The organism is Pantoea sp. EABMAA-21 (assembly GCF_030053335.1).
Taxonomy (GTDB): Bacteria; Pseudomonadota; Gammaproteobacteria; order Enterobacterales; family Enterobacteriaceae; genus Pantoea; species Pantoea communis.
Map to the genome: position 1 here is coordinate 1 of NZ_JASGBX010000014.1, position 111,225 is coordinate 111,225.

111 protein-coding genes, 1 tRNA gene, 1 other RNA gene and 2 pseudogenes are annotated in these 111,225 nt (G+C 54.7%); 67 read left to right on the forward strand and 48 right to left on the reverse strand.

The window, feature by feature from the left end:
- The first annotated feature begins 1 nt into the window (after position 1).
- A tRNA-Gly gene (locus QMZ65_RS18785) sits at positions 2–77 on the forward strand.
- A 435-nt stretch (positions 78–512) separates the two neighbouring features.
- Here QMZ65_RS18785 and queG read toward each other — a convergent pair.
- Complete coding sequence (gene queG / locus QMZ65_RS18790) at positions 513–1,652, reverse strand: tRNA epoxyqueuosine(34) reductase QueG (protein WP_097119483.1); 1,140 nt, start codon at positions 1,650–1,652, stop codon at positions 513–515.
- Between queG and nnr the strand changes: the two genes are divergently transcribed.
- From nnr to QMZ65_RS18865, 15 genes are all read left to right on the forward strand, one after another.
- Positions 1,651–3,168, forward strand: a complete 1,518-nt coding sequence (nnr, locus tag QMZ65_RS18795; RefSeq protein WP_283216499.1) for a bifunctional ADP-dependent NAD(P)H-hydrate dehydratase/NAD(P)H-hydrate epimerase — start codon at positions 1,651–1,653, stop codon at positions 3,166–3,168. The genes queG and nnr overlap by 2 nt on opposite strands.
- A 3-nt stretch (positions 3,169–3,171) precedes the next feature.
- Positions 3,172–3,648: a tRNA (adenosine(37)-N6)-threonylcarbamoyltransferase complex ATPase subunit type 1 TsaE gene (gene tsaE, locus QMZ65_RS18800; protein WP_034829377.1), complete on the forward strand. Its 477-nt coding sequence runs from the start codon at positions 3,172–3,174 to the stop codon at positions 3,646–3,648.
- A gap of 8 nt (positions 3,649–3,656) precedes the next feature.
- Positions 3,657–5,294, forward strand: coding sequence for an N-acetylmuramoyl-L-alanine amidase AmiB (gene amiB, locus QMZ65_RS18805; protein ID WP_502921537.1), 1,638 nt, complete (start codon positions 3,657–3,659; stop codon positions 5,292–5,294).
- A 42-nt stretch (positions 5,295–5,336) separates the two neighbouring features.
- Entirely contained in the window at positions 5,337–7,220 is a 1,884-nt protein-coding gene (gene mutL, locus QMZ65_RS18810) for a DNA mismatch repair endonuclease MutL (protein ID WP_283216501.1), read from the forward strand.
- A complete protein-coding gene (miaA, locus tag QMZ65_RS18815; protein ID WP_034829369.1) occupies positions 7,213–8,154 on the forward strand; it encodes a tRNA (adenosine(37)-N6)-dimethylallyltransferase MiaA in 942 nt (313 codons plus the stop codon). The genes mutL and miaA overlap by 8 nt, the downstream gene beginning before the upstream one ends.
- A 110-nt stretch (positions 8,155–8,264) precedes the next feature.
- Entirely contained in the window at positions 8,265–8,582 is a 318-nt protein-coding gene (gene hfq, locus QMZ65_RS18820; protein WP_034829366.1) for an RNA chaperone Hfq, read from the forward strand.
- 80 nt (positions 8,583–8,662) lie between these two features.
- On the forward strand, positions 8,663–9,943 hold the full coding sequence (hflX, locus tag QMZ65_RS18825) for a ribosome rescue GTPase HflX (RefSeq protein ID WP_097119487.1): 1,281 nt from the start codon (positions 8,663–8,665) through the stop codon (positions 9,941–9,943).
- A 113-nt stretch (positions 9,944–10,056) separates the two neighbouring features.
- Positions 10,057–11,295, forward strand: coding sequence for an FtsH protease activity modulator HflK (hflK, locus tag QMZ65_RS18830; RefSeq protein WP_034829354.1), 1,239 nt, complete (start codon positions 10,057–10,059; stop codon positions 11,293–11,295).
- 3 nt (positions 11,296–11,298) lie between these two features.
- Entirely contained in the window at positions 11,299–12,303 is a 1,005-nt protein-coding gene (gene hflC / locus QMZ65_RS18835; protein ID WP_034829352.1) for a protease modulator HflC, read from the forward strand.
- Positions 12,304–12,361: 58 nt separating this feature from the next.
- On the forward strand, positions 12,362–12,562 hold the full coding sequence (locus tag QMZ65_RS18840; RefSeq protein ID WP_034829350.1) for a DUF2065 domain-containing protein: 201 nt from the start codon (positions 12,362–12,364) through the stop codon (positions 12,560–12,562).
- A gap of 176 nt (positions 12,563–12,738) precedes the next feature.
- Complete coding sequence (locus QMZ65_RS18845) at positions 12,739–14,037, forward strand: adenylosuccinate synthase (protein ID WP_097119488.1); 1,299 nt, start codon at positions 12,739–12,741, stop codon at positions 14,035–14,037.
- A 192-nt stretch (positions 14,038–14,229) separates the two neighbouring features.
- Positions 14,230–14,673 (forward strand): nitric oxide-sensing transcriptional repressor NsrR, encoded by a 444-nt coding sequence (gene nsrR / locus QMZ65_RS18850; RefSeq protein ID WP_034829346.1) that lies wholly within the window; start codon positions 14,230–14,232, stop codon positions 14,671–14,673.
- 16 nt (positions 14,674–14,689) lie between these two features.
- On the forward strand, positions 14,690–17,140 hold the full coding sequence (gene rnr / locus QMZ65_RS18855; RefSeq protein WP_283216502.1) for a ribonuclease R: 2,451 nt from the start codon (positions 14,690–14,692) through the stop codon (positions 17,138–17,140).
- 266 nt (positions 17,141–17,406) lie between these two features.
- The gene (gene rlmB / locus QMZ65_RS18860; RefSeq protein ID WP_034829342.1) at positions 17,407–18,141 is read left to right on the forward strand and encodes a 23S rRNA (guanosine(2251)-2'-O)-methyltransferase RlmB; all 735 of its coding nucleotides are present in this window, start codon (positions 17,407–17,409) and stop codon (positions 18,139–18,141) included.
- 89 nt (positions 18,142–18,230) lie between these two features.
- Positions 18,231–19,859: an isovaleryl-CoA dehydrogenase gene (locus tag QMZ65_RS18865; protein WP_283003478.1), complete on the forward strand. Its 1,629-nt coding sequence runs from the start codon at positions 18,231–18,233 to the stop codon at positions 19,857–19,859.
- On the opposite strand, the gene bsmA is transcribed toward QMZ65_RS18865, so the two are convergent.
- A complete protein-coding gene (bsmA, locus tag QMZ65_RS18870; RefSeq protein WP_097119492.1) occupies positions 19,833–20,159 on the reverse strand; it encodes a biofilm peroxide resistance protein BsmA in 327 nt (108 codons plus the stop codon). The genes QMZ65_RS18865 and bsmA overlap by 27 nt on opposite strands.
- Positions 20,160–20,214: 55 nt before the next feature.
- The gene (locus tag QMZ65_RS18875; protein ID WP_283216503.1) at positions 20,215–22,146 is read right to left on the reverse strand and encodes a methyl-accepting chemotaxis protein; all 1,932 of its coding nucleotides are present in this window, start codon (positions 22,144–22,146) and stop codon (positions 20,215–20,217) included.
- Positions 22,147–22,306: 160 nt separating this feature from the next.
- Between QMZ65_RS18875 and yjfP the strand changes: the two genes are divergently transcribed.
- On the forward strand, positions 22,307–23,056 hold the full coding sequence (yjfP, locus tag QMZ65_RS18880; RefSeq protein ID WP_097119493.1) for an esterase: 750 nt from the start codon (positions 22,307–22,309) through the stop codon (positions 23,054–23,056).
- 47 nt (positions 23,057–23,103) lie between these two features.
- On the opposite strand, the gene QMZ65_RS18885 is transcribed toward yjfP, so the two are convergent.
- Entirely contained in the window at positions 23,104–23,310 is a 207-nt protein-coding gene (locus tag QMZ65_RS18885; RefSeq protein WP_034829327.1) for a hypothetical protein, read from the reverse strand.
- A 383-nt stretch (positions 23,311–23,693) separates the two neighbouring features.
- Between QMZ65_RS18885 and rpsF the strand changes: the two genes are divergently transcribed.
- From rpsF to rplI, 4 genes are read left to right on the forward strand one after another with little or no spacing between them, the layout of a single operon-like run.
- Positions 23,694–24,089, forward strand: a complete 396-nt coding sequence (gene rpsF / locus QMZ65_RS18890; RefSeq protein WP_034829324.1) for a 30S ribosomal protein S6 — start codon at positions 23,694–23,696, stop codon at positions 24,087–24,089.
- Between the two features lie 6 nt (positions 24,090–24,095).
- Complete coding sequence (gene priB, locus QMZ65_RS18895; RefSeq protein WP_034829319.1) at positions 24,096–24,413, forward strand: primosomal replication protein N; 318 nt, start codon at positions 24,096–24,098, stop codon at positions 24,411–24,413.
- Positions 24,414–24,417: 4 nt separating this feature from the next.
- Positions 24,418–24,645 carry a 30S ribosomal protein S18 gene (gene rpsR, locus QMZ65_RS18900; RefSeq protein ID WP_002210155.1) on the forward strand — a complete coding sequence of 76 codons (228 nt, stop codon included), beginning with the start codon at positions 24,418–24,420 and terminating at the stop codon, positions 24,643–24,645.
- A 39-nt stretch (positions 24,646–24,684) separates the two neighbouring features.
- A complete protein-coding gene (gene rplI, locus QMZ65_RS18905; RefSeq protein WP_034829315.1) occupies positions 24,685–25,134 on the forward strand; it encodes a 50S ribosomal protein L9 in 450 nt (149 codons plus the stop codon).
- A 58-nt stretch (positions 25,135–25,192) separates the two neighbouring features.
- Here the strand turns inward: rplI and QMZ65_RS18910 are convergent, their stop codons facing one another.
- Positions 25,193–25,849 (reverse strand): LysM-like peptidoglycan-binding domain-containing protein, encoded by a 657-nt coding sequence (locus tag QMZ65_RS18910; RefSeq protein ID WP_160834422.1) that lies wholly within the window; start codon positions 25,847–25,849, stop codon positions 25,193–25,195.
- Positions 25,850–26,063: 214 nt separating this feature from the next.
- On the opposite strand from QMZ65_RS18910, the gene bamJ reads away from it, so the two are divergent.
- Positions 26,064–26,684: a BamJ family beta-barrel-assembly machinery protein gene (gene bamJ, locus QMZ65_RS18915; protein WP_038644441.1), complete on the forward strand. Its 621-nt coding sequence runs from the start codon at positions 26,064–26,066 to the stop codon at positions 26,682–26,684.
- A gap of 58 nt (positions 26,685–26,742) precedes the next feature.
- On the opposite strand, the gene QMZ65_RS18920 is transcribed toward bamJ, so the two are convergent.
- Entirely contained in the window at positions 26,743–28,689 is a 1,947-nt protein-coding gene (locus QMZ65_RS18920; RefSeq protein ID WP_097119497.1) for a bifunctional 2',3'-cyclic-nucleotide 2'-phosphodiesterase/3'-nucleotidase, read from the reverse strand.
- A 293-nt stretch (positions 28,690–28,982) separates the two neighbouring features.
- Between QMZ65_RS18920 and cysQ the strand changes: the two genes are divergently transcribed.
- Positions 28,983–29,729: a 3'(2'),5'-bisphosphate nucleotidase CysQ gene (gene cysQ / locus QMZ65_RS18925; protein ID WP_097119498.1), complete on the forward strand. Its 747-nt coding sequence runs from the start codon at positions 28,983–28,985 to the stop codon at positions 29,727–29,729.
- A gap of 111 nt (positions 29,730–29,840) precedes the next feature.
- On the opposite strand, the gene QMZ65_RS18930 is transcribed toward cysQ, so the two are convergent.
- Positions 29,841–30,395 (reverse strand): YtfJ family protein, encoded by a 555-nt coding sequence (locus tag QMZ65_RS18930; protein ID WP_211728485.1) that lies wholly within the window; start codon positions 30,393–30,395, stop codon positions 29,841–29,843.
- A gap of 313 nt (positions 30,396–30,708) precedes the next feature.
- Between QMZ65_RS18930 and QMZ65_RS18935 the strand changes: the two genes are divergently transcribed.
- A complete protein-coding gene (locus tag QMZ65_RS18935) occupies positions 30,709–30,915 on the forward strand; it encodes a DUF1107 domain-containing protein (RefSeq protein WP_031280153.1) in 207 nt (68 codons plus the stop codon).
- A gap of 87 nt (positions 30,916–31,002) precedes the next feature.
- Here the strand turns inward: QMZ65_RS18935 and paeA are convergent, their stop codons facing one another.
- Positions 31,003–32,340 (reverse strand): polyamine export protein PaeA, encoded by a 1,338-nt coding sequence (gene paeA, locus QMZ65_RS18940; protein WP_034829259.1) that lies wholly within the window; start codon positions 32,338–32,340, stop codon positions 31,003–31,005.
- Positions 32,341–32,789: 449 nt separating this feature from the next.
- Here paeA and tamA point away from each other — a divergent pair, with 449 nt between their 5' ends.
- The 3 genes from tamA to QMZ65_RS18955 are packed head-to-tail and all read left to right on the forward strand — an operon-like array spanning position 32,790 to position 38,652.
- Entirely contained in the window at positions 32,790–34,529 is a 1,740-nt protein-coding gene (gene tamA / locus QMZ65_RS18945) for an autotransporter assembly complex protein TamA (protein ID WP_283216504.1), read from the forward strand.
- Complete coding sequence (gene tamB / locus QMZ65_RS18950; protein ID WP_160834417.1) at positions 34,526–38,296, forward strand: autotransporter assembly complex protein TamB; 3,771 nt, start codon at positions 34,526–34,528, stop codon at positions 38,294–38,296. The genes tamA and tamB overlap by 4 nt, the downstream gene beginning before the upstream one ends.
- A 2-nt stretch (positions 38,297–38,298) precedes the next feature.
- A complete protein-coding gene (locus QMZ65_RS18955) occupies positions 38,299–38,652 on the forward strand; it encodes a gamma-glutamylcyclotransferase family protein (protein WP_034829253.1) in 354 nt (117 codons plus the stop codon).
- Between the two features lie 54 nt (positions 38,653–38,706).
- Here the strand turns inward: QMZ65_RS18955 and ppa are convergent, their stop codons facing one another.
- From ppa to QMZ65_RS18970, 3 genes are all read right to left on the reverse strand, one after another.
- Complete coding sequence (gene ppa, locus QMZ65_RS18960) at positions 38,707–39,237, reverse strand: inorganic diphosphatase (RefSeq protein ID WP_283216505.1); 531 nt, start codon at positions 39,235–39,237, stop codon at positions 38,707–38,709.
- A gap of 100 nt (positions 39,238–39,337) precedes the next feature.
- Positions 39,338–39,787, reverse strand: a complete 450-nt coding sequence (locus QMZ65_RS18965) for a DUF441 domain-containing protein (protein WP_038644476.1) — start codon at positions 39,785–39,787, stop codon at positions 39,338–39,340.
- A 67-nt stretch (positions 39,788–39,854) separates the two neighbouring features.
- Positions 39,855–40,268: a lysozyme inhibitor LprI family protein gene (locus QMZ65_RS18970; RefSeq protein ID WP_283216506.1), complete on the reverse strand. Its 414-nt coding sequence runs from the start codon at positions 40,266–40,268 to the stop codon at positions 39,855–39,857.
- Positions 40,269–40,439: 171 nt separating this feature from the next.
- On the opposite strand from QMZ65_RS18970, the gene QMZ65_RS18975 reads away from it, so the two are divergent.
- A complete protein-coding gene (locus QMZ65_RS18975; protein ID WP_283216526.1) occupies positions 40,440–41,999 on the forward strand; it encodes a methyl-accepting chemotaxis protein in 1,560 nt (519 codons plus the stop codon).
- A 17-nt stretch (positions 42,000–42,016) separates the two neighbouring features.
- Here the strand turns inward: QMZ65_RS18975 and QMZ65_RS18980 are convergent, their stop codons facing one another.
- A complete protein-coding gene (locus QMZ65_RS18980) occupies positions 42,017–42,307 on the reverse strand; it encodes a helix-turn-helix domain-containing protein (protein ID WP_097119505.1) in 291 nt (96 codons plus the stop codon).
- Positions 42,308–42,399: 92 nt separating this feature from the next.
- On the opposite strand from QMZ65_RS18980, the gene QMZ65_RS18985 reads away from it, so the two are divergent.
- Positions 42,400–42,657 (forward strand): helix-turn-helix domain-containing protein, encoded by a 258-nt coding sequence (locus tag QMZ65_RS18985; protein WP_097119506.1) that lies wholly within the window; start codon positions 42,400–42,402, stop codon positions 42,655–42,657.
- Between the two features lie 51 nt (positions 42,658–42,708).
- On the opposite strand, the gene fbp is transcribed toward QMZ65_RS18985, so the two are convergent.
- Positions 42,709–43,713, reverse strand: a complete 1,005-nt coding sequence (gene fbp / locus QMZ65_RS18990) for a class 1 fructose-bisphosphatase (RefSeq protein ID WP_034829242.1) — start codon at positions 43,711–43,713, stop codon at positions 42,709–42,711.
- A gap of 166 nt (positions 43,714–43,879) precedes the next feature.
- On the opposite strand from fbp, the gene mpl reads away from it, so the two are divergent.
- Positions 43,880–45,235 carry a UDP-N-acetylmuramate:L-alanyl-gamma-D-glutamyl-meso-diaminopimelate ligase gene (mpl, locus tag QMZ65_RS18995; protein ID WP_045832883.1) on the forward strand — a complete coding sequence of 452 codons (1,356 nt, stop codon included), beginning with the start codon at positions 43,880–43,882 and terminating at the stop codon, positions 45,233–45,235.
- 111 nt (positions 45,236–45,346) lie between these two features.
- On the opposite strand, the gene yjgA is transcribed toward mpl, so the two are convergent.
- A complete protein-coding gene (yjgA, locus tag QMZ65_RS19000) occupies positions 45,347–45,895 on the reverse strand; it encodes a ribosome biogenesis factor YjgA (RefSeq protein WP_034829237.1) in 549 nt (182 codons plus the stop codon).
- A gap of 116 nt (positions 45,896–46,011) precedes the next feature.
- On the opposite strand from yjgA, the gene pmbA reads away from it, so the two are divergent.
- The 11 genes from pmbA (at position 46,012) to QMZ65_RS19055 (ending at position 55,732) form a co-directional block, all read left to right on the forward strand.
- Positions 46,012–47,352 carry a metalloprotease PmbA gene (gene pmbA / locus QMZ65_RS19005; protein ID WP_283216507.1) on the forward strand — a complete coding sequence of 447 codons (1,341 nt, stop codon included), beginning with the start codon at positions 46,012–46,014 and terminating at the stop codon, positions 47,350–47,352.
- Positions 47,353–47,546: 194 nt separating this feature from the next.
- Positions 47,547–47,933: a cytochrome b562 gene (gene cybC / locus QMZ65_RS19010; RefSeq protein WP_038644492.1), complete on the forward strand. Its 387-nt coding sequence runs from the start codon at positions 47,547–47,549 to the stop codon at positions 47,931–47,933.
- Between the two features lie 254 nt (positions 47,934–48,187).
- Complete coding sequence (locus QMZ65_RS19015) at positions 48,188–48,526, forward strand: glycine dehydrogenase (protein ID WP_034829231.1); 339 nt, start codon at positions 48,188–48,190, stop codon at positions 48,524–48,526.
- Positions 48,527–48,543: 17 nt separating this feature from the next.
- On the forward strand, positions 48,544–48,900 hold the full coding sequence (locus tag QMZ65_RS19020; protein ID WP_009087404.1) for an SFCGS family glycine-rich protein: 357 nt from the start codon (positions 48,544–48,546) through the stop codon (positions 48,898–48,900).
- Positions 48,901–48,902: 2 nt separating this feature from the next.
- Positions 48,903–49,202 (forward strand): DUF4312 family protein, encoded by a 300-nt coding sequence (locus tag QMZ65_RS19025; protein WP_097119508.1) that lies wholly within the window; start codon positions 48,903–48,905, stop codon positions 49,200–49,202.
- A gap of 25 nt (positions 49,203–49,227) precedes the next feature.
- Positions 49,228–50,004 (forward strand): DUF4311 domain-containing protein, encoded by a 777-nt coding sequence (locus QMZ65_RS19030; protein WP_034829226.1) that lies wholly within the window; start codon positions 49,228–49,230, stop codon positions 50,002–50,004.
- Positions 50,005–50,016: 12 nt separating this feature from the next.
- Positions 50,017–50,664 (forward strand): DUF4310 family protein, encoded by a 648-nt coding sequence (locus QMZ65_RS19035; RefSeq protein ID WP_034829224.1) that lies wholly within the window; start codon positions 50,017–50,019, stop codon positions 50,662–50,664.
- Between the two features lie 160 nt (positions 50,665–50,824).
- Positions 50,825–51,958, forward strand: coding sequence for an amidohydrolase/deacetylase family metallohydrolase (locus QMZ65_RS19040; protein WP_211728488.1), 1,134 nt, complete (start codon positions 50,825–50,827; stop codon positions 51,956–51,958).
- Positions 51,942–53,063 (forward strand): DgaE family pyridoxal phosphate-dependent ammonia lyase, encoded by a 1,122-nt coding sequence (locus QMZ65_RS19045; protein WP_097119512.1) that lies wholly within the window; start codon positions 51,942–51,944, stop codon positions 53,061–53,063. The genes QMZ65_RS19040 and QMZ65_RS19045 overlap by 17 nt, the downstream gene beginning before the upstream one ends.
- The gene (gene dagF / locus QMZ65_RS19050) at positions 53,060–53,797 is read left to right on the forward strand and encodes a 2-dehydro-3-deoxy-phosphogluconate aldolase (RefSeq protein WP_097119514.1); all 738 of its coding nucleotides are present in this window, start codon (positions 53,060–53,062) and stop codon (positions 53,795–53,797) included. The genes QMZ65_RS19045 and dagF overlap by 4 nt, the downstream gene beginning before the upstream one ends.
- Before the next feature lie 24 nt (positions 53,798–53,821).
- The gene (locus tag QMZ65_RS19055) at positions 53,822–55,732 is read left to right on the forward strand and encodes a BglG family transcription antiterminator (RefSeq protein ID WP_211728490.1); all 1,911 of its coding nucleotides are present in this window, start codon (positions 53,822–53,824) and stop codon (positions 55,730–55,732) included.
- 127 nt (positions 55,733–55,859) lie between these two features.
- Here QMZ65_RS19055 and QMZ65_RS19060 read toward each other — a convergent pair whose 3' ends face one another.
- Positions 55,860–56,762, reverse strand: coding sequence for a LysR family transcriptional regulator (locus QMZ65_RS19060; protein WP_038644506.1), 903 nt, complete (start codon positions 56,760–56,762; stop codon positions 55,860–55,862).
- Between the two features lie 129 nt (positions 56,763–56,891).
- Between QMZ65_RS19060 and QMZ65_RS19065 the strand changes: the two genes are divergently transcribed.
- Positions 56,892–57,593: a pirin family protein gene (locus QMZ65_RS19065; protein WP_160833726.1), complete on the forward strand. Its 702-nt coding sequence runs from the start codon at positions 56,892–56,894 to the stop codon at positions 57,591–57,593.
- A gap of 71 nt (positions 57,594–57,664) precedes the next feature.
- Here the strand turns inward: QMZ65_RS19065 and dolP are convergent, their stop codons facing one another.
- Genes dolP through QMZ65_RS19085 form a run of 4 tightly spaced genes read right to left on the reverse strand, consistent with a single transcriptional unit; the run spans position 57,665 to position 61,282 of the window.
- Positions 57,665–58,237, reverse strand: a complete 573-nt coding sequence (gene dolP, locus QMZ65_RS19070; protein ID WP_283216508.1) for a division/outer membrane stress-associated lipid-binding lipoprotein — start codon at positions 58,235–58,237, stop codon at positions 57,665–57,667.
- A gap of 14 nt (positions 58,238–58,251) precedes the next feature.
- Positions 58,252–58,839 (reverse strand): DnaA initiator-associating protein DiaA, encoded by a 588-nt coding sequence (gene diaA / locus QMZ65_RS19075; protein WP_034829211.1) that lies wholly within the window; start codon positions 58,837–58,839, stop codon positions 58,252–58,254.
- Between the two features lie 14 nt (positions 58,840–58,853).
- Complete coding sequence (locus tag QMZ65_RS19080; RefSeq protein ID WP_097119518.1) at positions 58,854–59,249, reverse strand: YraN family protein; 396 nt, start codon at positions 59,247–59,249, stop codon at positions 58,854–58,856.
- Entirely contained in the window at positions 59,207–61,282 is a 2,076-nt protein-coding gene (locus tag QMZ65_RS19085) for a penicillin-binding protein activator (RefSeq protein WP_283216509.1), read from the reverse strand. The genes QMZ65_RS19080 and QMZ65_RS19085 overlap by 43 nt, the downstream gene beginning before the upstream one ends.
- Before the next feature lie 62 nt (positions 61,283–61,344).
- Here QMZ65_RS19085 and rsmI point away from each other — a divergent pair, with 62 nt between their 5' ends.
- The 4 genes from rsmI (at position 61,345) to mdtI (ending at position 64,225) form a co-directional block, all read left to right on the forward strand.
- Positions 61,345–62,208, forward strand: a complete 864-nt coding sequence (gene rsmI / locus QMZ65_RS19090) for a 16S rRNA (cytidine(1402)-2'-O)-methyltransferase (protein WP_034829205.1) — start codon at positions 61,345–61,347, stop codon at positions 62,206–62,208.
- Positions 62,209–62,241: 33 nt separating this feature from the next.
- An RNA gene (gene rnpB, locus QMZ65_RS19095) (RNase P RNA component class A) lies at positions 62,242–62,618 on the forward strand.
- 940 nt (positions 62,619–63,558) lie between these two features.
- Positions 63,559–63,909, forward strand: a complete 351-nt coding sequence (mdtJ, locus tag QMZ65_RS19100) for a multidrug/spermidine efflux SMR transporter subunit MdtJ (RefSeq protein ID WP_034829204.1) — start codon at positions 63,559–63,561, stop codon at positions 63,907–63,909.
- Positions 63,896–64,225 (forward strand): multidrug/spermidine efflux SMR transporter subunit MdtI, encoded by a 330-nt coding sequence (mdtI, locus tag QMZ65_RS19105; RefSeq protein ID WP_160868600.1) that lies wholly within the window; start codon positions 63,896–63,898, stop codon positions 64,223–64,225. Before mdtJ ends, mdtI begins: the two co-directional genes overlap by 14 nt.
- A 147-nt stretch (positions 64,226–64,372) precedes the next feature.
- Here the strand turns inward: mdtI and QMZ65_RS19110 are convergent, their stop codons facing one another.
- The 10 genes from QMZ65_RS19110 to QMZ65_RS19155 form a co-directional block, all read right to left on the reverse strand.
- Positions 64,373–65,347, reverse strand: a complete 975-nt coding sequence (locus tag QMZ65_RS19110; protein ID WP_097119528.1) for a glutathione S-transferase family protein — start codon at positions 65,345–65,347, stop codon at positions 64,373–64,375.
- A gap of 80 nt (positions 65,348–65,427) precedes the next feature.
- Positions 65,428–65,838 carry a DoxX family protein gene (locus QMZ65_RS19115; protein ID WP_034829198.1) on the reverse strand — a complete coding sequence of 137 codons (411 nt, stop codon included), beginning with the start codon at positions 65,836–65,838 and terminating at the stop codon, positions 65,428–65,430.
- Positions 65,839–66,044: 206 nt separating this feature from the next.
- Complete coding sequence (locus QMZ65_RS19120) at positions 66,045–66,329, reverse strand: YqjK-like family protein (RefSeq protein WP_160833722.1); 285 nt, start codon at positions 66,327–66,329, stop codon at positions 66,045–66,047.
- A complete protein-coding gene (locus tag QMZ65_RS19125; RefSeq protein WP_045814842.1) occupies positions 66,326–66,721 on the reverse strand; it encodes a phage holin family protein in 396 nt (131 codons plus the stop codon). The genes QMZ65_RS19120 and QMZ65_RS19125 overlap by 4 nt, the downstream gene beginning before the upstream one ends.
- Position 66,722: 1 nt before the next feature.
- Positions 66,723–67,028 carry an ElaB/YgaM/YqjD family protein gene (locus QMZ65_RS19130; RefSeq protein WP_034829194.1) on the reverse strand — a complete coding sequence of 102 codons (306 nt, stop codon included), beginning with the start codon at positions 67,026–67,028 and terminating at the stop codon, positions 66,723–66,725.
- Positions 67,029–67,062: 34 nt separating this feature from the next.
- Positions 67,063–67,434, reverse strand: a complete 372-nt coding sequence (locus QMZ65_RS19135) for a DUF1090 domain-containing protein (RefSeq protein ID WP_097119530.1) — start codon at positions 67,432–67,434, stop codon at positions 67,063–67,065.
- 172 nt (positions 67,435–67,606) lie between these two features.
- The gene (gene mzrA / locus QMZ65_RS19140) at positions 67,607–67,975 is read right to left on the reverse strand and encodes an EnvZ/OmpR regulon moderator MzrA (RefSeq protein WP_211728492.1); all 369 of its coding nucleotides are present in this window, start codon (positions 67,973–67,975) and stop codon (positions 67,607–67,609) included.
- Positions 67,972–68,649 carry a DedA family protein gene (locus QMZ65_RS19145; RefSeq protein ID WP_034829190.1) on the reverse strand — a complete coding sequence of 226 codons (678 nt, stop codon included), beginning with the start codon at positions 68,647–68,649 and terminating at the stop codon, positions 67,972–67,974. Before QMZ65_RS19145 ends, mzrA begins: the two co-directional genes overlap by 4 nt.
- 321 nt (positions 68,650–68,970) lie before the next feature.
- Positions 68,971–69,744, reverse strand: a complete 774-nt coding sequence (gene exuR / locus QMZ65_RS19150; protein ID WP_034829188.1) for a transcriptional regulator ExuR — start codon at positions 69,742–69,744, stop codon at positions 68,971–68,973.
- Between the two features lie 95 nt (positions 69,745–69,839).
- Positions 69,840–71,141: an MFS transporter gene (locus QMZ65_RS19155; RefSeq protein WP_097119559.1), complete on the reverse strand. Its 1,302-nt coding sequence runs from the start codon at positions 71,139–71,141 to the stop codon at positions 69,840–69,842.
- A gap of 388 nt (positions 71,142–71,529) precedes the next feature.
- Here QMZ65_RS19155 and uxaC point away from each other — a divergent pair, with 388 nt between their 5' ends.
- The 3 genes from uxaC to QMZ65_RS19170 are packed head-to-tail and all read left to right on the forward strand — an operon-like array spanning position 71,530 to position 75,891.
- Positions 71,530–72,945 (forward strand): glucuronate isomerase, encoded by a 1,416-nt coding sequence (gene uxaC / locus QMZ65_RS19160; RefSeq protein ID WP_097119533.1) that lies wholly within the window; start codon positions 71,530–71,532, stop codon positions 72,943–72,945.
- A gap of 2 nt (positions 72,946–72,947) precedes the next feature.
- Positions 72,948–74,396, forward strand: a complete 1,449-nt coding sequence (locus QMZ65_RS19165) for a tagaturonate reductase (RefSeq protein WP_283216527.1) — start codon at positions 72,948–72,950, stop codon at positions 74,394–74,396.
- A gap of 4 nt (positions 74,397–74,400) precedes the next feature.
- Complete coding sequence (locus tag QMZ65_RS19170; RefSeq protein ID WP_097119535.1) at positions 74,401–75,891, forward strand: UxaA family hydrolase; 1,491 nt, start codon at positions 74,401–74,403, stop codon at positions 75,889–75,891.
- An 87-nt stretch (positions 75,892–75,978) separates the two neighbouring features.
- On the opposite strand, the gene sstT is transcribed toward QMZ65_RS19170, so the two are convergent.
- The 3 genes from sstT to QMZ65_RS19185 all read right to left on the reverse strand — a co-directional run bounded on the left by sstT (position 75,979) and on the right by QMZ65_RS19185 (position 79,667).
- A complete protein-coding gene (sstT, locus tag QMZ65_RS19175) occupies positions 75,979–77,223 on the reverse strand; it encodes a serine/threonine transporter SstT (protein ID WP_058959524.1) in 1,245 nt (414 codons plus the stop codon).
- 228 nt (positions 77,224–77,451) lie between these two features.
- Positions 77,452–78,423 (reverse strand): TerC family protein, encoded by a 972-nt coding sequence (locus QMZ65_RS19180; RefSeq protein WP_283216510.1) that lies wholly within the window; start codon positions 78,421–78,423, stop codon positions 77,452–77,454.
- A 257-nt stretch (positions 78,424–78,680) separates the two neighbouring features.
- On the reverse strand, positions 78,681–79,667 hold the full coding sequence (locus QMZ65_RS19185) for a Gfo/Idh/MocA family protein (protein WP_283216511.1): 987 nt from the start codon (positions 79,665–79,667) through the stop codon (positions 78,681–78,683).
- 139 nt (positions 79,668–79,806) lie between these two features.
- On the opposite strand from QMZ65_RS19185, the gene QMZ65_RS19190 reads away from it, so the two are divergent.
- Positions 79,807–81,486, forward strand: a complete 1,680-nt coding sequence (locus QMZ65_RS19190; protein WP_283216512.1) for a chloride channel protein — start codon at positions 79,807–79,809, stop codon at positions 81,484–81,486.
- Here the strand turns inward: QMZ65_RS19190 and QMZ65_RS19195 are convergent.
- Positions 81,483–81,983: a M48 metallopeptidase family protein gene (locus tag QMZ65_RS19195; RefSeq protein ID WP_034830993.1), complete on the reverse strand. Its 501-nt coding sequence runs from the start codon at positions 81,981–81,983 to the stop codon at positions 81,483–81,485. The genes QMZ65_RS19190 and QMZ65_RS19195 overlap by 4 nt on opposite strands.
- A gap of 81 nt (positions 81,984–82,064) precedes the next feature.
- Here QMZ65_RS19195 and rlmG point away from each other — a divergent pair, with 81 nt between their 5' ends.
- On the forward strand, positions 82,065–83,183 hold the full coding sequence (gene rlmG, locus QMZ65_RS19200) for a 23S rRNA (guanine(1835)-N(2))-methyltransferase RlmG (RefSeq protein ID WP_038644545.1): 1,119 nt from the start codon (positions 82,065–82,067) through the stop codon (positions 83,181–83,183).
- Here the strand turns inward: rlmG and QMZ65_RS19205 are convergent, their stop codons facing one another.
- Complete coding sequence (locus QMZ65_RS19205) at positions 83,184–85,187, reverse strand: NADPH-dependent 2,4-dienoyl-CoA reductase (RefSeq protein ID WP_283216513.1); 2,004 nt, start codon at positions 85,185–85,187, stop codon at positions 83,184–83,186.
- A 472-nt stretch (positions 85,188–85,659) separates the two neighbouring features.
- On the opposite strand from QMZ65_RS19205, the gene idnD reads away from it, so the two are divergent.
- The 3 genes from idnD (at position 85,660) to QMZ65_RS19220 (ending at position 88,864) form a co-directional block, all read left to right on the forward strand.
- The gene (idnD, locus tag QMZ65_RS19210; protein WP_097119546.1) at positions 85,660–86,691 is read left to right on the forward strand and encodes an L-idonate 5-dehydrogenase; all 1,032 of its coding nucleotides are present in this window, start codon (positions 85,660–85,662) and stop codon (positions 86,689–86,691) included.
- Positions 86,692–86,700: 9 nt separating this feature from the next.
- Positions 86,701–87,465, forward strand: a complete 765-nt coding sequence (idnO, locus tag QMZ65_RS19215; RefSeq protein ID WP_034830987.1) for a gluconate 5-dehydrogenase — start codon at positions 86,701–86,703, stop codon at positions 87,463–87,465.
- Positions 87,466–87,544: 79 nt separating this feature from the next.
- Positions 87,545–88,864 (forward strand): gluconate:H+ symporter, encoded by a 1,320-nt coding sequence (locus QMZ65_RS19220; protein WP_045831845.1) that lies wholly within the window; start codon positions 87,545–87,547, stop codon positions 88,862–88,864.
- A 31-nt stretch (positions 88,865–88,895) separates the two neighbouring features.
- Here the strand turns inward: QMZ65_RS19220 and QMZ65_RS19225 are convergent, their stop codons facing one another.
- The gene (locus QMZ65_RS19225; protein ID WP_097119547.1) at positions 88,896–89,606 is read right to left on the reverse strand and encodes a purine nucleoside phosphorylase YfiH/LACC1 family protein; all 711 of its coding nucleotides are present in this window, start codon (positions 89,604–89,606) and stop codon (positions 88,896–88,898) included.
- A 109-nt stretch (positions 89,607–89,715) separates the two neighbouring features.
- Between QMZ65_RS19225 and QMZ65_RS19230 the strand changes: the two genes are divergently transcribed.
- The 4 genes from QMZ65_RS19230 to QMZ65_RS19245 all read left to right on the forward strand — a co-directional run bounded on the left by QMZ65_RS19230 (position 89,716) and on the right by QMZ65_RS19245 (position 94,934).
- Positions 89,716–90,525, forward strand: coding sequence for a 5'-nucleotidase, lipoprotein e(P4) family (locus tag QMZ65_RS19230; protein ID WP_283216514.1), 810 nt, complete (start codon positions 89,716–89,718; stop codon positions 90,523–90,525).
- A gap of 579 nt (positions 90,526–91,104) precedes the next feature.
- Positions 91,105–91,743: a carbonic anhydrase gene (locus QMZ65_RS19235; RefSeq protein ID WP_160833734.1), complete on the forward strand. Its 639-nt coding sequence runs from the start codon at positions 91,105–91,107 to the stop codon at positions 91,741–91,743.
- The gene (locus QMZ65_RS19240; RefSeq protein WP_283216515.1) at positions 91,740–93,215 is read left to right on the forward strand and encodes a SulP family inorganic anion transporter; all 1,476 of its coding nucleotides are present in this window, start codon (positions 91,740–91,742) and stop codon (positions 93,213–93,215) included. Before QMZ65_RS19235 ends, QMZ65_RS19240 begins: the two co-directional genes overlap by 4 nt.
- 294 nt (positions 93,216–93,509) lie before the next feature.
- On the forward strand, positions 93,510–94,934 hold the full coding sequence (locus QMZ65_RS19245; RefSeq protein ID WP_283216516.1) for a GGDEF domain-containing protein: 1,425 nt from the start codon (positions 93,510–93,512) through the stop codon (positions 94,932–94,934).
- A 223-nt stretch (positions 94,935–95,157) separates the two neighbouring features.
- Here the strand turns inward: QMZ65_RS19245 and ddlA are convergent, their stop codons facing one another.
- The gene (ddlA, locus tag QMZ65_RS19250; RefSeq protein WP_283216517.1) at positions 95,158–96,252 is read right to left on the reverse strand and encodes a D-alanine--D-alanine ligase; all 1,095 of its coding nucleotides are present in this window, start codon (positions 96,250–96,252) and stop codon (positions 95,158–95,160) included.
- A gap of 400 nt (positions 96,253–96,652) precedes the next feature.
- On the opposite strand from ddlA, the gene QMZ65_RS19255 reads away from it, so the two are divergent.
- A complete protein-coding gene (locus QMZ65_RS19255) occupies positions 96,653–97,357 on the forward strand; it encodes an MgtC/SapB family protein (RefSeq protein ID WP_211728622.1) in 705 nt (234 codons plus the stop codon).
- Positions 97,358–97,652: 295 nt separating this feature from the next.
- Here QMZ65_RS19255 and QMZ65_RS25385 read toward each other — a convergent pair.
- The 7 genes and pseudogenes from QMZ65_RS25385 to QMZ65_RS19290 all read right to left on the reverse strand — a co-directional run bounded on the left by QMZ65_RS25385 (position 97,653) and on the right by QMZ65_RS19290 (position 101,965).
- Positions 97,653–98,798 (reverse strand): annotated as a pseudogene (locus QMZ65_RS25385) (IS3 family transposase).
- 117 nt (positions 98,799–98,915) lie between these two features.
- A pseudogene (gene umuD, locus QMZ65_RS19265) lies at positions 98,916–99,354 on the reverse strand (translesion error-prone DNA polymerase V autoproteolytic subunit).
- Positions 99,355–99,908: 554 nt separating this feature from the next.
- The gene (locus QMZ65_RS19270) at positions 99,909–100,163 is read right to left on the reverse strand and encodes a biofilm development regulator YmgB/AriR family protein (RefSeq protein ID WP_160833711.1); all 255 of its coding nucleotides are present in this window, start codon (positions 100,161–100,163) and stop codon (positions 99,909–99,911) included.
- A 98-nt stretch (positions 100,164–100,261) separates the two neighbouring features.
- On the reverse strand, positions 100,262–100,534 hold the full coding sequence (locus tag QMZ65_RS19275; RefSeq protein WP_097118180.1) for a hypothetical protein: 273 nt from the start codon (positions 100,532–100,534) through the stop codon (positions 100,262–100,264).
- Between the two features lie 143 nt (positions 100,535–100,677).
- On the reverse strand, positions 100,678–100,929 hold the full coding sequence (gene ycgZ / locus QMZ65_RS19280; protein WP_160833710.1) for a regulatory protein YcgZ: 252 nt from the start codon (positions 100,927–100,929) through the stop codon (positions 100,678–100,680).
- Between the two features lie 293 nt (positions 100,930–101,222).
- The gene (locus tag QMZ65_RS19285) at positions 101,223–101,480 is read right to left on the reverse strand and encodes a hypothetical protein (protein WP_160833709.1); all 258 of its coding nucleotides are present in this window, start codon (positions 101,478–101,480) and stop codon (positions 101,223–101,225) included.
- A gap of 248 nt (positions 101,481–101,728) precedes the next feature.
- On the reverse strand, positions 101,729–101,965 hold the full coding sequence (locus tag QMZ65_RS19290; protein ID WP_045816885.1) for a DUF2171 domain-containing protein: 237 nt from the start codon (positions 101,963–101,965) through the stop codon (positions 101,729–101,731).
- A 779-nt stretch (positions 101,966–102,744) separates the two neighbouring features.
- Here QMZ65_RS19290 and QMZ65_RS19295 point away from each other — a divergent pair.
- Positions 102,745–103,005, forward strand: a complete 261-nt coding sequence (locus QMZ65_RS19295) for a helix-turn-helix transcriptional regulator (RefSeq protein ID WP_097118176.1) — start codon at positions 102,745–102,747, stop codon at positions 103,003–103,005.
- A gap of 338 nt (positions 103,006–103,343) precedes the next feature.
- On the opposite strand, the gene QMZ65_RS19300 is transcribed toward QMZ65_RS19295, so the two are convergent.
- The 3 genes from QMZ65_RS19300 to QMZ65_RS19310 form a co-directional block, all read right to left on the reverse strand.
- A complete protein-coding gene (locus QMZ65_RS19300; RefSeq protein WP_283216518.1) occupies positions 103,344–103,601 on the reverse strand; it encodes an XRE family transcriptional regulator in 258 nt (85 codons plus the stop codon).
- Positions 103,602–104,508: 907 nt separating this feature from the next.
- Positions 104,509–104,685, reverse strand: a complete 177-nt coding sequence (locus QMZ65_RS19305; protein ID WP_072050593.1) for a DUF3606 domain-containing protein — start codon at positions 104,683–104,685, stop codon at positions 104,509–104,511.
- A 453-nt stretch (positions 104,686–105,138) separates the two neighbouring features.
- Positions 105,139–105,645: a DinB family protein gene (locus tag QMZ65_RS19310; RefSeq protein WP_160833706.1), complete on the reverse strand. Its 507-nt coding sequence runs from the start codon at positions 105,643–105,645 to the stop codon at positions 105,139–105,141.
- 1,265 nt (positions 105,646–106,910) lie between these two features.
- Here QMZ65_RS19310 and QMZ65_RS19315 point away from each other — a divergent pair.
- Positions 106,911–107,225 carry a hypothetical protein gene (locus tag QMZ65_RS19315; RefSeq protein WP_160833705.1) on the forward strand — a complete coding sequence of 105 codons (315 nt, stop codon included), beginning with the start codon at positions 106,911–106,913 and terminating at the stop codon, positions 107,223–107,225.
- Here the strand turns inward: QMZ65_RS19315 and QMZ65_RS19320 are convergent.
- A complete protein-coding gene (locus QMZ65_RS19320; protein ID WP_097118172.1) occupies positions 107,215–107,454 on the reverse strand; it encodes a biofilm development regulator YmgB/AriR family protein in 240 nt (79 codons plus the stop codon). The two genes, QMZ65_RS19315 and QMZ65_RS19320, sit on opposite strands and share 11 nt — an antisense overlap.
- A gap of 161 nt (positions 107,455–107,615) precedes the next feature.
- Between QMZ65_RS19320 and QMZ65_RS19325 the strand changes: the two genes are divergently transcribed.
- The 6 genes from QMZ65_RS19325 (at position 107,616) to QMZ65_RS19350 (ending at position 110,739) form a co-directional block, all read left to right on the forward strand.
- A complete protein-coding gene (locus QMZ65_RS19325; protein WP_141399013.1) occupies positions 107,616–108,263 on the forward strand; it encodes a hypothetical protein in 648 nt (215 codons plus the stop codon).
- 264 nt (positions 108,264–108,527) lie between these two features.
- The gene (locus tag QMZ65_RS19330) at positions 108,528–108,710 is read left to right on the forward strand and encodes a con-10 family general stress protein (protein ID WP_097118170.1); all 183 of its coding nucleotides are present in this window, start codon (positions 108,528–108,530) and stop codon (positions 108,708–108,710) included.
- A 476-nt stretch (positions 108,711–109,186) separates the two neighbouring features.
- Entirely contained in the window at positions 109,187–109,441 is a 255-nt protein-coding gene (locus tag QMZ65_RS19335; protein ID WP_097118169.1) for a hypothetical protein, read from the forward strand.
- Positions 109,442–109,720: 279 nt separating this feature from the next.
- Positions 109,721–109,963, forward strand: coding sequence for a regulatory protein YcgZ (gene ycgZ / locus QMZ65_RS19340; RefSeq protein WP_039337534.1), 243 nt, complete (start codon positions 109,721–109,723; stop codon positions 109,961–109,963).
- Between the two features lie 103 nt (positions 109,964–110,066).
- Positions 110,067–110,339: a hypothetical protein gene (locus QMZ65_RS19345; protein WP_097118168.1), complete on the forward strand. Its 273-nt coding sequence runs from the start codon at positions 110,067–110,069 to the stop codon at positions 110,337–110,339.
- Positions 110,340–110,472: 133 nt separating this feature from the next.
- Positions 110,473–110,739 (forward strand): biofilm/acid-resistance regulator YmgB/AriR, encoded by a 267-nt coding sequence (locus QMZ65_RS19350; protein WP_097118167.1) that lies wholly within the window; start codon positions 110,473–110,475, stop codon positions 110,737–110,739.
- Positions 110,740–110,957: 218 nt separating this feature from the next.
- On the opposite strand, the gene QMZ65_RS19355 is transcribed toward QMZ65_RS19350, so the two are convergent.
- Positions 110,958–111,155 carry a hypothetical protein gene (locus tag QMZ65_RS19355; protein WP_097118166.1) on the reverse strand — a complete coding sequence of 66 codons (198 nt, stop codon included), beginning with the start codon at positions 111,153–111,155 and terminating at the stop codon, positions 110,958–110,960.
- Between the last annotated feature and the right edge of the window lie 70 nt (positions 111,156–111,225).

The following is a 111,225-nucleotide window of genomic DNA, read 5'->3' on the forward strand; positions in this document are numbered from 1 at the left end:
TGCGGGAATAGCTCAGTTGGTAGAGCACGACCTTGCCAAGGTCGGGGTCGCGAGTTCGAGTCTCGTTTCCCGCTCCAGATTTTCATATTCACTAATGTTATTTGCTCTCGGGCGTAATCAGACTTAAAACTGCTGCAGTCTTTATCGATCTCATGCGGCCTGGTTTTCTTTCTGGAAATTTTACGTACCGCATTAGCACCAACGATGCCTGTAGTCTGTTGCAGTTATCTTACAGGTTATCCACAATGCGCCTGCAACGTACCGACGGCGTTTTACCCTATCTGCAAAACTGTTTTGAACAGAGTTATCCACAAGCTCTGGACAAGCCCCTGCGCGCAATATTCTACTTAAATGTTTACAATAATCATTTAACTCATTGATTGTTAATGAATTAAAGGTATTTCAGTCTGTGAATAGTCTTGGTAAACGATATAATGATCCTCGTCACTATTCGGCTTTATAATTTTATTCACAGCATGTGGAAAAGGATTTTATCCTGCGCGATTGGTTAATCACGCATCACGGACCAGGCCTTTCTCGACGGCGCGCACTAAGCGCTGTTTCTTCGCGGGCTGAACATCCACGCTCTGTGCCGCACGCCTCTGTAATTGCTGCGTGATGGCCCAGTCAATATGCTCATCCAGCATGGCGTTTTCACCGCTACGCATTTGCAACGCCGCCAGATTTTCTTCTGCCCAGGGCGCATTGCCCAATGCCACTGCGATATTCCTCAGCCAGCGTAAGTGGCCGATGCGGCGAATCGCAGAGCCTTCAGTGACTCGCAAGAATTTCGCTTCATCCCACTTGAAGAGATCCACCAACGGCGGCGCGTGCAGCACCGCGCGCGGCGAGAAATCATCTTCATCGGTCAACTGACCATAACGATTCCACGGACAGATAAGCTGGCAATCGTCACATCCATAGATGCGGTTACCAATCAGCGGACGGAATTCTTCCGGTATCGCACCTTCCAGCTCAATAGTGAGATAGGAAATACAGCGCCGCGCGTCAACCACATAAGGCTCAACGATAGCGGAAGTCGGGCAAATAGTGATGCAGGCGACGCAGCGACCGCACTGTTCTTCCTGTGGCTGATCGACGGGCAACGGCAAATCAATCAGCAACTCGCCGAGAAAGAACCAGGAACCGGCTTCGCGATTGAGAATGAGCGAGTGTTTACCGGTCCAGCCCAGGCCTGCTTTGGCGGCAATCGGCCGTTCAAGGATGGGGGCGGAATCGACAAATGGGCGAAAGTTGAGTTCGCCACAATGCGCCTGAATCATTTCTCCAAGCTTTTTCAGGCGATTGCGCAATACTTTGTGATAATCGCGGCCCAGCGCATAGCGGCTGACATAACCCAACTGGGGATTTTTTAAGGTGCTGGCAAACGCTGCTTTGGCGGGAAGATAGTTCATGCGCACGCTGATCACGCGCAGTGTGCCGGGCAGGAGTTCGTGTGGGCGGGCACGCATCATGCCGTGGCGCGCCATCCAGTCCATCTCTCCGTGATATTGCTTCTCCAGCCAATCCTGTAATTTGGGCTCTTCAGCGCTAAGATCGGTATCGCAAATACCAACCTGCTGAAAGCCGAGTTCGCGCCCCCACTGTTTAATTTGGTGGGCAAGCTGTTGAAGATCGAGAGGGTATGACATGAGAAACCAGGCAATTGAAGCAAACCCGCGCAGTTTATCACACTCTGTCTGGCCTGCGCAGGCGATAGGGCAACTGGAGCGCGATGCGGCGGATAGCCTGGGTTTAACCTTGTACGAATTAATGTTGCGCGCCGGGCAGGCGAGCTATGAGCGAGTGCGGGCACAGTGGCCGCAGGCGCAGCACTGGCTGATTCTGTGCGGACAGGGTAATAACGGGGGCGATGGCTATGTGGTGGCGCGACTGGCGCAGGCGGCAGGATTGCGCGTCACATTGCTGGCGTGCAGTGGTAATAAACCCTTGCCGGAAGAAGCGCAGCAGGCGCAAGAAGCCTGGCTGGCGGCGGGCGGGGTGATACATGCCCCGGATGCGTCATGGCCGCAAAACATTGATGTGATCATCGATGCATTGCTCGGCACCGGGATCAATCGTGCGCCAGCCGCGCCTTACGATGAATTGATTGATCTGGCCAATGCACATGCCGCGCCCATCTTCGCGATAGATATTCCATCGGGATTGAATGCTGCCACTGGCACTACGCCGGGCAATGCCATCAACGCGGATGTCACCCTGAGTATGATTGTGCTGAAACCGGGATTGTTGACTGGTAAAGCTCGCGATCACGTGGGTCGATTACATTGTGATGCGCTAGGGCTGAACACCTTCCTCGCAGGCGAGACGGATCCCATTCAACGCTACGATGTGGCTGATCTGGTGCACTGGCTGAAACCACGAAAAGCCACTTCGCACAAAGGTGACCATGGACGTTTAGTGGTAGTGGGAGGGGATACTGGCACCGCCGGGGCGATTCGAATGACGGCGGAAGCGGCGCTGCGCAGTGGTGCTGGGCTTGTGCGCGTGCTCACGCATGAAGATAATATCGGCCCGATTCTGACCGCGCGGCCGGAGCTCATGGTCGATGTGCTACGTGAAGAAACGCTGGAACAGGCCCTGCAATGGGCAGATGTGATCGCTATCGGGCCCGGACTGGGACAACGTGAGTGGGCTCAGAAGGCACTGAAAAAAGTCGCGTCTAGTGAAAAGCCGATGCTTTGGGATGCTGATGCGCTTAACCTGCTGGCAATCAAGCCGGATTACCGTCAGAATCGCATCATTACTCCGCATCCTGGCGAGGCCGCACGGCTGTTAGGCGTGAAGACCAGTGAGGTCGAGCGCGACCGCTTACAGGCGGCGCAAACGCTCGCTAAACGCTACGGCGGTGTGGTGGTGCTGAAAGGCGCAGGCACGATCGTGGCCAGCGCGGCAGGTGACATCGCGATTGCGGATGTAGGCAATGCAGGGATGGCATCCGGCGGCATGGGCGATGTCCTGAGCGGTATCATTGCGGCCATGCTGGGCCAGAAACTGACTTTACTTGAGGCAGCCTGCGCGGGCTGTGTCGCACACGGTGCAGCGGCAGATGCGGTTGCCCGGCAGCGCGGTACGCGCGGCATGTTAGCCACTGATTTGTTCGAACTGCTGTGGCAGTTTGTTAATCCAGAGATGATCCAACAATAAAGCATGAAAACCTGTGTTATCCCTTTGCCCGATGAGGCGGCAACCCTAAATCTGGGTGCGCAACTTGCCCGCGTTTGCAGCAGCGCGTTGGTGATCTATCTTTATGGCGATCTCGGCGCCGGTAAAACCACGTTTAGCCGCGGCTTTTTGCAGGCGCTTGGCCATCAGGGTAATGTGAAAAGCCCAACCTATACGCTGGTGGAGCCCTACGAACTCGGCTCACGCACGCTGTATCACTTCGATCTTTATCGCCTGGCCGATCCTGAAGAGCTGGAGTTTATGGGTATCCGCGATTACTTCAGCGGGGATGCATTGTGCCTGGTCGAATGGCCGCAGCAGGGCGCTGGCGTATTACCCGAGCCCGATCTGGCATTGACGCTGCGCTACGTGGACGCGGCGCGAGAAGCGGAGATCAGCGCGGTTTCTGCAGTGGGTGAAACGCTGCTGGCCCAGTTCCAGCAAGGCAGGGAGTCGGCATGACCGCATGGATGAAAGGGATTCTGCTGGCTGCGCTCTGTATCGTTTCTGCTTCTGGGTTATCTGCCACCTTGTCAGATATCAAAGTCGAAAACGGCGACAGTCAGGCAACCGTCACGCTGAGTTTTAATAGTCAACCCGTGTATGGTTTCTTCCCGCTGCATAACCCCAATCGTGTGGTGCTGGATATTCGGCAAAGTGGCGCGATTAAGGGCTTGCCGCTGAACTTTAGCGGCGAAAACATCGTACAACGCATTCGCAATAGCCAGCCGAAAGATAAACAGAGTATTCGTTTGGTGTTCGAACTGACCCAGGCGGCACACACGCGTGCCAGCACCCAACGTGACGGCAATCAGTATCGCGTGGTGTTTACCATTCGCGGTACGCAACCGGCAAAACGCAGCACTGCTGCCGCACCGGTGACCACCGCTCGCCAGAGCGAGAGTGCGGCGAATCCCTTTAATGCCAATCCGGTGACCGCCGTCACCAGCAGCAACACCACGGTACGTCCGGGTGGCGCCGTTTCACGCAATGACACGGTGATTGTGGCGATTGACGCCGGCCACGGTGGTCAGGATCCCGGCGCATCGGGCCAGCATGGCCTGCACGAGAAGAACGTCACCATTGCCATTGCGCGCAAACTGAAAGCGCTGATGGATCAGGACCCGATGTTTAAGCCCGTGCTGACGCGAAACGGCGATTACTTTATCTCGGTGATGGGGCGTTCCGAGGTGGCGCGAAAAGAGAATGCCAATTTACTGGTATCGATTCACGCCGACGCCGCGCCCAACCATTCGGCGACCGGCGCATCCGTTTGGGTGTTATCAAACCGCCGCGCCAATAACGAAATGGCGAACTGGCTGGAACAGAAAGAGAAGCAGTCCGAATTGCTGGGCGGTGCCGGTGATTTACTGGCAAACAGCCAGGCTGATCCTTACTTAAGCCAGGCGGTACTGGATCTGCAATTCGGGCATTCACAGCGCGTTGGCTATGATGTCGCGGTGAAAGTGCTGCAGCAACTGCGCGGAGTGACGCCGTTGCACAAACGTTTACCGGAGCATGCCAGCTTAGGCGTGTTGCGTTCCCCGGATATCCCTTCTTTACTGGTTGAGACTGGCTTTATCAGTAACGCGGCGGAGGAGCGGCTGCTTGGCAGCAGCGCGTATCAGGAGAAAATTGCTCAGTCGATCTATAAAGGACTGCGCAACTATTTCCTCGCGCATCCGCTGCAATCCATCCCAAAGGAGGAAAACCGGCCGCTGGACAGCGCACCAGCGGTTAGCGTTGCCAGCAACCCGGCAACCGGAACCGTGCAATACACTGGCGCGACGCAGCGCCATACGGTGACGCGTGGTGAGACGTTGTCAGGTATTGCCGCCAAATACGGTGTCAGCATGGCAACTCTGCGTGACCTCAATAGCCTGAAACGCGATGTGGTGTGGGTCGGGCAACACTTGAAAGTCCCGGCAAAATCGGGCGTGAGCGTGACCGCTGCGAGGCGTCCTACCCGACACAAAGTGGTACGCGGTGATTCACTCACTGGGATCGCCGCTCATTATGGTGTCAGCCCCAAAGCCATCATGCAGGCGAATAATATGAAGTCGAGCAACGTGATGCTGGGGCAAAACTTAAAGATTCCACAATCCTGATTGCTGGCGCTGCGGCGCCAGTCTGCTTAAAGGATCACCACCATGCCAATACAGATTTTACCGCCGCAGCTGGCGAACCAGATTGCCGCCGGCGAAGTGGTTGAGCGCCCGGCATCGGTCGTAAAAGAGCTGGTGGAAAACAGTCTTGATGCCGGCGCGACGCGCATTGACGTTGATATCGAAAAAGGCGGCGCGAAGTTGATTCGCATCCGCGATAACGGTTGTGGCATCGCCAAAGCCGAACTGGCCATGGCATTGGCTCGCCATGCCACCAGTAAAATTGCTTCGCTGGATGATCTTGAGGCGATTATGAGCCTCGGTTTTCGCGGCGAAGCCCTCGCCAGTATCAGTTCGGTTTCACGCCTCACGCTAACCTCTCGCACCGCGGATCAACACGAAGCCTGGCAAGCCTATGCGGAAGGACGAGATATGGATGTCACGGTGAAACCTGCAGCACATCCTGTCGGGACGTCGCTGGAAGTGCTCGATCTGTTTTACAACACCCCGGCGCGGCGCAAGTTCATGCGCACTGAGAAGACCGAATTTACCCATATTGATGAAGTGATTCGCCGTATCGCGCTGGCGCGCTTTGACGTGGCAATTTCGCTGACCCACAACGGCAAGATGATTCGCCAGTATCGCGCGGTGGATCAGGAAGCGCAGCGTGAACGCCGTCTTGGCGCTATCTGTGGCACCCCCTTTATGCAACATGCTCTGCGCATTGACTGGCAACATGACGATCTGGCGTTACGTGGATGGGTGGCCGATCCCGCCGGGTCACGTCAGGTTGCGGATCTGCAATATTGTTACGTCAATGGCCGCATGATGCGTGACAAGCTGATCAACCATGCGATTCGGCAGGCGTATCAGACGCAGTTGGGGGAAGATCAACAGCCCGCTTATGTGCTTTATCTGGAGATCGATCCCCATCAGGTGGATGTCAATGTTCATCCCGCCAAGCATGAAGTCCGTTTTCACCAGTCACGGCTGGTGCATGATTTCATCTGGCAGGGCGTCATGAGTGCGTTGCAGGCGAGCCGTGCCGCAGAGTTGCCCATCGCGCATGCGGAAGAGCCCGCGCCAAAGTGGCAGCCAGAGAACCGACAGGCCGCGGGTGCGAATCACTTTGCGCAACCCGTGAGCCCATCACGCAATAGCACCAGCTCCAGCTCCAGCTCCAGCAGCAGCGGTGCGGCTGCGGCGGGAACGCACGCGGGTTGGCAGAATAAAGAGCCGGTGTATCGTGCACGTGAAGGGGCCGCCTACCAGCAGTTAATGAAAACGCCTGTGGCCGAAGCCCCTCGCGCCGCCGCGCCGCAACCGGCTCCCGTGCGTCAGCCTGAAGCACGCGAAGCGCCGTTGGCTGCACATGCGCAAAGTTTTGGTCGTATGCTGAGCGTGATGCATGAGCAATATGCGCTGCTGGAACGGGGTCATCAATTACAGTTGTTGTCACTGAATGTGGCCTCACGCTGGCTGAAACAGGCCCAGTTACAACCGGGAGAAGAGGGCTTGAAACCTCAACCTTTACTGATCCCGGTCCGGCTGAAAATTGCCAAAGAAGAGTTGAATGTGATCGATGTTCAGGGCGCGTTATTGAGGCTGATGGGCATTGATTTACAACGAGAAGGTCAGCACGTCACCTTACGCGCCGTCCCTTTACCGTTACGCACACAAAATTTACAAATCTTGATTCCAGAACTGTTAGGCTACTTGGCCCGGCAGCAAGAGGTTTCTGCATCTGCGTTGGCCCAATGGCTGGCACGTCGTGATGATGCAGAACACGCTCACTGGAATCACTCGCAGGCGATTGCACTGCTGGCAGAGCTGGAAAGGCTATGCCCGCATCTGCTCAAGTCGCCGCCTTCAGGTCTGTTACAGACCATTGAGATTGAGAGCGCGATTAACGCGTTGAAGCATGAGTGAACTAAACCAGGCTAGCCGGCCAAAGGCAATTTTTTTGATGGGGCCTACCGCCTCCGGTAAGACGGCATTAGCGATTTCGCTGCGTCAGCAACTTCCGGTGGAACTTATCAGCGTTGACTCTGCCTTAATCTATCGCGGGATGGATATTGGCACGGCGAAACCGTCGGCAGAAGAGTTAGCACTGGCGCCCCATCGTTTGCTGGACATTCGCGATCCGGCGGAAGCGTATTCCGCCGCTGAGTTTCGTCGCGATGCGCTGGCAGAAATGGCGGAGATTACCCAAAAGGGTAAGATTCCGTTGCTTGTTGGTGGAACCATGCTCTACTTCAAGGCGTTGCTTGAAGGATTGTCGCCGTTGCCCTCGGCCGATCCCGAGGTGCGTCAGCGGATAGAGCAAATGGCGGCGGAGAAAGGGTGGGAAGCCCTACACCGCCAGCTGTGTGAAATCGATCCGGTCGCCGGTAGTCGTATTCATCCGAATGATCCGCAGAGACTTTCGCGAGCACTGGAAGTTTTTTTTATTTCGGGTAAAACTTTAACGGAACTGACAAAAACATCCGGCGAAGCGTTACCCTACGACGTGTACCAGTTTGCTATCGCTCCGGCAAATCGTGAACTGATACATCAACGCATTGCGTTGCGTTACGACCAGATGCTAGCGTCAGGATTTGAAGCGGAGGCTCGTGAACTGTTTGCACGAGGTGATTTGCATACGGATATGCCTTCCATTCGTTGTGTAGGTTATCGCCAGATGTGGTCTTATCTCTCTGGTGAAATCGATTACGACGAAATGGTTTATCGGGGAATTTGCGCCACCCGGCAGCTCGCTAAACGCCAGATGACCTGGTTACGTGGCTGGCCAAACGTCCATTGGTTAGACAGTGACGAGCCAGAATTAGCCCGTAATGCGGTGCTTCAGGTAGTTAGTGCGTAGCAGGGATGATTGTGTACAATTGGTCCGTTATCGTGCGCAAATTTTTACGCAGTTTTTCTGAACCACGGTTCTTAAAGTAACAAACAACAAGCATATAAGGAAAAGATAGAATGGCTAAGGGGCAATCATTACAAGACCCGTTTTTGAACGCATTGCGTCGTGAACGTGTACCGGTTTCGATCTATTTGGTGAATGGTATTAAGCTGCAAGGACAAATTGAATCCTTTGATCAGTTCGTCATTCTGTTGAAAAACACGGTTAGCCAGATGGTGTACAAGCACGCCATCTCTACAGTGGTTCCTTCTCGTCCGGTTTCGCACCATAGCAACAACCCGGGCGGTAGCGGTGGCAGCAGCAATTACCACCATAGCGGAAGCAACCAGGGCGCTCAGTCGCAGCCACAACAAGACGGCGATAACGCAGAATAATTTTGCGCTGCCGTAAAGCCAGGGCTGGGGAGCGAAAGCGTTTTCCCGTCCTGGTTATTTTATTTTAGCGAGGTTATAGCTTGTTTGACCGTTATGATGCCGGTGAGCAGGCCGTACTGGTACACATCTGGTTCTCCCAAGACAAAGAGCTGGAAGATTTGCAGGAGTTCGAAACTCTTGTCTCTTCTGCGGGCGTCGAAGCGCTGCATGTGATTACTGGCAGCCGTAAAGCGCCACATCCCAAATATTTTGTCGGTGAAGGAAAGGCAGTTGAAATTGCCGATGCGGTGAAAGCGAGTGGAGCATCGGTCGTATTATTCGATCATGCCTTATCGCCTGCCCAGGAACGTAATCTCGAGCGAGTGTGTGAATGTCGCGTTGTCGACCGCACTGGCTTAATTCTCGATATTTTTGCTCAGCGCGCCCGTACCCATGAGGGTAAATTACAGGTCGAGCTGGCACAGTTACGCCACATGGCAACCCGTTTGGTGCGTGGATGGACGCACCTTGAGCGCCAAAAAGGCGGTATTGGTTTACGTGGTCCCGGTGAAACGCAGCTGGAAACGGACCGCCGCTTACTGCGTAATCGCATTAGTCTCATCCTTTCTCGCCTTGAGCGTGTGGAGAAGCAGCGCGAACAGGGCCGACAAGCACGCGCCAAAGCCGATGTGCCGACCGTTTCGCTGGTGGGATACACCAACGCCGGCAAATCTACCCTGTTCAATGCGGTGACGTCAGCCAATGTATATGCGGCCGATCAGCTGTTTGCGACTCTCGATCCGACACTGCGTCGCCTGAATGTGGCAGACGTGGGTGAGGTGGTTTTAGCGGATACCGTTGGGTTTATTCGCCACTTACCGCATGACTTAGTGGCGGCCTTTAAAGCCACACTGCAGGAAACACGTCAGGCGACGCTCTTGCTGCACGTGATTGACGCTGCCGATTTGCGCGTCAACGACAACATCGACGCCGTTAATGAAGTATTGGCAGAAATCGAATCGGATGAAATTCCCATGCTGTTGATTATGAATAAAATCGACATGCTGGACGGTTTTGTGCCGCGTATTGATCGTGATGAAGAGAATAAGCCGACACGCGTCTGGCTTTCTGCTCAGAGCGGTGAAGGTCTACCCTTACTTTGGCAGGCGCTGTCTGAACGCTTAGCCGGTGAAATTGCGCAGTATGATTTACGTCTGCCGCCAGAAGCGGGCCGTTTGCGCAGCCGCTTCTACCAACTGCAGGCGATTGAGAAAGAATGGAATGAAGATGATGGTTCTGTAGGTATGCACGTGCGAATGCCAATCGTTGACTGGCGTCGTTTGTGCAAACAGGAACCGTCATTAGCCAGTTATATTGTTTGATATTGCCCTAACGCCTTTACCTAACTTGTTGAAAATTGCTGCAATTATTTCTCTGGGCCGCAATTCGAAAGAGGAAGGGTAAAAAACGTAAATACAATAAATGGAGTAGAAACATGGCGTGGAATCAGCCCGGAAATAACGGACAGGACCGCGACCCGTGGGGAAGCAGCAATAATCAAGGCGGCAACTCTGGGGGAAATAAGGGAGGGCGCGATCAGGGGCCTCCTGATCTGGATGATATCTTCCGTAAGCTGAGTAAAAAACTCGGCGGACTGGGCGGTGGCAAACAGAGTGACAACAATGGCCAGCGCGGCGGCGGTAGCGGTGGCAAACTGGTTGGCATCGTTGCCGTAGCCGCAGTGGTCATCTGGGCTGCCAGCGGTTTCTACACCATCAAAGAAGCAGAACGTGGCGTTGTGACCCGTTTTGGTAAGTTCAGCCATCTGGTTGAGCCGGGCCTGAACTGGAAGCCAACCTTTATCGATCAGGTGCGTGCCGTTAACGTTGAAGCCGTGCGTGAACTGGCCGCCTCTGGCGTGATGCTGACGTCGGACGAAAACGTGGTGCGCGTGGAAATGAACGTGCAGTACCGCGTAACCAATCCTGAGCAGTATTTGTATGCGGTCACCAGCGCTGACGACAGTTTGCGTCAGGCCACCGACAGTGCGCTGCGCGGTGTGATTGGTCGTTCTACCATGGATCGTATCCTCACTGAAGGCCGTACCGTGGTGCGTAGCGAGACGCAACGTGAGCTGGATGAAACCATCCGTCCTTACAACATGGGGATTACCCTGCTTGACGTTAACTTCCAGGCGGCACGTCCACCGGAAGAAGTGAAGGCCTCGTTTGACGATGCCATCGCCGCACGTGAAAACCGCGAGCAGTACGTGCGTGAAGCAGAAGCTTATTCGAATGAAGTGCAGCCGCGTGCGAACGGTCAGGCGCAGCGTATTCTGGAAGAGGCCCGTGCATACAAAGAGCGCACGGTGTTAGAAGCGCAGGGTGAAGTGGCACGCTTTGCTTTACTGCTGCCGGAATACAAAGCCGCACCGCAAATCACCAAAGAGCGTCTGTATATCGAAAGCATGGAACGCGTGCTGAGCCATACGCGTAAAGTCCTGGTTAATGACCGTGGTAACAGCCTGATGGTGCTGCCGCTGGATCAATTGATGCGTGGTGGTCAGATTTCTGGCAGCCAGGCAGGCCAGAAAAACACTAATTTGATGAAGCTGCCTTCGTCTGGCAGCAGTGCCAGCAATGATGACTCTTCGTCTTATAGTCCGAGCAGCATCATGGACCAGCGTCGCGCCAATGCGTTACGCAACGATACCCAGCGCGCAGGGAGGGAGTAATCGATGCGTAAGCCAATTATTGCCGTAATTATTGTCGTCCTGGTGGCGCTGTACGCATCGCTGTTTGTGGTGCAAGAAGGTGAGCGCGGTATCGTGCTGCGCTTCGGTAAAGTTCTGCGCGATAGCGAGAACAAGCCGCAGGTTTATGAGCCGGGTCTGCATTTCAAGATCCCATTCATTGAAACTGTGAAGTCGCTGGATGCACGTATCCAGACCATGGACAACCAGGCCGATCGCTTTGTTACCAAAGAGAAGAAAGACCTGATCGTTGATTCCTACATCAAGTGGCGTATCAGTGATTTTAGCCGCTACTACCTGGCAACGGGCGGTGGTGATGTTTCTCAGGCTGAAGTGTTGCTGAAACGTAAGTTTAGTGACCGTCTGCGCTCTGAGATGGGGCGCCTGGATGTGAAAGACATCGTGACGGATTCACGTGGTCGTTTGACCACCGACGTGCGTGATGCGTTGAACACCGGTACCGCAGGCAGTGATGACGAAGTGCAGACGCCAGCCGCAGATGATGCGATTGCCAGCGCGGCAGCCCGCGTAGAGCGTGAAACCAACAGCAGCGAGCCAGCACCGAACCCGAACAGTATGGCTGCCCTGGGTATTCAGGTGGTTGACGTACGCATCAAGCAGATCAACCTGCCAGCTGAAGTGTCTGATGCTATCTACAACCGTATGCGCGCTGAGCGTGAAGCGGTTGCCCGTAGCCAGCGTTCACAAGGTCAGGAAGAGGCTGAAAAACTGCGTGCTCAGGCGGATTACCAGGTCACACGTACTTTGGCTGAAGCCCAGCGTCAGGCATTGATTTCACGTGGTGAAGGTGATGCGCAGGCAGCAAAACTGTTTGCAGATGCTTTCGGTCAGGATCCTGATTTCTATGCCTTTATCCGCAGCCTGCGTGCTTACGAGAACAGCTTCTCTGATAACCAGGATGTGATGGTGTTGAGCCCGGATAGCGATTTCTTCCGCTTTATGAAGGCACCGACTAACACCGCGCGTTAAGAACTGATATAACCTTGAGGCCGACAATGTTGTCGGCCTTTTTTTTGGGAAAAATAGAATGAACACAACCATCTGGATGGCGCTGGCATTAGTTCTGGTGCTGGAAGGGCTGGGTCCGATGTTTCTGCCGCGTATCTGGCGCCGCATGATTCTGTCTATGGCGCAGTTGCCCGATCGCATCCTGCATCGTTTTGGTGGTGGATTAGTGGTAGCGGGCGTGGTGATTTATTACATGCTGAGCGTGCACGCGAGCGCATAGCATTAAATTTGAGCGATAACGCACGCCTAAATTGTGTCTTGCAGTCTATGTTTCCCCCAACATGTTGTATTGATCAAAACGCGGGCAAAAAACCGCGCAATCGTATGCTAAAAGTGCTGAAAGTGAGCAAAACCGATGGTAGAATCCATTTTTAAGCAATCGGTGATTTTGAAAAAATGGGTAAGAACGTCGTCGTACTGGGCACCCAATGGGGTGACGAAGGTAAAGGTAAGATCGTAGACCTTCTGACTGAACGCGCGAATTACGTTGTGCGTTACCAGGGTGGCCACAATGCAGGCCATACACTTGTCATCAACGGTGAAAAAACCGTCCTCCACTTAATTCCATCTGGCATCCTGCGTGATAACGTGACCAGCATCATTGGTAATGGTGTTGTATTGTCGCCTGAAGCGCTGATGAAAGAGATGAAAGGTCTGGAAGAGCGCGGTGTGCCGGTACGTGAACGTCTGCTGATCTCTGAAGCATGTCCACTGATTCTGCAATATCACGTCGCGATGGACGTGGCGCGCGAAAAAGCGCGTGGCGCCAAAGCGATTGGTACCACCGGTCGTGGTATCGGTCCAGCTTACGAAGATAAAGTTGCACGTCGCGGTCTGCGCGTGAGCGACCTCTTCAATAAAGAAACCTTCGCCGTTAAGCTGAAAGAAATCGTCGATTTCTACAACTTCCAGCTGGTTAACTACTACAAAACTGATGCGGTTGACTACGAAAAAGTGCTGAGCGATACGTTGGCTGTGGCTGACATTCTGACCAGCATGGTGGTTGACGTTTCTGACCTGTTGGACGGTGCGCGCAAGCGTGGCGATCTGATCATGTTCGAAGGCGCACAGGGTACGCTGCTGGATATCGACCACGGTACTTATCCGTATGTGACCTCGTCTAACACCACCGCAGGTGGCGTGGCGACGGGCTCCGGTATTGGCCCACGTTATGTTGATTACGTGCTGGGTATCGTTAAAGCTTACTCAACGCGTGTTGGTGCGGGTCCATTCCCTACCGAACTGTTTGACGAAACTGGCGAGTTCCTGTGTGCACAGGGCCACGAATTTGGCGCGACCACCGGTCGTCGTCGTCGTACCGGCTGGCTGGATGCGGTTGCCGTTCGTCGCGCAGTACAGATCAACTCCCTGTCAGGTTTCTGCATGACCAAACTGGACGTGCTGGATGGCCTGAAAGAAGTGAAAATCTGTGTGGCTTATCGCATGCCGGATGGCCGCGAGATGACCACCACGCCACTGGCAGCGGAAGGTTGGGAAGGTATTGAGCCAATCTACGAAACCATGCCAGGCTGGAGCGAAACCACCTTTGGTGTGAAAACGCTGGAAGGTCTGCCACAGGCCGCGCGTGACTACATCAAGCGTGTAGAAGAAGTGACCGGTGTGCCGATTGATATTATTTCAACTGGCCCGGACCGTAGTGAGACCATGATTCTGCGCGACCCGTTCGACGCATAATCTTACATGGCCGGACACTGTCCGGCCTTTGTTTATCCGCTCTTTGACTCCGCTCACTCTCTTTTTTCTTGCAATTATCGATACTTGCTTAAGAAAAAACGCACCGGCTTCCACGCTCTGGTTTATCATCATACTTAAATACCACGCCGACCGGCGCATAACCCTAACGCCCGATGATTCACCGAGGTATATGTGCAGCTAACGAGTTTCACCGATTATGGTCTGCGTGCGCTGATTTACATGGCGACGTTGCCGGAAGGTAAGCAGACCAACATTACCGAAGTCACCGATACCTACGGGGTGTCGCGTAACCATATGGTTAAAATCATCAACCAACTCAGCCGGGCTGGCTTTGTCGCCGCGACACGCGGTAAAAACGGCGGAATTCGTTTAGGCATGGACCCGGAAAAAATCGTCATTGGTCAGGTAGTGAGAAAAATGGAGCCTTTGCAGCTGGTGAACTGTGAAGAGTGCGCCATCACACCGGCCTGTCGTCTGCGCAAGGCGCTGCACGATGCGGTCCAGTTATTCCTCAAAGAGCTGGATAACTATACGTTGGCCGATCTGGTCAAAGATAACGATTCACTGTACCAAATTTTATTGTCCGAACCGCCGGTGGCAATCCAAATTAAATGACATCGGAGGAACCGTAATGTCAAAAGATCCTTATCAGGATAGAGAAGCAGAAAAGTACGACAACCCCATTCCAAGCCGCGAATTTATTCTGGCGCTGTTAGAAAAGCGTGAGAAACCCATCAATCGCGATGAAATTGCCCAGGAATTGAATATCACCAGCGAAGAGCAGCTCGAAGCGCTGCGCCGTCGTCTGCGCGCCATGGAGCGTGACGGTCAGCTGGTGTTTACCCGTCGTCAATGTTACGCCCTGCCAGAACGCCTCGACTTACTGCGCGGCAAAGTGATTGGCCATCGTGATGGCTATGGCTTCCTGCGCGTCGAAGGCCAGAAAGATGATTTCTATCTCTCTGCTGAGCAGATGAAATTTTGCCTGCACGGTGATGTGATTCTGGCACAGCCAGGCAGCGCGGATCGAAAAGGTCGTCGCGAGGCACGCGTGGTGCGCGTGCTGGAACCCCGTAACAGCCAGATCGTTGGCCGTTACTTTACCGATGCCGGCACCGGTTTTGTGGTGCCGGATGACAGCCGCCTGAGCTTCGACATCCTGATTCCGCAGGAAGAAACCCAGGGCGCGCGCATGGGCTCGGTAGTGGTTGTAGAGATCGTCCAGCGCTCAACCCGTCGCACCAAAGCCATTGGTAAGGTCACCGAGATTCTCGGCGATAACATGGGCACCGGTCTTGCGGTCGATATGGCGCTGCGCACCCACGAGATCCCACATACCTGGCCAGAAGAAGTTGAGAAAGAGATTTCGAAACTGCAAGAACAGGTGCCTGAAGCGGCTAAGAAAGGCCGCGTCGATCTGCGTGAGTTACCGCTCGTCACCATCGATGGTGAAGATGCGCGTGACTTCGATGATGCCGTTTACTGCGAGAAAAAACGCGGTGGTGGCTGGCGTCTGTGGGTGGCGATTGCGGATGTCAGCTATTACGTGCGTCCAGGCACGGCGTTAGATGACGAAGCGCATCAGCGCGGCACGTCGGTTTACTTCCCGTCACAAGTGGTGCCGATGCTGCCGGAGATCCTCTCCAACGGTTTGTGCTCGCTGAACCCGCAGGTGGATCGTCTGTGCATGGTGTGCGAGATGACCATCTCTTCCAGCGGCAAGCTCACCGGCTATAAGCACTACGAGGCGGTGATGAACTCCCACGCGCGTCTGACCTACACCAAGGTGTGGAACATTCTGCAGGGCGATACCGAGCTGCGTGAGCAGTATGCCGCGCAGGTGAAACACCTTGAAGAGCTGCATCACATGTATCAGGAGCTGGAAACCGCACGTGAGCAGCGTGGCGGCATCTCCTTCGAAACGGAAGAGGCCAAATTTATCTTCAATGCGGAGCGTCGTATTGATCGCGTTGAACGTACCGTGCGTAACGATGCGCACAAGCTGATCGAAGAGTGCATGATTCTCGCCAACATCGCCTCGGCGCGTTATGTTGAGAAGCATCAGGAACCGTCACTGTTCCGCGATCACGATCGTCCAACCGAAGATAGCATCAAAAGCTTCCGCACCGTATTGAACGAGCTGGGCTTGAGCCTGTCAGGAGGCGCGAAACCGCAGCCTGTCGACTATGCCGAATTGCTCAAGCAAGTGGCCGATCGCCCGGATGCAGAAATGCTGCAAACCATGTTGCTGCGCTCAATGAAGCAAGCGGTGTACGATCCTGAAAACCGTGGTCACTTTGGCCTGGCGTTGCAGTCCTATGCACACTTCACCTCACCGATTCGCCGTTACCCTGATCTGCTGCTACACCGCGCGATCAAATACCTGCTGGCGAAAGAGCAGGGCACGCTGAAAGGCAACACTACGCCAAACGGCGGTTATCACTACGATATGCAGCAGATGTTGCAGCTCGGCCAGCACTGTTCGATGACCGAACGCCGTGCCGATGAAGCCACGCGTGATGTTGCGGACTGGCTGAAATGCGACTTCATGCAGGATCAGGTTGGCAACGTGTTTAGCGGCGTGATCTCCAGCGTGACCGGTTTTGGCTTCTTTGTGCGTCTCAACGATCTGTTTATCGATGGTTTGGTGCACGTCTCTTCACTGGATAACGACTACTACCGCTTTGATCCGATTGGTCAGCGTTTGATTGGTGAATCCGGTGGCCGTACTTATCGTCTGGGCGATACGGTGGAAGTACGTGTTGAAGCGGTTCACATGGATGAGCGCAAAATCGATTTCGCGCTGATTTCCAGTAAGCGTGCGCCGCGCGGTGAAGGTAAAACCGAGCGCGAACGTGAGAAGCGCGGCGGCAAGCCACCGGCCAGACGTCGTCGCGATGCGGGTAAGAAGGGCACATTCGAGCCAGATTCAGCGTTCCGCAGCGAGAAGAAGCAGCATGCGCCTGCTGAAAAATCGGCTAAAACTGAGAAAAAAGGCAAAAAAGTCTCTGAGAAAACCCGTAAAATCGCCGCCGCCACCAAGGCCAAGCGCGGGTCGAAGAAGAAACCTAACGAAGCTTGAGGGTTGGCTCGCGAAGCCTGAAGACCTGATCGCACTTTGAAGGTGGGGTCGCCTTAAACGGCGCCCCAAAGTTAGGCTAGCGTGCTTTGATGGCGCCCGCTCGACAGATCATGGATAAGTGCGTAGTGATGGCGACTTTAAGTTAGTTCAGCGTGTTGTGACGACGAGCGTACGTTAAATCAGCACGTTTTGTAGGGTGCGCAGTTATGTGCACCGAAATTAATACTCAAATTTTCAAATCGATACATCCAACCTTGAGCAAACAAATGAGTGAAATAATTTTTGGTATTCATGCCGTGCAGGCGCTGCTGGAACGTGATCCTCAGCGTTTCCAGGAAGTCTTTATTCTCAAAGGCCGTGACGATCGTCGCCTGCAGCCGCTGATTGCCGCACTGGAAGCTCAGGGAATTGTGGTTCAGGTGGCTAACCGCCAATGGCTCGACAGCCAGGTGGAAGGCGGTGTGCATCAGGGCATCGTGGCACGCGTCAAGCAGGGTAAAAACTATCAGGAAGGCGATCTGCCGGATCTGCTGCAAAGCCTGGAAAAACCGTTTCTACTGGTACTGGATGGCGTTACCGATCCGCATAACCTCGGTGCCTGCCTGCGTAGCGCCGATGCGGCGGGCGTGCATGCCGTCATCGTGCCGAAAGATCGTGCCGCCCCGCTGAATGCCACGGCGAAAAAAGTCGCCAGTGGTGCAGCAGAGAACGTGCCATTGATTCGCGTCACCAACCTGGCACGTACCCTGCGTTTATTGCAGGAGTACAACATTTGGGTGGTTGGCACCGCAGGTGAAGCCGATCACACCGTGTACCAGAGCAAAATGACTGGCCCGATGGCGTTGGTGATGGGTGCGGAAGGCGAAGGCATGCGTCGTCTGACCCGTGAACACTGCGATGAGCTGATCAGCATCCCAATGGCGGGCAGCGTCTCTTCACTGAACGTCTCTGTCGCCACCGGCGTCTGCCTGTTCGAAGCGGTACGCCAGCGTTTGGCGTGATCCCCACCGCAAAAGTGTTTCTGAGCCAGGCATAACTGCACATCCCCCTCATACTTGAACCATGCGTTTTATGAGGGAGATGCCACATTATGACCTGGACAACCCACAGCGTTTTCAATCAGCCCCATCCTCTCAGTAACAGCAATTTATTCACCCGCGATATCGCTTTGTGCGAGGCAGTGGCACGTGAGGGTGCTGGCTGGGACCGCGAATGGCTGGCCTCTGTCGGACTGCAACTCGGCAGCGCGGAATCGCTGGAATTAGGTCGGCTGGCGAATACCCAACCGCCTGAGCTGCAGCGCTATGACGCACGCGGTGAACGGCTGGACGAAGTGCGCTTTCACCCGGCCTGGCATCTGCTAATGCAGGGACTATGCGCCAGCCGCTTGCACAACCTCAGCTGGCAGCCCGATGTGCAGCCCAATGCGATGGTGGCGCGTGCAGCGCGATTTATGCTGCATGCTCAGGTCGAAGCGGGTTCGCTCTGTCCGGTGACCATGACTCACGCCGCCATTCCGCTACTGCAAAATCATCTGCCGGAAGCCTACGCGGATTGGCGCGAGGCGCTGCTGAGCGATCGCTACGATGCGCATCACCTGCCGGGCAACAAAAAGCGCGGCCTGTTGATTGGCATGGGCATGACCGAGAAGCAGGGCGGAACCGATGTGCTCAGCAACAGCACGCGCGCGGAACCGATTGGTGTGCACGGCACAGGCGAGCCTTATCGCATCACCGGTCACAAATGGTTTTTCTCTGTGCCGCAAAGCGATGCGCATCTCATTCTGGCGCAGACTTCGCAAGGGCTGAGCTGTTTCTTTCTGCCGCGTCTGCTGCCTGATGGCACGCGCAACGCCATTCGCATCGAGCGCCTGAAGGACAAGCTAGGCAACCGCTCCAACGCCAGCGCCGAGGTGGAATTTCAGGATGCGATTGGCTGGCTGATGGGCGAAGAGGGCGATGGCGTGCGGCTGATCCTGAAAATGGGCGGCATGACACGCTTTGATTGCGCATTGGGCAGCCATGGCTTAATGCGCCGCGCCTTATCGATTGCCCTGCATCACGCGCAGCAGCGTCAGGTGATGGGCAAAAACCTTAGCGATCAGCCATTAATGCGCACCGTGCTGGCGCAGCAGGCATTGCAGTTAGAGGGGCAAACCGCGCTGCTAATGCGATTAGCGCGTGCATGGTCCACCCCCGCCAGCGAGCACGAACGTTTATATGCGCGACTGTTCACCCCCGCCGCCAAGTTTGGCATCTGCAAAGCGGGCATGCCGTTTGTGGCAGAATCGATGGAAGTGCTGGGCGGCATCGGCTATTGCGAAGAGAGTGAACTGCCGCGTCTGTACCGTGAGATGCCGGTTAATAGCATCTGGGAGGGTTCTGGCAACGTGATGTGCCTCGACGTGCTGCGCGTGCTGGGTCGCCAGGCGGACGTCATGACCATGCTCAACGATGAATTTGAAGCGGTAAAAGGTAGCAATCGCCACTTTGATCGTCGCTGGCGCCAGTTAAGGCTGCAGCTCAACCATGTGCGGGAAGGTATGGCACGTGAGGTGACGCAGGAACTGTTACAACTGGCGAGCGCGGCGATTCTGTTAAAAGTGGCAGAACCGCCGTTGGCTGATGGCTGGTGCGATCAACACCTGGATATGCGGGGGCGGCGTTCGTTGAGTGACGACCTCTGCACGCGCTTACTGTTGCGCGCCAGCGCTGGTTGAAGGCGCACCATAGAGAATCGCAGTACCGTACCAAAAACCGGGCAGCGTGGTTTCATCCAGCATCAGGATTTGGTAGTAAACCGCGCCCGCCTGATTCGCGCGTGCGGCCAGTGCGCGCTCGGCATCATCCGGTGAACCACGGGTAGAGACCGTAATATTGCCCAGCTTGCGCAAGCCATAGCTTTGCGCGCGGCTGATTTCCTGCGCGTGGCTGGTGGGCGGCGGTGGGGCTTCCGGCGTGGTTTTAAACGCAGCACATCCGGTTAGTAATAGGCTCAGCACCAGTAAAAAGCGACGCATAACACGCTCCTGGAAAGGAAGATGGCTCCAGTTTAGGCCATCTTCCTTCTTCACATCAGTCTTTAAGATGAAAAACACTCACCAGCTGCGTCAAATGATGACCTTGCTGGCTTAGCGTCTGCGCGGTGGTTTCCGATTGGGTGATCATATCGCTGCTTTGGTGCGTCGCCTGGCCAATATGATTCATCGCCAGATTAACCTGACCAATGCCCGCTGCCTGCTCTTGTGCGGCGATATTGATCTCGCCCATCAGCGTTTTCACCTGCTCAATATGGCTGACGATATGCTGCATTGCATCGCGCGTTTGCTCGGACAGCGCATGGCCAGCCGCTACTTTATCGATGGAGGTGGCGATCAAGTTATCGATCTCTTTAGCCGCATTGGCACTGCGTTGCGCCAGCGCACGGACTTCCGCTGCGACCACGGCAAAGCCTTTGCCATGCTCACCGGCACGCGCCGCTTCCACCGCCGCGTTAAGTGCCAGAATATTGGTTTGGAAAGCGATCGATTCAATCACATGGGTGATATCAGCAATGCTCTGTGAAGCCACGCGGATCTCCGCCATAGTTTCGACCGAGCGTGCCACCGTACTGCCGCCATGATTGACGGTGCTGGCCGCTTCACCGACCAGCGCCATCGCCTGGCGGACGTTGGCCGCGGTTTGCGCCACCGTCGCGCCAAACTGCTCCATGCTGGCAGAGGTCTCTTCCACGCTACTCGCCTGACGATTGATCTGTTCGCTAATGCTGGAGCTGCTGGCGGCGATAGTGTCAGTGCCACGACTGATATCGCGTGCCGCATAGCGAACCTGACTCACCACTTTTTCCAGCCCATCGCCGATACCGTTTATGGCCGCGACCAGTTGACCGATTTCGTCACGGCGGGTGGAATCCAGATGCGCCTGCAAATTACCGGCCGCATACTGCTCTGCCAGATGAATCACCTGCTGCAACGGGCGCGTAATGGCGCGTCGGCTGTACCAGATAAAGCCCACGGCAAAAGCGATGACCAGGGCAAGCCCAATGACGATAAACAGGTTACGGCTCTGGGTTATAGGGGCCAGCAGGCTGGCACGACTCACTTCTCCGGCAATAATCCAGTTCCAGCCCGGCAGTTGCTGCCACGCCAATAACTTAGTCTCGCCATCGAGCTCAATACTCATTAACCCTTTTGGCTGGGTTAACAGTTGCTGCTGGACGGTCTGATCCCAACGCGGCAATTTGCCTTCTGATTGACGATCAAACAGATACTGTCCCTGCGTGCTGCCGGTGGCACCGTTCAACACAAAGAAGTTGCCACTGTCGCCGAGATGGCGCGCCAGCACTTTGTCGCGCATCAGGGCGTATTGCGTATCGATCTGTACGCCAACGAACAGAATAGCGATCACCGCGCCGCTCTCATCCTGCACCGGCTGATACTGGGTGATATAACGATGGCCAAACAGCGTGGCCAGTCCGCGATAAACTTCGCCCTGATTGACGTTGCGCCATGCCGCGCTGCTGCGATCCAGTTTGGTGCCGATGGCGCGGTTACCGTCCTGTTTTTTCAGCGAGGTAGCAATACGGACATAGTCTTCACCGTCACGCACAAAGATGGTCGACACCGCACCGGTGCGATCGAGAAAATCATCCACCGCGATTTGATCGAGGTTGAGGGTTTTCAGCCCGGCGCGCAGCGTAGGCGTGCTGAATTCGCCGACCTGAATGCGATCGTTCTCATCACGACTAAAGCGCTTGGGCAGGAAGCTCTGGAAAAGTTTGGTGTAGTTCGCCACTTCTTCAGACAACGTGGCGTTAAACATGGTGGCCATTTCATTAATGCCCAGCACCTGATTTTGCATATCGTCAGTCGCCAGCTGCTCCAGTTGACGGGCCGCGTTATGACTCAGTGTTAGGGTCAGGGTAAACAGCACAATCGCCACGCTTAAAGACGTCAATACAGACAGTTTAATGCCGAGACCCATGGCGCTGAGAGAGAGACGCTTCATAAAGTACCTATTTCAAGACTATTGGAGGGGTACAAGATCAACGGCAAATGCGGCAAAAGGTTTAGTACAGAAATTATTCTGATTAAATGTGAAGTCGCTCGCGTTTTGTCGCTCAGCGCTTACACTGTGACGGGTGATAATCATTCTCAACGGAGGCGGTATGATTGAGTTGGCAACGGAAAACCTGGCAGGTATTGAGTGTATCCATGCGGCTCCCGCAGGACAGCGGCAGGCACGGTTACCCACCATCCTGTTTTATCACGGCTTTACCTCATCCAAAGAAGTGTACAGCTACTTCGCGGTGGCGCTGGCGCAGGCTGGGTTCCGCGTCGTGATGCCGGATGCCGACATGCACGGCGCGCGCTACAACGGGGATACTGAAGCGCGTATGACGCACTTTTGGGAGATCCTCAAACAGAACATCGACGAAGTACCACAGTTAGAAGCGGCGCTGCGTGAGAAAGATTTGATTGCCGATGAGCGCTTTGCAGTGGCTGGTGCTTCGATGGGCGGCATGACGGCGTTGGGCGCGATGGTGCGCTATCCGCAGATTCATAGCGTCGCTTGTATGATGGGCTCCGGTTACTTTATGCAGCTCAGCCACACGCTGTTCCCACCGCTGGTGGCGCGCACGCCAGAACAGAAAGAGGCCTTCGCTGCTCGCCTCGCGCCGCTGGCACCTTACGATCCCAGCCAGCAACTGGATAAGCTGGCCAATCGCCCGCTGCTGTTATGGCACGGTGAAGCCGATGAGGTGGTGCCGTTCGCTGAAACCGTCCGGCTGGAGAAAGCGCTGCGTGAAGCCGCGTTGAACGAAAAAATGACCTACCTGTCGGAAAAGCACATCGGCCACAAAATCACGCCTTCAGCCCTGACTGCACTGGTGAGTTTTTTCAAACATCAGCTGTAGAAACAACTCGGGCTGGCAAAGTGAGCCAGCCCGTTACGTCATCCGATTTACAGTTGTGAAGACAGACGATCTGCTGCACTGGTATTCGCACTGACTGGGTTACTGCCAGGCGCATCCAGCCGGTTGACATAGACATAGCCTGAAGCCGCATTGCTGCTGTTACTTCTCATCTGCTGCGCGTAGTCAGCGGAGCTGGCGAAAGCGGGTGGAGACAGGAAGAGACCCAGTAAAGTGGCGAAAATGATGGTTTTCATATTCGACTCCTCACTCCAGGGATTACACTCTCAGACGCCGCGAATAAGCCAAACCGTTGCGCCTGTAAATAGTTTAGTTCTTCGCCACATTGATGCCAGATCGCCCTGTTGAACGCCTCCATCAGCAATTTTGAATAAACCCTCGCTAACCCGCTGAATCTTAATCCTTAGCACAAAAGGTGCGCTTAACTGGCACGACCCACGCGATTTGATGAATTGTGCGCTTGAGTTTCCAGGGGGACGCCAGTATGATTACGCGTCAATTTTTCAGCTGCATTCAGAGGTGTGTTTCATTTAAATGATTCACAACCTATAACGTTCCTTGCTTCCATGGGCCGCAGCTGACCCCGACAGGAGGCTGAATAATCCGTAAGGAGCTATCGATGCGTCATTACGAAATCGTATTTATGGTCCATCCTGACCAGAGCGAACAGGTTCCAGGTATGATCGAGCGTTACACTGGTGCTATCACCGGTGCACAGGGCACGATTCACCGTCTGGAAGACTGGGGCCGCCGTCAGCTGGCTTACCCAATCAACAAACTGCACAAAGCTCACTATGTTCTGCTGAACGTAGAAGCACCGCAGGAAGTGATTGACGAGCTGGAAACTAACTTCCGCTTCAACGACGCCGTTATCCGCAGCATGGTTATGCGCGTTAAGCACGCGGTAACTGAAGCATCTCCGATGGTTAAAGCGAAAGATGAGCGTCGTGATCGTCGCGAAGACTTCGCTAACGAATCATCAGATGACTCAGATGCTGGGGATTCTGAAGAGTAATCCGACATGACGGCAAATCGACTGCGCCTGTCAGGCACTGTGTGCAAGACGCCAGTTCGAAAAGTCAGTCCGTCAGGGATTCCTCACTGCCAGTTCGTGCTTGAGCACCGTTCTGTGCAGGAGGAGGCCGGTTTTCACCGGCAAGCCTGGTGTCAGATGCCGGTGATTATCAGCGGCAGCACCCATCAGGTGATTACTCAACATATAACGGTCGGTACGCAACTCGTTCTCGAAGGTTTCATTAGCTGCCATCAGGCACGCAATGGTCAGAGCAGAATGGTGTTACATGCCGAGCAGATTGAATTGATAGATTCTGGAGACTAGCCAAATGGCACGTTATTTCCGTCGTCGCAAATTCTGCCGTTTCACCGCGGAAGGCGTTGTAGAGATTGATTACAAAGATATCGCTACACTGAAAAACTACATTACCGAAAGCGGTAAAATTGTCCCGAGCCGTATCACCGGTACTCGTGCAAAATACCAGCGTCAGCTCGCTCGTTGCATCAAGCGCGCTCGCTACCTGTCCCTGCTGCCATACACTGATCGTCATCAGTAATTGGTAGTTGTCCATTAACGACTTTAAGAGGATAAGGTAATGCAAGTTATTCTGCTTGATAAAGTAGCAAACCTGGGCAGCCTGGGTGATCAGGTTAACGTTAAAGCGGGCTACGCTCGTAACTTCCTGGTTCCACAGGGCAAAGCTGTTCCTGCTACCAAGAAAAACGTTGAGTTCTTCGAAGCGCGTCGCGCTGAACTGGAAGCCAAACTGGCTGACGTTCTGGCTGCTGCTAACGCACGTGCAGAGAAAATCAATGCACTGGGCACCGTTACCATCGCGTCTAAATCAGGCGACGAAGGTAAACTGTTCGGTTCAATCGGTACCCGCGACATCGCTGATGCAGTAACTGCAGCTGGCGTTGAAGTGGCTAAGAGCGAAGTGCGTCTGCCAAACGGCGTTCTGCGTTCTACCGGTGAGCACGAAGTTGACTTCCAGGTTCATAGCGAAGTGTTCGCTAAACTGGTTGTGAATGTAGTGGCTGAGTAATTTTTTACTCGGTAACGCGAAAACGCCGGCCATGTGCCGGCGTTTTTGTATCTGCGATTTACTGAGCGCGGATAAAGCTGCCGTCGGGCTGGCGAGTAAATAACACCGGGCCGTTGCTGCCATCCACCGTTAATCCTGTCACCACGCCTTGCGCGTTCTGACGAACCTTCACCTGCTGGCCATTCTTCAATGCGCTAAGCGGCTGATCGTCACCCTCGACGCGTGCCATCGCGAACACATCATTCACCGGCAGATTATTGTCGCGGAACAACTGTGCCAGCGTCTGACCTGATGCCACCGTGTAGTTATGCCATTCGCCCTGAGAATCGGTTTTCGGTTGGGTGTTCTGCGGCTGCTTGTTATCGTAAATCTCTGCCTGTAACGGCACCTCTTTGCTGCTGTTATCTGCCGGGCGCTCAATCGGATATTGCGGCGTACTGCTCGGCCAGAGAAACGCTAATAGCAGAACCAGTAAGGCAATCACAATGCCACGGCGATGGAAGGCCGGTAGCGGGTTCATCCAGCGCACATCATCCAGCAGATGCCAGACGCGCAGCAGCACGGCGGGAACGCGGGAAGGGGTATCAGAAGCCATTCGTGAATCCTCCTCGCTGGCGGCCTTGCGCGAAAATTGCGGCAGCCAACGTTGCAACCTCGATAAAGTAAAAGCACGCGGTGCGCGCGTCCTGCGGCGTCGTGGGGCGATCTGGCCCATGTATTCTCTCTTTCTTAGCGCTGTACGACGAAAACGTTGCCACAGCTATAGTATGGGCAATGCGGGCGCGAAGTGCCTGCCAGCATTGAAAGATTTGACCTGCGTATTGTTTCTCTTTCCCTGGTAAATGTCATCTGCGGCGCTGCAGATTTTACGCCAGCCGCCTGCGCTGTTATGCTGCCGTTTCTATTTTCTCCGGGATTAAGGAATCAAGATGACCACCCCTTCATTCGACAGCGTCGAATCACAAGCAAGTTACGGTATCGGTTTACAGGTCGGCCAGCAGCTGCAGGAATCTGGACTGCAGGGCCTGCAGCCAGAAGCACTGCTCGCGGGTCTGCGCGACGCGCTGGAAGGGAACTCACCGGCTGTGCCTGTTGACGTGGTACATCGCGCGCTGCGTGAAGTGCACGAACGTGCAGAAGGCGTGCGCCGTGAGCGTGTGGAAGCCATGGCGGCTGAAGGCCATAAATTCCTGGAGCAGAATGCGCAGCGTGAAGGCGTGAGCAGCACGGAATCTGGTCTGCAGTTCAGCGTAATCGCTCAAGGTGATGGCCCGATTCCATCACGTCAGGATCGTGTCCGTGTACACTACACAGGCAAACTGATCGACGGTACGGTATTTGATAGCTCAGTGGCACGTGGCGAACCGGCTGAATTCCCGGTAAGCGGCGTGATCGCGGGCTGGATTGAAGCGCTGACCCTGATGCCAGTGGGTTCTAAGTGGGAATTAGTGATTCCACAAAACCTTGCCTACGGCGAACGCGGTGCTGGCGCATCCATCCCGCCATTCAGCACCCTGGTATTCGAAGTCGAGCTGCTGGAAATTCTGTAATCTGAATTTTTCGTAGTGGATGGCCAGTCGTGAATGACTGGCCATTTTTTTGCCAATCTTACTGCTTCTGCAAATCTACCTGCCAAATCGCAAAACCGATCTCGTCACTGCCCACGGCTTTCATCGGATAATCAGCGTACTTCTCAATAAACTGCGTGGCTTTCTCGCCCGGTGCGGTTTCGAAGCGAATATCCAGCGGCGTATCACTGTGAATCGGCGCTAAACGCCAGTTATGATCGGCCTGCGGTTTCACTTCGCCGTGTACTTTGGTTTCGCTGCTGATATAAGCCGCGACCACTGAACGGTTCTCATCTGGTGAAGCAAACGCCACGTATTTATCGCCGGTGCCGGCAAACTTCCCGCCGTAAGCACGATAGTTGTTAGTGGCGACGAGGAATTCCGCATTAGGGTCGATGGGCTTACCCTGCCATATCAGATCCTTAATGCGTGAAGCGTCTTTGTTAATCAACGTACATTCGCCGTCATAGCGTGCAGGCTGCGTCACATCGATTTGGTAATCGACGCCATCAATCACGTCGAAGTTGTAGGTGCGGAAATCCCAGTTAATCAGTGCCTGCGGTTTACTGCTGTGCGGATCGATCTGATTAAACTGCGCGGCTGAGCATTCCAGCCACTCTCTCACCTGTGCACCGGTGACTTTCATCACCACCAGGGTATTCGGATAAAGATACAGGTCGGCGGCATTGCGGAAGGTCAGTTCACCTTTCTCTACTTCGGTATAGCTGGCGGGATCGTTTTTACGCCCACCGGCTTTAAACGGTGCGGCAGCCGAAAGCACTGGCAAGCGGCCGAGATCGGGATCGCCCTGAATAAAGTGCTCAACATAGGCGCGCTGGGCATTATTCACGATCTGCACAGTGGGATCGTCCTGCACCAGCGACAGATAGCTGTACATTACATCGGCGGATTTACCGATAGGCTTAGCAACAAACTCACGCGTGGCACGGTGATCCTGCTCCAGCACTTTCACCAGACCGCTGTCTTCTGCGGCCAGTGATTTTTTAGCAACCGGATCGTAAATGGGCCGCGCTTCAGCCTTGCCCTGCATGACCTGCCACTTGCCGCCTTCGTTATTCAGCACCAAATCGACCACGCCGAGATGATCGCCCCACATGCCGGGCATCACTGCCGGAACACCGTTCAGCGTGCCTTGAGCAATGTCAGCGCCTTTAATGGCTGCGAACTCTTTGCTGGGGAACACCGCATGCGCGTGACCAAACATAATGGCGTTAATCCCTGGCACCTGGCTGAGGTAGTAGACGGAATTCTCTGCCATGGCGTGATAAGGCTCACTGCTTAAACCTGAGTGCGGAATGGCGATGATTATTTCAGCACCTTTTGCGCGCATTTCCGGCACATAGCGCTTCGCTGTTTCCGTGATGTCATCAACGCGCACTTTGCCCTGCAGATTGTTGCGATCCCACACCATAATCTGTGGTGGAACGAAGCCGATGTAGCCAATTTTTAAGCGATGCGGGTTACCGCTGCGGTCGGTAACGGTGGTTTCTTTGATGAGATAGGGGTTAAACAGCGGTTTTCCGCTTTTTTCATCGATAATGTTGGCATTCACATAGGGAAAGCGTGCCCCGGCAATCGCTTTCTGCAGATAGGGTAAGCCGTAATTGAATTCGTGATTGCCTAAGTTGCCTACTGCGTAATCCAGCGTGTTCATCGCTTTATATACCGGATGCACATCGCCTTTTTTCAGCCCCTTAGCGGCCATGTAATCGCCCAGCGGGCTGCCCTGAATGATGTCGCCGTTATCGACCAGCACACTGTTTTTTGCTTCTGCGCGTGCCTGTTGAATCAGCGTGGCGGTGCGCACCAGGCCAAATTTCTCAGTTGGTGTGTCTTTGTAGTAATCGAAATCCATCATATTACTGTGTAGATCGGTGGTTTCCAGAATGCGCAGATCCACTGTAGCGGCTTGCACCGTGGCCGCCGTCACACACAGCGCCAGTAACGACATGCTCGCTTTGAACATGATTTGCTCCTTGTCTGATCTAATGGGCCTCTCAAAATAATGTAAAACAATGACGAATTATCATTTCAATTTGTGATGTGTCTCAGACTTTCACGCATCAGCAGGCTTCGCTGTCCGCTAAAAAGGGATTCAGTATCACGCCATAGCCGCCAACCTTGAACTATGGTATTGATAATCATATAGATTGCCGTTTCAGACAGTTCAGCCGCAAAGCATGGGAACACAACTGCTAAAATGTGTAGAGGTGAGCTGTTGATGTCTGACAGGCAGAATCAGCGGAAAAGAGGTGAAGAATGTTAGATAAAATTAGCCAATTGGCGCGTGAAGCAGGCGATGCGATTATGCATGTCTATGCGGGTGAGCAGCCGATGGATGTGACGCGCAAGTCAGATGATTCGCCGGTCACGGCTGCCGATCTCGCGGCGCACAAAGTCATCGTGGAAGGGTTGGCCGCGCTCTCCCCAGAAGTGCCGGTGTTATCAGAGGAAGATCCGCCGAGCTGGGCGGTGCGTCAGAACTGGAAAAAATATTGGCTGGTGGATCCGCTGGATGGCACCAAAGAGTTCATCAAGCGCAACGGTGAATTCACCGTCAATATTGCCCTGATTGAAAACGGCAAACCGGTGTTAGGTGTGGTCTATGCGCCCGCGTTGGGTGTGATGTATTCGGCCGCTGATGGCAAAGCCTGGAAAGAAGAGGGCGACCATAAAACGCAGATTCAGGTGCGCGAGGCGCGTCCACTGCTGGTGGTTGTCAGCCGTTCGCATGCAGATAAAGATGAAGAGCTGAAAGAGTATCTGACGCAGTTAGGCGAACATCAAACCACGGCAATTGGCTCTTCACTGAAATTCTGTCTGGTGGCGGAAGGTAAAGCGCAGCTCTATCCGCGTTTTGGGCCAACCAACATTTGGGATACCGGAGCAGGTCACGCGGTGGCGATTGCGGCGGGAGCCCACGTGCATGACTGGCAGGGTAAAACTCTCGACTACACACCACGCGAATCCTTCCTGAATCCGGGTTTCCGCGTCTCGCTGTTTTAGTTCCTGACGCGCACTTTGCGAAAGAAGCCTGTGTTTTCGCTATTCATTCCGGGATGAATATAGAACACAAGCCGGGCAACACAGGGTCGCCATTAATGGCGACCTCCGTTTTTACTGCAACAGCTCACGGATGAGTTTCATCGCCTGCTGCACTTCATCCTGCGTAAGTGCACCCTCTTTGGCATATCGCACATGCCCGGTCTTATCCAGTACCACAATTGCCGAACCCCCTTTCTCCAACTGCCAGACCTTACGCACGTTGCCGTTGCTGTCGACGATAAATTGCGACCACGGATATTGCTGCTTGTTGCTCTCAATACTGCTGCGCACAAACATCCCCGTGCCGGGAATCGCATCGTCGGTGTTCACAATGGTGGTAGTCTGGTAACGGTCATGCGGGAATTTCGCCGCTTTGATCGCCTCAATCAGCGCGGCATTCTGTTCTTTGGCCGAAGAACGCCCGGCAATATGTAAGATGACACGCACTTTTCCACTCAGCTGCGCGCTATTCCACGGTTGGTAGCTAAACTTATCTTGTTGATAAAGCAGTTCGCCTCTGTCGCTCACGCCCACTGGCGGAACACGATCGCCGATCTTAAAAGCATGGGCTGAGACAAGGCTGGGAACCAGCAGTGCCAGGGCTAACACAGAGTGTGCCAAACGCATGGTGATACTCCTTAGTGATCCGACCAGTTATTCATGTTTTTGCAATATTAGGTGTGGATGATGCGCCTGTCGCGATGAGTTAACAGCTTTGCAACCCACGCCACAATTCCTTAATGAGTGAAGGTTTATACTGGGTTTTGTGAACGGCATAACAGAGTGTTCTGTAATAATGTGTCAATTCAGTAAAAAATTCACCTTTTCGGAACATACGTAACGATTGGTGTTCTATAGTTATGCCTCATTTGCGCTTCATGGGTTCGTACCGGATTTGGCAACGACGAAGCGTAGTACATCTGTTCAGGAGTTAGACAGTATGAAAATCTTCCAGCGCTATAATCCGCTGCAAATTGCGAAATACGTAAAAACGCTTTTTAAAGGAAGGTTGTATATCAAGGATGTTGGCGCGTTTGAGTTCGATAAAGGCAAAGTGATGTTGCCCCGCGTCAAAGATAAACAGCACCTTAGCGTGATGTCCGAGATCAACCGCCAGGTCCTGCGTTTGCAAGCCGAGTACAACTAAGCAGTAAAAAAGAAAGGGCGCCATGCAATCAGGCGCCCTCAGTAGCGGCGCGAGAAATCGCGCCTTGTTTTTTTCTGCCGCCCGGTACTACGGCGACTCCAGCTCATCAGTGGCGCTCTTCGTCACACTCAGCACCGGTGGACGATCGTCAATACGCGTCACCAGCAGCTGATCGATGCGATAACTGTCGATATCTACCACTTCAAACTTGTAACCTGAGAACTTGACGAAATCGGTGCGTTTCGGGATTTTGCGCAGCATGTACATCATAAAACCACCAATGGTTTCATAGTTGCCGGACTGTGGGAAATCATCGATATCCAGCACGCGCATCACGTCATCAATCGGTGTGCCGCCTTCAACCAGCCATGAGTTCTCATCACGTGCCACAATCTGCTCTTCCTGACCCTGGCCGACCAAATCACCCATCAGCGTGGTCATCACGTCGTTGAGGGTAATGATCCCCACCACCAGCGCGTATTCGTTCATGATTACCGCGAAGTCTTCGCCAGCAGTTTTAAAGCTTTCCAGCGCTTCAGAGAGCGTTAATGTGTCCGGCACAATCAGCGCAGAGCGAATCTGCACGCCGCTGCTCAGGGTCAGGCTCTGATTGCCCAGCACGCGCAGCAGCAGCTCTTTGGAATCGACATAACCGACGATATGATCGATGTCGCCATCACATACCAGAAATTTTGAGTGCGGATGCTGGGCGATTTTGGTTTTGAGGCTGTTTTCATCTTCGTGCAGATCAAACCACACCACGTTCTCGCGTGACGTCATCGAAGACGGGACGGTACGCGATTCCAGCTCAAAGACGTTTTCGATCAGTTCGTGTTCCTGTTTACGCAGCACCCCAGCCAGAGCACCGGCTTCCACCACCGCGTAAATATCGTCGGAGGTGATGTCGTCTTTACGCACCATCGGCAGCTTGAAGATGCGGAAAAACACGTTGGCCAGCCCGTTAAACAGCCACACCAGCGGACGCATCACCAGCAAGCAGAAGCGCATCGGGTTGATGATGCGCAGCGCCACCGCTTCCGGCGCGATCATCCCCACACGCTTCGGCGTTAAATCGGCAAACAAAATAAACAGGCTGGTGACCACGGTAAAGGAACAGATAAAGCTGAGCTGATCGGCCAGTTCAGGGGCCATAAAGCGGCTAAATAAACTGCTGAAGGCGGGGGAAAACGCGGCATCGCCGACAATACCACCGAGGATGGCCACGGCATTGAGGCCAATCTGCACCACGGTGAAGAACATGCCAGGCTGTTCCTGCATTTTCAGCACGCGCTGCGCATTGATGTTGCCTTCATCGGCCAGCAGTTTAAGTTTGATCTTACGGGCAGCCGCCAGCGAGATCTCAGAAAGAGAAAAGAATGAACTGATCACAATCAGTAAAAGAATGACAAGTAAGCTATCGAGCATAAAAGATCCGTTGGGTTAATCACTTGTCATTTTTGGCCTGGGCAGCGCAGGAGAACATCCAGTATTCGCCTGTCATACAGGGCTATCCGTGCCAAAAATGTCTGCGCCATTTCGACAAGGAACGTTAACGTCGGGGCAGAAAGGAAAGCAGGTCATGCCTGCTGGGTGCTGATTATAGCAGCAGCGCTTATGCCGCCGCCAGAGGCGCGCACAAGGAGGTCGGAATAATCCGAGTGCGCTCCCCTCAGTCGCAGAAGTGCGGCTTCGGTGTTGTATCGCTCCCCCCATTTACCGACAATAGGAAATGATTTGGCTTAGTGACCATTTTTCCTCAGCCATCCGCCAAAAAGAGCGGCTATGCTGATGGGTAAGCGAGTGGTGGTGATAGCCTCCGATGAGAAATAACGCCCCTGCGGAATAAGGGGCAGGCATTATTAACAGGAGTAAGCGTGCCGCGATTGCATATTTATTGTTTGGCCAGCCTGTTGCTTGCTGCACCTGCCGTTGAGGCAGCGAAAGTGCGCTTGCAGCTGGAGGGGCTAACCGGGGATTTACAGAAGAACGTCAGGGCGCGCTTGTCCACCATTGGAACTGACGAAGTGTCGAGTGATGGGCGCTTCCAGGCGCGTGTCTCGCAGGCGATTAAAGAAGGCTTGCGGGCACTCGGTTATTACGAACCCGAAATCGATTTCGAATCACGTCCCGCGCCGCCGCAGGGCGGTCGACCGGTGCTGATCGCCCACGTTAAGCCGGGCGAACCGGTGAAAATCGGTGGCAGCCACATCGTGGTCGAAGGTGCGGCGAAAAACGATGATGACTATAAAGCCTGGGTGAAGCAGGGCACGCCGAAAATCGGCACCCAGCTCAATCACGGCGAATACGACAAATTTAAAAATGGCTTCTCCAGCCTGGCACTGCGTAATGGTTACTTCGACGGTGACTTTAAGCAAAGCCAGCTTGGCGTTTCGGTCGAAAGACGCGAAGCATTCTGGGATATCGATTACGACAGTGGCCCGCGCTACCGTTTTGGCGATGTCAGCTTCCAGGGCTCGCAAATCAACGAAGCCTATCTGCGGAATCTTGTGCCGTTCAAAAAGGGCGACCCTTACAGCTCGCGCGATTTAGCGGAATTAAACCGCCGCTTGTCAGCCACGGGCTGGTTTAACTCGGTGGTCGTTGCCCCGGAATTCGACAAAGGTCGTCAGACCAAAGTGCTGCCGCTGAATGCCGCCGTTTCGCCACGCGTTGAAAACACCATCGAAGCCGGTGTCGGCTATTCCACCGATGTCGGCCCGCGCCTGAAAGGCACGTGGAAAAAGCCGTGGATCAACAGCAGCGGTCATAGCCTCACTGCCAGCTCCTATATTTCCGCACCTGAACAACAGCTCGATCTCAGCTATAAAGTGCCCTTGCTGAAAAGCCCGTTGGAGCAGTATTACACTTTCTCCGGTGGTTTGAAGCGTACCGATCTCAACGACACCAAAGCCGATACCACCACGCTGGGCGTGTCGCGTAACTGGGACAGCAGCTCCGGCTGGCAGCGCGCGGTTAACCTGAAGTGGAGTCTTGATCACTTTACCCAAGGCAGTGTCACCAACACCACCATGCTGCTCTATCCGGGCGTGAGTTTGAGCCGCACGCGTTCACGCGGTGGCTTGATGCCGACCTGGGGCGATTCGCAGCGTTATTCCGTCGATGTCTCCGATACCACCTGGGGATCGGATGTCGACTTCCTGATCCTGCAGGCGCAAAACGTCTGGATCCGTATGCTGGGCGAGAAAAATCGCTTTGTGGTACGCGGTAACCTGGGCTGGATCGAGACCAACGACTTCGACAAAGTTCCGCCGGATCTGCGCTTCTTCGCCGGGGGCGACCGCAGTATTCGCGGCTATAAATACAAAGATGTCTCGCCACGCGACAGTGACGGCAAGCTGACCGGTGCCTCCAAAATGGCCACCGGCTCGCTGGAGTATCAATACAACGTGACCGGCAAGTGGTGGGGCGCGGTGTTTGTCGATTCCGGTGAAGCGGTAAACGACATCAAACAGAGTGATTTTAAAACCGGTGCTGGTATTGGCGTGCGCTGGGCTTCTCCGGTCGGGCCAATCAAATTTGATATCGCACGGCCGATTGGCGATGACAAGGAACATGGTTTGCAATTCTATGTAGGACTGGGGCCTGAACTATGAAGCTGTGGAAAAAGGTCCTGATTGGATTCGGTATTTTTTTGGTGGTGCTGTTTGGCAGTGTGGCATTTCTGATTGGCACCACACCCGGATTGCATCTGGTGCTGAAAGGTGCCGATCGCTGGGTGCCCGGTTTATCGATCAACAAAGTCGAAGGTGGCTGGCGCGATCTGACGCTAAGTGGTGTGAAGTATGAGATGCCGGGCGTCAGCGTGGATGCTGGACGCTTCCATTTGGCGCTAAACCTGAACTGCCTGCTGCACTCGTCGGTGTGCGTGAATGACATCGGCTTGCAGGATGTCAGCGTGGTGGTCGACAGCAAGAAAATGGCCCCGGCCGCTGCACCACCGCCGCAGGAAGAGAGCGGTAGCACCAACCTGACCACGCCGTATCCGATAACGCTCAGCAAGGTCGGGCTGCACAACATCAACGTCAAAGTGGATGACACATCCATCTCGCTGCTGGACTTCACCACCGGCCTCAACTGGCAGGGTCGCGCGCTGACGTTAACCCCAACGCATATTCAAAGCCTGCTGATAGCGCTGCCGAAGGCGGCGAAAGTGGTTGATGAGCAAGTGGTGCAGCCGAAAGTGCAACAGCCGCAGCCGGATGAGAAACCCTTGGGTGAAACGCTGCAAGAGATGTTTGCCAAACCGCTGTTACCCGAACTGCCTGACTTCCAGCTGCCGCTGGATATTACCGTTCAGGAGCTGCTCGGCGAACAGCTGCGCCTGACCGGCGATAGCGATGTGTCGATTACCCGTCTGTTGCTGAAAGCCAAAACCGCTGACCGCCATCTTCAGTTAGAAACCTTTGACATCGATTCACCGCAAGGGCAGGTGAATGCCAGCGGTGATGCGCAGCTGGCGGATAACTGGCCAGTGAATTTCGCGCTGAATGGATCGCTGAATCTCGATCCGATCAAGGGCGAGAAGATCAAAATGAATCTCAGCGGGGCGATGCGTGAAGAGCTTAAGCTGGGGCTGAATCTCTCTGGCCCGGTCCGCGCACAGCTGGATGCCGCTGCGCAACCGGCGGTGGCGGGTCTGCCACTGTCACTGAAACTCACCAGCCCGGAGTTGCGCTGGCCGCTTACCGGCCCGGTGCAGTATCAGGCGGATAACCTCGATTATCAGTTCAAAGGCAAAGCCACTGATTATGTGATGTCACTGCGCACCGCTGTGAAAGGCGAAGCCGTGCCGCCGGCGACCATTGCGCTTGATGGCAAAGGCAACGTGCAGCAGTTCAGTCTGGACAAGCTGCGCGTGGCGGCACTGCAGGGTAACGTTGATTTAACCGCGCTGGTGGACTGGAGCAAAGCCATCAGCTGGCGCAGCGAACTGACGCTATCCGGCATCAACACCGCCAAACAGTACCCGGACTGGCCTGCCAAACTCGACGGCAAAATCGCCACGCGTGGCAGCCTGTACGGCGGAAGCTGGCAGCTGAGCGTGCCGCAGCTGGAGCTGAAAGGGAACGTGAAGCAGAACGCCGTCAGCGCCAATGGCTCACTCACCGGCAACAGCTATAACCAGTGGAAAATCCCGGGCATTAATATCGCGCTGGGCCGCAACCATCTGGACGTGAAAGGTGAACTGGGCGACACGCTCAACCTGGATGCCAATATCGATGCACCGCACCTGGATAACGCACTGCCGGGACTCGGCGGCGTGGCGAAAGGCACGGTAAAAGCACGCGGCACCTTGCAGGCACCGCAGCTGCTGGCCGATCTCACTGCAACCGGCTTGCGCTGGCAGCAACTGCAGATTCGTCGTGTGGCGCTGGAAGGAGATGTGAAATCCAGCGATCAGATCGCCGGTAAGCTGCAGCTGCGCGTTGAGCAACTGCAACAGGACGCGCTGAAGATCAATCTGTTGACGCTGAATGCGGACGGCAACGAGAAGCAGCATCAGCTCAAGCTGAACGTGCAGGGCGAGCCGGTCTCCGGCCAGTTGGCGCTCAACGGCAGCTTTGATCGCAAAACTGAACGCTGGCAGGGCAATCTCAACAACACCCACTTTGATACCCCGGTGGGCGAATGGCGTCTGACGCGTGCGATGGCGATTGATTACCTCAACACTAAGCAGACCGCCTCTATCGGGCCACACTGCTGGCAGAACCCGAACGCGCAGCTGTGCGTACCCGAGCCGATTGAAGCCGGGGCCAGCGGTCACGCCCATGTGGTGCTGAACCGCTTTGATCTGGCGATGATCAAACCGTTCCTCACCGATGCCACCAAACTGAACGGTGTGTTCAGTGGGGATGCGCGTGTGAACTGGACCGCCGACGGCGCGCTGCCAACCGGTACGGTCTCGCTGAAAGGTAACGGCGTGAAAGTCGAACAAGACGTGCAGGGCAACACGCTGCCGATCGCCTTTGACACGCTTAACCTGAATGCCGCGATGCGCAACGGTCGTGCCCAACTCGATTGGCTGATTCACATCGTCAACAACGGCCAGCTGAGCGGTAATGTGCAGATTGCCGATCCGCAAACCCGTCGCCAGCTGTCAGGTAATATTGGTATCAGCAATCTGTCGCTGGCGATGTTCAATCCGGCGTTGATGCAGGGTGAAAAGATTAAAGGCAACCTCAACAGCAACTTGCGTCTGGGCGGCACACTGCAACAGCCGCAGGTGTTTGGCCAGTTGGGGTTGAGCGATGTCAACGTGCAGGCCAGCTTTATGCCGGTCACACTCACCTCCGCCAATCTGAACATGGTGTTCAATGGCATGAGTTCGACGCTTAACGGCCTGTTACAGACGACGCAGGGCAACCTCAATCTGGGCGGCAATGCCGACTGGAGCCAGCTGGATAACTGGCGTGCGCGCATCACCGCGCAGGGCAACCGTATTCGTGTCACCGTGCCACCGATGGTGCGTATGGATGTCTCGCCAGACCTGGTGTTTGAAGCCACGCCAGCCGCGTTTAATCTGGATGGCAAAGTGGATATTCCGTGGGCGCGCATCACGGTGCAGGAAGTGCCGGAAAGCGCCACTGGCGTCTCCTCGGATGAGGTGATGCTGGATAAAGATCTCAAGCCGATTCAACCGAAGACCGCCGCCATTCCGATCAACAGCAACCTGGTGATCCATGTCGGTAACGATGTGCGGCTGTCAGCCTTTGGTCTAAAAGCCAAGCTGAATGGCGATCTTAAACTGGTGCAGGATAAAACCGGTCTGGGCTTAAACGGACAGATCAATATTCCTGATGGCCGCTTCCACGCTTACGGGCAGGATCTGATTGTGCGTAAAGGCGAGTTGCAGTTTGCCGGGCCGCCAGATCAGCCGTACGTTAACCTTGAAGCGATACGTAACCCGGAAGCCACCGAAGATGATGTCACCGCCGGTATTCGCGTCACCGGCCTGGCCGATGAGCCGAAAGTCGAGGTGTTCTCTGACCCCGCCATGTCGCAGCAGGAAGCGCTTTCTTACTTATTACGCGGTCAGGGACTCAGCAGTGATGGCGACAGTAATGCATTAACTTCAGCACTTGTGGGGTTAGGGGTTGCACAAAGTGGTCAGGTTATGGGTAAAATCGGCGAGACATTCGGCGTCAGTAACCTCGCGCTTGATACCACCGGTGTAGGCGACAGCCAGCAGGTGCAGGTGAGCGGTTATGTACTGCCGGGTCTACAAGTAAAATACGGTGTTGGCATATTTGATTCACTGGCGACGTTAACCTTGCGTTACCGCCTGATGCCCAAACTCTATTTGGAAGCCGTGTCCGGTCTCGATCAGGCACTGGATTTGCTCTATCAGTTTGAGTTTTAGCAATGCGAATAATTGTCTACGGCAGTTTACGGCGCAAACAGGGAAACAGTCACTGGATGACGAATGCGCAATGGCTCGGCGACCATCAGATTGAAGGGTTTGCGCTCTACAATCTGGGTCACTATCCGGGCGTCGTTGAAGATGAGGGAACCGTCTTCTGCGAAGTGTATCGCATCGACGCCAGCACGCTTGGCGAACTCGATGCCTTGCGCACCAAGAATGGCGAATACAAACGCCAACTCATCCAGACGCCTTACGGCAGTGCCTGGCTGTATGTCTATCAGCGTTCGATTGCGGGTCGCACCCGCATTGCGAGCGGTGACTGGCTAAAGCGCGACGACGCACCCGAGGCATAAATAAAAACACCGTCCATTGGACGGTGTTTTTTTATGCTTGCGAGGCAGAGAAGATTATTTCTTCTGTGCGCGCTCGTAAGAAGAGATGATTTCAGCTTTGGCCGCTTCAGCGTTGTCCCAGCCGTCAACTTTTACCCATTTGCCTTTTTCCAGATCTTTGTAGTGCTCGAAGAAGTGGGTGATCTGCGCTTTCAGCAGTTCTGGCAGGTCGTTCACATCTTTGATGTGATCGTATTCTTTGCTCAGTTTGGCGTGCGGAACCGCAACCAGTTTGGCATCTTCGCCAGACTCGTCGGTCATTTTCAGCACGCCAACTGGACGGCAGCGAATCACTGAGCCCGGCACCAGCGGATACGGGGTTGGTACCAGCACGTCAACCGGATCACCATCCAGAGACAGGGTGTGGTTGATGTAACCGTAGTTGCACGGATAGAACATGGCGGTAGACATGAAACGGTCTACAAACAGGGCGCCAGACTCTTTGTCCACTTCATATTTGATCGGATCGGCATTCGCTGGGATCTCGATAACGACATAGATATCTTCTGGCAGTTCTTTACCTGCAGGCACCTGGTTCAAACTCATCTGGCTTTCCTTCATTGGTCGTATGTTGAGTGACGGCTATTATAGCCAACTGACTCTGAAAGTATGCCCCCTTTTTGGCGTTTCGGAATGCTCCAACGGCCTACTTCGCGGTGACAAACAGCGAGACAATCCCTGCAGCAATCAGTGGTCCGACCGGCACACCACGGAAAAAGGCCACGCCAATCACGGTGCCGATTAACAATCCACCAATCACTGATGGCTGCACGCTCATAAAACTGACGCCGCGCCCGCCCAGCCAGGCAACAAACACCCCGACAATGATCGCCACGATCGATTGCCAGTTAGCAAATGACTTCAGCAAGGATGAAGCGGGCAACGTCCCACTTGCCAGTGGCGCCATCACTGCGACAGTTAGAATAATAATGCCGATCTGAATGCCCTGTTTTTCCACATACGGGAAGAACTGAGACAGCGGTGTCAGCTTGATGGCGAGCAGGATCAGAATGGAAATGGTAACGGCACTGTTATGAACGAAATAGCTCAGGACGGCGAGGCAGACCAGAATGATGGTAGAGGCATAAGCAGCCATGTTTTCTCCCTGAAGATGGATGCGCAGGTCAGTGCCTGCGCTGACGTTTTTTTAACGCCACCATTTATCAACAATCATCGGGATTGGCGCAACTGCCTTTGTTCATTGATTGCAACATTAAAGCCTGATTCCGCACCAGATTAACGCCCTGAGCCCCGATGGAAAGGGCTGCCATGCTGCCCTGGCGACTCATAAAATAGCTGCGGCTGGCCTCCATCCAGCTATCGCGATAGGCCAGCCACGCGCGTTGGGCAGCACGTAATTTGTCTTTAGGTTCGCCAGTTAATTTTTTCATCATCTGGTTGTACTGCATATTCATCTCTTTATCCCAGGCCTTATTGGCGCTGCCGTAGCACTGGGACATGCCCGCGGTGCTGGATTCCTTGTCCAGACACTGCTGTAGCTGCTGGTCGAGCGGATGCGTCTGCGCCATAACCATACTACTGGCGAACAGACCGGCAATCGGGAGCCACTTTTTCATCATTTCATTCCTTCATTTTTGCGCAGCGGACTTCAGAAAAGCTGAAGGGTAAGCGAACGTCGGCAGATTGACCATCAACATTGGATAAAGTTTCTGCGACCAGCTGCCGATAATCTCTCCGTTTTAGGGCCAGTGGAGTTCTGCCTTTTCATACACACGGGAATGATCATGATCAGACAACTATCAATACGTACCGCTTTACTTGCGTTGTTGGCCATCATGACGGTGATGCTGTTAGCCGTCAGCGCCATGGGCATCTATGCCATTAATGCTGGAAATCAATCTCTGGATGCGCTGAACCGCATTCAGGGGATTGAACTCAACAAGCTCTACCAAAGCCGTTCAGATTTAATGCGCGCCCGCGCCAATGCGGCGCTGGCCGTTCGTAAGATCGAAATTGGTCTGTTGGATGACGGCGCCAAAGTCACGCAGCAGGCGCAAGCCGCAGTGGACAGTTCTCACCAGTTCCTCAAAGCATTTGTCGATGCAGGCACCGTAACAGCGCATGGTAAAACTCTGGCCGATGCGATTGTGGCGACCTACAACGTCTACGATAAAGAAGGCATCACGCCCATGATGGATGCCTTAAAAAAACAGTATACCGATGAGTACTATCAGGTGCTGGAAGGCAAACAATCACAGCTGGCAGCAAACTATTCGAAGGCGGTGAATGATTTCAGTATTTACGCCGATGAAGTCTCTGCGGCACGCCTCAAGCAGGCGGCTGACAACGAAGTCCGGATGAAGGTGATGATTGGCGTGGTGATGGTACTGACACTGCTGCTAATCGTACTGGCCTGGCAGTTGTTGCGTCGCTCGCTGCTGCGTCCTCTGGACAACGCAATCCTACATCTGGAACAGATTGCGGCGGGCGATCTCTCGCAGCCTTTACCTGCCGCAGGCAAAAATGAAATTGGTCGCCTGAATCAGGCCCTTTCCGATATGCAGCTGGCGCTGCGTGATTCGGTGAGTCAGGTGCGTGAAGCCAGCATGCAGATTGATGTGGGCAGCCGTGAACTGGCGGCGGGCACTGTGCATCTGTCGCAGCGCACCGAAGAGTCCGCTGCTTCGCTGGAGCAAACGGCCGCCAGCATGGAGCAGCTGACCGCCACCGTCCGTCTTAACGCCAGTAACGCTCAGCAGGCCAATCAATTGGCCAGCAATGTGTCGACCAGCGCCGATCGTGGCGCAGAGGTGGTGGGTTACGTGATGGAGAAGATGCAGGAGATCACCCAAAGCTCTAACCGCATCGGCGACATCCTCAGCGTGATTGATGGTATCGCCTTCCAGACCAATATCCTCGCGCTGAACGCCTCGGTGGAAGCCGCGCGTGCTGGCGAGCAGGGCCGTGGCTTCGCCGTGGTCGCCAACGAAGTGCGTACGCTGGCTGGCCGTAGTGCGACCGCCGCTAAAGAGATTCGTGAGTTGATCAGCGAATCACAAACGCGTGTTAAAGAGGGCAGCGACATGGCGACACGCGCCGGTGAAACCATGGATGAAATCTCCAGCGAAGTGATGCGTGTCACCTCACTGATGAAAGAGATCTCGATTGCTTCAGAAGAGCAGAGCCGTGGGATTGAGCAGGTGAATCAGGCGGTGACGCAAATGGATGAAGCCGCGCAGCAAAACGCCGAGCTGGTGGAAGAAGCCAGTGCCGCCACGCAGTCGCTGGAAGCGCAGTCACAGCAGTTGCAGGAATCAATGGCGCAGTTCCGCGTGGTCGCCGCGTAAAAACAGGTGCAACGTGCTTATGGCGCGTTGCTACTTATCTCTTCAGCAAAGCGCAGGATCATGTCTGCTAATTGGTCATCTTCTGCCAGAAAATAGGCGGCGGGGATCTCCAGCGCTTTCGCCAGCAGTTGCAGCGTCAGTAAATCGGGCTGATGCACACCGACTTCATAACGATTGATGCGCGCACTGGCGGAAAACTCTTCAATGCCAGCGGCAATCCCTAACCCTTTTTGCGAAAAACCCTTCACCAGACGCACCTGTTTCAGGCGTCTACAGAAGGTTTTTTGCAGGGAAGAGGTCGGTTTCATGCCTACGAGAATCGTAGATTTGCTGCTTGTCAGATACTACGAGTAACGTAGTATCGTTATGGCAACCTATAACGAGAACTAAGGAGAGTGACGTGGGTGAAAGCAAGCAGGACTGGCATCAGGCCGATATTATAGCCGCCTTACGCAAGAGAGGGACTTCATTAGCCGCCGTATCACGTGAAGCGGGGTTGTGTTCGACCACTTTGGGCAATGCCTTAATCCGACCCTGGCCCAAGGGCGAATGGCTGATTGCCGAAGCGATTGGCATCGCACCGGATGAAATCTGGCCCAGCCGCTACTACTCCGCGCAGGGTGAATTGATTGATCGGCAAGCAAAGCGACGAAAATAACCCAATAAAAAGCCCGCTCATTATTGGCGGGCTTTTTCAAATCACATCAGCTTATTCGTGGCTGTCCGGGAACTCACGCATAAAGCGCTCAACGTCATCCACCATCGCATCGTTACCGCAGAAGAACGGGCAACGTTGGTGCAGGGTTTCAGGCTGGATGTCGAGGATACGGTTGGCACCATCGCTGGCTTTACCACCGGCTTGTTCCGCCAGGAATGCCATTGGGTTGCACTCATACAGCAGACGCAGCTTACCTTTCGGGTGGCTGGCGGTGCTTGGATAGAGGTAAATACCGCCTTTCAGCAGGTTACGGTGGAAGTCTGCCACCAGTGAACCGATGTAGCGCGAGGTGTATGGGCGCTTGGTGGCGATATCCTCTTCCTGACAGAACTTCAGGTATTTCTTCACGCCCTGCGGGAAGCGAATGTAGTTACCTTCGTTGATGGAGTAGGTGTAGCCTTTCTCCGGGAAGGTCATGCGCTCATGGCTCAGACAGAACACGCCCAGTGACGGATCGTATGTAAACGCATGCACGCCCACACCGGTGGTGTAAACCATCATGGTGGAAGAACCGTAAACCACGTAACCGGCCGCAACCTGCTTGTTGCCCGGCTGCATAAAGTCAGCTTCGGTGATCGGCGTACCCGGCTCACTGATGCGGTGGTAGATGGAGAAGATGGTGCCGACGGAAACGTTCACGTCGATGTTGGAAGAGCCGTCCAGCGGATCCATCAACACCACGTATTTACCGTCTTCTGAGCCTTCAAAGATGACGAACTCATCTTCTTCTTCGGAAGCGATACCGGCAACCACACCACGCGCTTTCAGGGCAGCTTTCAGTTTTTCATTCGCGAAGAGGTCCAGCTTCATCTGCTGTTCGCCCTGCACGTTTTCCACGCCGCTGGCACCGAGGATATCCACCAGACCCGCTTTGTTGATGTCGCGGTGGATAATCTTGGCTCCGAGCTTAATGGAGGAAATCAGCGCCGTCAGTTCACCTGTGGCGTGTGGAAAGTCGTGTTGCTTCTCGACGATGAATTCGCCTAACGTTTTCATAACACATTCCCTGAATCTACGATGGAGTGGCAGCAGCTTTAACACGCTACCAACGTATGAGCGCAGTTTAGCCGATTGAACTTTAAAAACCATAGTCCTAATCCGTTTCTTCCCACTCTGCTCGGGGTTACACTGTGCGCCGAACTTTTGAGTAATGGATCTCTTTATGCGTATTCACATCCTTGGGATTTGTGGCACTTTCATGGGCGGACTGGCAATGCTGGCCCGTTCGCTAGGGCATGAAGTGACCGGCTCTGACGCCAATGTCTACCCGCCGATGAGCACCTTGCTGGAACAGCAAGGCATTGAATTGACAGAAGGTTATGATGCCAGTCAGCTCGATCCGCAGCCGGATCTGGTGATCATTGGCAACGCCATGACGCGCGGCAATCCGTGTGTGGAAGCGGTACTGGAACGTAACATTCCTTACCTCTCTGGCCCGCAGTGGCTGCATGATTTCGTGCTGCGTGACCGTTGGGTACTGGCCGTGGCCGGAACCCATGGCAAAACCACTACCGCAGGCATGGCAGCGTGGATTCTGGAGGCCTGTGGCCTTGAACCGGGCTTTATCATTGGTGGAGTGCCAGGAAACTTCGAGGTTTCGGCAAAATTAGGAAAAAGTCCATTCTTCGTGATTGAAGCGGATGAATACGACAGCGCGTTCTTCGACAAGCGTTCCAAATTTGTCCATTACTGCCCGCGCACGCTGATCCTCAACAATCTCGAATTCGATCACGCCGATATCTTTGATGACCTGCGCGCGATCCAGAAGCAGTTCCACCATCTGATTCGCATCGTGCCGGGCCAGGGCAAAATCCTGCTGCCGGAGCACGATAACAATCTTAAGCAAGTGATGGCGATGGGCTGCTGGAGCGAGCAGGAAACCGTCGGCGACAACGGCCACTGGCAGGCGAAAAAACTGACGCCGGACTCCTCCCACTGGGAAATCTGGCTGGACGGCGAGAAAGTCGGTGAAGTGAACTGGGCGCTGGTCGGCGAGCACAACATGCACAATGGCCTGATGGCGATTGCGGCCGCGCGTCACGTCGGGGTGAAACCGGTGGATGCCGGTGAAGCGTTGAGCAGCTTTATCAATGCGCGCCGTCGTCTTGAGCTGCGTGGTGAAGTGAATGCCATCAAAGTGTATGACGATTTTGCCCATCACCCCACCGCGATTCTGGCCACGCTGGCGGCGCTGCGCAGCAAAGTCGGTGGTACCGCGCGTATTCTGGCGGTACTGGAGCCGCGATCCAACACCATGAAGATGGGCGTGAGCAAAAACGAGCTGGCCCCGTCTCTGGGTCGCGCCGATAACGTGTTCCTGTTCCAGCCGCACCACATTCCATGGCAGGTGTCTGATGTCGCGGAAGCCTGCATCCAGCCGGCGAAGTGGAGCGCGGATATCGATACGCTGGTGGAAATGGTGGCAAAAGAAGCCCAGCCAGGTGATTCCATTCTGGTGATGAGTAACGGCGGGTTTGGTGGCATTCACCAGAAACTGCTGGAGAGATTGGGACGTTGATGGCGTGGCGACCCTTTAATCGGGGTTGCCACTGGGTTTGATGACGCTCTGTTAACCGCCCAAACTAAAAAGGGTCGCCCACTGGCGACCCTTTTTATGCACGCGGCAAACTTACGCCTCTGCCAGCTCGCGCAGATACTGGAAGATCTGACGGGTGGCTTTCGGTGGTTTGTTAGCGGCTTTCTCTTTCTGCGCATTACGGATCATGGTACGCAGCTGCTGGCGATCGGCCTGCGGATAGAGGTTAATCACTTCTGCGATCGCATCATCGCCTTTCTCGATCATGCGATCGCGCAGTTGCTCGAGTTTATGGAACAGCGCAACCTGCTGGTTATGGCGGTTCTTCAGCTTATCCAGTGCCTGACGAATCGGATCTTCATCGCGCGCGCGCAACATCTTACCGATCAGCTGCAACTGGCGGCGACGGCCTTCCTTTTTGATACGCTGTGCCAGCTCAATGGCGGCACGCAGATCATCGTCGAGTGGAATTTTGTCGAGGGAGTTTTTCCCCAGATCAACTAACTCGGCGCCCAGGCGTTTCAGCTCTTCGGCGTCGCGTTTAATTTCGCTTTTGCTGACCCAGATAATCTCTTCGTCTTCATCTTCTTCGTTTTGATTATCTGGCACATCGTCGAGCCAGTCATCGGGCTGCTTGGTCATCTCTTGGCTCCCTAAAAAAAAGAGGCTAATCCTACCAGTTTATCGGGCGACTGCGAAATTGTTCTCTGAGTCTGATAGACTCAATAAATTCATACTTAAGATTAGACGGCAGGTCGATGAACGTATCTACTCAGGTTGCAGAACAACGTAAAGTGTTAGAACAGGCTGTCGCGCAGGCGCTGGAACTGGCGAAAGCCAGCACCGATGGAGCAGAAGTCGCGGTGACCAAAACCACCGGCATCGGCGTCAGTACCCGCTATGGCGAAGTGGAAAACGTCGAATTCAACAGCGATGGTGCACTTGGCATCACCGTCTATCATCAGAACCGCAAAGGCAGTGCTTCTTCAACCGACCTCAGCCCGGATGCCATCAAACGTACCGTGCAGGCGGCGATCGACATTGCGCGTTACACCTCGGTTGATCCTTTTGGTGCCCCGGCCGATCCCGATCTGCTGGCATTTGAAGCGCCGGATCTCGATCTTTACCATCCGTGGGAGATCGATGCCGATCGCGCTATCGAATGGGCTGCACAGGCCGAACAGGCGTCGCTGCAGGCTGACAAGCGCATTACCAATACCGAAGGCGGCAGCTTCAACAGCCACGTCGGCATCAAAGTGTTTGGTAACAGCCACGGCATGTTGCAGAGCTACTGCTCCAGCCGCCATTCGCTCTCCAGCTGTGTGATTGCCGAGCAGGATGGCAACATGGAGCGCGATTACGCCTACACCATCGGCCGTTCCATTGACGATCTGCAAACTGCGGATTGGGTGGGACAAGAGTGCGCACGTCGCGTGTTGTCACGCCTGGCACCGCGCAAACTGCCGACCATGAAAGCGTCGGTGATCTTCGCGCCGGAAGTGGCGACGGGTCTGTTTGGCCATCTGGTCGGCATGATCAGCGGCGGTAGCGTCTATCGCAAAGCGACCTTCCTGCTGGATTCACTCGGCAAACAGATTTTGCCTGAGTGGCTGACGATTGAAGAGAAGCCGCACCTGCTGAAAGGCCTGGCGTCTACGCCGTTCGACAGCGAAGGTGTCCGCACTCAGGCGCGTGACATCATCAAAGATGGCGTGCTGCAAAACTGGCTGCTGACCAGCTATTCGGCACGTAAGCTTGGCTTGCAGAGCACCGGTCATGCGGGCGGCATTCACAACTGGCGCATTGCGGGTCAGGGGCATAGCTTTGAAGATATGCTGAAGCAGATGGGCCGTGGTTTAGTGGTTACCGAAATGATGGGCTCCAGTGTCAGCGCCATGACCGGTGATTACTCACGCGGTGCATCAGGCTTCTGGGTTGAAAACGGTGAAATCCAATATCCTGTGAGCGAGATCACAATTGCGGGCAACCTCAAGGATATGTGGCTCAATATGGTAACGCTCGGTAACGACATTGAAACGCGCAGCAATATACAATGCGGTTCGGTGCTGCTGCCGGAGATGAAAATCGCCGGACAATAAAGACATCGCTTCATGAAAGCAGCCCGCAAGGCTGCTTTTTTTTTAGCCCGACAATGATACCCCTTAATAATTCGCGTGACAGAAAGGCGGCAAGTGAATGAATCCTCAGGACATTACATCAGTAAGTGACTGAGGTGAGTGAGCGTAGCCAACGTGTCTGGAACCTGAAATATGACGGGAAATAAGGAATATTTATGCGTAAGCATGTGATTGCAATGTTGTCTCTCTCGCTGTTGTTCTCCTCGGCTAGCGTATTCGCCGCTGACCTGAAGAGTGATATGGATACCCTGAAAGATGGCCTGAGCGTGGTGAAGAAAACCTCTGATGCTCAGGAAATGCAAACCGCGCTCGGCAAGATGCGCCAGGCGGCGGAGGATGCTAAAAAATCCACGCCGGAAAAACTGGAAGGTCAGGCTGCCGATAGCGCCCAGATTAAGGATTATCACGCCGGTCTCGATTCTCTGATTGCGCAGATTGATGTCGTTGATCAGTTGGCGAAAGCCAACAAGCTCGACGAAGCCAAAACTGAAGCGAAGAAGTTGGAAGATATTCGTAACGCCAACCATAAGAAATTCCGCTGATAACCCGGCCAGCCCTGGGGCTGGCCTTATCTCCTCTCGCATTCCCTCCGTTTAAACGCATCGATTTCCGGCATAACCCGCATTTTTGTGACCTGTTTCGCACACTTCATGCGTAGTGCGATCTGGCGCACACACGCCCGTGGGATTTCCACTTTGAGGTGGAAAAGATGCGTCTCCACAGCCTGAAGCGGAAAGCGTAATTTCTTTCTAACGCGAATTATCTCTAATTATCCGCAGTAAACAGGAGTAGCAAGGTGAGGAGTGAAGCTGTCCCGCTGAAACCGAGTACGCCAGAAGCCATTCAGGCGTTGGCGGATAACACGTTGAAGCAGATTGCGGCGATCTACGCCGCGCACCACATCGAAGCCAATGCCGTGCAGCAGCAAATGCTGGCCTCGCATGTACGGGCGATGGCAGCGCGTTCCCTCACGGGAGAAGCCTTGCCGGAAGTGGAAGCCGAACTGTTTGAAGATATCTCGCCAGAAACCATGGCGCTGGCACAGCAGGTGGTCGATCTGTTTGGCAATCTGCCCAAAGAAGAAGCCTGGTTGTTATCGGTGCATATCGAAGTGGCGAAATCCAACGAAGCATAAATCGAGAGGAATTGAACATGGTAACAGTCGTGATTGGTGATCGTCTGGGTAAAGGTCAGAAAGTCGCAGCCGGTATTGAGAAAGCAGGCGGCCGTGCCGTGGTGGTGCCGGGCGTCGCAGCGGATATGAAGCTGGGCGATGTGATGAAAGCGGAAAACGCCGATTTCGGCATCTCCTTCTGCGGCAGCGGCGGCGCGGGTGCCATCACTGCACAGAACAAATATGGCTACAAAGCCAAACACGGTATGCGTTCGATTGATGAAGGCGTGACCGCCATCAACGAAGGCGCCACCGTGCTGGGCTTTGGCTTTATGGATAAAGAAGAGCTGGGTGAACGTCTGGTGCAGGCCTGGAATAAAAAACACGGCAGCTAAGCATGAAACAGCAATACGAGACGCAGATAACGGTGCAGGGCAAAGGCGACAGCAAAGCGAAAGCCTTTTCCGATGCACTGAGCAAGGTGCAGCAGCAAGTGCTGCGCACCAGCCAAAAGATTCTGTTGCGCATTGAACCCATAGATGTGCGGGTGCTGCGCGCGCAGGAGAGCGTACGCACAGAGAAGTTCTTGTTCTTCTTTCTGGCGCGCGAACGACGGAATTACAGCGTCGAGCTGGAGATTACCGTCAGCGTCACCGTGATCGACACCGACAAGGTGGATTTCATCGCGACGAAATAAAAACGACAACAAAGGGTACAACAACATGTTTTTAATCATTTTGTTTAAGTCGTTGATCATTGGTGGATTGGTTGGCGTTGGGGTAGGAGCGGGCGCAGCGCGCATGTTCCACGCACCGACCACCCAGGGTATGGGCGCGTTTCGTACCTTGGGTGAACTCAATTCCTGTGAAGGCGATCCTGCATCGCACTTTTCCTTTGGTCTTGGCTTCTTCTTTAACGCCTGGGCATCGTCTGTGGCGGCAGGCTCCTTCACACAGGACGTTGACCACCGCATTCTGCCCAACTGGGGCGCGGCTGCGTTGATGGTGAAAAATCGTAACGTCGCGGAAACCCTGCACAACCCGAAACGCATGGCGATTGCCTGCGGCATCATCGGCATGATCGTGGTGGCGTTCCTTAACAGTACGGCTTCTGCGGTGCCTGCAGCGTTGCAGGTTACGGCGGTTAAAGTGCTGGTGCCGGCGGCCAACCTGTTGGTCAACACCGTAATGCCGGTGATCTTCTGGCTGGCAGCGATAGATGCCGGTAAGAAATCCGGTTTCTGGGCGACCATCTTTGGTGGTCTGGCGCAGTTGATCATGGGCAATGCCGTACCGGGTCTGGTGCTGGGTATCCTGATTGGTAAAGGCGTCGAAGAGAGCGGCTGGAACAAAGTCACCAAAGTGATGATGTTCGCGATTGTGCTGCTGTTCGCTCTGAGCGGCTTCTTCCGTGGTTTCGACATGAAACTGCTGCAATCCTTCCAACTTGGCATTCCTGGCTGGCTGGACATGATTCACAACAGCCTGAGCGGCAAATAAGGAGCCTCGAGCATGAACGAGACTGAAAACAAAGGGTTCTGGTATGCCGACTGGTCGTTCCCGATCTTTGTTGGCCTGCTGTCCGCCGGGGTGTTTGCCGGTACGCACATGTACTACCTGTACGGCATTGGCGCGTTTAACGAAGTGGCGTTTGTTTCGATGCTGCGTTCCGGCATGGAAACCGGCGTGTATGGTGCGGTGGCGGCGTTTGGTGCCAGCTTCCTGTTTGCCCGCATCATCGAGGGTTCGCTGGTCGGGATTCTGGATATTGGCGGTGCGATTCAAACCGGTGTCGGGCTGGGCGTTCCGGCTTTGCTGCTCGGTGCAGGCATCGTGTTCCCGGTGGCGAACTTTGCCGCATCACTGGCAACGGGTCTGGTGGTGGGTTTAGCGATCGGTTATCTGATTATCCTGGCGCGTAAGTTCACCATCAATCAGAGCGATTCCACCTACGGTGCGGACGTGATGATGGGCGCAGGTAATGCCTCCGGCCGCTTCCTTGGGCCGTTGATTATCCTGTCGGCGATGGCGGCATCGATTCCGATTGGCATCGGTTCGCTGGTGGGTGCGTTGTTGTTTTATCTGTGGAACAAACCGATCACCGGTGGCGCGATTTTAGGTGCCATGGCGTTAGGCGCAATGTTCCCGGTTTCGCTGTAAAGCTGTTTCCGATTTAACGGTCGCCCTTCACGGCGACCCTACGATTGAACAGTGCATTCTGTGTGGAGGCGCATTGATGACCCCACACAGATGTGATGCAAATTCCGTAGGGTGCGTATTGATGCGCACCGGGCTGAATGCAGGTTGTTAAGGAGTAAATATGTTTGATCTGATTCTGCGCCGCGCGCGTTTGTGCGACGAACAGCTGGTGGATATCGCCATCCAGCACGGCAAGATTGCTGCGGTCGGCGATGTCAACGGTTCAGCTCAGCAGGAGCGCGATTTAGAGGGGCGCTATTACGTCAGCGCCGGCTGGATCGACAGCCACGTGCACTGCTATCCCAAATCCCCGATTTATCACGATGAAGCCGATGCGATTGGGATGGCGCAGGGCGTCACTACCGTGATTGATGCAGGCAGCACCGGCGCGGATCATATCGACGATTTCTATCAGCTCACCCGTTCCGCCACCACCGAAGTGCGCGCGCTGATCAACATTTCACGTACCGGCATCATCACCCAGAATGAGCTGGCCGATATGACGCAGATCGACGGTGATGCGGTGGTGCAGGCGGTGAAACGTCGCCCGGACTTTATCGTGGGATTAAAAGCGCGCATGAGCAGCAGCGTGGTGGGTGAAAATGGCATTCAGCCGCTGATTCGCGCCAAAGCCATTCAACAGGCGGCGGGAAATCTGCCGCTGATGGTGCACATCGGCAACAACCCGCCGGTGCTGGAAGAGATCGCCGATTTGCTCACCTCCGGTGACATCATCACTCACTGCTTCAACGGCAAACCCAACCGCATTCTGTCGCCGCAGGGCGAACTGAAAGCCGCGGTGAAAAATGCCATCGCGCGCGGCGTGAAGCTGGATATCGGTCACGGCAGCGCCAGCTTCAGCTTTGAAGTGGCCCGTCAGGCCATCGCGCAGGGTATTCTGCCCGACACCATTAGCTCGGACATTTACTGTCGCAACCGCATCAACGGCCCGGTACACAGCCTGGCGCATGTGATGTCGAAATTCTTCAGCATTGGCATGACGCTGCCGCAGGTTATCGACTGCGTCACCGGTAATGCCGCGGCTGGCCTGCGCTTAGCGGGCAAAGGGCGCTTAACCGAAGGTTATGACGCCGACCTGACCATTTTTACCGTCAAAGAGGAAGCCCGCCCGTTCGTTGATGCTGAAGGCGAACGGGTTTTGGGTGAGCAACATTTGCTGCCGCTGGCCGTGGTTATCGCGGGTAAGTGGCATCTGACTGATGAAGGGAAAGCTAATCATGTCTTCGATTTATGAAAAATATGACCTGAAACAGGTCATCAATGCCTCCGGTCGTATGACCATTCTTGGTGTTTCAACGCCTTCTGCCGATGTGGTCGAGACCGTCAGCTACGGTTTGAATCACTATTTCGAGATCAAAGATCTGGTCAATAAAACCGGCGCGTATATCGCTAAACTGCTGGATGTCGAGAGCGCGGTGGTGGTCTCCTGCGCCTCTGCGGGCATCGCACAGAGCGTGGCGGCGGTGATCGTTAAAGATAACGACTGGCTGCTGGACAACCTGCATGCCGCGCCGCTGACCGTGCCGCACGATATCGTGGTGCCGAAAGGCCATAACGTGAACTTCGGTGCGCCGGTGGGTGCGATGGTGGCGCTGGGCGGCGGACGTCTGGTGGAAGCCGGCTACAGCAACGAATGTTCGCCAGAACAGCTGGCTGCGGCCATCACGCCAACCACGGCGGCGCTGCTTTACATCAAATCACACCACTGCGTGCAGAAGAGCCACCTGAGTGTGGAGCAGGCGGCGGTAGTCGCGCGTAAACACGGTATCCCGTTAATCGTGGATGCGGCGGCAGAAGAAGATCTGCAGTGCTACTACCAGATGGGCGCGGACCTGGTGATCTACAGCGGTGCCAAGGCGATTGAAGGGCCGACCAGCGGTCTGGTGATTGGCCGCACCCAGTACGTTGAGTGGGTAAAACGTCAAAGCAACGGCATTGGCCGCGCGATGAAAGTCGGTAAAGAGGGCATTCTTGGTCTGACGCAGGCGATTGAAAACTATCTGGTGCAGCCGAAAACCACCGGCGCTGAGATGGTAGCCAACATGACGCCGTTTATCGATAACCTCAACACAATCAATGGTGTGTCTGCACGCGTGGTATGGGATGCGGCGGGCCGAGATATCGCCCGTGCCGAGATCAAGTTCGATGAAGCTGTCACTCAATGGCCAACCGGTGAGCTGGTGCAGGCGCTGAAAACCGGCGACATCGCCATCTACTTCCGTGGCTACAAAGCCAATGAAGGCATTATCGAAGCCGATGTGCGCAGCGTCAGCACCGATCAGCTGCATATTATCTTTAGCCGTATCCAGGCGTTACTCAGTGGAGGAAAACGCGCATGAGTCTGAACCCGAATTTCTATCAGGGCCGTCTGTGCCTCAACGTGCTGGCCGGTTCTAAGCAGAACGCCAAAGAGATCTGGCAGGCCGCAGAAGGCCACGTGCTGGTGGGCGTCTTATCAAAAAATTACGCGAGCAATGAAGAAGCGATTGCCGATATGCGTGAGTACGCGGCACTGATCGACAACGCGCTGTCCGTCGGACTGGGCGCGGGCGATCCGAATCAGTCGGCGATGGTGAGTGAGATCTCAGCGGTGCTGCAACCGCAGCACGTGAACCAGGTGTTTACCGGTGTGGCGACCAGCCGCGCGCTGCTCGGGCAGCATCACACCGTGGTCAACGGTTTGATTTCACCAACCGGCACGCCGGGCCTGGTGAAAATCTCCACCGGACCGCGCAGCTCGCAACTGGAAGATGCGATTGTGCCGATCGACAGCGCCATCGCCATGCTGCAGGACATGGGGGGCAGTTCGGTGAAATACTTCCCGATGGGCGGCTTAAAAGCGGTGAATGAGTACCGTGCCGTTGCTGAAGCCTGTGCGCGTCACGACTTCTGGCTGGAACCGACCGGCGGCATCGATCTCAATAACTTCGAAGCCATTGTGCAGATTGCACTCGATGCGGGCGTCAGCAAAGTGATTCCACACGTCTATAGTTCGATCATCGACAGTGCCACTGGCGACACGCGCATTGACGATGTGCGTCAGCTTCTGGCAACGTGCAAGAAACTGCTGTAACAAACGAGTCACAGGTGAAGCTCCGTGAGATTTCCCAATCAGCGTCTGGCCCAACTTTTCGCTGCGCTGCAAAACGAAACGCTGCCACAGGATGAACTGGCGCGCCGCTTTTCAGTTTCAACGCGCACGGTGCGCACCGATATCACCGCGCTGAATGCGCTGCTGGAGCAACACGGCGCACAGTTCGTACTGGCGCGCGGCGCGGGATATCAGCTGAAGATCGACGATGTGGCGCTTTTTGACCGTCTGCAGGAAGAGAGCGCCGCGCCGCTGCGCGTGCCGCGCACTTCTCAGGATCGCGTACGCTATTTGCTCACGCGTTTTCTCACCGCCGCCTATTCACTCAAGCTTGAAGACCTGTCGGAAGAGTGGTTTGTCAGCCGTGCCACTCTGCAAAGCGACATGGCGGAGGTGCGGGAATGGCTTGGCCGCTATCATCTGAATATCGAAACCAAGCCGCATTACGGCATGAAGTTGTTCGGCAGCGAAGCGGCGATCCGCACCTGCCTGACGGATTTGCTGTGGCAAATTGATCAGGAGATGCCCGACAGCCCGCTGTTGACGGTGGAAGCGCTGCACAGCGGCATCCTGGCGCAGCTGGAGCCGCTGCTGCAGCACTGCTTTAATCAGCACGCGATTCGCCTTAGCGATGAGGGCGAGCGCTATCTGCAAATTTACTGTGCGGTGGCGGTGCGACGCATCAGCGAAGGTTTCCCGCTCAACGATCCCGGCGCAGAAGATGTCGGTGATGAGGTGCGCGAAGCCGCGCATCATCTGGTGAATCTGATGCATCCGCTGGTCGGCAAACCGATCTCGCAGGCGGAAGAGAACTGGCTGCGCGTCAATATCGCCGCCCGGCAGATTCAGGCGCTGTCGCCCAGCACCATTAATGCTGATGACGCCGATGCGTTAGTCGATTACCTGCTGAACTACATCAACACCCATTACAACTACCGCTTGCAGCAGGATGAGCAGCTGCGGGCCGATCTGCTCACCCATATCAAAACTATGATTACCCGGGTGCGCTACCAGATTCACATCCCCAACCCGCTGCTGAGTAACATCAAACAGCACTATCCGATGGCGTATGACGTGACGCTGGCGGCGGTCACCAGCTGGGGAAAGTACACGCCGTACAGCATCAGCGAGAACGAAATCGGTTTTCTGGTGCTGCACATCGGTGTCGGGCTAGAGCGGCATTACGATGTCGGCTATCAACGCCATCCGCAGGTGCTGCTGGTGTGCGACAGCGGCAACTCCACACTGCGCATGATTGAAGCGCTGCTGCTGCGTAAATACCCGCAGTTGGTGGTCACGGCGCGTTTGTCGCAGCGTGATTACGAGATGCGCGAACACATTGACGAAGATTTCGTGATTTCCACCGTGCGTTTGAGTGAGAAGAATAAACCGATTGCGGTGATGTCGCCGTTCCCGACCGAGTTCCAGCTGGAGCAGTTGGGTAAGCTGGTGCTGGTGGATCGCACACGGCCTTACATGCTGGAAAAATACTTCGATGCACAGCACTTTATGGTGCTGGATAAGCCGATGACGCAATCCGCGCTGTTCCGCGTGTTGTGCGATCAGCTGGAGTCAGAAGGCTGTGTGGATGCGGACTTTTATCCCTCCGTCGAAGAGCGAGAAGCGATTGTCAGCACCCTGCTCGGCGAAGGCATTGCGCTGCCACACTCACTGGGATTGCTGGCGAAGAAAACCGTGGTGTATACCGTGCTGGCGCCGCATGGCGTGAGCTGGGGTGATGAAACCGCTTCGGTGATTTTCCTGCTGGCGATCAGCAAAAGCGAATACGAAGAGGCGATGGCGATTTACGATCTGTTCGTTACTTTCCTGCGCGAGCGGGCGATGACCCGATTGCGCGATTGCGCGGATTTCGTCAGCTTTAAAGCGGTGGCGATCGATTGTCTGAGCCGGATGTGATGGTAAACCAGGGCCGGATGAAGCCAGCACTACAACGTCCGGCACGCATCCCGGCTCATGATGTTTGCGATGAATATCCCGCTACACTGTTGGGATAGAGTCAGTATTTATGCCGGCCTGGTCTTAATCAGCTACGCTGCTTCGCCAGCAACCGCGGGATTTCACGCAGGCACCACGCTTTGGCTTCACCCATGCTATCGCGACGCCATGCCATAATGATATCCACCTCACGGGTGTATTCGGCACTCACAACACGCAGACGGCCTTCGGCGATATCCTGTTCCACCATCGGATAAGGCATGGTGGCGACACCCAATCCTGCCAGCAGCGCTCGGCGTTTATCGTCCATGCTACTCACCGTCAGGCGTTGCTGTTTATCCAGCAGCTGCACCGTTAACACCGGGCGTTCGCGCGCGGTATCCGCCACCGCGATGCCGCGATACTTCACGCGCGTCACTTCAGACAGCGGCTCGGCTTCCTGATGAATCGGGTGATCCGGACTGGCCACGTAGACGCTCATAATGCTGTAGAGCTTACGGGTGTTGATCTCGGTTGATGCACGGAAATGCATATCAGGCGCTATCACGATGTCCGCGCGGCCCTGTTCAAGACGCTCCCAGGCACCGGCCAGCACTTCCGTCACCAGCGAAATCTGCGTGTTGGCTTTCTCAGCCAGCTTTTCAACGACAGGAAACAGCAGATTGGTGGGGATCAGTGCTTCGGCCACAATGGTGAGATGGGTTTCCCAACCGCGAGCCAGCGCTTCGGCATCGGTGGTGAGTTTATCGGCCGCTTCCAGCAGCACGCGCCCACGCTCCAGTAGCATACGCCCGACATTGGTGAACTTGGTGCGATGGCCGGAGCGGTCAAACAGCACCACGTCCAGCTCTTCTTCCAGTTTCTGCATGGTATAGCTCAATGCAGAGGGAACGCGGCCCAGTTCATCGGCTGCCGCAGCAAAGCTACCACGACGGTCGATAGCATCCATCACACGTAAAGCTTCGAGGGTTAACGCGCGGTCTTTTGCCATGCCGGTTCTCTGTCAGTAAATTTGAATATGCCAGGCAGATTAACTGGCTAACAATCCGGCGTCCAGCCTTTTACCATTAACGTATAAAGCCTGTGGTCGAATCTCACCGCAGTGCGTCGGAGGTAAATCATGATGACAACCCGCTGCGCGTCAGCATGTGGCCAGGCCGATTTCGGTTGGTTGCAGGCGCGATACAGCTTCTCTTTTGGCCACTATTTTGACCCGAAATTAATGGGCTACGCCTCATTGCGTGTGCTTAATCAGGAAGTGCTGGCACCCGGTGCGGCGTTCCAGCCACGCAGCTATCCGCAGGTGGATGTGCTGAACCTGGTGTTGCAGGGCGAAGCAGAATACCGCGACAGCGAAGGTAATCACCTGGTCGCGCGGGAAGGCGAGGCCATGCTGCTGTCGGCACGTCAGGGTGTGAACTACAGCGAAATCAACATCAGCAAAGATCACCCGCTAACACGCATGCAGCTGTGGCTGGCGGCCTGCCCGGATCGAGAGAATCCGCTGCTGCAGAAAATCGCTGTGCCGCAGCAGACCCGTTTCTTGCTGGCCTCGCCAGACGGCGTGGATGGCAGCCTGCAACTGCGTCAGCAAGTTTGGGTCCATCAGGTGATACTCGCACCCGGTGAGCAGCATATGGTGAAACTGAACGGCCCTCGTGCCTATCTGCAATCTATCCACGGTTCGTTGGATCTGCAGGCAAGTAGCGCCAATCAGGAGTTACTGAGCTGCGGTGACGGCGCGTTCTTGAGTGAAGAACAGCAGATTACGTTGCAGGCGAAAACGCCGCTACGTGCTCTCGTCATCGATTTACCGGCATAAAAAAAGGCAGCCCGCTGAGGCTGCCCTTGTCTGTGGTCGGGGCGCAATTGACTGCGCCCGTCAGATGCAGATTACTGCAGGATGGTGAACGCGGTCGTTACGTGTTTCACACCGCTTACACGACTGGCCACATCGGCCGCCGCAGTGGCTTCCTGTTGTGTCACCAGACCGAGCAGGAACACTTCACCGTTTTCCGTGGTCACTTTCACGTTCGATGATTTCACCTGATCGCTACCCAGCAGCTGTGAGCGGATTTTGGTGGTGATCCAGGTATCGGATGATGACGTGCCGAGGCTCACTTTCTGGCCAGTGCGGATTTCGTTATACACCTCGGTGGCACCATCCACGCCCATGGCAATCTGCTTGGCGCGGCTCGCCAAATCAGCCGATGGCGATTGACCGGTCAGCAGCACTTTGCCCTGATAAGCGGTGACCACGACGCGCGCCTGGTTTTTGATTTGTTCATCTTTAGCCAGTGCGTTACTGACACGCAGTTCCAGCGTACCATCATCCACTTGCGTACCGACGGTGCGCGGGTCCGTTGCGGTTTTGGTCGCCACAGCGGCGCCGCCTGCCACAACGGCAACACAGCCTTGCAGCATCATGGCGGTTAAAAGAATGGCGACAGCGTTCAATGCTTTCATTTGAGCTCCTTCAGTCATTCCTGGTGTGGGAACAAAGTGTTATCAATCAAATCACACAGGCAGTTCAGCGTCAGCATATGCATCTCCTGAATGCGTGCGCTGCGATGTGACGGAATGCGAATTTCCACATCGTGCGGACCCAACAGGCCCGCCAGCTCACCGCCATCATGGCCGGTCAACGCGACGATAGTCATATCGCGAGTCACCGCAGCTTCAACCGCTTTAACAATATCGCGGGTGTTGCCACGGGTTGAAATAGCCAGCAGCACATCACCGGCCTGACCAAGCGCGCGAACCTGCTTGGCATAAACTTCATCGTGGAGACGATCGTTGCCGATCGCCGTCAGCATGACATTGTCGGCGCTCAGTGCCAGCGCAGGCAGGCTGGGGCGCTCGGTCTCAAAACGGTTAATCATACTGGCGGCAAAATGCTGAGCATTGGCCGATGAAGCACCGTTACCACAACTCAGGATTTTGTTACCGTTCAGCAGCGACTGCACCAGCGTCATAGCGGCGCGAGAAATCGCATCCGGCAGTGCCTCCGCAGCGGCGATTTGAGTCTGAATACTTTCGGTAAAACACGCTTTAATTCTGTCCTGCACAAGACCACCTGGTTCTATCCATCGGCATTAAAGGCATCGGGCAGCCATTCCAGCTCACGCCCGGTAATGGCAATGATGTCAAAACGGCAATTCACCGTATCAAAACTGCCGCCGCGTGCCAGCAACCACCATGCAGCGGTACGCAGCAGCTTTTGTTGTTTCTGGCGCGTCACGCTGGCGGCGGCACCGCCGTAGCGCGCATCGCGTCGATAGCGCACTTCGACAAACACCCAGCAATCGGCGTCTCGCATAATGAGATCAATTTCCCCACTGCGGCAACGCACGTTGCTGGCAACCCATCGCAGCCCGGCGCGCTCCAGATAGCCACGCGCCTGCTGCTCCTGCTCAGCGCCAATGCGCTGGCGGTTTACTGCACTGGAACGATTTGTCCCTGACGATACTGGTTCCATGCCAACTTCCTGTTGATCACGCAATCCGTGTCGGCGCTCAGTTTGCCAGTGTTGCCATCAATGGCAAAACCAGGCACCTGGCGCATCTGGTTAAAGTGATTCGCCAGCGTCCAGGCATCAATGCCCATCGCGTAGAGGCGAACCAGCGAATAATCGTTGTTAAACGACTTCGCCGCCTGCTGCATCAGACCCGGATTGTTACCGGAGAGCAGCGGAATATCACTGAACTGCAGGCCATCCATTTCCAGACGGAAGTCTGGACCGGCACCCGCCTGCGCACTGCGTGAGCTTGCATACAGTGCGATGTTGTTGCGGCTGCTGGTGCGCATCGCAATCATCGGCTTGATCAGTTGCAGCTCGTCCTGGCTGGCCACGATGTACACTGCATCCACACTGCCGCCGCTGGCATCGGTCGTTGGCGCTGGCGGGGTGGTTTGCGGCGCTGGAATGGTCAGGCCCGCAACAGCCACGGCGGCAGACTGCGGCTGTTCAACCGTCAGCGGCGTGCCACTCAATGCGATACCCGCTCCGCTATTAATACCTTGTTTCAGCTCAGAAACGCCACCGAAACGCTGTTGCAGTACGGTGGAACCGCCAAGTTTCTGCCACTCCTGTGCGAACGCCTTGCTGACGCGATCGCCATAGCTGCTACGCGGTACCAGCAGTAATGGCTGGCGTTTGCCTTGCTCGTAGATATGGTGCGCGGCATCGCGCGCTTCGTCTTCAGGAGAAAGCGCAAAATAACAAATATTCGGATGGTTCTGGATCTGTTCTGGCTCGTTTAGCGCCAGCACGTTGAGTGGCGTCTGGCTGTTCACCACCGATTCCACGTCGTTTTTCAGCAGTGGACCCACCACGATAGTCGCGCCATCCTGCTGCGCCTGCTGCATCACCTGGGCAATCGGCTGGCTGCTGGTGTCATAAACTTTAACCTGAGCGTTGCTGTCCGGCTGAGCCGCCGTAGTCGCCGGTTGTGCTGCGGGCTGCGGCTGTTCGGTCTGTGGCGGCATATTACCTGCCATGGCCGGGCTGACAACTGCGTTAGCGGCAGCGTTAGCATCGGCAGGCTGTTGTGCGTTCGCGTCGCCAGGCTGTTGTGCTGACGGCTGGCCATTGGCATCGGTTGCCGCGGTAGCAGCAGGGGCGGGTTGCGGGGCTGGTGCAGTTAACACGCCATTTTTGGCATCGTTAAAACCTTTCTGAATCGCATTGGCAAAAACCTGTGCCTGGCCATTCAGCGGCAGCAGTAGCGCGATGGTGCTGGTCGAGGCTTTGGTGAAGTTTTGCACCTGGCTAAGCTGAGTTGGTAATGTTTTCGCACCCGGGTTTTGCGGATAACGTGTCTGCCAGTCTTTGATCGCCGCTTTCAGCATCTGCGGATCCTGGCTGTTGGTATGCCAGGTGTTGAGCAGATCCAGCCAGCCTTGCAGGGTGTTCTCATTGGCGTTAATCACCAGGCTGTTCAGCTGATCCTGCGTCATTTGCGTCAGAGCTTGCCAGGTGGCGTCAATATTGCTCTGGTGGTCGGCGCCTTGCAGCAACGGCTCCTGAGCAATATAGGCGCGTAAGAGCGCGAGTGAAGGGCGATTTTGCGCCGCAGCGATTTGCAGTGCGTAGTAGCGCACCTGCTGATCCTGAGACAGGCCATCAGTCTTCACCTGACCCAGCGTCTGCTGAGCGCCGCCGAAATCCTGCTGACCAATCTGCATCTGCGCGCGCAGTAATTGCAGCTCCTGCTGCTGCACTGCAGAGAGTTGCTGTGGCAGTTGCGAGATCTGATCGTTAGCCTGCGGATACTTTCCTTCCTTCAACAGGGCACGGATGGCAAGTAATTGCCAGTCGGTCTTGCTATCATCGCTGCTTTGCTGCACCTGCTGCAGATAATAGTCAGACCGGCCAGTAGCAGGCCCCTGAATATTGACGTTGGAGGTTTGCTGCGGTCCCTGGCCGCTACAGGCGGCTAAAATCAGTCCAGCGAGAAGAACAGGTACAAAGCGTCCTGCTTTATGACGTACGACTTTTGAAGGAAGCATACTGTATCCAGTGATGTTTTTTTCTAGATGCTCAATATTAAATCGGCAATTCGGATGAAACAATGAAACAACTCGATCGGGCAGAGATTTCTGCCAGCACGCTCTATATCGTTCCTACCCCGATCGGTAACCTGGGTGATATCACGCAGCGTGCGCTGACGGTGCTTGCGAGCGTCGATCTGGTCGCAGCGGAAGATACACGTCATACCGGGCTGTTGCTACAACATTTCGCCATCAATGCGCGACTGTTCGCACTTCACGACCACAACGAACAACAGAAAGCAGAAGTGTTGTTAGCCAAGCTGCAAGAAGGCCAGAGCATAGCGCTGGTCTCTGATGCGGGCACGCCGTTAATCAACGATCCGGGCTATCATCTGGTGCGTCGCTGCCGTGAAGCAGGTGTGCGCGTGGTTCCGTTGCCGGGTGCCTGCGCGGCGATTACAGCATTAAGCGCGGCGGGGTTACCGTCAGATCGTTTCTGTTACGAAGGATTTCTGCCCGCCAAGAGCAAAGGCCGCTGCGATGTGCTGCGCTCCCTTGAGAATGAACCACGTACCCTCATTTTTTATGAATCTACTCACCGTTTGATCGATAGCCTGCAAGATATGGTGAGCGTATGGGGTGCCGATCGCTATGTGGTGCTGGCGCGTGAAATCACCAAAACCTGGGAAACCATCCAGGGCGCGCCGGTGGGCGAACTGCTGGCCTGGGTACTGGAAGACGAAAACCGTCGCAAAGGCGAGATGGTGCTGATTGTTGAAGGGCACAAGGCCGATGAAGAAGCGCTGCCTGCCGAAGCGTTGCGAACCCTGGCGTTGCTGCAAACTGAGCTGCCGCTGAAAAAAGCCGCTGCGTTAACGGCGGAAATTCATGGCGTTAAGAAGAACGCCCTGTATAAGTACGCGCTGGAGCAGCAAGAGGCGTGACAAACGCGGGCGGATCGCCTATTATCCCGCGCCGAAGCTGACCAGACAGTCGCCGCTTTGTCGTCGTCCCTTTCGGGGGAGACGGGCAGAGGGGAGGAAAGTCCGGGCTCCATAGGGCAGGGTGCCAGGTAACGCCTGGGGGGCGCAAGCCTACGACCAGTGCAACAGAGAGCAAACCGCCGATGGCCCAGTAATGGGATCAGGTAAGGGTGAAAGGGTGCGGTAAGAGCGCACCGCGCGGCTGGCAACAGTTCGTGGCACGGTAAACTCCACCCGGAGCAAGGCCAAATAGGGGTTCACAAGGTACGGCCCGTACTGAACCCGGGTAGGCTGCTTGAGCCAGTGAGCGATTGCTGGCCTAGATGAATGACTGTCCACGACAGAACCCGGCTTATCGGTCAGTTTCGACTTTTTCATGTGAAAACCCCGCTCCGGCGGGGTTTTTGCTATCTGGCGTACGGCGCAAGATGAATGACTGTCCACTCCACTCTTTATGAAAAGAACGCGGCTTATCATTCAGTTTCGACTTCTTTATGGAAAAAAACCGCTCCGGCGGGGTTTTTGCTATCTGGCGTACGGCGCAAGATGAATGACTGTCCACTCCACTCTTTATGAAAAGAACGCGGCTTATCATTCAGTTTCGACTTCTTTATGGAAAAAAACCGCTCCGGCGGGGTTTTTGCTATCTGGCGTACGGCGCAAGATGAATGACTGTCCACTCCACTCTTTATGAAAAGAACGCGGCTTATCATTCAGTTTCGACTTCTTTATGGAAAAAAACCGATCCGGCGGGGTTTTTGCTATCTGGCGTACGGCGCAAGATGAATGACTGTCCACTCCACTCTCTATGAAAAGAACGCGGCTTATCATTCAGTTTCGACTTCTTTATGGAAAAAAACCGCTCCGGAGGGGTTTTTGCTATCTGGCGTACGGCGGCAAGATGAATGACTGTCCACTCCACTCTCTATGAAAAGAACGCGGCATAACAATAATTAAAATAAATTCTCGTTCGCAGAGAATAAAAAATGCCAAAGCGTAAAGAAATGAAAATCCCGCATAACAAAATAAACCTTATGCCAGAATAGGCGCGTGTTTCACTACCGAGGACAATTATTCATCCACATCGACGAAAAGCAACAACGTGGATAAGTTGTAAAATTATGGACAAAATATTCGCCCCAATGATGGCTATTTCTACTGACCTTCCTGCACTCTTCCACTGCTCGATCTGCGACCAGCACTGGCGCTTCGCGCTTTAGCGCCACACTCTCCTTATTTAAAAATATTCTTAAAATTTCACATGCGTTTATTTCGCGTGATAGTTCTTTATTTCTCTTAAGGAGAGAAAGTATGCGCTATTGGCTTTTATTGGTTTTAGCTATCCTGGCTGAAATAACCGGCACGCTCTCTATGAAATGGGCCAGCGTCAATGACGACAACGCGGGTTTTATTTTTATGCTGGTGATGATTGCGCTCTCTTATATTTTCCTGTCTTTCGCCGTAAAACGTATCGCTTTAGGCGTGGCCTATGCGATGTGGGAAGGTATCGGCATTCTGTTTATCACCCTGTTCAGCGTCACGCTGTTCGATGAACCCTTATCGCTGATGAAGGTGGCGGGCTTAATCACGCTGGTGGCGGGAATTGCGCTAATCAAATCTGGCACGCTGACACGCAAGGAGCTGCAACATGGCCACGTTTAATGCGGCGCACGTTGCCTGGCTTGCACTGGCGATTGGGCTGGAGATCGTCGCGAATATCTTTCTCAAATACTCCGATGGTTTCCGCCGTGTCATTTACGGCCTGCTCTCACTGGTCGCGGTGCTGGGGGCATTCAGTGCGTTGTCACAAGCGGTGAAAGGGATCGATCTCTCAGTGGCTTATGCACTGTGGGGTGGTTTTGGTCTGGTGGCAACGGTAGCGGCTGGTTGGGTACTGTTTGGTCAACGTCTGAATCGCATCGGCTGGTTAGGGGTGGGATTGCTGATTGCTGGGATGGTGCTGATTAAGTTTGCTTAAAAGTGGGCACATCGGCCTGACACTTAGCGGCTAACGCGCATGAAGAAATGGAGTGTCAGGCGGTTCACCTCGTATTCCACCTTTTAAAACCTGCACAACACACTCCTTAAAAAAGGAGTGTGTTGAACGCAATGATCCCCACTAACCTCAACCGCGGCCGTGTGGCTCATCCCAGTCAAACGCCGGGCCCAGCGAAATTACGCCGCTCGGGTTGATGGTCTTGTGGCTACAGTAATAGTGATGGCGAATATGCGGCAGATTCACCGTATCGGCGATGCCCGGCATCTGGTAGATATCACGCAGAAAGCCGCTCAAATTGCGGTAATCACTGATGCGGTGACGATCGCACTTGAAATGCGTGACATACACCGGGTCGAAGCGGACTAAGGTGGTCCATAAACGCAAATCCGCTTCCGTCAGGCGATCGCCAGCCAGATAGCGATGCTGGCCGAGGATCTGCTCAAGTCGCGCCAGCGAATGGAACAGCGCGGTGACTGATTCATCATAGGCCGCCTGCGAGGTCGCGAATCCGCTCTTATACACGCCATTGTTCACCGTGTCGTAAATCCAACCGTTCAGCTCATCGATCTTATCGCGCAACGTCGGCGGATAATAATCTCCGGCGCGGGCACCTTGTGCATCGAAGGCCGTGTTGAGCATACGGATGATATCAGCCGATTCATTGCTGACGATGGTGTGCTGAGTTTTATCCCACAGCACCGGAACGGTCACGCGGCCTGTATATTGCGGGTCGGCGTGCAGGTAGAGCTGATAGAGGAATTCGTTTTGATACAGAGAGTCGCCGGTTGCGTCCGGGAAATCGTCGTCGAAGGTCCAGCCGTTTTCCAGCATCAATGGATGCACCACTGAGACGGAAATCATCTCTTCCAGCCCTTTAAGCTGGCGCATCAGCAGCGTGCGGTGTGCCCACGGACAGGCAAGAGAAACATAAAGATGATAGCGATCGCGCTCGGCAGCGAAACCCGCCTTGCCGGTGGGGCCAGCACTGCCATCTGCGGTGATCCAGTTGCGCCAGACTGCTTCTGTGCGTTTGAAGCGGCCACCGGTTGACTTCGTATCGTACCAGGTGTCATGCCATACACCGTCAATCAGTTGTCCCATAAGCCCTCCATAAAGAAAAAGGGCGGGGAAAATCCCCGCCCCTGCAAATCAGTATATGTGTTCTGGCAGCGCTTGTGTGCTTAGCGTGCGGCTGCTGGTGCGAAACGAGCACGAATCAGACGGTCGATGCTGTAAGCACCTGGACCTACCAGACCCAGCACCAGGAAACCACCGGCGATGGACAGGTTTTTCATGAACATCAGCTGGTTAACGCCTTCAGCAAAGTTGCTGTGGAACAGGAACGCAGTCAGCAGAGTGAAGCCCGCAGTGAACAGTGCGGTGAAACGCGTCAGGAAACCGAACAGAATTGCCAGACCGCCGCCGAACTCCAGCAGAATAACCAGCGGCAATAAGAAGCCCGGGACGCCCATCGCCTGCATGTATTGCGCGGTACCGGCATAACCGGTGATTTTGCCCCAGCCCGCAGTGATGAACAGAATGGTCATTAATACACGTGCCAGCAGCAGGCCTGAGTCTTCGAATTTTTTCATCATTTACTCCAACAAGAATTAAGAAGCAGGTTGTTGGCCTGCAAGGTTTTGATCCCGCTGAATCGCAGGTCGCAATTCGTTGGGCTGATGGAGGAAGATGATAGTCGCAGGTTGCAACAGTTGTAAGCGAGTTAAACTGTCAATGTTGTTCAGGGATTTTGATAAAGAAAAACCGGATTTTTTAGATCCGGTTTCAAATGAAGGCGTTAGCGAGGTTCGAGCGTGGATTTAATCATGCGCCAGGTACTCCAAAGACCAAAACCGCGTTTTGCCCAGCGCAAAATACGGTTAGGACTGCGGATTGACCAGATGGCCAGCGCGCTGCTGCCAATTGCCAGATAGCGGCGTAAGCTGAGAAACGTTAGCCAGCCGCGATCGTAGTAAGCGGTGCCATCCAGCCAGTCACGGCGTGCAGCACTGAGATCCAATCGCTGCTGCTGAACCTGATTCAACAGTTCATGAATGCGTGCTTCACGTTCACGACGGCTCATGAGCGATGCTCCTCCAGCAAGCTGCGATCGGTTTCCAGCTCCTTGCGGGTATGCCGCAGCAACGTTGACTGGCGTGACTTATACAGCGTCCACACACCAAAGATCAGCGCCAGCGCAAACAGCACGGCGGTGGTAATGGCAATCGCCATCAGCCGATACTGCGCATCCACCGCCCAGATGATCAGCACCATCAGGCTCATTAAACCAAAAGCGGTAAACAGCATCGTCAACCCAACCATCATCAGCATTTGAATCAGATTGGCTTTCTCCTCCTCTAGCTCAACAATCGCCAGACGGACGCGCGTTTCCACCATACTCACTAAGGTAGTGACGACGCGCTGACCGATGTTGAAGACCCCTTTGCCTGGGCCGTGGCTCTGACTATCGCTCATATCAACGACGTGAGATCAGGATGCCGATCAGGACACCGACAGCTGCACCGATGCCTACGCCGTGCCACGGATTATCGCGCACATACTCGTCGGCCTTCTCTGCCGCTTCACGCGTGGATTGCGCGATGCGCTCACCGGAATCGCCCAGGCGCTCACGCGAACTTTCAATCGCGCCGCGCGCTTTGCTGCGCAGTTTGTCCAGCTCGGTTTTCGATTTATCCGCCGAGCTGCTCAGTACTTCTTCCAGGGTGTCAGCAAGGTTTTTCAGTTCCGCACGCAGATGTTCAGATGTGGTGTCTTTAGACATGAAGTTCTCCATTACATCATTTATTTAAGTCCGATTAGTAAGGCTCAGCTTCAAGCTTTTTCAGCTCGTGCTGTGCCTCTTCCAGCTTACGTTCGCGCTTCTCAATCTTATCTTTGTCGCCATCCTGACGCTCTTCCTTCAACTCACGCTCACGTTCCGCAATTTTGTGTTTTTGCTCTGCAATGCGTTCGCTGTGGGCTGACTTCAGTCTTTCATCAGTACAATTCGCACGTACTTCAGTGAGCGCGCGCTCCAGCCCGGTCACACGGCGCTGGTTATCGTGCTGTTTAGCCATGTCGATTTCACGCTGAATATCGTGTTCTTTCTGCTGACACAGCGTTTCAGCTGCCATCAGAGATCCCGAGAGAGAGAACAGAATAGCACCCAGCAGTAATTGATGTTTCATCAGGTTTTACCTTCCATTGTTGATGACCTGCCGCAAACCGGGCAGGAGAAGCGTCCCAGCTTGTCTTAACTCGCGCTACCTTTAAGCATAGACAGCAGACGAAAAAATTCAACGAAGACGCGGGGATAGCGAGGATTGATTCACCGTCTGGCTTGTCATCAGACGGTGGAAATCAGCTATAAGTTGGGCGGTTACTGTCAGGTACTTGCTGCGAAGCCTGCGGTCCGCTTGCAACGACAAAGCCCTGTGGTAGCAAGCGTTTCAGCACTTTTTGGGCGGCAAGGCTTTGTTCTTCATTTTCGAAATGAATCAGCAGCGCATCGCCCGCAGGTGTAATGCTTTTGATACGCACACCTTGCGCACTCAGCTGCTGATACAGATAAAAGCCATCCGGCAAATTGGTGCCATTGTGTGCGACGCGAATCTGTACCACGGTATCGTGCTGCAACATCGAAGGTACAAAGATCACCGCCAGCAGCGCCAGCGCAGCGCCAAGTGCCCAGGGCACGAAGCGCCTTGGGAATCCACGGAATCTGATCATGGCTGTGAATTCCCGTTGCGTGAAGACTGACGTTTACGCCACAGCACCACCAGAGAGCCCACCAGACCAATCACCAGCAATACCAGCGGTAACAGCATCAGGCAGAACATCAGTTCATCTTCATAGCGGCGGAAAATCGGCGTTTTACCCAGCGCGAAGCCCAGTACCGTCAGAATCAGCACCCACAGGAAGCCGCTCATCCAGTTGAAGAACTGAAAGCGTGCATTACTCAGGCCAGAAAGCCCCGCTATGGTCGGCAGCAGGGTGCGCACAAAGGCAATGAACCGACCGATCAGCAAGGCCGAAAGACCATGGCGATGGAATAAGCTGTGCGCGCGTTGATGATATTGCGCCGGAAGGTGCGAGAGCCACTTCTGTACCGTTGGCGTATTCCCTAGCCATCGGCCCTGAATGTAACTTACCCAACAGCCCAGACTGGCGCCGGTGGTCAAAATCAGGATGGTCAGCGGGAAACCCATGGTGCCTTTGGCAATCAAAACACCGACTAAAATCAATAGACTATCGCCGGGCAGAAACGCGGCGGGTAGCAGGCCATTCTCGAGAAACAGGATCAAGAACAGCACGCCATAAATGGCCCAAACCAGTGTCGGGTCGGAGAGCATTTCGTAATCCTGCTGCCACAAGGCATGCAGCAATGCTTTCAAAATATCCATCAATCATTCCTGAACATCATTGTTAAACGTGCCCGTAAGGGGCTGAGGCGCAGGCTGGCTTGGTTATACATTTTTGGTATGCAGCCGTTGCGGGATTTCCGGATCCATCCAGAATTGATTGTTAAATCAGCGACTTTTTAAAGCCCTGTCGCAAAGGGTAAGAAAAGGGCGATAACTGTAACAAAAATCACGCAGGTCAGACAGTGTAAAGTGGCGCTCGCACAGGAGTTTTACCTTTTGACGCAGATGCTCAAAAGGAGCTTTACATGAGCTGACACTATTGCAGATTAACTGACTTATTCGCCTGGAAATGCAGCAGAATCAATAAGAATTGTCATTACCTTCCGGCAGGATGACAGGATTTTCCGCAAACATGTAACGGTCGACATTAAATTCAAAATCGTCGGCGGTGGCGTTAAACAGCATCTGTTTAGTATTTTCCAGGTGCTGCCACATTGCCAGCTTACTGGCGGCGGGATCTTTGCGCATGAGTGCTTTCAGAATCTGGTCATGATCGTCGCACCAGCTGGTGATGTTGCGCGCATCAATATGCTCGTGCAGCTTGAGCCAATAAGGGTTGTGCAGGCGATGCAACCACATCTTCTCGACAATCGCGGCGAGCGCGCTGTTTTGCGTGGATTGCGCGATGCGGACGTGGAAATGCATATCCCATTCTGAATCACGTGAATGGTCTTCCTGGCGGGCTTTTTCCTGAATCGCCATCAACGCCATGATGTCCTGACGCGTGACCTGGGTGGCGGCAAACTCGGCCACGTTACTTTCAATTAGCTGGCGCGCCTGTAACAGCTCAAAGGGGCCGAAGCTGGCAAATTCCAGCTGGCTGGGGGTGGTCTCGCGGTTTTGCTGTTGATTGCTGATGACGTGGATGCCTGAGCCTTTACGTACTTCAACATACCCTTCCACTTCCAGCATAATGATGGCTTCGCGAACCACAGTGCGGCTGACTTCCATCTCTTCAGCGATCAGGCGTTCAGCAGGCAGCTTATCGCCCACGCGATAATCATCCGCCTCGATACGACGTTTGAGTTCACTGGCGAGTTGTTGGTAAAGACGACGGGATTCGTTCAGATCCATTGCGCGGTTCGCTGTGGCAGGGAAGGATGAGTTGTTATACCACTTTGACCGGGTGGAGGAAATGGGCTGACGTGCGCCAGCCCAAAGCGTGGAGATTAAGTGCGAGCTGTTGCCGGTTGTGCCACGTGCTGAACGTCCAGCTCCGATACCGGCTGGTTTTTCAGCACGGTCCAGATCACACAGGCACCGAGCAGGTCAAATACTGCCAGCGCGGCAAACAGCGGACTGAAGCCCAGCGTATCAGCCAATGCACCCACCACCAGCGCAAACAGGGTGCTGGCGGTCCACGCGGCCATGCCGGTCAGGCCATTTGCCGTGGCCACTTCATTACGGCCAAATACATCCGAGGAGAGGGTGATCAATGCACCGGACAGTGCCTGATGGGCGAAGCCACCGACGCACAGCAAACCAATCGCTACGTAAGGGCTGGTAAACAAACCAATGGTGCCCGGTGCAATCATCAGCACCGCGCCCATGGTGACCACCAGTTTGCGCGACACAATCAGGTTCACGCCAAACCAGCGCTGGAACAGCGGTGGCAGGTAACCACCGACGATACAGCCGAGGTCGGCAAACAGCATCGGCATCCAGGCGAACATGGCGATCTCTTTCAGGTTGAAGCCGTAGACCTTAAACATAAACAGCGGGATCCACGCGTTAAAGGTGCCCCATGCCGGTTCCGCGAGGAAACGTGGCAGGGCAATACCCCAGAACTGACGATTACGCAGAATCTGACGGGCTGACATTTTGCTGTTATTGCCGGTCTGATGCTGTACTTCCTGACCGGAAATAATGTAGTGACGCTCTTCATCGCTGAGCTTGGTTTGCTGTTTAGGATGTTTATAAAATATTAACCAGCACAACGCCCACGCCATGCTCAGCACGCCAGTAATGATAAAGGCCAGCTGCCAGCTGTGCGCCAGAATCGCCCATACCACCAGCGGTGGCGCCAGCATCGCACCAATCGATGAACCAACGTTGAAGTAGCCTACCGCGACGGAACGCTCTTTGGCCGGGAACCATTCGCTACTGGCTTTCAGGCCTGCAGGAATCATCGCCGCTTCGGCCGCGCCCACCGCGCCACGTGCTAGCGCAAAACCGCCCCAGCTGCCTGCCATGGCGGTGGCAGCACAGAAGATCGCCCAGAGGATGGCAAACACCGCGTAGCCAATTTTGGTGCCCAGCAAATCCAGCACATAACCTGCCACAGGTTGCATCACGGTGTAGCACGCCGAATAGGCGGCGACGATATAGGAATATTGTTGAGTGGTAATACCCAGCTGCGTTTCCAGCGTCGGCGCGGCCACGGCAATGGTATTACGTGTCAGGTAACCGAGTATGGTGCCCACTGTCACCAGCCCAATCATGTACCAGCGTAGCCCTTTGATCTTACGCATCATTAACCTCTTCCAGTCTGTCGTAACACTTGCCATTAAAGGTAGGGGAGTACTTGAGCACTCCCGCTGGCGGCGTTGACGAATCAGACCTGCCGCCTTGTTGTTATGAGATGTGCCATGAGGTTCGGCATCAACGAGGCGAGAGATTAACTTGTTATACAACTTTAAAAGTTGAATGCCATCACAAAAACCCTGCATGTGCTGTGTGATCCGCTAAACAGGCGTTATAACAGCAAGTTAGTGCAATGTGGCTGACTATTTTTTCCATATATCCACAGGGAAACTGTCATTATTGTGAGGTCTATCGCAAACAATTTTGCCGATCGTCAAAATTGGTATGATAACTTTGAATCAGAAGCCAATTGGCCCCAAACATGAGGAAGCAGGTATGTCGCGTTTTATGAGTGAGGATTTTCTACTCGATAGCGAGTTCGCCCGTCGTCTGTACCATGACTACGCCAAAGACCAGCCGATTTTCGACTATCACTGCCATTTACCGCCGCAGCAGATTGCCGAAAATTACCGCTTCACCAATCTCTATGACATTTGGCTGAAAGGCGATCATTACAAATGGCGAGCGATGCGTGCTAATGGCGTACCCGAAGCGCTGTGCACCGGCGACGCCAGCGATCGCGAGAAATTCAACGCCTGGGCACGCACGGTGCCGCACACTATTGGCAATCCGCTGTATCACTGGACGCACCTTGAGCTGCGCCGTCCGTTTGGCATTACCGATGTATTGCTGAATGAGCAGAGCGCGGATCGCATCTGGCAGCAGTGCAATGAGCTGCTGGCGCAGGATGCCTTTAGCGCACGCGGCATCATGCAGCAGATGAAGGTGAAAATGGTCGGTACCACTGACGATCCACTTGACGATCTGCAGCACCATCGCACGCTGTCGGACGATGCCAGCTTTAGCGTTAAAGTGCTGCCAAGCTGGCGTCCGGATAAAGCCTTCAACATTGAGCTGGATACCTTCCTGCCGTGGATTCAGCGCCTGGAACAGGTCGCCGATGTCAGCGTGCAACGTTTTGATGATCTGCGCCGCGCGTTGAGCCTGCGTCTCGATCATTTTGCCGCACACGGCTGTAAAATCTCCGACCATGCGCTGGACGTAGTGCTGTTTGCCGAGGCCGATGAAAGCACGCTGGATAGTATCCTGGCGCGTCGCCTGCAAGGTGCTGCACCGACGCAAGAAGAAGTGGCGCAGTTCAAAACAGCGGTGCTGGTGTGGCTTGGCAGCGAATATGCGCGTCGCGGCTGGGCGCAGCAATATCACATTGGCGCGCTGCGTAATGCTAATCGTCGGCAGTTCGATATTCTCGGCCCGGATGTAGGCTTTGACTCCATCAATGACGCGCCGATGGCGATCCCGCTGGGCCGTTTACTGGATGCGCAGAACCGCAACAATGCACTGCCGAAAACCATCCTTTATTGCGTTAACCCGCGCGACAACGAAGTGCTGGCGACCATGGCGGGCAATTTCCAGGGCGAAGGTGAACCCGGCAAGATGCAGTTTGGTTCCGCATGGTGGTTTAACGATCAGCTTGATGGCATGCATCGTCAGATGACGCAGCTGGCGCAAATCGGCCTGTTGAGTCGCTTCGTCGGTATGCTCACCGACAGCCGTAGTTTCCTCTCCTATACCCGCCACGAGTATTTCCGCCGCCTGCTGTGCCAGATGATTGGCAACTGGGTTGAGCGCGGTGAAGCGCCAGCCGACGAAGCACTGCTGGGACAGATGGTGCAAAACATCTGCTTCAACAACGCGCGCGATTACTTCGGCATTGAGTTGGGAGCCTGATGATGCAGCGGCTAAACCGTCACGATTTCCCCGGCGTAAGCTATAGCGAGCGCGTGATCCAGTTTGGGGAAGGCAACTTCCTGCGGGCGTTTATTGACTGGCAGCTCGACTGGCTCAATGAGCATCAGGGCACCGATGCGGGCGTGGTGGTGGTGCGGCCGCGCAATCGCGTGGTGGAAGACTCACTGAATCAGCAGGACGGTTTGTACACCACGCTGATCCGTGGATTGAACACGCAGGGCGAGCAGGTAAGTGAAACCCGCCTAATCCGCAGCCTCAATCGCGAGATCCAGCCCTATCAGCAGTTTGAAGGTTTTCTCGCACTGGCCCGTGCGCCGCAGATGCGCTTTGTGTTCTCTAATACCACCGAAGCAGGCATTGCCTTTGTTGAGCAGGATCGGCTGGAGGATGCGCCCGCCTCTTCCTTCCCAGGCAAGTTGACACAACTGCTGTGGGCGCGCTTCCGCCACTTTGGCGGTGCGGCAGAGAAAGGCTGGTTGATCGTGCCGTGCGAGTTAATCGATCACAACGGCGATGCACTGCGTGATCTGGTGCTGCGCTATATCAAGCACTGGCAGCTGCCGCCGGAATTTGCCCGCTGGGTGCTGGATCATTGTGCGTTCTATAACACGCTGGTGGATCGCATCGTTACTGGCTATCCAGCCGATGGCACCAATATCGCTGCACAACTGGGTTACGAAGATCGCTATCTGGTGGCTGGCGAAGTTTATTACCAGTTTGTGATTCAGGGGCCCGATGCGCTGGCGCAAGAACTGAAACTCGCCGCGCTGGCGCCGGAAGTGAAGTTCGTCGATGACATCACGCCCTACAAAGCGCAGAAGGTGGCGATCCTCAACGGTGCGCACACCGCGATGGTGCCGGTGGCGTTTCAGGCCGGACTGGAGAGCGTCGGCGAGGCGATGGATGACGCCGCCATTGCGAACTATGTTAATGCGCTGCTGCGTGAGGAAGTGATTCCGACGCTGGATCTGCTGCGCGATGAACTGCACGCCTTTGCCGATGCAGTACAGCGTCGCTTCCGCAATCCGTTTATCCGCCATGCGCTGCTTTCGATTGCACTCAACGGCATGACCAAATTCCGTACCCGTTTGCTGCCACAGCTGTTGTTGTCTCAGCAGCAAACCGGCCAATGGCCACCGCGCCTGACCTTCGCCTTTGCCGCGCTACTGGCGTTTTATCGCGGCAAGCAGGGCGACCAGCAGTGGACTTTACAAGACGACGACCACTGGTTGCAGCAGTTCGCGGAGCTGTGGCCAGCGGTAAACCAGGACACATTGACCCCGGAACAGCTGGTGCAGGCGGTACTCAGCAACCGCTCACACTGGGGCGAAGATCTCACTCAGCGGCCCGGATTAGTGGCCGCAGTCAGCCAACACCTGCAAAACATCGTTGTCCACGGGATGCGGACGGCGCTGGTACAACTGAGATAACGCTATGCAAGATGCGATAAGAATACATTCGCGCGACAACGTGGCGGTAGCGCTGCGCGATTTACCTGCCGATACCAAAGTCGAGATTGATCGCCAGTTCATTACCTTGCAGCAAGAGGTTGGGCGCGGTCACAAATTCGCGCTGACGCCGCTGGCAACGGATGCGCTGGTGATCAAATACGGCTTGCCGATTGCCCATGCCACGCGCCCGATCGCCATTGGCGAAATCATTCACTCCAGCAACGCCCGCACCAATCTGAGCGATGTGGATGAGTACGACTACCAGCCGGAGTTTCTCGATATCCCCGCTCAGGCCGGCGATCGCGAGGTGCAGATTTACCGCCGCGCCAGTGGTGAAGTCGGTATTCGTAATGAGCTGTGGATTCTGCCAACGGTGGGCTGTGTGAACGGCATCGCCCGGCAGATTCTGTCGCGCTTCCTCAAGGAGACCAACGAGGCAGAAGGGATCGATGGGGTGCACCTGTTCAGCCACCCGTTTGGCTGTTCTCAGCTCGGTCAGGATCATGAAAACACCCGCACCATGCTGCAAAACATGGTACGCCATCCCAATGCTGGTGCGGTGCTGGTGATTGGTCTGGGCTGTGAGAACAATCAGGTGGATGTGTTCCGCGAAACGCTGGGCGGCTTCGACAGTGACCGCGTGCACTTTATGGAGTGTCAGAAGCAGGACGACGAAGTCGAAGCGGGGTTGGAGCAGCTACATGCGCTGTACAATGTGATGCGTGGCGATCAGCGCCAGCCGGGTAAGCTCAGCGAACTGAAGTTCGGACTGGAGTGCGGCGGTTCTGACGGTTTCTCTGGCATCACCGCCAACCCGATGCTGGGCTGCTTCTCCGATCAAATGATCGCTAACGGCGGCACTACAGTGCTGACCGAAGTGCCGGAAATGTTTGGTGCAGAGCGCATTTTGATGAGCCGCTGCCGTGACGAAGCTACCTTCGATAAAACCGTGGCGATGATCAACGACTTCAAGCGTTACTTTATCGACCATCAGCAGCCGATCTATGAGAACCCATCGCCGGGTAACAAGGCGGGCGGTATCACCACGCTGGAGGAGAAATCCCTTGGCTGCACGCAGAAAGCCGGGCAGAGCCAGGTGGTGGATGTACTGAAATATGGCGAGCGTCTGGTCACGCCTGGCCTCAATCTGCTGAGCGCGCCAGGAAACGATGCGGTGGCCACCAGCGCGCTGGCGGGCGCAGGTTGTCATATGGTGTTGTTCACCACCGGACGCGGCACGCCCTATGGCGGATTCGTGCCTACCGTGAAGATTGCCACCAACTCGCAGCTGGCAGAGAAGAAGCCGCACTGGATCGATTTTAATGCCGGGCGTTTGATTGAGGGCATGAGCATGCCGGAGATGCTGGAGGATTTCGTCGATATGATTGTGGCGATTGCCAACGGTCAACCGGCGCGTAACGAAGCCAATGATTTCCGCGAGTTAGCGATATTTAAGAGCGGTGTCACGCTGTAAACATCAGGTGCGATCGATGTGCATCTGACATCAATCACACCTGCTTATCTTAAGGGCGGCATGAATGCCGCCCTGTGCAATGCCAATTTATTCTGCTTCAGACACCGTGCGCGGTTCGCGCTCGGCTTCCGCCTGGCACACCGCTGCCGTAAACAGAATGTCGGTTGAAGAGTTCAGCGCCGTCTCGGCGGAATCCTGCAATACGCTGATGATAAAGCCGATGGCCACTACCTGCATCGCCAGGTCATTCGGAATCCCGAACATGTTACAGGCGACCGGAATCAACAGCAGCGAACCGCCGGCCACACCCGAGGCGCCACAGGCACAAATCGAGGCCACAAAACTCAGCAGGATTGCCGTCGGCACATCCACGGAAATGCCCAGCGTGTGTACCGCCGCCAGTGTCAGCACCGTGATGGTGGTCGACGCGCCCGCCATACTGATCGTCGCGCCAAGCGGAATAGACACAGAATAAGTATCTTCATCAAGATTCAGGCGTTTGGCGATCGCCATATTTACTGGAATATTTGCGGCAGAGCTGCGGGTAAAGAAGGCGGTCACGCCACTTTCACGGATGCAGGTAAACACCAGCGGATAAGGGTTACGACGAATTTTTTGGAACACCAGAATCGGATTCACCACCAATGCCATGATGGCCATGCATCCCAGCAGCAGCGCCAGCAGCGTTGCGTACTCCTCAAGTGCACCAAAGCCGGTTGAGGCCAGAATCGAGGCCACCAGACCAAAAATCCCCAGCGGCGCACAGCGAATCACGCAACGCACCACCCACGTCGCCGCATGCGAAGCATCGGTAAGAAACGCCTTGCTGCTTGGGCTGGCATGGCGGAAGGCCAGACCGAGGCCGATGGCCCACACCAGAATGCCGATATAGTTGGCGTTGAGTAACGCGTCAATCGGGTTAGCCACCATGCTCATCAACAGACCGTGCAGCACTTCGGTAATGCCAGACGGCGGTGAAATTTCGGTTGCGCCCACGTTCATTGACAGAGTTTGCGGGAACAGATGGCTCAAGGTGACTGCGACCACAGCGGCAAAGAAGGTGCTCAACAGATAGAGCATGATGATGGGACGGATGTTGGTTTTCTGCCCTTGTTGATGATTAGCAATCGAAGAAATCACCAAAACCAACACCAGCAGCGGGGCCACCGCCTTCAGGGCGCGAACGAACAGTTCACCCAGCAGACCTACGGCCAGAGCGGCATCACGTGAGAACCACGCCAGCGCTACGCCGGCAATCAGGCCAATCATGATTTGTTTTACCAGGCTTCCTGCGAACAGCGCGCCCAGACGTCCAATAAAGTTATTTAGCATAGTTCGGTCTTTTTATAGCGGTATGAGTGTTGTGCGCGGTTGCTCCGCGCCAAACGGTTTGCCCGGCGGAGTATAAGGAAAAGTCCTGGTGAGGGAAGAGATAATTCTGGACGTGCGGCGCAGATCGGTTTTTTGATCTGCTGACGATGTGAAATGTGACAGAGCTATGAAAGGTGAAATTTGCAGCTGGCGAAACAAAGCAGGGGCGATTACCGCCCCTGCAGAAGATTATGATGAGATGCGTTTCTGGTCGTTTCTGTGGTTAACCCAGGCGTTAATCAGCAGGGTACCGCCCAGAATCACGCCCACCACCGACAGTGAGATGCCCACCGGGATATGGTAGAACTCGACGATCAGCATCTTGATACCGATAAACACCAGCACAATCGCCAGGCCATATTTCAGCATCGAGAAGCGCTCAGCCACGTTCGCCAGCAGGAAGTACATGGCGCGCAGACCGAGAATCGCGAAAAGGTTCGAGGTCAGGACGATAAAGGGATCGGTCGTCACTGCGAAGATCGCCGGAATACTATCAACCGCGAAAATCACATCGCTTAGCTCCACCATGATCAGCACCAGCAGTAGCGGGGTGGCAAACAGCACGCCATTTTTGCGGGTGAAGAACTTCTCGCCTTCGAGATTATCCGTCATGCGCAGATGTTTACGCAGCCAGCGCACCACCGGTTTGTCGCCCACTGCCGCGTCATCGCCTTCTTTGGCAAACGCCATTTTCAGGCCGGTGAACAGCAGGAAAGCGCCGAACACGTAGAGGATCCAGCTGAACTGCGTCACCAGATAGCTGCCGGCGAAGATCATGATGGTACGCAATACGATCGCGCCCAGCACGCCATACACCAGCACGCGGCGTTGCAGGTTTGCCGGAATAGCGAAGTAGCTGAACAGCATCAGCCAGACGAAGACGTTATCCACCGCCAGTGCTTTTTCCAGCACGTAGCCGGTAAGGAAGGCAAGGGTTTGTGCGGTCGCCACTTCACGGCCCGCGGTGCCTTCGAGGTACCACCAGAACGCAGCGCTGAACAGCAGAGAAACGAAGATCCATACCAGCGACCAAACGGCGGCCTGCTTGAATGACATGGTTTGTGCGCCGCGACGTCCCTGTAAGAAGAGATCGATCGCCAGCATGATGAGCACAACAACAGCGAAGCTGCCCCAGAGTAACGGTGTGCCTACAGTGTGCATAGTTGTATTCCTGTCCGGAAAATAAAAAAGCGGCTAAGTCAGAAGACGTTAGCCGCTTTGATCAAGCTGCAAGCAAACCTCGCCTTCCGGCAAGGTCTCACTTACAACTCAGAATAGATTCCGGGTTGCCTGACGACCGGATGCGTTTAGCATCGTAATGACGATCAATCAGCTTACAAGTTACTCCCCTTTGCAGCGGTCAAGATACGTCCAACCGCGCAAGGATTCAATGGGGAGTTTGAAATATTCTGCAATATTTACACTTGAGCCTGGTCTGCCGGGAACACCACGCCAGTCTGGCGGCGGATTTCCGTCAGCAGTTTTGCTGTGATGCGCGAGGCTTCCAGTGCCGGATGCTCGACCTGGCGCTGCTCAACCCGTTGGGCAAAGGCCTCGGCTTCATACAGCATGGTGTTGATATGCTGCGGTTGCGTCAGATTCTGGCTCTCGCCACCGCGTGGGATAAAGCGTAACTGCTGGCATTCCGAGATTTTCTCAATCACCAGTGAGCCGGCTTCGCCCTGAATTTCGCTCGGAATCAGTGAATCGCTCACCTTGGAGTGCAGCAGCGTGACATCAAAATCGCCGTAGCTCAGCACCACTGCACCGTGCGCATCGACGCCACTCTCCAGCAGCGAAGCCTGCGCTTTCACCTGCTGCGGTTCGCCCCACAATGTGACGGCAGCGGCCAGGCAGTAAAAGCCAATGTCCATAATCGAACCGTTCGACCAGCGCGGATTAAAAGTATTGGGATTTTCGCCGTCGAGATAACGCTGATAGCGTGAGGAGTACTGGCAGTAGTTAATCAACGCTTTACGCAGCTTGCCAAGTTGCGGCAGGGTGTTCTGCAGTTGCAGGAAGGTCGGCAGGCTGGCGGTTTTAAATGCTTCAAACAGCACTACCTGATGCTGGCGCGCGCAGGCGATCATCGCCTCGGCCTCACGCAGATTCGATGCCATCGGCTTTTCGCAAATCACATGTTTGCCGTGCGACATAAACAACATCGCTTGCTCAGCGTGTAACGCATTCGGGCTGGCGATATATACCGCATCGATTTCCGGGCTGTCCGCCAAATCGTCGAGGGAAGTGAAGGTAAGTTTGCAGGGATAGTCAGCGATAAAGGCATCCGCCTGTGACTGCTGGCGCGAATAGACACCGCTTAACTTCATTTTGCCGGTCTCATGCGCGGCGTCGATAAACTGGCGGGTTATCCAGTTGGTTCCCACAATGGCAAAACGAATCACGGCTTTGTACTCCTGCAACAGTAAAGCGGCAGAGTAGCATGTTCAGCGGATCGTTCGTCAGACGAAATTTGATCATGCGATCCGCATTCCAATATGATGATGCGGCACATTTTTTTAACCAGCTAGCGGGGACGCGCGGGTGAGTGGAAGTAAACATGCATTGAACTGGACCACACTGCTGATTGCTATCCCCGTGGGATTCGTCGCGTCGCTGGTGACCTTAGCATTTCGCGGCGTCATTGATTTGATTAACCGCCTGCTGTTTAACAGCGATAGCGAAATCACCGTGGCGATGCATGTCTGGCCATGGATCTTCTGGCCGCTGCTGGTGGGCGCGGGCGGTGTGCTGGCGGGGTTCTTCCTGCGCTATGCGGTGGCGATTGAGAAACAGGAAACGGTTAAAACCGACTATCTCGAAGTGATCAACGCGCGCCTGGATGCGGTGCCGACCAAAACCTCGCTGTTTCGTGCACTCTCCTCGATTGCCAGTATCGGCAGCGGTGCTTCGATTGGTAAAGAGGGGCCGATGGTGCAGCTCTCCGCGCTGAGTGGCAGCCTGATGGGCCGCTGGTTCCCGCAGATGCGTAACAGCGATATTGTGGCGATGGCGGCAGCGGCAGGGCTCTCTTCGGTGTACCACGCGCCGCTGGCCTCAGCGATATTTGTCGCTGAAATTGCCTTTGGTATCTCGGCGCTGCAGCGGCTGATCCCGCTGATTGTCGCCTCGGCGGTGGCGGTGATGACCATGTGGTCACTTGGCTTTCGCAGTGCGCTCTATCCGCTCTCCGAAGCCTTGTTCCAGATGGATATCAGCAGTTTGTTGATGACCATTCTGATTGGCGTGGTGGCCGGTTTTGCCGGTTGGTTGCTGATAAAGTTGATTGCCCGCAGCAAAACGCTATTTGGTCGTATTAAATCATTGCCAGCACGTCTGGGGCTTGGTGGCTTAGCGGTGGGCTTTCTGGCGCTTATATCCACCGATATTCTGGGCAACGGCTACGAAGTGATCGTGAAGATTATCGATGGTCACTATGTGCTGGCTGGATTGATTGGCCTGCTGGTGCTCAAAACCTTGGCCACCACGCTGTCGGTGGGATCGAACGCGGTGGGCGGTCTGTTTACCCCTTCGCTACTGATTGGTGCGCTGCTCGGCGTGGCGCTGGCGCAGATGGGCGTGGCACTTCATCTGCCGGTTGGCGATAGCCTGCTTTACGCGGCGATTGGTATGGCGGCGGTATTAGCGGCCGTGAGTCAGGCGCCGTTAATGGCGATGCTGATGGTGCTGGAGATGACGCTCAACAGCAGCCTGTTATTCCCGATCATGATCGCCTCGGTGCTGGCTTCCATGGTGGTGTATCGGCTGCAATCGGCCAGCACCTACCCGGTGGTGAGCAACCACTTTAGCCGCTCAGAAGCCAAATTCGATTTCGATAATATGCGCGTAGATCAGCTGATCATTCCTGGTGCGGCGCTCCAGCCGGAAGAGTCTGTGGGGCAGGCGCTGGCAGTCAGTTCGCTGAAGCGCGAACGCTATGTGTATGTGATCAACAGTGCGGGGCAATTCCTGGGGGTAGTATCAATCCATGATATCTCGCGCAAGGTGCTGTCACAGGAGATCACCCTCGATTCACCGGTCAGCAGCGTGATGGACGATAACTTCCCGTGCATTTATCAGAACCAGAGTATGCGTGAAGGCTGGGAGGCCTTTGCTCGCGTGACGCTGGAGCGTTTACCGGTGCTCAACAATCCACAAGAGCGCCGCTTTATGGGTACCTTGACCAAAACCAGTTTGATTCAGAAGGCGCAGGAGTTTCTTTAAGCCGCGTTACCGCGCATCGCCTGATCCGTCATCCACAGGCGCGCATCGAACTCCAGCTGGTGGTAATCCGGCTCCATATGGCAGCAAAGCTGGTAGAACGCTTTGTCGTGATCCTTCTCTTTCAGGTGCGCCAGTTCGTGCACCACGATCATGCGCAGGAACGGTTCCGGTGCCAGACGGAAGAAGGTGGAGATACGAATCTCGGCTTTGGCTTTCAGGTTGCCGCCCTGCACACGCGAGATGGCGGTGTGCAGGCCAAGCGCATGTTTCATCACCTTGATTTTGTTATCCCAGATCACTTTGCTCACTGGCGGCGCGCTGCGCATATAACGATTTTTCATTGCCTGGGTGTAATCATACAGCGCACGGTCACTGACAATATTGTGCGTGTCAGGATAGCGTTCCTGCAAAAAGCTGCCCAATCGCTGATTATCAATCAGCAACTGCACCTGTTCGAGGATGTTTTCAGGATAACCCTGCAGATAGATTAATGACATTGGGATTCCCGACGAAAGACAGTATACTGCGCCCCCTTTTTAGGGCGAAAATCGCGCAAAGTGTACCACGCCGGAGATTCCATGAGCCAACTTGAACTGACCAATCGCACGCTGACCTTGCAGCGCTTCCCGCCGATGCGTGAAGAAAGCCCGTTACAGGCGTGGGATTCCGCCGATGAATATCTGTTGCAGCAAGAACTGCCAGAAGGACCGGTGCTGGTGTTCAACGACAGCTTTGGTGCGCTGACCTGCGGACTGAACGGCCGTGAAGTGTGGCACGTCAGCGACTCGCTGCTGAGCGAGCAGGCGGCGAAACAGAACCTGCGTCTTAATGAGATGGACGAAGATCAAGTGCACTTTATCGATAGCCTGGCGCCGCTGCCTGCTGCGCCTGCTGTCGTACTGATTAAAATCCCGAAAGCGCTGGCTCTGCTGGAGCACCAACTGCGCGCGCTGCGTAAAGTGGTGACGCCAGACACGCTGATTCTCGGCGCGGCCAAAGCCAAAGACATCCACAACTCTACGCAGCAGCTGTTCGATCGCATCCTGGGTGAGAGCAAAACTTCGCTGGCGTGGAAAAAATCTCGTCTGATCTACTGCACATACAGTGCACCTCAGCTGCCGGAGGTGTCAGAGACCACGGTGTGGCCGCTGGACGATTCCTCTTACCAGATTCACAACCACGCTAACGTGTTCTCTCGCGGATCGCTGGACGTGGGTGCGCGTTTCTTTATGCAGCATCTGCCGTCAGATATTGAAGGGGAAATCCTCGATCTTGGCTGCGGCAACGGCGTGATTGGTTTATTGGCGCTGGAACAGAACCCGCAGGCGGACGTGCTGTTCTATGACGAATCTTACATGGCCGTGGCGTCCAGTAAGCTCAACGTGGAAGTGAACCGCCCGCAGGATCTGGCGCGCTGTCAGTTCCGCGTCAACAACGTGCTGAGTGGCTTCCCGTCGGATCGTCTGCACGCGGTACTGTGCAACCCGCCGTTCCATCAGCAGCACGCGGTGACCGATCATCTGGCCTGGCAAATGCTGCGTGATGCCAAACGTTGCCTGCAGTACGGCGGCGAGTTGCGTATTGTCGGCAACCGCCACCTCGGTTATCACGTCAAAATGAAAAAGCTGTTTGGCAACTGTGAGCTGGTGGCGTCTAACGCCAAGTTCGTGGTGCTGCGTTCGGTCAAACTGCGTTAATCACACGCTGAGCGCCAGCTCAGTGGCCTGTGCGATGGCGCGGCGAGCATCCAGCTCCTGCGCCACATCGGCTCCGCCAATCAGCTTTACCGCTTTACCGCGTGCGGCCAGCTCATCCGCCAGCTGACGCAACGGTTCCTGCCCGGCACAAATCACCACGTTATCCACTGCCAAAGTGACGGCTTCGCCCTGATGACGCAGGTGCAATCCGGCATCATCAATCTTCAGATACTCCACGTCGCCCCACATCTGCACGCCGTGCGCCTGCAAACTGGCGCGATGGATCCAACCAGTGGTTTTCGCCAGCCCGGCGCCGGGCTTGCCGGATTTACGCTGTAACAGCCAGATTTGCCGATCCGCTGCCAGCGGCTGTGGACGGACTAACCCGCCGCGTGCCTGCAAGCTGTGATCGATGCCCCAGCTCTGATAGAAATCTTCGTGCGCGTTTTGATGCAGCAAAAACTCGGCGGTATCAAAGCCAATACCGCCCGCACCGATAATGGCGACGCGCTGGCCGACCGGCTTTTTATCGCGAATCACATCGAGGTAGCTGAGTACGCTGACATGGTCGATGCCGGGAATCGACAACTGACGCGGCGCAATACCGGTGGCGATCACCACTTCATCCACACTTTCCAGCTCATCAGCGCTCACGCGATGCTCGGTGCGAATCGCCACGCCCTGTGTCTCCAGCTGATGGCGGAAGTAGCGCAGTGTCTCGCTAAACTCCTCTTTACCGGGGATTTGGCGGGCGATATTAAACTGGCCGCCAATCTGCGCATCGGCTTCATACAGCGTGACCTGATGGCCGCGCTCGGCTGCCTGTAGCGCGAACGCCATACCCGCCGGGCCGGCACCGACCACCGCAATCTGTTTAGGCTGTTCAGCAGGGATCACCGGCATCAGGGTTTCATGGCAGGCGCGGGGATTGACCAGACAGGAAGTGACCTTGCCGACAAAGATTTGATCGAGACAGGCCTGATTGCAGGCGATGCAGGTGTTGATGGCATCTGGCTGCCCGGCCTGTGCTTTGCGCACAAAGGCCGCATCGGCAAGAAACGGACGTGCCATCGACACCATATCGGCAATGCCATCGCGCAGCAGCGATTCCGCCACCTGCGGATGGTTGATACGGTTAGTGGCAATAACGGGGACGGATACCGCTTCACGCAGATGCTGCGTCACCCACGCAAAGCCGGCACGCGGTACGCAGGTGGCGATGGTCGGGATGCGCGCTTCGTGCCAGCCAATACCGCTGTTAAACAGCGTTACACCGCGCTGCTCCAGCGCCTTTGCCAGCGTCAGCGTCTCTTCCAGCGAACTGCCGTTATTTACCAGATCGAGCATCGACAGGCGGAAGATGATGATAAACGCCGGGCCGACCGCCTCGCGCACCGCCTGCGTAACCTCCAGTGCAAAGCGCCGACGGCGCTGCACATCGCCGCCCCACTCATCGTCACGATGGTTGGTGTGCGCCACCAGGAACTGATTAATCAGATAACCTTCGGAGCCCATGATCTCGACGCCGTCATAACCGGCCTGCTGGGCCAACCTGGCGCACCGGGCAAAGTCCGCAATGGTCTGACGAATCTCGCCATCGCTCAGTTCGCGCGGCGTGAAAGGGTTAATCGGTGCCTGCAACGCTGAAGGCGCAACCAAATCGCGTTGATAGCTGTAACGCCCGGCATGCAGAATTTGCAGCGCGATTTTGCCGCCCTCGGCATGCACCGCATCGGTGAGGGTGCGATGCCAGTCGCACTGGCTCTCCTGATTGAGGATGGCGCCGCCGTGTGCCACCACGCCCTGTGGGTTGGGTGCGATGCCGCCGGTCACAATCAGTGCCACGCCTCCCCGCGCGCGCTCCGCATAAAACGCGGCTAATCGTGTGGCGCCATCAGTGTGTTCTTCCAGCCCGGTGTGCATGGAGCCCATCAGAAAACGATTCTTTAGTTGGGTAAATCCCAGATCCAGCGGGGCAAACAGGTGGGCGTAATGCTCAGTCATGAACACAGTCTCGGAAAGTGGTCGGATGAGTCAACTTTAGCGGGAATTGATTGGGATGGAAATTCGCGGTGTTCAGGCTGTGAGAAACCTCAAAAAAAGCAGGGCGACAGGTCGCAGGCGAAAGGTTCGGACTCCTTCGCCCGGCACGGGAAGAGACCTGTGCACCCTGAAACAGCTTGAAGATGAGGGCTAATGATTTAGCTCTATAGTTATGACTCCTGTCAGACTCAATCCAGACGACTTTCCCGGGTGAGGGTGCGGCGATAATGACATAGCTCACTGTGGTTAATCCCCAAGACGAGTCTTGGTTTTCCCCAGCAAAAAGTGATCCCGCTTCCATCTTCTGTACGAGCAGTTCACGTTCCAGGTAACAGCTATTTCGTAACATGATTTAGAGTGATCTGGTTCACAGTTTTCAGCCTCTGATCCCGCTTTGATAGCCCCCATTGCAACAGCAACAAATGGGGAAACCATGAATATCGAAACGCAATCCTGCGTGATTACCGGGAAAAAACAGGTCAGCGTCGCACCGCAACAGGTGAATTGGGACGGCACAGGCACGCTGGTGCGTATTACGCGCGGCGGCATTTGTGGATCTGACCTGCATTACTATCAGGAAGGCAAAGTCGGCAGCTTCGAAGTCAAAATGCCGATGATCCTCGGTCATGAAGTGATTGGTCATGTGGTGGAAAGCGACAACCCGGACCTGAAGCCGAATCAGAAAGTGGCGGTCAATCCCTCCAAACCGTGCGGCGAGTGCAAATACTGCCAGCGCGATCAGGAAAACCAGTGCACCTCGATGCGCTTCTTCGGCAGTGCGATGTATGTGCCGCATGTCGACGGCGGTTTCACCCAGTACAAAGTGGTGGACAGCAAACAGTGCGTGCCTTTCCCACAGGATGCTGATGAAACCGTGATGGTGTTTGCCGAGCCGCTGGCGGTGTGTATTCACGCCACGCATCAGGCGGGCGATCTTACCGGCAAGCACGTGTTCATTTCCGGCGTCGGTCCGATTGGCTGCCTGATTGCCGCAGCGGCGAAAGCGCGCGGTGCCGCCTCTGTGGTGTGCAGCGACATTAGCGAGCGTTCGCTGGAGATGGCGCAGCAGATGGGCGCGACCGATGTGATCCATGCCGCCGAGGGCGATTTCACGCCTTATCTGGCCGACAAAGGCTATTTCGATGTGGCGTTTGAGGCTTCTGGCCATCCTTCCTCGTTACAGCGCTGCCTCGATGTGGTGTGCGCCAAAGGTACGCTGGTGCAGGTCGGCATGGGTGGCACTATCCCGAACTTCCCGATCATGGCGCTGATTGCCAAAGAGATTCAGCTGGTCGGTTCTTTCCGCTTTACCCATGAATTCAACACCGCCGTTGAGTGGCTGGCGAACGGTGTGGTCAATCCGCTGCCGCTGTTCAGCGGTGAATACGATTTGCAGGACATCGACGCGGCTTTGCAGTTTGCCGGCGATAAAACCCGTGCGGCGAAAGTCCAGTTAACCTTTTAAGGAGCAGTGATGAGTCAGTTATTTTCCCTCGAAGGCAAGCGTGTATTACTCACCGGTTCGGCGCGCGGTATTGGTTTTCTGCTGGCGCGTGGCCTGGGTGAAGCCGGCGCAGAAGTGATCGTCAACGCCACCACCAAAGAGGGGGCAGAGCAGGGCGCGGCGAAACTGCGCGAGCTGGGCCTGCGCGCCCATGCCAAAGCCTTTGATGTGACGCAGTCTGCGCAGGTGCAGCAGGCGGTGGATGAGATTGAAGCCGAATGGGGACCGATTGATATTCTGGTTAACAACGCCGGGATCCAGCGCCGCCGTCCGTTCCTCGAATTCCCGGAGCAGGACTGGAATGACGTGATTGCCGTTAACCAGACCGCCGTGTTCCTGGTCTCTCAAACCGTGGCGAAAAAAATGGTCGATCGCCAGCGCGGTAAAATCATCAATATCGGTTCGATGCAAAGCGAACTGGGCCGCGACACCATCACGCCGTACGCCGCTTCCAAAGGGGCCGTCACCATGCTGACGCGCGGCATGTGCGTCGAGCTGGCGCGCCATAACATCCAGGTGAATGCCATTGCACCGGGCTACTTCGTCACGGAGATGACGCAGGCGCTGGCCGACGATCCGGCCTTTACCGGTTGGCTCACCAAACGCACGCCAGCGGCGCGCTGGGGTAAACCGGAAGAGCTGATCGGTGCTGCGGTGTTCCTCGCCTCGGGCGCGTCTGATTTCGTCAATGGTCACTTGCTGTTCGTTGATGGCGGTATGCGCGTCGCCGTGTAATGCCATGGCGCGGCTGGCATTTTCGCCGGGCCGCGCCTAAACCTTAATCACCCCTCTGTATTCCTAAGGATAATAAAAAATGCCAATAACCATTATTGTGCTGGGTGTGATACTGCTGCTGGTATTGATGATTGTATTTAAGGTCAACGGCTTTATTGCGTTGGTGTTTGTCTCGGCGGTGGTGGGTATTGCCGAAGGGATGACGCCGCTCAACGTGATGGCCTCGATCCAGAAAGGTATCGGTTCGACGCTCGGTGGATTAGCGATGATCCTCGGCTTCGGTGCCATGCTCGGGCGATTAGTCTCGGACACCGGTGCGGCACAACGCGTCGCTACTACGCTGATTGCCGCTTTTGGTAAAGAACGCCTGCAATGGGCGCTGGTGGTCACCGGATTGATCGTCGGTCTGGCGATGTTCTATGAAGTGGGCTTCGTGCTGCTGCTGCCGCTGGTGTTCACCATCGTGGCTGCTGCCGGTTTGCCGCTGCTGTACGTCGGCGTACCGATGGTGGCTGCGCTCTCCGTGACGCACTGCTTCCTGCCGCCGCATCCTGGCCCAACCGCTATCGCCACCATCTTTGGCGCTAACCTCGGTACCACGCTGCTGTACGGCATGATCATCACCATCCCGACGGTGATTGTGGCCGGTCCGATCTTCTCGAAATTCCTTAAAAGCTTTGAGAAGTCGCCGCCGGAAGGCTTGTATAACCCGAAAATCTTCACCGAAGAAGAGATGCCGGGCTTCGGTATCAGTATCTTCGCCGCCATCATCCCGGTGGTGCTGATGGCGATTGCAGCGGTATTTGAGCTGACCACGCCAAAAGAAAACCCGCTGCGTCAGTTCTTTGAGTTCATCGGAAACCCGGCGGTGGCGCTGTTTATTGCCGTGGTGATAGCGGTGCTGACGCTGGGTCTGCGTAATGGCCGCAAGATGGAAGAAGTGATGGATATGTGCGGTGAGTCGATTGCCGCCATCGCCATGATCGTCTTCATTATTGCCGGTGGTGGTGCGTTCAAGCAGGTGCTGGTGGACAGCGGCGTGGGCAACTATATCGCGGACATGATGAAAGGATCGTCGCTCTCTCCGTTGCTGATGTGCTGGACGGTGGCAGCGATGCTGCGTATCGCGCTGGGATCGGCCACGGTTGCGGCGATCACCACCGCCGGGATCGTCACGCCTATTATCGCGGTGACGCATGCCGATCCGGCATTGATGGTGCTGGCGGTAGGTTCGGGCAGCGTGATCGCCTCACACGTCAACGATCCGGGCTTCTGGCTGTTTAAGGGGTACTTCAACCTGAGCGTGGTAGAAACCCTGAAAACCTGGACGGTGATGGAGACGCTGATCTCGATCCTCGGCCTGGCCGGTGTGCTGGCACTCAACGCCATCATTCACTGATGCAATGGGCTGCACAAGGATGTGCAGCCACTCAGTCGCGACGACGAATCCACGAAAATCGCGATTGATAGCCGCTGTCAAAATGGGTGTTGTAGCGATAGCTCGATCCCGACTCCGCCATGCAATAAGTGCAGACGTTTAACACCTCGATCTGCTCGGCAGGAATGCCACGCTGTAACAGCAACCCTCGCGCCAGATGCGGCAAATCAAACCACACGCCCTGATGATGCGCCCGCGCCTGCGGACGGATCGCCGCGCTATTGCGTGGTTGCTCGCTTGCCCACTGCAGCGCAGGTAAATCTGCACGTTGCTGCATCTGCGTCACCAAATCTTTGCCCAGCTCATAACAGCACGGACCAATCGCCGGTCCGATGGCGACATGCAGCGTTTCAGTGCGGGCGCCAAGATTAAGCAAGCCGTCAATGGCACTGTTCAGCACTCCACTCAGCGTGCCTTTTAATCCGGCGTGCACTGCCGCCACCTGATGCTGCGCGCTATCAGCGAACAGTACCGGCAAACAGTCAGCGGTATACACCGCCACCGGCAGCTGGTTTTCCCCAATCACGCCATCGGACTCGCAGCTTTTCGGCGGCAGGTTTTGGGTTGCCAGCACCACCTGGGCGCTGTGGCGCTGCTGGCCATAGGCGGCATCCGTGGGCACCGGTTGGCCCGCAGGCTGAAAGGCATAATCGAGCCACGGCAGGGCATCAAGCAGCGTTGAACGCGGTCCGGCATGTGACATAAGTGTCTCCTTTGACAGGGCGGCAGCTTTCTTCTGCCCACAGCTTACGTTAACTGCTACATTTTTAAAGCTTTACACAAACTGACCATAATCACTTAAGGATGATCTGATGAAAAACACCTCTTTGCTGGCAGCGTCCGGCATTCTTGCACTGCTGCTGACCGGGTGCGCGCAACCGGCCAAACAGCAGGCACAGCAGCAGCTCGGCCAGCAATCGGTATTGGCAGTGAACTGGTTCCAGCAGTCCGGTGAGTATCAGGCATTAAGCTGGCAGGCATTTAACACTGCGCGTATGGCGTTTGATGCTGCGCCATCGCTGGCGGGCAAACCGAAAGCGGTGATCGTCGATCTCGATGAAACTATGATCGATAACAGTGCCTATAGCGCATGGCAGGCGAAAAACGGCCAGCCGTTCTCCGGCAAAACCTGGTCAGCCTGGACTCAGGCGCGTCAGGCCACCGCCGTGCCGGGCGCGGTGGAGTTCGCCAACTACGTCAACAGCCATGGCGGCACCCTGTTCTACGTCTCGAACCGCGACCAGAAGGATTACGCTGCGACGGTGGACAACCTCAACAAGCTGGGCTTCAGCGGCGTGAGTGACAAAACCGTGCGTCTCAGCACCGGAAACTCCAATAAACAGGCGCGCTTCGATGCGATTAAAAATGCCGGATATAATGTGGTGTTGTACGTGGGCGATAACCTGAATGACTTTGGTGGCGCGACCTGGCATCAGGGTAATGCACAGCGTCAGCAGTTCGTTAACCTCAATCATCAGCACTTTGGTACGCAATTTATCGTGCTGCCTAATCCGCTGTACGGCGATTGGGAAAGCGGCATGGCGGAGAACTACAACAAACTGACGCCGGAACAGCAGCTGCAGGTACGTGAAGCGCGTATGAAAGCGTGGAACGGTAAATAATTCGTCAAGCGAATTAGCGCCTGTTGCGGCAGGCGCGGTGATTTTAATTCAGGGCCAGTGATATTTACTTTTCATCGTCATTATTATTCTCCTTATTATTTTCCTGATCTCTTGCTTAATTACAGGTAAGTGATTAGCGGAAAATATCGCCATTTTGCTTTTTACCCAGTGAATGACTCCAATCATAAATTTTATAATTAAGATTTTTCTCAACTCAAATCATTCAATTCACCATACTAGTGCAAAGGCATGAAAAGACTGCGTGTATATTTTTGTCGATTCATTCCAGATGCATAATTTAATTATCAAATTAAATGCATGATTAACATAACAAATATTGTTTTTTAATCAATTCTCTCGGCTTGCATTAAATTACTTTTAATCGACACTTCCTGACGTTTATTTTAAAGGGAGTACGATTTTGTCGTGTGCGGAAATATTGATTGTGCAACCACAAGCATTAGCAGCTATAAACAATTTATGTGAGGAAGCTCGGATTTCATCCTCCATCGATCGTCTTAGCGGCGTTTAAAACCTGTGACTTAGCCTGAAAACGATATTTCTGCACGTAGAGAGAAGATAATTGTGACGACACTTAAACCCTTATTAGCGAAAAATCGCAGTTGGGCATTACAGCGCCGCGAGCGTAATCCAGATTATTTCGAACAATATCTGCATCAACAAAAACCGCATTCGCTGTGGATCGGCTGTTCCGATAGCCGTGTACCTGCCGAAGTGCTGACTGGCTCGCATCCCGGCGAACTGTTTGTGCATCGCAACATCGCCAATATGGTGGTGCCCGATGACGATAACCTGATGAGCGTGCTGCAATACGCGATTTTCTACCTCGGCGTGGAGCGCATTGTCCTGTGCGGCCACTACGGCTGCGGCGGCGTGCAGGCCGCGCTGGGGTTGCCCGCCAGCCCGCTGGCAAAAGAGGATTCGGCGCTGGCAAGACGCATCGCCGCGTTGCGCAGTAGTCTGCAGCAAGGATTGGTGGAATATCACGCCAGTGCTGAGGAAGAGGAGAGCAGTAAGCTCAACCGCTTAGTCGAAGCCAACGTCATCGCCCAGTTTGCTCAGTTAGTGGCGTGTGAGCCAGTGCGACAGGCCTGGCAAGCCGGGCAATCGCTGGAAGTGTTTGGCTGTGTGTATGACCTGCAGTCGGGTCATCTGAAAGAGCTTACTCAGCAATCTGCAGAGGAATCGGTGCCATGAATCTGAACACGCTGCGTCAGGATATTCCCGCCGGTCTGGTGGTGTTTTTGGTGGCGCTGCCGCTGTGCCTTGGCATCGCGCAGGCCAGCGGTTTACCGCCGTTTGCCGGATTGCTCACCGGGGTGATCGGCGGCCTGCTGGTCACTTCACTGAGTCCCTCGCGTTTTGCCGTCAGCGGCCCGGCGGCAGGTTTGGTGACTATTGTGGTGGCCTCGATCCAGACGCTTGGCAGCTTCTCCGCTTTCCTCACCGCGCTGATTCTGGCGGGCGTGTTGCAGTGCCTGCTTGGTTTGCTGCGAGCCGGTCGCTTCATTTCGCTGGTGCCGGGCAGTGTGATCAAAGGGATGCTGGCGGCGATCGGTATTTTGCTGATTATGCAGCAGATCCCGGTGGCCTTCGGTGCCGCAGGTGATGCTGAGCTGGTATCGCTGGTGAATGGCGAATTTCAGTTTTCGCTAGGCGCGATGCTGGTGGCGGGCATCGGTCTGCTAATTCTCTGGCTGTGGACCACGCCGATAGTGAAATCGGTCAAGCTGCTTGGTTGGATTCCGGGCCCACTGGTGGCCGTGTTGTTCGGCTGCATGGCGACGGTATTTGGCGATCGCCTGTTCCCGAGCCTGGCGGAAGGGCTACCGCGTATTGCGTTGCCAGCCTTTGATAGCCTGTCAGCGCTGGCGGCGGAACTGGAAACCCCGGACTGGCTGGCGTGGCAAAATCCTTCAGTCTGGGTGGTTGCCGTGACGCTGGCGCTGGTGGCAAGCCTGGAAACGCTGCTGAGTCAGGAGGCGCTGAAAAAACTGCGTCCGCAGCATCCGGCACCTTCGCCAAATAAAGAGATGTTCGCACAGGGCATCGGCAACCTGACTGCTGGTTTCCTTGGTGCGATGCCGATTACGGCGGTGATTGTGCGCAGTTCGGTGAACGTCAGTGTCGGGGCGCAAACTAAACTGTCGATTTTGATCCACGGCGCGCTATTGCTGATCTGCGGCTTGTGGTTCAGCGATCTGCTCAACGCCATCCCTTTAGCCAGCCTTGCCGCTGTCTTGCTGTATACCGGCTATAAGCTGGCAACGCCGCGCCTGTTCGTTGAACAGTTCCGCATGGGCGCTCAGCAGTACGTGCCGTTCCTCGCCACCATCGGCGGCATTATTGTGTTCGGCATGCTGGCCGGGATTGGTATCGGTATCGCCACGCAGATTCTCTATAGCATCTACAAAAGCCACCGCAACGCGCTGCAGCTTACCCGCTATGACGATCACTACGTGCTGCGCTTCCAACAAAACCTCACCTTTATGCACAACCCAAAACTGCAGGGATTGCTGGCGGAGATCCCGGAAAACAGCACGGTGATTGTTGATCACGATAACGCCGAGTACCTGGATCCGGACGTCAAAGCGGTACTACAGGATTTCGGCGAAAACGCGCGCGATCGTGGTATTCGTCTGAGTCAGTGGCCCGTTGCGGTTAAATAGCAATAACGCTTTGCTGAAAAACTGGTTTTTCGCGTAAAAATCGGATATCTCGGATATCCGATTTTTTTATTTGCAGGGCATAATTGCAGCAGCTCTCATCCTTGTTTCTCGGGTTTCAACCCTGCTCGCGCGCTCGCATCTCGCCGATCCGGCGCATTGAGTGCCGCCCAGTCGCAGAGTAGGATGACGAACACTCGCTTAATTGCCGAATCATCGCACAGTTATTTCAGGTTAAATGCTTGCTGATGCCCGTGGGCAAGAGGCAGCGATTTCCAGGTTACAGGGTTCAGACGTATGCGCGTTAAGCTGTTTGCTGAGAATAATTTAAAAAAGAATGCACTCTCGCTGTTCCTGATTACGCTTTTCTTCTGCTTTATTGGCAGTCATCTGCGCATTCCGGAGGAGTTCTCCCTGTTTTGGCCGGTGAACGCGCTGATTGCCGGTTTAATGGTGCGAAATCCTTTCCTGCATACCACGTCCAGCTATCTGGTGTGCTTTGCCGCGATGATATTTAACGACACAGTGTTCTCCGGCTGGGCGCTGCCTGCGGTGACCGTGAATTTCGCCAATATCCTGTTTATCCTCGTTTCGGTCAGCATGTTGATCAAGCACCTGCAGCCGCCTTCGGCCAACAGCCAGGTGTTCAACGCCATGCGCATCTTCCCGGCCTGTTTCCTCGGTGCCGCCGCCTGTGCCACCTGGGGCGCGTGGGCGCAGGATGTCGATTTCAACGCGCGCTTTGCGGTGGCGTGGGGCGACTGGTTTAGCGAGCAATTCTCGACTTCCCTGATGCTGTTGCCGGTGATGCTGGCGCGCTCCTTGCGCAACGTCTCACCGCGCACCTTATTGCATCCGGGCAAGCTGTTACCGCTGGCGGCAGTGGTGCTGTCACTGACCATGGGGGCGATGATTGGCGGGGCAGGTAGCTTAACCTTCCCGGTGCCGGCGCTGATCTGGTGCGCCATCGTGTTACCGATTCCTGTTACAAGCCTGGTGATCCTGATTACCGGCATCACTGAGATCGTTCTCGTGTCTCACGGCGTAATGAATATTCAGGGCGATGACGCACTGCTGCCGATCAGCCATCTCACCTCGGCGCGACTGGGTGTGGCAACGGTGGCACTCAGCCCGCTGCTGGTGGCAGTGAGTATGGATGCGATCCGCCAGCTCAATCATCGCCTGGCGTTGCGGGCGAACTTCGATTTCCTCACCCAGTTGCTGTCGCGTTCTGGCCTGTATGAAAGCCTGAAACAGGAGCCATTTTCCTTACAGCGTGAAGCGGGCGTGGTGATGCTGGATGTCGACTATTTCAAAGCGATTAACGACAACTTTGGCCACGATGCCGGTGATGGCGTGCTGGAAGAGATTGCGCGCCGTATGCAACGCGTGGTGGGCAATCGCGGCATGGTGTGTCGCTTTGGTGGCGAAGAGTTTGTGGTGGTGGTGTTCGACTACAGCCATCTGCAACTTTACCAGCTGGCCGAAGCGATTCGTCAGGCGATGGTCAAAGAGAAGTTCTGGATTCAGGGCAACACGGTGACGGTCACCGCCAGTTTAGGCCTGGCGCGCGGCAGTGCGCAGAGTGAGCGGGAATGGCCGGGCGTGATTAACCGTCTGGTGTCGGCAGCGGATAAAAATCTCTACCTCTCGAAACGCAATGGCCGTAACCAAACCTCTCCGGCGATGGAGCCGCGCAGCATGGTGAATGACGTGGCGTGAAGTGCGTGATGGTCGCCATGAGTGGCGACCATAGGATGGCTTGATGCTGGGTTGTTTTGGTCGCCGTGAATGGCGACCTTACGATGGCTTGGTGCTGGTTTTTTCGGTCGCCATTGATGACAACCTCACAACTGCCTGACGCTAATTTGTTTCGATCGCCATCAATGACAAACCTGTTTAACCGTTGTAGGGTGCGCATTCATGGGCACCCGGAACGTGAAGATTAAACGCTGCTTTTTAGCTTGCTGCTCTGCTGATGGCGTTGCTGCGCCAGCTCAATCAAGCGCGTAATCAAATCGCTGTAGCTTAATCCTGCCGCCTGCCACAACTTCGGATACATGCTGATATTGGTAAAGCCCGGCAGGGTATTCACCTCGTTCACCACGATCTCGCCGCTCTCGGTCAGGAACACATCAACGCGTGCCATACCAAAGCACTCCAGCGCCTGGAACGCGCGAATCGCCACGGCACGTATTGCTTCGCTGTGTTCTTCACTGATGGCAGCGGGCACCACCACTTGGGCACCGTCGGCGCTGATGTATTTGGTGTCGTAGGAGTAGAAGGCATCATGCACCACCACTTCGCCACACGGGCTGGCTTCGGGTTCATCGTTGCCCAGCACCGCACACTCAATCTCGCGGCCTTTGATGCCTTGCTCGATCAGCACTTTGCGATCAAAGGTAAAGGCCAGATCCAGCGCCGCCGCCAGATCGTCAATATGATCCACTTTGCTGACACCGACAGACGATCCCTGATTGGCGGGCTTGATAAACAGCGGTAATCCGAACTGATCGATCACGGCTTGCGCATCCAAACGCGCACGCTGTGCCTGCGTCACGCTGATCCACGGCGCGACTTTTAAGCCTGCATCGCGCAGCAAACGCTTGGTGAAATCTTTGTCCATGCTCACCGCTGAGCCCAGCACATCCGATCCGACAAACGGCAGGTTCGCCATGCGCAACAAGCCCTGCAGCGATCCATCTTCACCCAGGGTGCCGTGCACGATCGGGAAGATCACATCCAGCTGTGACAACGGCTGTGCCTGCTGACGAGTGATCAACTGCTGTGAAGCACTGCCTGGCACCAGCGCGACGTTTTCGCCGGAGCGATTCAGGGCAATCAACGCCGGATTATCGGCATTGAGCAGGAAACCGGAAGCATCATTCAGATGCCATTCACCCTGTTTATCGATGCCCAGCAGCACCACCTCGTATTTGCTCTTATCGATGGCTTCGAGGATGTTTTTCGCTGATTGTAACGACACTTCATGCTCGGCCGATTTGCCACCAAACACGATTCCTACACGTTGTTTTGCCATTGGTCTTGATCCGATTGCGGTATAGCGAGTGGGTAAGATAGCACGGTGATAAAAGGCATCAACAGGTTGGGGATTCCGATAGCGAAGTCTTTAACCCAACCTAAACGAAAGCGCTATTTGGAGTAGCCATAACAGGATACGAGGTTTAGAATCCCGGCGAATTTTTACCCAAGAGGATAACTGCATTGGACACCTGTCCCGAACGATTACAAAAGGTCCCTGCGGTAAGATAGCCCTCAACGCTGTCTTAACCGTGCGTTAAGACGGTGGATTTCCTTCCAGAATCTCCCCCTGTTTTTTTGCGTGATGCTGCTGAGTTTTAGCGGTAGCGGCACCGGCTGTAATCCATTTATTAGCCCCTGAAGTTCCGCCTGCCTGAAGCAGCGGAGTGAGGTTTATGATGGATTGGAAAATCTTTTTACTGCGCGTCACTGTCGCGCTGGTTCTGGGCGCGCTGATTGGCAGCGAGCGCCAGCTTCGCCAACGTATGACCGGTTTGCGCACTAATGCGCTGGTCAGCACTGGCGCCTGTTTATTTGTTTTGATGACGCAAAGCGTACCCGGCATCGCCACCGATGCCTCACGCGTAGCGGCCTATGTGGTCTCTGGCATCGGCTTTCTCGGCGGTGGGGTGATCATGCGCGACGGCCTTAACGTGCGCGGCCTGAATACCGCCGCAACGCTGTGGTGCACTGCCGCCGTGGGCGTTTTGTGCAGCATGGGATTGCTGCTGGAAGCGGCGATTGGCTGCATGGTGATTCTTTGCGCCAATATTCTGCTGCGCGATTTGGCGCAGGGGATTAATCGCCAGAGCCTGGTGCCTGCGGAAGAAGTGGTGCAGCACTACAAAGTGCAGATCATCTGTCTGGCGCAAGATGAAGTGCAGGTGCGCAGCCTTATGCTGCACAGCCTTGGCGGCAGCGGATTACGCCTGCAATCACTGCACAGCGAGGATATGAACCCGCCGCATCGTATGGAAGTGAATGCGGAAGTGCTGGGCAAACCGAGCATGTCGGATCAGCTGGAGAGTTTGGTGGGAAGGATTAGTCTGGAGAAGGGCGTGAGTTCGGTGCGGTGGCAGGTTTGCGGGTTGGAAGGGGAGTGATGGATTAGGTTACGACTTTCAGGCCTTATCAAGTTGAGTGGCGCTATCATTAATGATTTGGGTTGGATGTTAAAAGCGAGTGCTGACAGATGGTGTTGGAAACATTCAATACCATCTGTTGTATTTGATGTAGATGAAGGAAACAACGATCACCAAGGATATGCTAAGGAAGGCTGCGTAATTTGGCATAAAGCGGACAAAAACGTAGATCCCTGCTACAACAGCTGCGAGGGGAATGAGGTAGATAAGTGACTGAAGTAACCATAGAAGTGCTCTCTGAATCGCCACAGATAATCTAGACACTTCTGAGCCGTTGATAATATAGGTTTTCATATTCAGCCGGTGGCATCTGCTCGCTCGAACCATGCCGACGTTTACTGTTATAAAACATTTCGATGTAATCAAAAATATCGCTTCTGGCTTCGTCTCTCGTTCCGTAGATCTTTTTCTTAATCCGTTCGCGTTTCAGTAGCTGGAAAAAGCTTTCCGCAACCGCGTTGTCGTGGCAGTTACCGCGACGACTCATGCTGCCTTCCAGACCGTGTGATTTCAGGAACGACTGCCACTCATGGCTCGTGTACTGACTGCCCTGATCAGAATGAACCAATACCTGTTTTTGAGGATTACGCCTCCACACCGCCATAAGTAACGCGTTCAGGACAATCTCTTGTCATGCGGGGTTGCATTGACCAGCCGATAACTTTTCGGGAAAACAGGTCAACCACCACGGCCAGATACAGCCAGCCTTCGTGGGTTCGGATGTATGTTATGTCCGTCACCCAACGCTCATCCGGTGAGTCCGGATTGAACTGTCGCTGAAGCCTGTTGGGTACCACGATGCTGGCTTCGCCTTTACGTGCCCGTGGGCTACGGTACCCAACCTGAGCTTTTATTCCGGCACGCTTCATCAGCCGCCAGACTCGGTTCACTCCGCACTGCTGCCCGTTATCACGCAGATCGAAATGGATCTTGCGATAACCATAGACCCAGCCAGATTCAAGCCAGAACTGTTTGATCTGCCCGGCCAGCATCTGGTCTGCCTGGTAACGTTGTGAATGTGGCTGCTGAAGCCAGAAATAAAATCCACTCGGACGGACATCCAGAACCCGACACAGCAAACGAACAGGCCAGCAACGGCTGTTGTCGCGGATAAAGGCGTACCTCAATCGGACAGCTTTGCGAAGTACGCCGCGGCTTTTTTTAATATATCCCGTTCGTCGGTCACCCGCTTCAGCTCTTTCTGAAGACGGCGGATCTCGTCCTGAGCATCTGACTGTGCGTTATGAGTGGAAGAATCAGGAGCATACTTCTTTATCCAGGCGTAAAGGCTGTGGGTGGTGATATCGAGACGTGTTGCAACACTGGAAACAGAATGACCACGATCAACAACCTGTTTGACTGCTTCAATTTTAAACTCTTCAGGATAACGCTTACCGCTCATGGGCACCTCTCTTTAAGTCATCTTAAATGACTCTGAGGTGTCTGTTAAATCCGTGGCGATTCACCTCACAGCTGGCGTAAAACGAGTTCACGTCTGCCAGGCCAAACATTGGCATCGTTACCTCCGACGGGCACGCGTGCTGTTGAACCACCAGGTGACCACGCCGAGCAGCTGCAACTCTTCCGGATAAATCACCTGGTAGGCCGGATTCATCGGTAGCAGCGCGAGCCGGGGCTGCAGCTGCAGGCGTTTAACCGTAAATTCACCTTCCACCTCAGCGATAACAATGTCACCGTGCGACGCCTCGTCGGCCCGGTCAACCACCATGACGTCGCCGTCATAAAGCCCAAGGCCCTCCATGCTGCTGCCGCTGGCGCGCACGAAGAACGTGGAGGCGCGCCGGCGGATGCAGAGCTCGTTCAGGTCCAGCTCTTTTTCGACATAATCTGGCGGCGGGGGAGGGGAACCCTGCCGCACACGGCTCGGCATAGAGTGGCACGCGCACGCGCGGTGTGAAAACGGGGAGCCAGAGCAGCGTCAGGCCAGAGCTGTACACTGCCGGTTTTACTGGAAACTCCTAGCAGACTTTGCGGGGTTAAGGGTGTGTGCTGTATGTAAATAACGCATAAATCCTCCTCTTAATAATACTGTGTTTATGTACAGTATTATTGAGCGGCATTTTTCTGGCAAGAGAAAGCCTGACGCGCTGTCAGGGAATAGCGTTTATCTGGCTGAGGCGGCAGCAAAAATATTATTTCAGGCAGGATCCCTTCACAGGGCTTATGATGATATCGGGTCAGGTGCCGCGGGGAGGCGCCTCCTGACTGTACACAGACAGCCCGGCGTTCCGCCGCCGGGCTTCATTCTGCCGCACTGCCGGTTTAAGTTCATCGCCAGCCTCCCACAGCGGCTGAATCCACTGATTTAAGCCTCGGTGATGAAGGGGGATCGTTCGGGCCCGGCCTGGTACGAAGCAGTGCGCTTCGCATTCACCCCGTTCATTCTGCTCACGTTCGCCTGAGCACTCTGGCACCAGACGAAAAAAAGCCTGCAGAGCAGGCTGTTGTCAGACGGTTGAAGCGTTTCGGGCGTTAAATGCGGCAGGGTTAACTATTCATCATCAATGTCGTGCGGATAGCCCACCACGATCTCAAGCGCACCGCGCAGGACGTCAAGCCTGACTACGTCTGAAGTAATCTCCAGCTCGGCTATAAGGGCTAGGATGATGTCTTTTCGCAGCACGCGTCCACCCCGGGCTCTGAGGCCTTCGAGTACGGCGCAGATAACTTCTGTTTCAGGGGCCAGCTGGTCGCCACGTTCACTGAGCGCCCGCAGGATGTCTTGTTCTGTTGTGTTCTGTTGCATAACCCATCGTCCGGGATAAACAAGGTTGAGGTCGCCAGTGACGACCCGTTTCTGCAGGCTCCATCCTGCCTCCGCGGCCTGACGGAGAATGCTGGTATTCAGTGCTGACGGGTGCCCGGAGGCGGCCTGTCTTCGGTCAGGAACAGCAGTTCGGGATTCAGCAGCAGGCGCGTCGCCGGCAATGCGGCAATAACTTCATCCAGCGCCATCCGGAGTGCTTCAGCCCTTTCCGGGCGGGTCTCGCCGGCCGCCATCTCCATCAGCCTGACCGCCAGCGTTGTACCGGACACCGGCGCGTTCTCGCTGAGCAATCCGGCCACAGCCTCACCAATAGCAATATCCATTATTTTTTCGCTTTTATTTCTGTACATACCGCTTTCCGGGTGTCAGTAGAGGGGCACCTTCCTGTACCGGCCGCCGCTTACGCGGCTGGCTGATGTTCAATCCGGTCAGGCCGCACCGGATTTGATATCCACAATGAAATGAAACCTGCGGTCACTGCAGCAGATGGGCTTCAGACCGCCTGCTCGCGGCCAAAAAGCAGGCCGATTAGCGTACGGTAGTGCTGCTCTTCTTCCGCTCCGCCCGCCAGCTCCAGCCGGCGAACCAGTTTCGCGCAGATGGCCGGCCGGTTCAGGGCGGCGCCGCTGCGAAGAATTTCAACCACAATCTGCCCCAGCGTTTCCTGCTGCGAGGGAAGCTTTGCTTCGGTAAAGTAACGGGCAATGTCTCCCGCAGTTTCAGGTTTAAGGCTGTTCTGGCGCATGATTATTCTCTCGTAAAAGGGACGGTTAAAATGTGTTCGGGTGCTGATGCGCGGAAAGTTATACAAAAAAATAAAAGCTGTACAGATATATGTTGCAGGATGTGATGCTTTTTTTTGCAAAAAATGCTTATGCTTATAAAACAGAGGGGTATAGGACGGGATGCGTAGCTGAAGTGGTGCGGAGGTGTCGTCCCTGACAGTTTCTCCGGCCGGCACGCGCAGAGCGCGCCCGATACGAGGCTGGTCTTTCATCGTCGTGTCACGGCCGGAGCCGGTCTACGTTCCTGGTTGTGTTATCCGTCGTTTTCCTGGCCCGTCATCGTCATCCAGTGCAGCTCGGCCTGCTCACGACTGCTGTACTTTCGAAAACCCTGGAGCCAGCGTCTGGCGTCAAAGATTTCCGCAAGCTTCGCGTCGCTGACGTCACCTTCAGCCATTACGGAGAGCTCCTTTATAAGGGACTCCACCGAAATGTCCTGGCCGGCGACCGCCAGGCTGACCGCTGCCTCTCCGATAATGATATGGCCTTTCTCATCGTCGTGATAAAACACAGCAAATCCTCCTTTTCGGGAAAATAACAACCTCAGGATTCACTGTAGACGCAACTGGTGCATTCACCAGAAGAAAAATCTGTCATATGGACAAAAAATAAAATATTGGTTTCAGATGGCGGATTTTACGGGAGTACATCAGAATATAAATGCGTGAGAAAAAATGATGTGTTCAGTACCAGGGGATTTTGCAGTAATAACTATAAAGCGTTAAAAGTTTGCCGCGGCGTTCTGCCGCGGCGGTTTGCTTAGACGGCCTGCCACTCGCTCTCGACTTCATCCTTGGATTTGGAAAGAATCACTTTATTGTCATCCACTTCCTTCACCCAGCTGAAAGGAATGATGTGGTGCTGGCCACCGGCTTCCGGGTCACTTTTTGCCAGTTTGATTTTGTCATCGCCTTCAAAATGGTCAACGATACCCACGTGCTCACCGTTAACGTCCACTACCTGGGCATGGTCCAGAACTTCTGATTTATCAACCATAGTTAATCCTTAGTTTGGTCTGCTCTTAGTGAGTTTTACCCGCCAACCTGACGGATACACACTACAAACTGTAGGTTATTTATCTGCATTATTTTTAAAACTAACAAATTGAAACATCCGGCCGGGCATCTGAAGGGACTTTTTTGCATGGAAAACGCGGGGTGTAAAAGCGCAGAGTAACGGTCATTAAGGGATGAAATGTCGGATTTATTTTGCGGATTTATTTGACAGCCGGTACGTACAGACCATGATTATTGCACTGTGTTTTTAGATCCAGTAATGGTTAGGTGAATCGTTGAATTATTCCCGGGTCCGCCCCGGGCTTTTTCAAAAACATATCCCGTACTCATCCCCTTTACCTCCATGCCAGTAACAGAGTTTCAACCGGCATCTTCCCGGTCAGGAAGAACCATTGAGATGGCAGGCCTTGCCTGAATAACGCGGTACAAATCTGCCCGGGTAAGCGTATAAGACATTCTAAAATCTTACCGGAAGACAAACTTTTCTATGTCCTGACATATTACTCTGTTAAAGCCCGCTATAATGACACGGCAAGCTCGGTGTCAGGATGACGCCACACTGGTTCCAGATGGCCCGGATTTATTCCGGGCCTTTCTGTTTCTGCAGCCTGCTATCCCACTTTCGCCACACCTTAATCTCACCTCTGTCCCCCGGTGTGAGTTTTGCAGCGGATTTCTCACAATCTGTGGTACAGATCTTGTGCAGCTGCCGATGTCCTCTTATGCTCGGGCTATCACCCTCACGGACCCCTGGGCTCTATGGATGGCCGCACCTCGCCCGGCCGCTTTCTGGCCTACCTGCTCGCTGAACATGACATGACGGTAAAATCACTTTGTCTGAAATCCGGTCTGGCACAGCGGGATGTCTGGTCACTGCTGTGCGATAGTAAGCCGGTGACGCCGGCCATCGCAGAGAAACTTGGGCGCGTGTTTTACTCGCCCGGATTCTGGAGCATCAGGCAGGCCATGTGGCAGCTGTGGCGGGAAGGCGTTTCGCTACCCGTAGACCGCGATACCTGAACGCGGTGAGTATGCTAAATTTTCCAGTGCCGGTACGGAATTTCTCACCCCGATTTCACCAGGGCGATTAATAAACTGTAACCGTACCGGCACCTCGCCCTGTTAAATCAGACGCTTCCTGGCAAATAAAAACGCGTCGGGCGCTATTCTTATCGCGTGTGTTATTCCTCGTGCCAACACCAGTGTGACGTATTGCAATAGCTGACATGTTCTCAGGACCCAACATCACCGGCCTCAGACCGGAAGTGCTCACTCCTGTTGCTCCCGGGCCAGCCGCCCGGGATTTTTTTATTCGCTGTTTCCTGTTCTTCGTTCACGGTCAGTTCACGCTGGCCCGGTCAGATTTCCGTACTGACGCTTTCCGTCATCTCGCCGAGGAGCTGTAGCAGACGTTCTGCGCTCAGCTGCTGAGTTCTGAGTGCGGGCATCATACCGGTAAGCGAAAGCGTCACCGTTGCCAGGGCCACCGCGCGTTTAATCACTTCTGCATTTTCATAGCTTTTATACGTACGCAGGCTCACGCCTGGCTCTGCCGCCGCGCGCTCCCGGCTCCAGAGCATACTCCTGCGCCACAGCCTAAGATGCCATCCTGTCATGTGCTCTCCTTTTGAAAGAGCCTGAAAAAGTGCAATTACTGCACTTTCTATTGTGCCCCAACTATGGTGTTTCACTGTCCCGATGACCGTCCGGAAAACCCTGTAAGAACTGTCATGTGCGAAGTATGCGTGGGAGCAGCGTGCCGGACATTCCCGCTATGACGGCACTCAGGCAGAGCGCTTTCAGCAGCAGGGGTGATTCTTCTTAGCCCGAATAAAATAACCGCGTTACCCGAACTCAGAGACAGGGGGTATGTTAACGCATGATATGCGACGCGGTCGTATCCCCTCAGCGCTGCACCTGTGGCTTCTCTCATCAACATAGTCGGTAGGGTTATTTTTTCCGCAAAAAACAGCTGATATTGTGTCCCGGTTCCAGCCATTGATACGACGGCTGTCAGCCTGCCCGAAAAGACCTGAATCAGGCTGACGATTGAGATTGCTTTTATCGAAACGTAATCAATTACAGTTAGCTGCCATGTCTGCAGGTATGGTTGTCCTGGCGGTGTACTTTGAATCCTTAGAAATGCATTTGCTTCCGGAAGAATGCTGATTTCGACGTATGACATGCCAGGCGGGAATAAAAAGGCTTTCGTTGTGAACATAAGGCCGTGAGTGAAAAAGCGGCAGGATGGCCGCAAGAAATTACAGAGTCGACTGAAACCTGAGTTGAGGGTGCCCACCATTCTGGCCTGCAGGGTTGAGCACAAAGAGGAAGTAGCGTTGTGGTTAAACTGTTATTTCAGAGTTCTCTGTTTCTGATCCAACTTCCGACTAATGCCCTTACAGCCAGCCTGACTTAATACGAAGAGCGTGTCATCGGAACTGTCCGGGTACAGTCACGCTGCACTCACAGGCAGCCCGATATAAATAAAAAACCCACCGGGAGGTGGGTAAGTCAGAAAGCTCAGTGTAGGAGATAGCGCTTAACGGTTTCCGGGTCTGTGCCCACCGTTTTAAGTGCTTTCACCAGCTTATCCTGCGTAGTCTGTAAAGTGAGCATCCAGTATGTAATCTGCCATTGTTCATTTATCACAATGATCTTTTTATCTTCCGGCTCGCGGCGGTGAAAAATATAACTCATCAAAACCCCGGATTAAGGACAAAACGGCTTATTTGCTGTGTGACGCAGACGAAGAATGGCACTGAAACTGAGGGGATTAAAATTGAAATGACTGACCGTAATGAGCAAAAATTTTTATCAAAAAAAAGCCCACTTAATGAGTATCAGTGGGCCTGTTTTGTTCACCGCGGAACAACGCTCTCTCGCAGAGGTGGGGTTAAGCACTGCTAATGTCGCACACCAATCTAACATCGCATTGCCTAATCCGTAACCCTATAATTTACAAAGATTGTTATTTAAGATTAGGCCGCTTTCCTTCGGAATGTTCTCATCCGGAAACCCCCGGATGTAAGTCCGATAACTTTTCTGCTGAAATTTCATCAGCAATTGATTAGCAGGCCTCATGCCTTATTTCGCCCGATTTTGTCGATACGGCCGGATTTGCGGCAAAACTTTGGGATTATCGCCATTCCTTCAGCCCCTTGTGTCGAAAGACGTCAGCTGTTTACGCAGAAAATGTGACACCACGTCCTGAGGGGGCTGAATGCCACACGCTTTGATAAGCCAGCTCACCGCGCCGCGGTGTCGCGTACCATGCAGTATCACCTGCTCGATAAGGCTGAGGGGGCTTGTCTGCGCCATCTTTTCGTCTCTGCGCTGATAAATGATGGGGCGATCCCAGGCTTCCGCCGTCATGCCGGCCGCATATTCAATGAACCAGCCGGAGCAGGCCAGCATGCACGGCACCAGGACTGCCTGCTCAGGCGGCCTGCGCGGTCTGATATTCGGCCGGGATGGCGCTTCCCCCTTCAGGTTGGCACGAATGAGCATGCCAGTGGCGTGCATGTGGTACATGAGCCTGAGCATTTCCCGGTGTTCAGCGCGGAAACGGCGCGCGTCCGTTTCGGCAATGGCGCTGAGCATCCCGGCATCCATCCAGTGCTTATATCTCAGTAACGTCAGGGCGGTAACTCTTTGCATAATTTTTCCAGAGCGTCAGCACGTCCGGCATAGCGGTATCGTTAAGTACGCATTTAATTAATCCGGTGTGGACTGAGACTGACAATCCGGAGCTTATCGCTGCCAGTCTTTTCTGCGGCAGAAGGGTTACAGGCTGAGAATTCACATTCACACCTTAATGCAATGCACCGGATATACCTTCCATACCGGCGGCGGGGAAGGGTGATGCCTCCGGTAAGTGCCTGCAGGTGAGTTAGGGCGTTGAGGCGCATCAGAGTGTAGTCGCCTGAGGGGATCTCGACAGCCCGGTGAAAAAAAATCTGCCAGGGTCAGGTATTCACAGCTAAGGTCCGACCACGAGTAACGTACTGCCTGATTGTACGGATGTGAATAAAACAGCTCCTTGTGACGGTGAGTCATGAAATCTGCGCACAAAGTCTGCCGGGCGGGGCTACTTATTGTGGTTGGCTCTCGGTGCTATTCGTTCAGGATATTGCGTACAGGGTTCGAAGTTTTAAAAAAGAATGTATTGCATACATTCATAAGGCCGGGTAAGCCTGCTGCATGTTGAAAGAAAATATTCCATGCGCATTTGCCAAAAACATGATTTATCGAAAAATTTTGACACGCCTTCTATTCTGTCTATAGTTATTCCCGGTCCGGAACTCCTCCGGATTTGGGTTTAATGGAAACTGAATCTTTTTCCCGAGTACCGTCCCGGGATTTTTTTCCAGACCTGGCGATTTGTCCTGATTTTTCGCTTCGCAGCTGTCCGGAAGCAGGGGCCAGTGCGGAACACTGGTAGTGCCGAGGTGATATTATCTGGCTTCAGAACAAGTGCTTACTGGTCCGAAATGGGCTGGTTTTTCCGCTTCCCCCCTATTGACCTGACTAATCAGAACAACCTGGCCGCCATCGGGCTTTTTCTCAGCATAATCATTTCAGTTAATTCCTTCTCTTTGTCAGTCAATTGGCGAGCATTGTTAACCAGAATCACATTCTCCCAAATGTATCCGGTAGTTTTATGAAAAATAAATTCATGTTTTTTGATTCAATGGGTGCAGCAGTAGATAACGTCCTGCTTCACTATTTTTTGTGATGTCAGAAAACAAAGCCGACTGGCTGATATGCTCTGAACACGGTGAATCCCTCTATGCGACGGGGCCAGGCTACTCAGGTACAGCAGGAACAAAAGCGCGATTCAGGTGGTAGCCTTTCTGAATCACCGGGAGGCACCCGGCACCGTAACTTTTACTGAAGAATGAAGAGGCGCTACGGAGGTGGCCATGCTCTGGATGGAACAGGGGCTGTATCTCAGGGTGGAAGAACTGCCCGGCGGGCCGCGGCCGCTGCCGCTGCTGAGCGGGTTCAGCCTCACGACGGCCTACAGGGCGCTGGGATGCTTTAATCCTTCGGAAACGTCTGACGCGTATTTTATTCTTTCCAACGACCGCGACGAGGTCTGGTTTATCTGTAACCGGCATCTGCGAACCGTTGTTATGCGCCATGACTGCACGGCATTCCGTTTGCCGCTCTCTTCCCTGGACGAACGTTTCGTGACCGGTGAACTCCCGGTGTTACCCCTCAGGCTCAGCGATTAAACAGCATTCTGAGAAGAACCTTCAGGTGTTCTCTCTCGGCCTCATCGTCGGCACCGTCGAGGCACCCTATTAGTTTCAGGCACAAGGCGGTGCGCGTCAGCCGCCGCTCCTGACGCAGAATTTCAACGGTGATGCGGCCCAGCAGCTCAATCTGGCAGGGGTGAGTGACCTGGCTGAAATAGCCGGTCAATCCGGCTTCTTTTTCCGGTGGTAGTCCGTCCTGTCGCATCAAATACCCGTGCGTAGTGAATGAGGTCGGGCGCAAAGTAACCGATGCACAGGCGCGTGTACAGCAGTAATCCTGCGGTGCTCTATCTTTTAAACAGCACCACCCATTATTGCAGACAATTCAGCGGTATAAATTAACGCTCCGGTTATCAGGGAGGCTAAGTGAATAGAAAAGTAACGGCGGACGACAGCATGCCCATTACCCTGCCCGACACCAGCTTCAGCCAGGTGCTGAATCCGGAAGACACCAACCGGGCCGATACCCGCGCCTTTCTTGCCCGCGACGCAGAGCCTTTTACGCTGCCCGGGTTTGTGACGCCGTTTGGCTACACCCTCTGGCAGAACAGAGCAGAGCGACAGTTCAGGCTGGTCACGCAGGAGCGTGATCCGGAGACCGTTTATGCGGTGCGGCTGGAGGAAACCGAAGACTTCACCTCGCCGGAGCGCGCCTGCATACAGGTTATGGTATGGCGCACCCGCCAGCCTCAGCATGAGGGGGCGGTGCACGGCCTGGCGCGGCGTTTTTTCTGCCATTTTCTGCATCGCTGGTCGATCATCATTACCGACAGCGCGCAGACCAACGCGGCAAAAGTGATGTGGGAGGGGATGGTGGCCTGGGCGCTGCGCGACCCGGAGCACTACGTATACGTGTGGGACGGCACAGGTGAATCGGGCTGTCTGCACCCGGTGCGCAGCTGGCTGGCGTTCTGCGGTCACTGGGCCGCCTTCTGCTGGGGCGCGGAGCCTGAAAGCCATCTGCGGCGACGGGTTGTCATCAGCACGCACCCCCTGAACGCTGCGCAGAAGTAATACGAATGCGGCACGGCACGCCTGCAGAACAACTCTCCACCGGAGGGATGTCACGCGCCGTTCCGCACACACAGCCTGGCGCATATCGCTGAAGTCGCAAGCGTGAGGGTCCAGCGGGCCCGCATTTCAGGTTCAGCCACCCAGTATTGCGTGTCCGCCATCATGGTCCTGAAAAAAAGTTTCCTGAAGGCGGGCAGCCCTGTACAGACGTGCCACAATATAACTTCATAAAATACAGGACATCTTTTAACTGAGGAAGACATCATGACAACAGCAAGACGCGGGGGAGCCGGAAACTTCGCGGCCGACCCGGCACGCGCCTCTGAAGCGGGCAGCAAAGGCGGCGCCGTCAGCGGCGGTAACTTCAAAAACTGTCCCGATCGCGCGCGCGAGGCCGGTCGTAAAGGCGGACTTATCAGCCGGCGGAGCCCAAAACCTGAAGTTTAAATAAAACCACACGGACGCGCGCCGGAAGTAAATTTAATCCCGGCGCGCTTAATTAGGAAATATGCATTTCCAAATTATATCTGAGGTTGAAGTAGAATAATCAACCGAGCTTACCCCCCTGATTTTTCTGATATATGGCGCATATTAATAGCCAGTAACCTGCTGGCTTATCATCCATATTTATCAGGCCATGTTAAGTCCTCTTCTGAGATTAAATCCCGAAACATTCACATGCTCAGGCTGCATCTCAGGATGAAAACGATTTCAGACTACACATAAGTTTTATTCAGTATTTTCCGATATTTACCTCTGATAATCTGTCATGCATCTGAATTCAGGGTGTTTTTTTTTGCTGTGCGGCTGAGCGTAATTCTGACTGACGGGATAATGCGCGGAAAGTATTTAAACGGAACCGGTTTTCAGTCCGTTAAGTGACTACACTGAAATACCGTAATAAAGCGGAGGGAGAGCAAAGCATGCCTGATAATGACCATGACCAGAACCAAATGATTATTGGCGAAGCGGCAGTTCATCTGGCGATGAATAATGCGGACATTACCGTTGGCTCGCTTATCCGCGAGCTGGCTGAGATGGCCGACGTAGAGGAAAATCCAGCGCGCTGCGTGCAGATAAGAGGGGCGAAACGCTGGCTCCGCAGGTTTGAGTCATTACCGGGCAACCGGGACGAGCTGAGATGGATTACCGCCTCAGGCCGCGGCTCAACGCACTGAAGGCATCTCCCGCCTGTTCGGATGATACCGGGCAGGCTTCTTCCCTGTACCCCGGCCCCTGAGCTGAGCATGCTGTTCTGACTGTTGTACAACCCTTTCGTTAACCCGCTCATCATTCGCGCGCTGATACTCACCTAAGTTACTGTTTAGTAACATCTAGCACTTTTTGCACAAAAATATAAGCTGTACAACAACACAATTGCTGTACAAGTTTGATTTAGTTGTATAACTTTACGGTCAGACAGAGCCGACTACATTTTAACCACTGAGAGGTTCACCATGCGTCAGAGCAATACGAGATTCCCGGATTCCGCCAGCGACATTGCGCATTACTTCAGCAAGGCATCGGCGCCGACCCAGCAGGAAACGCTGGGGCAGATTGTCGTTGAAATCCTGCGCGCAGGCAAGAACCTTAACCGTAAGGCCATCTGCACCAAGCTGTTACGTCGCCTCGAAGTGGCATCCAGCCTGGAAGAAGAGCGTCATTACCAGACGCTTATCGGTATGTTGTTCGAGCGTTAAGTTTCAGTTTCCATGTAAAAACGCCCCGCAGCATGCATACAAGGGCCGTCCGGACTGGGCGACCGGCACTTTGTCCGGATGACAGGCACCATAAGGCGCGGGTATGCAAAGAAGTAAATCAGAAAGACTGGTCGATATAGTTTTGGGTGATGCTGTCATAACTATGCTTGACAGCGGCGATGACATTGGCGCCGTCAGGCTGATTGGCGTGCTTAAGTCCATGACAAAGATCGAGCAGAACGCCGAACGACTGGAAGCAATTATGATGGCTATTCATGAAGTTGAAGCTACTCTTCCTCAAGTAAGCAGCAGCCGTGATGCAGCAATTCTGGCTTTTAATGCTGAGCCCGCACCTGACAATGGTCGCAAGCACTGAACCTCAGCACAGATTTCCGTTTCAGACGGAAAGTGGCAGGACGCCCGCAGGATGCGGCTACCGGAGGGTGGCCGTTTTTATTTCAGGCACTGAGCCTGGCCACTTTTGCCCGCAGGGCCTGACGGATAACACTATGCAGCTTAACGAACATCACACCACCACCGAAGCCGATATCATCCAGCACTTCCGCAGCGGCGGCGACGCGCTGGCCGCCGAGACCGCCGTGCTAGACGCCGTCATCCGCGACATCGTTATTCACGGCAAAAAGGTCACCAGCAAAGCGATCATTCTTTATCTTATCGCCGAGCTGGAGAGCACTTCAGACGTGGTCGAGCTTGACGTGCTGCGCAGCGCCCTGGAAATCGTGGTGGGCAAAACGCCTGACGACGAAGGCTTCTGATATTAATTCTGCTGCGCAGTATGCGCAGATGCCACAGCAGCCGGAGAGTCAAATCCCCCTTTTGAGGCCCATACGGAGCAGCTCACGGCGGCGGCGAGGGTAACGGCAATCCAGACTTTCACAGGCATCTCCCGGTTTAAACAATTTCACATTTATCAGTGTGGCACCTCACCGTCATTGCGCGAGGAGTGATCGTCAGAACGGGAGTAATCTGAAGGTCAGTGCATCTGCTGAGCCAGCAGCCTGACGGCGCGTTCGCAGCTTTCGCGCATCCCGGCAGTGCCTGCCGCTTCGCCCATGCTGTGCAGGGCGCTGGTGATTTCGTGAAGGGTGAGGTACTGGTCCGGCTTAAGAAGGCGCGCCACGACCGTTCCGATAACGGCGTAGATATCTTCGGCGGTGGTGTCATCGTTCATATGACCTCCGTCCGTAAGGTGGATAAGTATACAGTATATCAGAAAGGCGACCCCGGGGATACGGCAGCGC

What these genes read in the sequence shown, in the direction of transcription:
- QMZ65_RS19110 (WP_097119528.1), bottom strand. Translation starts at nt 65,347, where the DNA reads ATGGGACAACTGATTGACGGTGTATGGCATGACACCTGGTACGATACG.
- QMZ65_RS19135 (WP_097119530.1), bottom strand. Translation starts at nt 67,434, where the DNA reads ATGAAACATCAATTACTGCTGGGTGCTATTCTGTTCTCTCTCTCGGGA.
- QMZ65_RS18865 (WP_283003478.1), top strand. Translation starts at nt 18,231, where the DNA reads ATGACCTGGACAACCCACAGCGTTTTCAATCAGCCCCATCCTCTCAGT.
- QMZ65_RS19305 (WP_072050593.1), bottom strand. Translation starts at nt 104,685, where the DNA reads ATGAGTTATATTTTTCACCGCCGCGAGCCGGAAGATAAAAAGATCATT.
- QMZ65_RS19350 (WP_097118167.1), top strand. Translation starts at nt 110,473, where the DNA reads ATGCAGCTTAACGAACATCACACCACCACCGAAGCCGATATCATCCAG.
- QMZ65_RS18970 (WP_283216506.1), bottom strand. Translation starts at nt 40,268, where the DNA reads ATGAAAAAGTGGCTCCCGATTGCCGGTCTGTTCGCCAGTAGTATGGTT.
- QMZ65_RS19120 (WP_160833722.1), bottom strand. Translation starts at nt 66,329, where the DNA reads ATGAGCCGTCGTGAACGTGAAGCACGCATTCATGAACTGTTGAATCAG.
- QMZ65_RS19025 (WP_097119508.1), top strand. Translation starts at nt 48,903, where the DNA reads ATGAAACAGCAATACGAGACGCAGATAACGGTGCAGGGCAAAGGCGAC.
- QMZ65_RS19080 (WP_097119518.1), bottom strand. Translation starts at nt 59,249, where the DNA reads ATGGAACCAGTATCGTCAGGGACAAATCGTTCCAGTGCAGTAAACCGC.
- rplI (WP_034829315.1), top strand. Translation starts at nt 24,685, where the DNA reads ATGCAAGTTATTCTGCTTGATAAAGTAGCAAACCTGGGCAGCCTGGGT.
- QMZ65_RS18980 (WP_097119505.1), bottom strand. Translation starts at nt 42,307, where the DNA reads ATGAAACCGACCTCTTCCCTGCAAAAAACCTTCTGTAGACGCCTGAAA.
- QMZ65_RS19315 (WP_160833705.1), top strand. Translation starts at nt 106,911, where the DNA reads ATGCTCTGGATGGAACAGGGGCTGTATCTCAGGGTGGAAGAACTGCCC.
- QMZ65_RS19230 (WP_283216514.1), top strand. Translation starts at nt 89,716, where the DNA reads ATGAAAAACACCTCTTTGCTGGCAGCGTCCGGCATTCTTGCACTGCTG.
- amiB (WP_502921537.1), top strand. Translation starts at nt 3,657, where the DNA reads ATGAAAGGGATTCTGCTGGCTGCGCTCTGTATCGTTTCTGCTTCTGGG.
- rsmI (WP_034829205.1), top strand. Translation starts at nt 61,345, where the DNA reads ATGAAACAACTCGATCGGGCAGAGATTTCTGCCAGCACGCTCTATATC.
- QMZ65_RS19300 (WP_283216518.1), bottom strand. Translation starts at nt 103,601, where the DNA reads ATGACAGGATGGCATCTTAGGCTGTGGCGCAGGAGTATGCTCTGGAGC.
- queG (WP_097119483.1), bottom strand. Translation starts at nt 1,652, where the DNA reads ATGTCATACCCTCTCGATCTTCAACAGCTTGCCCACCAAATTAAACAG.
- QMZ65_RS19270 (WP_160833711.1), bottom strand. Translation starts at nt 100,163, where the DNA reads ATGCAACAGAACACAACAGAACAAGACATCCTGCGGGCGCTCAGTGAA.
- QMZ65_RS19040 (WP_211728488.1), top strand. Translation starts at nt 50,825, where the DNA reads ATGTTTGATCTGATTCTGCGCCGCGCGCGTTTGTGCGACGAACAGCTG.
- QMZ65_RS19195 (WP_034830993.1), bottom strand. Translation starts at nt 81,983, where the DNA reads ATGTCATTAATCTATCTGCAGGGTTATCCTGAAAACATCCTCGAACAG.
- QMZ65_RS19045 (WP_097119512.1), top strand. Translation starts at nt 51,942, where the DNA reads ATGTCTTCGATTTATGAAAAATATGACCTGAAACAGGTCATCAATGCC.
- QMZ65_RS19295 (WP_097118176.1), top strand. Translation starts at nt 102,745, where the DNA reads ATGGATGGCCGCACCTCGCCCGGCCGCTTTCTGGCCTACCTGCTCGCT.
- QMZ65_RS19330 (WP_097118170.1), top strand. Translation starts at nt 108,528, where the DNA reads ATGACAACAGCAAGACGCGGGGGAGCCGGAAACTTCGCGGCCGACCCG.
- tamB (WP_160834417.1), top strand. Translation starts at nt 34,526, where the DNA reads ATGAAGCTGTGGAAAAAGGTCCTGATTGGATTCGGTATTTTTTTGGTG.
- yjfP (WP_097119493.1), top strand. Translation starts at nt 22,307, where the DNA reads ATGATTGAGTTGGCAACGGAAAACCTGGCAGGTATTGAGTGTATCCAT.
- QMZ65_RS19030 (WP_034829226.1), top strand. Translation starts at nt 49,228, where the DNA reads ATGTTTTTAATCATTTTGTTTAAGTCGTTGATCATTGGTGGATTGGTT.
- QMZ65_RS19180 (WP_283216510.1), bottom strand. Translation starts at nt 78,423, where the DNA reads ATGCACACTGTAGGCACACCGTTACTCTGGGGCAGCTTCGCTGTTGTT.
- ppa (WP_283216505.1), bottom strand. Translation starts at nt 39,237, where the DNA reads ATGAGTTTGAACCAGGTGCCTGCAGGTAAAGAACTGCCAGAAGATATC.
- QMZ65_RS19275 (WP_097118180.1), bottom strand. Translation starts at nt 100,534, where the DNA reads ATGTACAGAAATAAAAGCGAAAAAATAATGGATATTGCTATTGGTGAG.
- QMZ65_RS18955 (WP_034829253.1), top strand. Translation starts at nt 38,299, where the DNA reads ATGCGAATAATTGTCTACGGCAGTTTACGGCGCAAACAGGGAAACAGT.
- mdtJ (WP_034829204.1), top strand. Translation starts at nt 63,559, where the DNA reads ATGCGCTATTGGCTTTTATTGGTTTTAGCTATCCTGGCTGAAATAACC.
- QMZ65_RS19245 (WP_283216516.1), top strand. Translation starts at nt 93,510, where the DNA reads ATGCGCGTTAAGCTGTTTGCTGAGAATAATTTAAAAAAGAATGCACTC.
- ddlA (WP_283216517.1), bottom strand. Translation starts at nt 96,252, where the DNA reads ATGGCAAAACAACGTGTAGGAATCGTGTTTGGTGGCAAATCGGCCGAG.
- QMZ65_RS19170 (WP_097119535.1), top strand. Translation starts at nt 74,401, where the DNA reads ATGCAAGATGCGATAAGAATACATTCGCGCGACAACGTGGCGGTAGCG.
- QMZ65_RS19290 (WP_045816885.1), bottom strand. Translation starts at nt 101,965, where the DNA reads ATGGTTGATAAATCAGAAGTTCTGGACCATGCCCAGGTAGTGGACGTT.
- ycgZ (WP_039337534.1), top strand. Translation starts at nt 109,721, where the DNA reads ATGCGTCAGAGCAATACGAGATTCCCGGATTCCGCCAGCGACATTGCG.
- QMZ65_RS19310 (WP_160833706.1), bottom strand. Translation starts at nt 105,645, where the DNA reads ATGCAAAGAGTTACCGCCCTGACGTTACTGAGATATAAGCACTGGATG.
- yjgA (WP_034829237.1), bottom strand. Translation starts at nt 45,895, where the DNA reads ATGACCAAGCAGCCCGATGACTGGCTCGACGATGTGCCAGATAATCAA.
- exuR (WP_034829188.1), bottom strand. Translation starts at nt 69,744, where the DNA reads ATGGATCTGAACGAATCCCGTCGTCTTTACCAACAACTCGCCAGTGAA.
- QMZ65_RS19060 (WP_038644506.1), bottom strand. Translation starts at nt 56,762, where the DNA reads ATGGCAAAAGACCGCGCGTTAACCCTCGAAGCTTTACGTGTGATGGAT.
- QMZ65_RS19165 (WP_283216527.1), top strand. Translation starts at nt 72,948, where the DNA reads ATGCAGCGGCTAAACCGTCACGATTTCCCCGGCGTAAGCTATAGCGAG.
- mzrA (WP_211728492.1), bottom strand. Translation starts at nt 67,975, where the DNA reads ATGATCAGATTCCGTGGATTCCCAAGGCGCTTCGTGCCCTGGGCACTT.
- cysQ (WP_097119498.1), top strand. Translation starts at nt 28,983, where the DNA reads ATGTTAGATAAAATTAGCCAATTGGCGCGTGAAGCAGGCGATGCGATT.
- QMZ65_RS19020 (WP_009087404.1), top strand. Translation starts at nt 48,544, where the DNA reads ATGGTAACAGTCGTGATTGGTGATCGTCTGGGTAAAGGTCAGAAAGTC.
- mdtI (WP_160868600.1), top strand. Translation starts at nt 63,896, where the DNA reads ATGGCCACGTTTAATGCGGCGCACGTTGCCTGGCTTGCACTGGCGATT.
- bsmA (WP_097119492.1), bottom strand. Translation starts at nt 20,159, where the DNA reads ATGCGTCGCTTTTTACTGGTGCTGAGCCTATTACTAACCGGATGTGCT.
- fbp (WP_034829242.1), bottom strand. Translation starts at nt 43,713, where the DNA reads ATGAAAACGTTAGGCGAATTCATCGTCGAGAAGCAACACGACTTTCCA.
- QMZ65_RS19155 (WP_097119559.1), bottom strand. Translation starts at nt 71,141, where the DNA reads ATGCGTAAGATCAAAGGGCTACGCTGGTACATGATTGGGCTGGTGACA.
- nnr (WP_283216499.1), top strand. Translation starts at nt 1,651, where the DNA reads ATGAGAAACCAGGCAATTGAAGCAAACCCGCGCAGTTTATCACACTCT.
- QMZ65_RS18885 (WP_034829327.1), bottom strand. Translation starts at nt 23,310, where the DNA reads ATGAAAACCATCATTTTCGCCACTTTACTGGGTCTCTTCCTGTCTCCA.
- pmbA (WP_283216507.1), top strand. Translation starts at nt 46,012, where the DNA reads ATGAACGTATCTACTCAGGTTGCAGAACAACGTAAAGTGTTAGAACAG.
- QMZ65_RS19035 (WP_034829224.1), top strand. Translation starts at nt 50,017, where the DNA reads ATGAACGAGACTGAAAACAAAGGGTTCTGGTATGCCGACTGGTCGTTC.
- paeA (WP_034829259.1), bottom strand. Translation starts at nt 32,340, where the DNA reads ATGCTCGATAGCTTACTTGTCATTCTTTTACTGATTGTGATCAGTTCA.
- QMZ65_RS18920 (WP_097119497.1), bottom strand. Translation starts at nt 28,689, where the DNA reads ATGTTCAAAGCGAGCATGTCGTTACTGGCGCTGTGTGTGACGGCGGCC.
- dolP (WP_283216508.1), bottom strand. Translation starts at nt 58,237, where the DNA reads ATGAAAGCATTGAACGCTGTCGCCATTCTTTTAACCGCCATGATGCTG.
- hflK (WP_034829354.1), top strand. Translation starts at nt 10,057, where the DNA reads ATGGCGTGGAATCAGCCCGGAAATAACGGACAGGACCGCGACCCGTGG.
- QMZ65_RS19130 (WP_034829194.1), bottom strand. Translation starts at nt 67,028, where the DNA reads ATGTCTAAAGACACCACATCTGAACATCTGCGTGCGGAACTGAAAAAC.
- QMZ65_RS19205 (WP_283216513.1), bottom strand. Translation starts at nt 85,187, where the DNA reads ATGACTGAGCATTACGCCCACCTGTTTGCCCCGCTGGATCTGGGATTT.
- mpl (WP_045832883.1), top strand. Translation starts at nt 43,880, where the DNA reads ATGCGTATTCACATCCTTGGGATTTGTGGCACTTTCATGGGCGGACTG.
- bamJ (WP_038644441.1), top strand. Translation starts at nt 26,064, where the DNA reads ATGACCACCCCTTCATTCGACAGCGTCGAATCACAAGCAAGTTACGGT.
- QMZ65_RS19115 (WP_034829198.1), bottom strand. Translation starts at nt 65,838, where the DNA reads ATGAAAAAATTCGAAGACTCAGGCCTGCTGCTGGCACGTGTATTAATG.
- rlmB (WP_034829342.1), top strand. Translation starts at nt 17,407, where the DNA reads ATGAGTGAAATAATTTTTGGTATTCATGCCGTGCAGGCGCTGCTGGAA.
- QMZ65_RS18965 (WP_038644476.1), bottom strand. Translation starts at nt 39,787, where the DNA reads ATGGCTGCTTATGCCTCTACCATCATTCTGGTCTGCCTCGCCGTCCTG.
- QMZ65_RS19255 (WP_211728622.1), top strand. Translation starts at nt 96,653, where the DNA reads ATGGATTGGAAAATCTTTTTACTGCGCGTCACTGTCGCGCTGGTTCTG.
- rpsF (WP_034829324.1), top strand. Translation starts at nt 23,694, where the DNA reads ATGCGTCATTACGAAATCGTATTTATGGTCCATCCTGACCAGAGCGAA.
- QMZ65_RS18935 (WP_031280153.1), top strand. Translation starts at nt 30,709, where the DNA reads ATGAAAATCTTCCAGCGCTATAATCCGCTGCAAATTGCGAAATACGTA.
- QMZ65_RS19220 (WP_045831845.1), top strand. Translation starts at nt 87,545, where the DNA reads ATGCCAATAACCATTATTGTGCTGGGTGTGATACTGCTGCTGGTATTG.
- sstT (WP_058959524.1), bottom strand. Translation starts at nt 77,223, where the DNA reads ATGCTAAATAACTTTATTGGACGTCTGGGCGCGCTGTTCGCAGGAAGC.
- idnD (WP_097119546.1), top strand. Translation starts at nt 85,660, where the DNA reads ATGAATATCGAAACGCAATCCTGCGTGATTACCGGGAAAAAACAGGTC.
- miaA (WP_034829369.1), top strand. Translation starts at nt 7,213, where the DNA reads ATGAGTGAACTAAACCAGGCTAGCCGGCCAAAGGCAATTTTTTTGATG.
- QMZ65_RS19355 (WP_097118166.1), bottom strand. Translation starts at nt 111,155, where the DNA reads ATGAACGATGACACCACCGCCGAAGATATCTACGCCGTTATCGGAACG.
- idnO (WP_034830987.1), top strand. Translation starts at nt 86,701, where the DNA reads ATGAGTCAGTTATTTTCCCTCGAAGGCAAGCGTGTATTACTCACCGGT.
- priB (WP_034829319.1), top strand. Translation starts at nt 24,096, where the DNA reads ATGACGGCAAATCGACTGCGCCTGTCAGGCACTGTGTGCAAGACGCCA.
- QMZ65_RS18875 (WP_283216503.1), bottom strand. Translation starts at nt 22,146, where the DNA reads ATGAAGCGTCTCTCTCTCAGCGCCATGGGTCTCGGCATTAAACTGTCT.
- rlmG (WP_038644545.1), top strand. Translation starts at nt 82,065, where the DNA reads ATGAGCCAACTTGAACTGACCAATCGCACGCTGACCTTGCAGCGCTTC.
- cybC (WP_038644492.1), top strand. Translation starts at nt 47,547, where the DNA reads ATGCGTAAGCATGTGATTGCAATGTTGTCTCTCTCGCTGTTGTTCTCC.
- uxaC (WP_097119533.1), top strand. Translation starts at nt 71,530, where the DNA reads ATGTCGCGTTTTATGAGTGAGGATTTTCTACTCGATAGCGAGTTCGCC.
- QMZ65_RS18910 (WP_160834422.1), bottom strand. Translation starts at nt 25,849, where the DNA reads ATGGGCCAGATCGCCCCACGACGCCGCAGGACGCGCGCACCGCGTGCT.
- ycgZ (WP_160833710.1), bottom strand. Translation starts at nt 100,929, where the DNA reads ATGCGCCAGAACAGCCTTAAACCTGAAACTGCGGGAGACATTGCCCGT.
- hflC (WP_034829352.1), top strand. Translation starts at nt 11,299, where the DNA reads ATGCGTAAGCCAATTATTGCCGTAATTATTGTCGTCCTGGTGGCGCTG.
- QMZ65_RS18840 (WP_034829350.1), top strand. Translation starts at nt 12,362, where the DNA reads ATGAACACAACCATCTGGATGGCGCTGGCATTAGTTCTGGTGCTGGAA.
- QMZ65_RS19065 (WP_160833726.1), top strand. Translation starts at nt 56,892, where the DNA reads ATGATGACAACCCGCTGCGCGTCAGCATGTGGCCAGGCCGATTTCGGT.
- QMZ65_RS19345 (WP_097118168.1), top strand. Translation starts at nt 110,067, where the DNA reads ATGCAAAGAAGTAAATCAGAAAGACTGGTCGATATAGTTTTGGGTGAT.
- QMZ65_RS19125 (WP_045814842.1), bottom strand. Translation starts at nt 66,721, where the DNA reads ATGAGCGATAGTCAGAGCCACGGCCCAGGCAAAGGGGTCTTCAACATC.
- dagF (WP_097119514.1), top strand. Translation starts at nt 53,060, where the DNA reads ATGAGTCTGAACCCGAATTTCTATCAGGGCCGTCTGTGCCTCAACGTG.
- QMZ65_RS19225 (WP_097119547.1), bottom strand. Translation starts at nt 89,606, where the DNA reads ATGTCACATGCCGGACCGCGTTCAACGCTGCTTGATGCCCTGCCGTGG.
- QMZ65_RS19145 (WP_034829190.1), bottom strand. Translation starts at nt 68,649, where the DNA reads ATGGATATTTTGAAAGCATTGCTGCATGCCTTGTGGCAGCAGGATTAC.
- QMZ65_RS18845 (WP_097119488.1), top strand. Translation starts at nt 12,739, where the DNA reads ATGGGTAAGAACGTCGTCGTACTGGGCACCCAATGGGGTGACGAAGGT.
- QMZ65_RS19085 (WP_283216509.1), bottom strand. Translation starts at nt 61,282, where the DNA reads ATGCTTCCTTCAAAAGTCGTACGTCATAAAGCAGGACGCTTTGTACCT.
- QMZ65_RS18930 (WP_211728485.1), bottom strand. Translation starts at nt 30,395, where the DNA reads ATGCGTTTGGCACACTCTGTGTTAGCCCTGGCACTGCTGGTTCCCAGC.
- QMZ65_RS19240 (WP_283216515.1), top strand. Translation starts at nt 91,740, where the DNA reads ATGAATCTGAACACGCTGCGTCAGGATATTCCCGCCGGTCTGGTGGTG.
- rnr (WP_283216502.1), top strand. Translation starts at nt 14,690, where the DNA reads ATGTCAAAAGATCCTTATCAGGATAGAGAAGCAGAAAAGTACGACAAC.
- tsaE (WP_034829377.1), top strand. Translation starts at nt 3,172, where the DNA reads ATGAAAACCTGTGTTATCCCTTTGCCCGATGAGGCGGCAACCCTAAAT.
- QMZ65_RS19320 (WP_097118172.1), bottom strand. Translation starts at nt 107,454, where the DNA reads ATGCGACAGGACGGACTACCACCGGAAAAAGAAGCCGGATTGACCGGC.
- rpsR (WP_002210155.1), top strand. Translation starts at nt 24,418, where the DNA reads ATGGCACGTTATTTCCGTCGTCGCAAATTCTGCCGTTTCACCGCGGAA.
- QMZ65_RS19335 (WP_097118169.1), top strand. Translation starts at nt 109,187, where the DNA reads ATGCCTGATAATGACCATGACCAGAACCAAATGATTATTGGCGAAGCG.
- mutL (WP_283216501.1), top strand. Translation starts at nt 5,337, where the DNA reads ATGCCAATACAGATTTTACCGCCGCAGCTGGCGAACCAGATTGCCGCC.
- hfq (WP_034829366.1), top strand. Translation starts at nt 8,265, where the DNA reads ATGGCTAAGGGGCAATCATTACAAGACCCGTTTTTGAACGCATTGCGT.